Raw genomic sequence first — 113,437 nt, forward strand, 5'->3', positions numbered from 1 at the left:
GACCACATGCGGACTGAACTGACGTCGGCCGCTCTGATGATGGCCATCCAACGGCAGCGGCCGCCTGCCGGGCTCATCTGTCACTCGGATCGCGGCAGCCAGTACGCAGCGGAAGCTTACCGCAGGCAACTCGCTGACATCCAGGCGATACCGTCCATGAGCCGCGCCGGCTGCTGCTACGACAATGCTCCGATGGAGAGCTTCTCCCACACCCTCAAGGTCGAGCTCATCCACCAGCGACGATGGGTGACCCGGGATGAGGCCCGGCGCGACCTGTTCGCTTACATCGAGGGCTACTCCAATCGACAGCGTCTCTACTCGGCTCTCGGCTACATCACGCCCGAGCAGGCCGAGCGGAACGCAGGCTAACCCCCGTGTCCGCGGAAATGGGGGAGGATCAGGCGGGACTTGCGCCGTCCCGCCTATCACCAGCGGTAGCTCGCACTGCCGATCACGCGGCGCGCATCGCCGTAGTAGCAGGCATTCGTCGAGATGCAGGCACTGACGTACCGCCGATCGGCGACGTTGGTCGCGTTGATGGCGAAGCGCCAGCCGTCGCGCACGTAGTGCACCTGCGCGTCGAACAGGACGAAGTCCGGCACGGCCAGGGAGTTGTCGACCGTGGCGTAGGACTTGCCGACGTAGCGCACACCGCCGCCGAAGCCGAAGCCTGCCAGGGGCCCGGTCGGGATCGTGTAGTCGGCAAACAGCGACGCAAAGGTCCGCGGTACGCCGACCGGCGTGCGGCCGATGCGGGCGGCTGAACCGTCGGCGACCGTTTTCAGTTCGTAGCTCGTGAACGACGCCGTGACGGCGAGGTCGGGCGTGAAGTTGGCCTGCAGCCCGAGCTCGACGCCGCGCGAGCGCACCGCGCCGATCTGGATCGTGTTGTTGACGTTGGCCGGATCCGATGTCGACACGTTGGTGCGGATGAGGTCGAACATCGCGGCGGTGGCGAGCAGCGGCAGGCCCGGCGGCTGGTACTTAATGCCGGCCTCGTACTGGTCGCCGGTCTCCGGCTTGAACGGCTGGCTGTAGAAATCGACGCCGATCACCGGGTTGAAGAAGGTCGCGTAGCTCAAATACGGCGCCAGCCCGAAATCGAAGTTGTAGATCAGGCCGTAGCGCTGCGTCCCGGCGGCGGCGTGTTGCTCGGTCGCGCCCCGGGTCAGCTTGTTGAAGACGTCGTTCTCGGTGAAGTCGCCGCGGCCGCTGGCGACGAGGGTGAGTTCCGGCGTCAGCTTGATCTGGTCCTGCGCGTAGACGCCGAGCTGGTTGAAGAAGCTGCGGGTCACGGAATACGGGACCGCGAGCGGGGTCGGGATGCCGTAGACCGGCGACAGGATGTTGAACCGGAGCCCGGGCAGGTTCGCGGTGGTCGAGCTGCGCGCGTTCGTGCCGTCGAGGTCGGCCTGCTTGTAGTCGAGACCCATCAGCAGGGTGTGGTGCAACGGGCCGGTGTCGAAGCGGGCCTCGAGCTGGGTGTCGACGTTGAACACGCCAGCGCGGCCTGAGGATTGCGAGCGGTAGCGGTTGAGCACTGTCTGGTTCGTCCCGGCGACGTAGCTGCCGAAGATCAGCGTGTTGTCGTAGGCCTCGGTGAAGGCGTAGCGCAGGTTCTGCCGGACCGTGAACACGTCGTCGAAGCGGTGCTCGAACTCGTAGCCGGCATAGGCCTGGGTGCGCCGGTAGCTGTTGGCGTCCGGGTCGTTGACGTTGAGGTTGAGCGGGATGCGCAGCCCGAGCGCCTGTGGCCGGACCGTGCCGACATAAGGCAGGAAGCCGCCGATGCGGCCGCTCTCGTCGTGCTGGTAGCTCGTCAGCACCGTGAAGGTCGTCGCACTGTCAGGCCGGTAGGTGAAGGACGGGGCTATGTAGCCGCGGTTGTCGTCCGTGCCGTCGAGCTGCGTTCCACCGTTATGCCCGATGCCGGTCAGGCGGTAGAACCAGTGGCCGTCCGCGTCGGCAGGGCCGCCGAGGTCGATCCCGAGATATTTTTGCCTGAAGGAGCCGCCGCCGGTCTCGATGTAACGGAGCGGCTCTAGCGTCGGACGCTTGCTGATGAGGTTGACGAGGCCGCCGGGACCGCCCTGCCCGAACAACACCGCGGCCGGGCCGCGCAGGATCTCGATGCGCTCGAGCCCGAACGGGTCGACCTGGAAGCCGGCAAAGCCGTAGTTTAAAAGTTGCAGCGAGTTGAGGTAGAGGCCAGTGTCGTTGGCGGTGAAGCCGCGGATCAGGAAGAAGTCCTGGCGCGTCCCGGGCCCGTAGGTCCCGCCATAGACTCCGGGCACGTAGCGAAGCGCCTCCGCCACGGTGAGGTCGCGCTGGGCGTCGAGCTGCTGGCGGCCGATGACGCTGATCGATTGCGGCGTCTCGATCAGGGGCGTGTTGGTCTTCGTCGCGGTGGCGGAACGGGTCGCCACGAAGCCGTCGACCGGCCCGCGCGGATCCTCCGCGGCCGGGCCGCCGGCCCGTGCGAGCCCCGCTCGACCCGAGCCGGCCACGGTGATCTCCTCCAGTGCCACGACCGGCTCGGACGATGCCGCCTGCGCGTATGCAGTCCCGACCGGGCTTGCGAGCGCGAGTGAGACGAACGAAACGCCGGTGAGTGCAAGGCCCCGTAGGGTGCGCGGCGGTATGGAGTTGCCCTTCATGATGTCACCCCTCGTGCATAATGCGAGCCACGAACCGTGCTCTTCTATTTTGTCAGACTGAAAATGATTGCTTGTTCGAAACGTAGTGCTAGGCCGAATTTATGCGAACGAGCGAATATCGTTGCTTGCAGGTCTTGCTGAAGACTTTCGTTCGAGACGGTTGTCAGATGGGGGCGGCGCTCAGCATCGCGTGCTCTCGGCACGCAGGACGGCCCGGATCAGGTACGGGGCGCCGATCAGGGATGCGAAGAGGCCGACGGGCATCTGGTAGGGATAGAAGACGAGGCGCGAGAGCAGGTCGGCCGCGGCCATCAGCCCGCAGCCGATCGCGACCGACCCGGCGAGATGCACCCGCGCCCGGACGAAGCCCGCGGACCGGGCGAGGTGCGGCGCCATCAGCCCGACGAAGCTGACCGGGCCGATTGTCAGGGCGCTGAGGCCCGTCGTGAGCGCCGCGACCGTCAGGATGATGAGCTTGGCGCGGGCGAGCGGCAGGCCGAGGGCGAGGGCGGCGGAATCGCCGAGCGGCAGCACGTCGAGCCAGCGCGCGAGCAGGCCGAGGGTCGCGACGCCGGCCACGGCGCCCGCGACCGCGAGGAGCGCCAGGGTCGGATCGACCTGCGCCGAGGCCCCGGTGATCCAGGCCAGGATCATCGCCGCCTCCATGCCGCCGCGGGTCATGATCACCGTGAGCCCGGCACCGGAGAGGGCGCCGAGCGCGATGCCGCCGAGCAACATGCGGCCGCCATGAAGCGCGGCGCGCCGCGCCACCGCGAGGAGGGCCGCCAGACCGAGTCCGGCGCCGAGACCGGCGCTGCCGATTTGCGCCGGGAGCCCGGCGGCCGGTGCCGCGAGGATGCAGATTGCGAGGCCGAGGCTCGCCGCGCCGCTCACCCCGAGCACCTCGGGGCTCGCCAGCGGGTTCGCGGTCATGCGCTGCAGGACGCAGCCGGCGGCGGCGAGCATTGCTCCTCCCGCCATCTCGGCGGCGAGGCGCGGCAGCCGCCAGGGCAGGAGGACGGCGAGGTCCGACGGCCCCGCGAGGATGAGACCGGCGCCGTCGCGCCCGAGCGTCAGGCCGGCGAGGACCAGGAGGGCGAGAATCCCGGCGAGGAGGGCCAGCCGGCGCCCGGGCCGGACGAGCCCGGGCGGGGTGAAGCCGGTGCCGGACGCGACGGGGCGCAGGCCCGGCAGGCGGGGCAGCAGCAGGAGCAGGAACGGGCCGGCAAGAAGCGCCGTGACGGCACCGGTCGGCAGGGCGAAGCGGCTGGCGCGGTCGATCGCCTGCACGATCCCGTCGGTCAGGAGCAGGGTCAGTGCGCCGAGGAGCGGGGCGGCGAGCAGCAGGGCCCGGGGCGTGCGCAGGCCGAGCATCCGCGCGATGTTCGGGGCGGCGAGCCCGATGAAGCCGATGACGCCGACCTGCGCGACTACCGAGCCCGCCAGGACCATGGCGAGTAGCAGCACCGCAATGCGCATCCGGGCGACCGGAAGGCCGAGGCTGCCGGCACCCGCATCGTCGAGGCCGAGCAGGGCTAGGGGGCGCAGCAACAGCGCCGCGAGCGGCCAGATGACGGCGAGCCTGATTCCGAGGGCCTGCGCCGGTCCCCAATCCTGCTGCGCGAGCGAGCCGCCGCCCCACAGGAACAGCGCGGTCATGTACTGCCCGCTGAACAGGATCAACGCCGCGGTCGCCGAGGCGCAGACGAGGCCGACCAGCATGCCGGCCACCACCACGGTCGCCGGTTCGAAAGCCTGCCGGGAGGTGAGGCCGAGAACCAGCCCGGCCGCCGCCAGCGCCCCCGCGAGGGCGACCGCCTCGCGGCCGAACCCGGCCAGGTCGGGCAAGAGCGCCATCGCGGCGACGAGCGCCAGATGCGCGCCCGCCGCGACGCCGAGCGTCGAGGCATCGGCGAGCGGGTTACGCAGCACGCGCTGAAGCAGCATCCCGGCGAGCCCGAGCGCCGCCCCGGCCGCGAGCGCGACCATGGCGCGCGGCAGCAGGCTGTGGAGCACGACGAGGTGGCGCAAGGGGTCGTCCGCCTCGTCCAGCGCGGCCCGGATGCCGAGCCCGTGCAGGACGACGGCGAGCCCGGCGAGCCCGGCGCAGAGGACGGCGATCCGCATCTCGGCCCTGTGGTCGGTGGTCGCGATGCGCCCGGCTGGGTCCGGGGAAGCGACGACGCGGCGGCGGCTCATGCCAGCGCCTCCGCGAGAAGCCGGGCGAAGCGGGCGGCCGCCGGAAGGGCGCCGAAGGGATTGACCGGCTCCAATACGTGGACGCGGTTCTCCCGCACGGCCGGCAGCGCGTTCCACAGGGCGCTCCGCGGCAGGGCGCGGGCCGCGTCGGGCGGCGGGGGGCCGACGATGACGATGCCGGCTCCCGGGTCGCGGGCCAGCGCCGTGATGTCGACGGGAGCCTGGGCGAAGTAGCAAGTATTGCCGGCCCAGGCGCTCGCGAGGCCGAGCCGGTCGAGCACGGCGCCGTGCATGCTGTCCGGTCCGAAGGCACGGAAATGGCGCGGGTCGCCGACGCTGATCACGAAGAGCCGCTCCCCGCGCCGCGGGGCGAGCCGCTGCGCCGCCGCGGCGAGCGCGGCCTCGGTCTCGGCGATCACGCGCTCGGCCTCGCCCACGAGTCCGGTCCGGGCGGCGACGACGCGGGTCGCCTCGATCGCCGCAGCGTAGGGTGGGCGCCCGCGCTGGTCGATGCGCAGCGACAGGACCGGGGCGATGCGGCCGAGATTGCCCTCGAGGCGTCCGTACCACGGCGCCGACAGGATCAGGTCGGGCGCGGCTCGCAGCAGCGCCTCGAAGTTGAGGCTGCCGCGCAAGCCGAGATCCGCAACGTCGCCGGGTACCGTCGGCTCGACCACGAGCCTGCGGTAGAGGATCAGTTCGGCGCCCGCCACCACATCCGCCCCGAGGGCGAGGGCCGTCTCGAGCATCGCCCAGTCGATCGCGGCGACGCGGGGCCGGGCGACCGGGGCGGAACCGGCACAGGCCGGCGCCAGCGCGGCACCGGCCGCCGCGGCGAGAACGGCCCGGCGGGTGGGACGAGGCTGGCTCACAGGGGATAACCGACGACGTCGCCGGTCCCGGGCAGGCGATGCACGCCCATCCGCAGGCCGTAGATCCGGGCCAGCACGTCCTCCCGCATCACCGCGTCCGGCGTGCCTTCCGCGACGATGCGGCCAGCCCCGAGGGCGACGATGTCGTCGCAGAAGCGCGCCGCCATGTTGATGTCGTGCAGGATCACGATCACGCCGAGGTCGCTCTCGCGCCCGAGCGCCCTGACCAGGGACAGGACGTCGATCTGATGGGCGATGTCGAGGGCCGAGGTCGGTTCGTCGAGGAGCAGGCAGGCGGCGTCCTGGGCGAGCAGCATGGCGAGCCAGACGCGCTGGCGCTCGCCGCCGGAGAGCGAGGCGACCGCCCGGCCGCGGAAGGCCCCGGTACCGGTCCGGCGGATCGCCTCGTCCACCTTCGCCCGGTCCCGCGCCCCGAACCGGCCGAGGAGGCCGTGCCAGGGGAAGCGGCCGAGGGCGACCAGTTCCTCGACCCGCATCCCGTCGGTCGGTGGGGTGAACTGGGGCAGGTAGGCGACCTGCCGGGCGAAGTCGCGCTGACCGACCGCGGCGAGGTCCCGGCCGCGGAACAATATCCGGCCCGAGCCGGGCCGGGCCTGCCGGGCGAGGAGGCGCATCAGCGTGCTCTTGCCCGACCCGTTCGGGCCGATCAGCCCGCTGATACGGCCCGGCGCGAAGCGGCAGGTGATCCCGTCGAGCAGCGCCCGCCCGCCCGCCGCGACCCGGATCTCGGAGAGATCGAACAGGGCGGGGGCCGCGCTCGCGTCAGCGGGCGGTCGCATCGTCGTCCTGCCGCCGCCAGTAGGTGACGATCCGATGCTGCGCGACGGCGAGGTCAGGGCATCCGCGCACGAGTGCGGCGAGGGCGCGGGCCGTGCCGGCCTCGACGCCCGCGTAGAGGACGTGGCCCTCCCCGGCCTCCCGGGCGAGATCGGCGGCGGCCCGCGCCAGTTGCCCGCGCCGGCCGGGGCGGCGGTGGAGGAAGGCGAGCCGCACGCCCGGGCGGCAGGCCACGGCCTGCTCCTCGCCGCGATCCGCCACCTCGACCACGGCGTCGATGCGGCGGCCGGGCGCGGCCTCCTCGATTAGGCGGCCAATCACCGGCAGCGCGGTCTCGTCGCCGACGAGAACGAGAGGCCCCGTGGCAGGCACCGGGCGTCCGATCGGTCCGACCACGGCCACGCGGTCGCCCGGACGCGTCTCGCCCGCCCAGCGGGAGCCCGGTCCGCTCGGCGCATGCAGCACGACGTCGACGTCGATCTCGCCCCCGTCCGGCCGGACGGACCGCACGGTGTAGTACCGCGCCGCTGCGGCTGCCCCGTCCGCGCCGCGCAGCGGACCGAAGGGGCAGGGCACGAGCAGACGGGCATGCAGGGCGGTACCGGCAAACAGCGCGGCCTCGTCGCAGGCGAGGGTGATCCGGCGCAGCCGCGGCGTCACGGCCCGGGTCGCCAGGACCCGGAGCAGGCGCGGCGCCTCCGGCCTCGGACCGGATTCCGCGGATCGTGCCGGCGCGCTCACGCGGACTTGCACGAGGAGCGGACCTCGGGAAGGAGGTTGGACGACGATGGGGCGGCGACGAGAGCCGAGAGGTGCAACGACATGATCCGGTTCCCGGCAGGCCTCGGCCGCACTGATGCAGCGTGGAACGGCCGTCGGCGTAAGGGCTTAGCCGAGCCGGGTGCGGGCGGTCCAATAATTGGGCGGTGCGATTTTCAGAAGTGAAGCTTATGATGGAAGGAGCGGCATTGTTTGTAATTATTAAATTTTGAGATCGAGTCCGCTCGTTCCGAGGTGCGCAAGGACGATCATGAGCGTCAACAAGGCGGCGGGAACCTTCGAGCTGCGGCATCTGCGCTACTTCGTGACCTTGGCCGAGGAGCGGAACTTCAGCCGCGCCGCGGAGCGGCTCGGCATCGCCCAGCCGGGCCTGAGCCAGCAGATCCTGAACCTGGAAGCGCTCCTGGGCACGCCCCTGCTCGATCGCAGCCGGCGCTCGGTCCAGCTCACGCTGTCCGGCCAAGTTTTCCTGCAGGAGGCCCGCAAGACGCTGGCCCAGGCGGATGCCGCGCTCGCTGCCGTGCGCCGGGCCGGGCGTGGCGAGACTGGCCGGATCTCCATCGGGTACGTCGCCTCCGCGGCCTATGCGGGTGTGCTCACGGCCTCGCTCGCCGGTTTCAGGGCGACCCATCCCGAGGTGGAACTCCAGCTCACAGAGATGGAGATGGGCCTGCAGCTCGCGGCGATCGCCGGCGGCACGCTGGATTTCGGCTACATCCGCCCTCCCGTGGCGGTCCCCGACGGGGTCGTGACGATCTGCGTCCTGCGCGAACCGCTCGTCGTAGCGCTCGGTGCCGCGCACACGCTCGCCGGCCGCGACGCGATCCCCCTCTCCGGGCTCCGCGAGGAGACCTTCATCGCACCGCGCCAGGCCGCCGATGTGGGGTTCCACCACAACGCGGTGGCGGCTTGCCGCGAGAGCGGGTTCGAGCCGAAGATCAGCGCCACCGGACGGGACTTCACGACCATCGCGAGCATGGTGGCGGTCGGCCTCGGGGTCGCGCTCGTGCCGCGGTCCCTCACCTGCCTGCAACTGCCCGGACTGGTCTACCGCCCGGTCACCGGCTCGACGACGACGTCGGTCCTCGCGGTCGCCTACCGTCGGAGCGAGCTGGCCCCGGCGGTCCGTGCCTTCATCCGGCATCACCACAGGGCGGCCCCGTCCGGTCCGGGTGAGGCCGGCCTCGACGCGTGACGCGGGCGCCCGGCGGGTAAGCCCCGGCGGGGGCGAGCCGAGGGCGGCGCCGGCGCGGCGGCGGACCTAACCCGGATACCCCGCAGGCCCGCGCCGGCGGGAGGCGAGCGCCTCCCGTGCCTCCGCCGTGGGCGGGGCAATGCCGTGGCGGGCGAGCGCCGCCTTTAGGAGCGCGGCGGTCTCGGGCCGCCGCGTCAGGCAACGCGAGGTCGGCCCCGCGACGACGATCGAGAGGCGGCGGTCGCCGAGCGGGAGCGGCAGGGCCACGCCGGCGAGGTCGGCGATGTACTCGGACGCGCTCTGGTGGTAGCCGCGCTCCCCCGCCTCTGTCAGTTCGCGCTCCACCGTGTCCACGCTCATCGGCGTCGTGTCCGAGAAGCGGTCGAACGCGATCCGGCGGTAGACCGCCTGCCGGGCCGCCGGGGGATATTGGGCGAGGATCGCCCGTCCGGCGGAACTGGCATGGATCGGCACCCGATCGCCGACCCGGGCGTGGTAGCGCACCTGGTGCCGGGACTCCGCCACGGCGAGGAACAGGGCATGCACCCCGGTCAGGGTGCCGATCGCCGTGGTCTCCCCGGTGGCCGCCGCCACGTCGGCTACGAGGTCGCCGACGACGTCCGGGAGGGGCTCGGCCTCCGCCACGGCCTGGGCGAGCGTCAGCCAGCGCGGCGTCGGGTAATATCCCGCCCGCGGCCGCGGCTCGTAGAGGTAGCCCTTCTCAACGAGGGTGCCGACGAAATTGAACGTGCTCGATCGTGGCCAGCCGAGACCGTCGGAGATCTCCGCGAGGGTCGCCGGGCGGCGGCGCTCGGCGAAGTACTCCATCAGCTCGAGAACGTTGGCCGCCTGCTTGACCTGCATCTGTCCCGTGGTCCCCGTACGCGCCCGCGTCGTGATCGGTCCTGCCGCCCGGCTCCGCAGGACCGCAAGCTAGAGCATTTTCCGACGACGCGGGTACCGGTTCGTCGCAGAAAATGCGGCAAAACCAAAGACCTAGAGCAGCGCCTGCCCGCACTACGGGCCCGCCCCTGCAGCGGAGCACTTGACAAATTCATAAATGGAACTGCAAAATTCTCCTACAAGAATTTTGCAGTGCTGCAACGATCGGCGCTGATGGTGCGAGCAGCCGCGAGATGCCGGTTCGCCGCAGGGAGGAAAGCATGCCGCTCCGCCGTACCCTCGGTACCCTCGCGTTCGCCGCTGCGACGCTGCTCGCTTCCAAGGCCCAGGCGCAGGTTCCGGTGAAGATCGGCGTCCTCGCCGACATGTCCGGGATCTTCTCGGACATCGGCGGCGCCGGCGCCGCCGAAGCGACCAGGATGGCCGTCGAGGATTTCGCCAAGCTGCCGGAGGGGAAGGTCCTGAAGGTCGAGGTCGTCGCCGCCGACGCCCAGAACAAGCCCGACGTGTCGAGCACCATCGCGCGCAAGTGGTTCGACTCGGACGGAGTCGACGCCGTCGTCGACATGCCAACGAGCGCGATCTCCCTTGCCCTGGCGCCACTGGTGCGCGAGAAGAACAAGGTCGCGCTGTTCACTGCCTCCGGCTCCTCGGACCTGACCGGAAAGTCCTGCACGCCGAACTCCGTCCACTGGACCTACGATACCTGGGCTCTCGCCCATGGCACCGCCGAGGCGATTACTCGGGCCGGCGGAAAATCCTGGTACTTCATCACCGCCGACTTCGCGCTGGGCCACGCGCTCGAGCGCGACGCCGGCGCGGTCGTCAAGGACGAGGGCGGCCGGGTGGCCGGAACCGTGCGCCATCCCACCGACGCGAAGGACTTCTCGTCCTTCCTGCTCCAGGCCCAGGCGTCCCAGGCGCAGGTGATCGGCCTCACCAATGCCGGCGGCGACACGATCAACGCCATCAAGCAGGCCGCCGAGTTCGGCATCGTGCAGAGCGGGCAGCAGCTCGCCGGCATGCTGCTGTTCCTCTCCGACATCCACTCCCTCGGCCTGCGCACCGCGCAGGGCCTGCGCCTGACGACCGGGTTCTACTGGGACCTGAACGACGGGACGCGGGCCTTCGGCGAGCGCTTCGCCGCGCGCAACAACGGCCGCTACCCGACCATGAACCAGGCCGGGGCCTATTCCGCCACGCTGGCCTTCCTGAGGGCCGTCGCGAAAGTCGGATCGGCCAAGGACGGGGCGGCGGTGGTCGGCGCGATGCGCGAGGCCGGCACCTTCGACGATCCGCTGTTCGGCAAGACGAGCTTACGCGCGGACGGCCGCGTGGTGCACGACATGATGCTGGTCGAGGTCAAGAAGCCGGACGAATCGAAGAAGCCCTACGACTACTACAAGGTCCTGGCCACCATCCCGGGCACGGGGGCCTTCCGTCCCCTCAAGGATGGCGGATGCCCGTTCGTGAAGTAGCGGGCCCCGGCCCCGACGGCATCGACGTAAGCTAAGGATCAACGACCATGCGACTGGCCAACAAGCTCGTGGTGGTGACGGCCGCGGCCTCCGGGATGGGACGCGCCGGCGTCGAGCTCTTCTTGCGCGAGGGCGCGCGGGTCGCGGCCGTCGACGTAAACGCCGAGGGGCTCGCGCGGCTTTCCGCCGATATGGCGGCGCAGGGCCATGACGTCGCGACGGTGCGGGCCGACCTCTCGCAGCCCGAGGAGATGCGGGGCTCGATCCACGAGGCGGCCGCCGCGCTCGGTGGGATCGACGTGCTGTGGGCCCATGCCGGCATCCCCGGGCCCGGCGGCATCGAGAACCTCGACGTGCCAGCCTACCGGCTCGCCATCGACCTCAACGTCACCTCGGCGGCCCTCGCCGCCGGCGAGGCGATCGGGCACATGCGCCGTCGCGGCGGCGGGTCGATCGTGTTCACCGCCTCCGTCTCGGGCCTCGTCGGCTCGATGTGGAGCCCGATCTACTCGGCTGCCAAGTTCGCGGTGGTCGGGCTGACGAAGTCCCTCGCCCAGACCTTCGCACCCGACAACGTCCGGGTGAACGTCGTCTGCCCGGGCCTCGCCGAGACGCCGATGAAGCTCGGCTTCACCGGCCGCTCGGGCGATCCGGCGGAGGCCGCCGCCGCCGAGGCGCGCATGGTCTCCGCCGTGCCGATGGGGCGCCTGTGCCGGCCGGAGGAGGCCGCCCACGCGGTGCTCTGGCTCGCCTCGGACGATGCCTCCTACGTGACGGGCGTGGCCCTGCCCGTCGATGGCGGCTTTACGGCGCGCTGAGCGCCGGGGCCCGCGCAACGAGAAGGAGAAGTGGCATGCCGGGTCCGCTCGCAGGCATCAGGGTCGTCGACCTGAGCACGGTCGTTGCAGGCCCCTTCGCGACGCAGATCCTCGCCGAGCTCGGCGCCGAGATCGTCAAGGTCGAGGGACCGGGCGGCGACATCCTGCGCGCGCCGGGCCCGGCCCGCTCGCACGGCATGGGGGCGGCGTTCCTCAACTGCAACCGTGGCAAGGACAGCGTCGTCCTCGACCTGAAGCAGGAGGCCGGCCGCGCTCGGCTCGACGACCTCGTCCGGGGTACCGACATCCTCGTCCACAACATGCGGATGAAGGCCGCCGCCCGGCTCGGCCTCGACGACGCGCGCCTGCGCGCGATCAATCCGGGGCTGATCACCTGCGCGATCGTCGGCTTCGGCCAGGACGGGCCCTACCGGGACCGCCCGGCCTACGACGACATCGTCCAGGCGGCGGCGGGCTGGGCCGATCTCGAGCGGCGGGCCGGGGGCGAGCCCCGCTACGCCCCGACCATCGCGGCCGACAAGACCGCGTCGCTCTACGTCACCACGGCGATCGCCGCCGCCCTGTTCCACCGCGCCCGCACAGGAGAGGGACAGGCGATCGAGGTACCGATGTTCGAGTCCATGGTGTCGTTCCTCGCCGTCGAGCACCTCGCCGGCCTCACCTTCCGGCCGCCCCTCGGCCCGTCCGGCTACGCGCGCCTCCTCTCGCGGCACCGCCGGCCCTACCCGACCCTCGACGGCCACATCGCGGTCCTGCCCTACAATGCGAGCCACTGGCGTGCGGTCTTCCGCGCCGCCGGCCGCGAGGATTGGGCGCAGGAGGCGGCGCTCGGCTCGGACACCACCCGCGCCGCGATGATCGACACCCTCTACGAGCGCTTGGCCGGCTGCCTCGCGCAGGACACGACGGAAGCGTGGCTGGCGCGCCTCGCACCCCTCGACGTACCCTGCACGCAGGTCAACCGGATCGAGGACCTGCTCGACGACCCCCACCTCGCGGCCACTGGCTTCTTCGAGGCGATCGACCATCCGACAGAGGGGCCGCTCCTGGCGACGCGACCGCCGGTCCGGTTCTCGCGCACACCCTGCGGCGCGACGCGGCCCGCGCCGCCCCTGAATGCAGGAAACCCCTGAGGCCGGCATCCGGAGGGCGCAGGCCGCCGCGGCGTCACCGCGTCGCGAACTTGATGCTGATCGCGGCCTTGGCCGTCAGGCCGGAACTCGGCAGCAGGTTGAGGTACTGCGTGTAACGCTTGTCGAAGGCGTTCTGCACGATGACGTCGGCGCGGATGCGATCGTCGACGCGGTAGGAGGCGAAGAAGTCCACGAGCGCGTAGGCCTTCGTCGCCAGGATCGTGGTGCCGGCCGGCACATCGAGGCGGCTGTCGACGAAGGTGAGGCGGCTTCCGACTGTGACGCGCTCGTCGAGGAATCGCATCCCGAGCGTCGCGCTGATCCGGTCCGGCGGCACGGTCAACAGCGTCTCGCGGGTCGCCTTGTTGCGCCCATCGGTGTGCGTGGCGGCGAGTGAGACGAAACCCCCGCCCCAGTCATACGCGCCTTCGATCTCGACGCCGGACAGCTCGGCCTGCGCGATGTTGAGGTACTGGAGCGATTGCACCGGAATCACGCAAGGAAACCGTCCGGTGAGCCGCGCGCAGATCGACGCCGGTATACCGGGTATGGCCGGGACGAAATAGGTCGGGCCGACCGGCGAGATGTTGATATAGTCGTCGATGACATTGTTGAAGACGTTGAGCTTGGCTCTCAGAAGGTCTCCTGGCTGGAGCACGTCGTCGTATTTCAGGTTGATGCCGCCCTCGACGGTGTGGGCCACCTCCGGCCGGAGCGTCGGATTGGGCAGGATGTTGAAGGCCGGGAACGGATGGATGCCCTGCACCAGCGTCTCGGTGATCGACGGCGCGCGATAGCCCTCGGCGTAGGTGGCGTAGAACTCGATGCCGGCGAACGGCGACACGCCAACGGTGATCTTGGGCGACAGGCGATCGCCGCTCGATCGGTAAGCGCCGCCGGAGAGATCGTAGCGGTCGTACCGGAGCGCGCCGATCACGCGCAACCAGGAGGCGTAGCGCACCTCGTCCTAGACGAATGCGCCCGCGAGGTTGCGCTCTCCCGAAGGGGTGAAGGCGGATCCGAAGCCACCGGCCCGGTCCGTCGTCCTGACGCCGTCGAAGACCATGTCCCCGCCGAGCGTCAGGGCATGGCTCGCGCCCCAGGTGTCGAAACGGGCGGTGTTGTGGATGTCGAACCCCGACGTGTCGATATCGTAGTTGATCTGGTTGCCCGCCCGCACGCCGAGATTGCCGTAGAGGCCGCTCGCCGTGTCGCTCAGGAAGGTCAGGGTGTTGTGCGTCGTGGTATAGTAGCCCTTCGCGCTGAGATCGATCAGCGGCACGTCCGGGCGAGCGAAACGGTAGCCGAGGGTGTAGGTGTCGGCCTGGACGGCGTTGGCGAAGCGGGCGCCGGCGTTGCTGGAGCCGTTATTGGCGAAGTCGAAGTTCTGGATCAGGGCCGTGCCGCTGAACTCGTGGCCGTCGGCGGGCCGGAGGTTGAACTTGGCGAGGCCTGAGGTCAGTTCGTTGCCGGTGTCGCGCACCAGGTTACCGAGGCCGTCACGGTAAGGTGTGTTGTTGCGGTAGACGAACTGGCCGAAGATGTCAGCGGCGGTGCCGATGCGCGCGCCGAGAGCGGTCGAGTTCAGGGATCTCTGCCCGTTGGTGCCGAACCCCCATTTCTGCACCGCACCAGCCGTCTCGTCCGGCCTCAGGATGTCGTCGATCGAGCGCGTGCGGAAGGCCACCACGCCGCCGATCGCGCCCGAGCCGTAGATGGTCGAGGTGGGCCCCCGCGTGATGTCGATGCCGCCAACGAGCTCCGGGTCGAGGTAGAACACGCCGTTGGCGCTATGCCCGGAGGTCTGAAAGTCCTGGCGCGCACCGTCGACCAGCACGTTGACCCGCCCGAAATCCTGCAAGCCGCGGATGTTGATGGCTTGGGCCGGATCGTTCTGGTTCTCCTGCGTCGTCACGCCCGGCACGTCGCGCAGCACATCGGACAGCCGGCTCGGCTGGAGGCGCCGGATCTGCTCGCGCGTGACCACGCTCGTACCCGACAGGGCGTCGATCGCCGATTTCTCGGTTTTCGTCGACGTCACCGTGATCGTGTCGAGAGCGATCGGCACCACCAGAGGGGTCGCCGGTGGCGGTGCCGCGATCTGCGCGTGGGCGGAGCCGAGGGAGAGAAGCGAGACACCGATCAGGAGACCGGAGCGGCACGACAGGATGGGACGGCGGGAGATCATCACCAGTTCCGCGAGGCAGGGCGCAACGTCGAGAGGTTGGCTGGCTGGCGGAGAGCTGGCTGGCTGAGGCTCGTCATGCGAGCCCGGCCGCCTCGGCGTCAATGCATGAAGAAAAGCGCCGGATTGTTACAGCTCGAAGTTACGGTGGCGCGCGTTCATAAGCATTCCAGACAGATCGTCTAACCTTTCGGCGAGTTGCCGCCGGGCAACACGCGGGTCGGCAGGATGAAGGGCTTGCCGCCTGGCGGAACCCGCCCGACGGGCCATCGCACGCCGAAGACGGTGGAGATCAGGTCGTCGCGCAGGATCGCACCGGGGGCGCCGCGCGCCACGAGCCGGCCGCCGTCGAGCACCAGCAACGTGTCGGCATAGACGGCCGCGAGATTGAGGTCGTGCAGGATCGCCACCACGCCGACCCCCGTTCGACGCAGATCGTCCACGGCGTCGAGGATCGCGCTCTGGTGGCGCAGGTCGAGGCTCGCCGTCGGCTCGTCGAGGAACAGCACCTGTCCCGCGGCGACCGTGCGGCCGGCGGCCAGCTGGCAGAGCACGCGCGCGAAGTGTACGCGGGCCTGCTCGCCGCCCGAGAGGCCAGGATAGGAGCGCTCGGCAAGGTGCAGGATATCGGCCTGCTTCAGGGCCTGCACCAGGATCGTCTCCCGGTCGCGGCGGGTCAGCCCCCGGCCGATTCCATCGAGGCCGATCCGCGCCACCTCGGCGACCGCGAACGGGAAGTCGACGCGGGCCTGCTGGGGCAGAACGGCGCGCAAGGTCGCGAGACGCCAGGCCGGGATCCCGGCGACCGGCTCCCCGGCATAGGCCACGCTGCCCGATGTCGGGCGCAGCTCCCCGCAGAGGAGACGCAGCAGGGTGGACTTGCCGGCGCCGTTCGGCCCGATCATCACCTGCAACGTGCCGGGCTCGACCGTCAGCGAGACGCCCTGGACGAGGATCTTCCCGTCCGTCGTAAAGCCGAGGTCGCGGCCAATGAGGAGCGGCGGCTCAGCCATCGAAGCCTCTCTGTCCGGAGAGCAGCAGCCACAGGAAGACGGGCGCCCCGACGAGCGCGGTGACGATCCCGATCGGCAGCTCGGCCGGGGCGACGACGAGGCGCGCCGCGACGTCGGCCAGGACGAGCAGCGCGCCGCCCAACAGCGCGGCGGCGGGCAGGAGGCGGCGGTGGTCGGGGCCGATCACGAGGCGCAGCGCGTGCGGCACCACGAGACCGACGAACCCGATGACGCCGGCCGCGGCGACGCCCGCGCCGACCGCCACGGCGACGAGCAGGATCGCCGCGCGCTTGAGGCGCTCGACCGGAATGCCGAGGTGGAAGGCCTCCGCCTCGCCGAGGACCAGGGCATTGAGGCCGCGCCCCAGGAAGGGCACGGCGAGGAGGACCGGCAGGATCGCCGGAGCCGTCGCCGCGACCTTAGTCCAGCTGGCGCCCCCGAGGCTGCCGAGCGACCAGAAGGTGAGGTCGCGCAGCTGCCGATCGTTGCTGGCGAAGACAAGGAGGCCGGTCATCGCCCCGGTGAGCGCTCCGAGGGCGATGCCGGCCAGGAGCATCGTCGTCACCGAGGTCCGCCCGGACCGGGTCGCGACGAGGGTGAGGCCGAGCGTCGCGGCGAGCCCGCCCAGGAACGCCCCGGCCGGCAGGACCGCGTAGGGCAGAGGTCCCGGGAGGCCGAGGCCCCGCAGAACGCCGTCGCCCAGCACGATGATGGTGGCCGCCGCGAGGCCCGCCCCGGCCGAGACCCCGACGAGGGCCGGGTCGGCCAGGGGGTTGCGGAACAGCCCCTGCATCAGCGCGCCGGAGACCGCGAGGCCTGCTCCGACCATGAGGCCGAGGAGAGTGCGGGGCAGGCGGATGTTGAGGATGACGAGAGCGTCGCGCGCGGAAGCCGGATCGGCACTCGCGTGCGCCACCAGTTTCACAATCCGTGACGGCGGGATCGGGACCGCCCCGACGCCGACGGAGAGGACGGCAACCGCGGCAACCAGCAGGGTGAGAGCGGTCAAGATCAGGCCGCTCTGCCGCCGTGCCCGCATCGGCGCGTGCGCCCTAGTCACGGGGCAGGTCGGGATAGATCGCCCGCATCAGGTCCCGCGCGGCGTCCGGGGTGCGCGGGCCGAACCCGAGAAGGGTGAGGCCGTCCATCGCCACGAGGGCGCGCCGGGCGGCGGCCGGGGTCTGGCCAAGCGCCGTGCCGGGTGCGAAGACGCCGTCCGGGCCCGGCGCGTCGGTCCCGTTCTGCATCATCACCACGGCGTCGGGCGCCGCCGCGAGGATGGCCTCGTCGCCGATCGGCTTGTAGCCGTCGAAGCCCGTCACGGCATTGTCGATCCCGGCGAGCGCCAGGATGCCGTCGGCGGAGCTGCCGCGCCCGCCGGCCATCATGCGGCCGTTCGCGACGGACAGGATCACCAGGGCCCTGGCCCGCCGGTCGACCCGGGCTCGCGCTCGCGCCAGCTCGGCGAACCGGGCGCCGACCTCCGCCGCCAACCTCTCGGCCGCCGGCGCGAGTCCGGCGAGGTGGCCGACGGTCAGGATCTTGTCGAGGACGCCCTCGGGCGTCGGCGGCTCCCTGACGATCGAGACCGGGACGCCTGCCTCCCGCACCAGGACGAGCACCTCCGGCGGTCCGGCGCCCTCCGCCGCGATGACGAGATCCGGGCCGAGGGAGAGCAGCCCCTCGGCCGACAAGGCCCGCAGGTAGCCGACATTCGGCTTCTCGCGCAGGACGTTCGCCGGGAAGAGGCTCGTCGTATCGACGGCCACGACACGTTCGGCGGCGCCGAGCCGGTAGAGGATCTCGGTGACGGCGCCACCGAGCGAGGCGATGCGGGCCGCCGGCTCGGCCGCTCGCGAAACCCTGGGAACGACGGCGATGACGGCGCCGGCGAGGAGGGCGCGGCGGCTCCAGAGCCGCGGAGTGAAATGGTCGGTCATTTCGTGAGGATCAACTTGTTGTTGGCGGTGATCCGGAGCCGGTAATGCTCGCCGGCATGCACAATCGTCACCTCACGGGCCCCATGCATCAGGACGGTCGAGGCGATCGTCGCGGGCAGCTCCGACCGCCGGTCGCGTGCCAAACCCTCACGATCACCGCCGTTGCCGGCGGCGACGTCCTCTCGTTTTGTCATGGCGTAGACTTTGAGGCGTTCCGCATGTTTGAAATATTCTATTTCGAACACGGGGAAATTGATGACAACCCGTCCTAGGAGATCGTTCTCCGCTGCACAAGACGCGCTGCATCGGAGCAGTCAATGTGGCGCCCGCTGAGTGATCGGAGATCCTCGACCCTTATCGCGGCGACGCTTGCAGCCCAACAGGAGAAGCCGTCGGCGCCCCAGGGACGAGCCGGCAGTCAGCGATTCTTGTGCGTCTCTTATGCGTCGGACGCGAGTGTTCCGGCCGGCCTGCAGAAACCGGCGCTCGTGTGGCCTCAATCTCACGTGGTGCCGAGAATGTCGGATTGGTGGTGCGACGCACGGCGCGGCTCAAGAGCCCTCCCCTCTTGAGCGTGGGGCCAATCCGCGCCGCCCTCGACCCCTGTCTCGTCGGCAGCGTCACGACGGGGCTGACAAATACCCAGAAGTGGCTCGACGATCCGTTCCTGGTCTGGGGATCGTGAGCGGAGGGGGACGATCGCCCGGTGCGCATAAGACCAGGCATCGTTCCGGGGCAGACACGATCTGTCACAAGATAGCAACAGGCGGGAGCCGATCCGGCCCATCATCCATCGGGGCATGCGACCGCAATTGACAGCAGGGTAGGCGATCCCCGACGACCGACAACGGTCAAGGTTCTCGCCATCCTCGGGTGGCGGGCTAAGAGGGAATTCGGTGCGGCGCGCCATGCGCCCAGGCCGGAGCTGTCCCCGCAACTGTAAGCGGTGAGCCATCCGTCGAGCAGGGTCACTGGTGCGCGAGCACCGGGAAGGCCGGACGGATGGTTGCGACCCGCGAGCCAGGAGACCTGCCCTGACCCTGTTTCGTCTCGTGGGCGGGGTGTCCCGGCGGGTCGCGCCCATGCGCTGCCGGTGCCCGGCCGCGCCTGTCTCGCGTCCTCGGTCATCCCCCTGCGATCCTCTCTCATGACGGTTCGGGGAAGGACCATCGGACTTGGGACACGATCACCAGCAACGCATCTCGGGACATTCTGTCGGGCCGTCGCACCCGCCCGGGGCCGTCGATGACCGGATCGACCCGCTCGAGCTGTATGCCTCCGGCATCGACGCGTCCGACTACGTCGAGCGGATCGCCCCGCTGCTCCGGGCGGCTCTCCCGCGCGTCGGCGATCTCCTCGATGTCGGAGCCGGCGGCGGCCAACTCGGCGCAGCCTTGCGCGACCCTGGCGCCGCCTGGACCGCCATCGAGCCGGCGCCGGTCATGCAGACCCGCCTACAGGCGCTCGTGCCGCCGCCGGTCCTCGTGCCGGTACCATGGCGGGAGGCCGACCTGCCGGCCGGGTTCGCCGACACGGTGCTCGCCGCCAACATGGCCGGGCCGCTCACCGAGGCGGTCCCGTTCCTCGCGCGCTGCCGCGCCTGGGCGCGGCGCGACGTGGTCTGGCTGGTCCCGGCGCAGAACGGTCCCCGCGGTCTCTGCCTCGCCGGCTGCCTGCCCCGCGGATGGCACGGCGAGGACGAGACCCCGGGCGTCGACATCGTCCTGAGACACCTGCCGGGCGCCGACCACCCGCCGATCGTCGCCCGGGTCGATTGGACCTTCCGGGCGATCGTGCCGAGCGTCCCGGGGATCGCCACGTATCTCGCCGACCGGCTCGGCTGGGAGGCAGGCGACCCGCGCCGGCCCGCCCTGTCCAACCATCTCGCAGCCCAGGCCGAGCCGGTTCCCGGCGGCCATCGCCTCAGCGTCCCGCGCAGCTCGGCCCTTCTCGTGTGGAGAACACTCTCGTGATGCCCCGCCGTCTCCGGATGCTCGCGCTGGCGAGCGGATGCGTGCTGCCGGCTCTCGCTTTCGCGCAGGACCAAACCAACCTTCGCCTCGACGAGATCGTGGTCACGGCCACCGGCCGGCCGGAGCCGCGCTCCGAGATCGCCGGCACCGTGCAGGTCATCGACCATACGATGATCGAGAACTCCACGGGGAAGTCGGTCACCGACGTTCTCGCCGAGAACGCCGTCGGCTTCTTCTCGGAATGGACCCCGGGCCAGACCTCGATCAACATCCGCGGTGGCGCCACCGACGGCCAGGGCAAGGATTTCCGCAGCCAGGTCCTGGTGCTGATGAACGGCCGGCGCGCCGGCACCGCCAACCTGTCCAAGCTATCGATCGCCGATGTCGAGCGCATCGAGATCGTGCGCGGTCCCTCCTCCGTGATCTACGGCAGCCAGAACATCGGCGGCGTGATCAACATCATCCTGAAGACCGGGCGGACCGCACCCGGCACTCTGGTCGAGGGCATCGGTGGCGCCTGGGGCCTCGCCCAGGGACGCGCCCAGACCGGCGGCGTGGTCGGGCCGTTCGACTACTATCTCGGCGTCTCGGGCGCCAAACGCGACGATTACCATGCGGGCTCCGGCGACCGCATGGCCAACACCCAGTGGAACCGCATGGGGATCGCCGGGGCTCTAGGCCTGCAGATCGACCCGAACCAGCGCGTCGAGGTCACCCTGCGCACGGACGGGATCTACGGTGTCGGTTTCCGCGGCTCCGGCGGCAACCTCTACAGCCGCGACGACCGGATCAACGGCTCGTTCGACGCGAGCTATACAGGGCGGACCGAGGACGGCCGGGCGAGCCTGTTCGCCCAGGTCTACAGCGTCACCGACGAAGATCGCTTCAAGTGGGCCTCGCCGATCCAGCGCGGCGCCACCGGGCTGCCGGTGCCGGGCACCCGCGCGGATTTCAACACCCGCGACCTCGACATCCTCGGCACCCGCTTCCAGCCGCGCTTCAATGTGTTTTCCGGCAACGACGTGCTGCTCGGCTGGGACTGGGAGACGAGCCGGCTCCGCTCGGACCGCTTCCGTGCCGGCGTGCCGGGCAATCCCCTCGCCCAGGTCTCGCCGCAGGACAACAACCAGACCGACCAGTTCCACGCGCTCTACCTGGAGGACACGCAGCGCTTGCTCGACGACCGGCTGGTGCTGCGCGCCGGCGTGCGCCAGACCTACGGCACGACGAGCTTCGATTTCACCCCCTACTTGACCGGGCAGATCAACGGGGCGCGGCCCTACGAGGCCACGACCTACTCGGTCGGCGCCACCTACAAGGCGACCGATTGGGCCGCGTTCCGGGTCGGCGCCTCCTCGGGCTTCCGGGCACCGACGGCGACGGAGATCGCGGCGGACTACAACACCTTTGGCGGCGGCCGGATCTTCGGCAATCCCGACATCCGCCCCGAGACGAGCGAGCAGGTCGAGTTCGGTACGACGCTGACCCATGGCGCGTCCCGGCTCGACGTGGCGCTGTTCCAGAACATCATCTCGGACCGCATCACCACCCGCTCGCGTGGGGCGAATTCCAATACCTCGGACTATATCAACAATCCAGGCGACGTCGTCATCCGCGGCATCGAGGTCCAGTACGAGACCGACATGATCCGGTCCTTCGGCTGGGAGCCGGGGGTGTGGCACTGGCGGGCTTATGCCAACGGCAACTACAACTTCGACATGAAGGACGAGGGCGCGCGTGCCGTGCCGACCGCCAATACCTATCGGGTCGAGCGGGTCTACGAGTACCAGCTCGCGCTCGGCACCCGCTTCGGGCAGGCGGGCATCCGGTATCCCTGGACGATCCAGGTCCAGGGCGTGCTGAACGGCCCGGTCTGGTACAACACGGAGGAGAACCTGCGGGTGCCGACGGCGGAGCCCTACCGCGACTACATCTGGCGCAAGGACCCATTCGTACTGGTCAACCTGCGCGGCGAGGTCGACGTAATGCCGGGGGTGAAGCTGTTCGCGCAGGTGCGCAACCTGTTCGACGTGAACTACCACCAGCTCTTCATCGCCATCGCCGGGCAGCAGCCGACGCTGGCCGACCTGCGCTTCTACAATGGCGGCGGCGGCACCTCCGCGCCGGGCCGTGACGTGCAGATCGGCCTCCAGGCCCGGTTCTGACCATGCGCGCCGCGATCCTCGGGGCTGCCGCGCTCCTCGGCCTCGCCGCCCCGCTCGTCGCGGCGCGCCCCGCCCGGCCCGAACCGATCCACCTCACCGATGCGTTGGGTCGGAGTGTCGTCCTGCCGGCGCCGCCGCGCCGGATTGTGACCATCTTCTCGTCGAACACCGAGCTGGTGGCGGCCCTCGGGCTGACCGATCGAATTGTCGGCATCGACGCGCTGACGCGCTACCCACCGGAGGCGGCAGCGAAGCCCGTCGTCGGCGGCCGGCTCGGCTTCTCGGTGGATGCCGTGGTGGCGCAGGAGCCCGATCTGATCCTGGTCACACCGGCGCGCCAGGCGGCCCACCTCCTGCTCGCCCCGATGGAGCGGCTCGGCGTGCCGACCCTCGTCCTGACGAGCCGCTCCCTCGGGGAGGTCCTCGACAACATCCGCCTCGTCGGCCGGGCGACCGGGGAGCCGGCGCGCGGGACCGCTGTGGCCGACGCCCTGGCAACCCGTCTCGTGCGGGTCGCCCGGGCCGTTGCGGGCCGCCCCTGCCCGCGCCTCGTCCTGGTGACGGGGCGGCTCGGGAACGGACTTGTCCTCGCCGCACGGGCGGGCACCTACACGGCCGATGCCGTCGCACGGGCCGGGGGCTGCCTGGCGCTGACCGGATCCGGCAGCCTCGCCCAGGTCTCTCCGGAGGCCCTGCTCGCCGCCGACCCGGACGTCCTGCTCCTCGCAGGCAGCAACGCCGAGCTGCGCGAGCTGACGGCCCGGCCCGGCTTTCGCGACATGCGCGCGGTCCGCGAGGGCCGGGCGCATGTCGTGCCCCGCGCCGAATTCCTGATCCCCGGGCCGCGCACCGTGGACGGGATCGAGCGCCTTGCGGCGCTCCTACACCCGAACCCCGAAGGGCATCCATGAGCGCGCCCCATCCATGAATGTCCCCTTGCGCATCGCGAGCCGGCTCCTGCCGCTCCTCGTCCTCGCGCTCGCCTTCGGCATCGCGGCCGGCCACGACTGGGCTGGGCCGGCCCGGATCGTCCGGGCGCTCGCGGGCGCCGACGATCTCCGCTCGCGCCTGCTCCTCGAGTGGCGGCTGCCCCGCGTCCTTGCCGCCGCTGTTGTCGGCGGCCTGCTGGGGCTCGGCGGAGCGATCTTCCAGGGCGTGTTCCGCAATCCCCTCGCCGAACCCTACCTGCTCGGCTCGGCCGGCGGGGCGGCGATCGGGGCGACGGTGGCTTTGCTCGTTCCCCTCGGCCTGCCCTCGTCCCTGGCGCTCGGCGGGCTCTCGTTCCTGGGGGCCTGGGGGGCGACGCTGATGGTCCTCGCCGTCGCCCGGGGGGCCGGCACGCGCGACGCCGCCGGCCTGCTGCTCGCCGGGGTCGCAGTCGCGGCAATGCTCGGGGCGGTCCGCTCCTTCCTGATGCTCGCCCTCTCCGACGAGAGCGTCAGCCTCCAGGTCGTGCTGAGCTGGACGCTGGGGGGCATCCAGACGCCGACCTGGGCTGGGCTGGCCTGGCTCGCCGGCCTCTCGGGCCTCGCCCTCGGGGCGAGTCTGCGCCTCGCGCACGGCCTCGACCTCCTCGGCCTCGGCGAGAATCAGGCGCAGGCCTTCGGCCTCGACACGGCGCGCTTCGTCGCCCGGGCGATCCTGGTCGGCGCCGCCATCGTCGCCCTGGCGGTGGCCTATGGCGGCCTCGTCGCCTTCGTGGGATTGACCGCGCCGCACGTGGCCCGCTGGTGGGTCGGCCCGCGCCATCGCGGATTGCTGCCGGTCTCGGCCGCCATCGGCGCACTTCTGGTCGCGGTCTGCGACGGGCTCGCCCGCTCGGCTCTGCCGCCGGCGGAGATCCCGCTCGGGCTCGTGACGGCGGCTGCGGGCGGCCCGTTCTTCCTGTTCCTCCTGCGCCGGCGGATGCGGGCATGACCCGGCTTCGTGCGGAAGACCTCGTCGTGACGGCCGGCTCTCGCCGCCTGCTGGACGCCGTCTCGGTCGATCTCGGCCCGGGGAGCCTCGTCGGGCTGATCGGGCCGAACGGGGCCGGGAAGTCGACGCTGCTGCGCGCCCTCGCCGGCCTGCTGCGTCCCGCCGCCGGCGGCGTCACGCTCGACGGGGCACCTCTCGCCGACCTTCCGCCGCCCGAGCGCGGCCGCCGCATTGGCTACCTGCCGCAGAGCTTCCAGCCGGTCTGGGACTACACCGTCCGGGAGGTGATCGAGCTCGGCGCGAGCCGCCGGCCGGGCGCGGCGCTCGCGATCCCGGACATCCTGCACGACCACGATCTCGCCGGGCTCGCCGACCGCCGCTGGTCGCGGATCTCCGGCGGCGAGCGGGCCAGGGCGCTGCTCGCGGCCACCCTCGTCGCCAAACCGGATGTCGTCCTCGCCGACGAGCCCGGCGCGAGCCTCGATATCGGCCATCGCCTCGACCTGATGCGCCGCCTGCGGGCCAGGGCCCGGCACGGGATCGTGGTCGTCGTCCTGCATGACCTCGACCGCGCGGTCCTCGATTGCGACCGGCTCGTGCTGCTGGACCACGGGCGGATCCTCTGCGACGGGGCCGCCGCGACGGTCGCGGTCTCGCCGGAACTCGATCGTGTATTCGGCGTGCGCTTCGAGCGCGGCATTCTCTCTTCAACGATGGATTCCTACCTGCCGATCGCGCGTCGACCATGATCGCGTGACGGCTCGACACGAGCCGATTGGGCGAATGTGCTGGACCAGCGGTGTGTCACGGCGAGGCGGTGCGTGTTGCGGGACGGATCGGTCACTTTCGTGGCTTTCACGAGCTTCGCCCCCGCGCCAATCGAGCGGTTCAATCCGCGCAGGATAGCCTGAGGAGCCCAATCCAGGGCGCGACGGGCCCGACTGCGATGCCCGCGTGCGGGTGATGGTGCCGATCCCGACGGCCGGCAACGCGATCCCGACGGGTCGTGGTGATAGCGCCCTGCATGCGGTGACAACCTCCGAGGGGATCATTCCCGGCCACGAGGGTCGCTGCCATCGCCGAAAGTCACAACCGACGCGACCCGGGGCGCACGATCCTCCCGTCGATCCACCCCATAGGTCTTTGACCTATGTCAGTCGTTGACCTATATCTCGGGCGTGACGGAGCCCCTTCACGATACCCACGAAACGGCACCGTTCATGGCCCGCTGCACACGCCTCGGCCTCACCGAGGCGGACCGCGATGACATGGTTCTGCAGGTGGCGCGCGATCCGAGGGCCGGGGTGCTCGTCAAGGGCTCGGGCGGCCTGCGCAAGGTCCGCTGGGGTGGCCCGGGCGGGTACCGTATTCTGGTTGCGTATTTCGACAAGGACTTGCCCGCCGTCCTCATGTCGATCCTTGCGAAAAATCAGCAGGCCAACTTCACAGCGGCGCAGATCAAGCTGCTTCACGCACAAATCAAGACTATCAAGGAAGCTCGTCGCCAAAGCAAGAACGAGTGAGACGAACTGAGCCCTGGAGCCGGTCAACACCGGTGCTCTGTGATCTTTGGTGATTTACGATGGTTGATGTTACTGAAGAAATCGTCGCCGATCTGATGGAAGGGTTCGAGCAGATCCGCAAGCACGATGCCGGCGATCCCGAACATGGTCTCCGCATCCATCTGCCGAAGACGGTCGACGTGGCGGCGATCCGAAAGCGCACCGGCCATTCCCAGCCTGTCTTCGCCGGGAGCATCGGCGTGCCCGTCGATACGGTTCGGCAATGGGAGCAGGGTCGTCGTCAGCCGAAGGGCGCCGCTCTGGTCCTCTTGGCGATGCTGGAGAAGAACCCCCGCCTCGTCGAGGAAGTGCTCGGCTCAGCCGCGCTACCGAAGACCGGCGATCGCACAGCGCCCGTCGAATAGCACAGGTGGCATCCGGACCATGCCGTCGGCGTTGGCATGGCGAGGCCGGGCCGTCGCCAGCCTCGATCGTGGTGTCGGTGGGCCAACGAGGTAAAGGTGAGCCGCGACCTGTCCACGACCGGCCAGCCTGGCTCGGCCAAGGAGTTGCAGGCGGGCCCTCACGGCCTCGCGAACGGCCCCTGTGCCTTGAAGGCACCGGCTCTCCGGGTTCAGCGCCGCGGGTATAGGCGTGACAGCAGGGCGCCCCTCCTGTCCGAGAGATGCGAGCCACACACCATCGCGGTCGGCGGTCCCCCCTCGATCAGACGAGCTTCCGCCGGTTGCACAACGCTACAGCGACCGGCCCGGAGGGCGAGCGGCATCAGGACCCTGCCTGGCGGGCTTGCGCCTCCCCGCATGCCCTTCGCCGACGCCCTGCTCGCGTGCCGCCGCCGCGGCGGCGGAGGCCCTCGCGAAGGCTTACTCCATGCGATTGATCACGCCATGACTGGTCGAGGCACGTTGAAGCGCGGCCTTTTCGCCCGAGTCGACGTAGTCTCGATTTCTCTCGCGGGATCTCGTTGTCCTGATGCAGTGAATGCTGAACCGTCGCGAGCATCTGGATGACCAGACGCTCGCGACGGTCAGGGCCCCCCGGTTCAAGCCTGGGTAAAGCTCAGAGGATTGGATCAGGCTGCCCGGCGGCTGTGGGCCTTGCCTCGGCGTGAGATCCCGAGGCCCTTGCGGGCATCACATTTGAGACCGTGGCTGTGCCAGCCCTCGCCCGGTGCCTGTTGCCAGCCGCGATGGCAGCCGTGAGCCGCCGCCGGGCCGATCCACAGAACCGTCAGCAGGCCGATCGATACAGCAAGGGTGCGCATGAGGAAATCCTTTCAGGCGGGGGGAGATCGGGCGTCAGAACCGGCCGGCCAGGGTCAGTCGAACGGCCGTCGGCTCGACCGGGTGGAAATGCCGGTCGGCGACTCCGGCAGCGTCCTCTCCCGGCAGGCGGGACACGTAGTAGTAGGTGATCTGGTCGGCTTTGGCGTTCGTCAGGTTCAGCACGTCGAGGGAGAGGCTGACGCCATTGTTGAAGTTATAGCCGACCCGGCCGTTGAGGAGTGCGGTCGGCTTCGAGCGCACCGAGTTGTCCTCGATCAGGGGACGCGGTCCGAAGTAGCGGAGGCGCAAGGATCCGAACCAGCCCAGGCCTTCGCCGAAGGTGACGCCCGCCGAGGCGATGGTGGTCGGCGCCTCCGGCACCCGCTGGCCCACCGGATCGCGGTCGGAGAACCGGGCATTGGTGATCGTCAGGTCGCCTTCGAGCGCCAGCCAGGGCAAGACGGCGTAGTGGTTGCTCCATTCGATGCCGAAGCGGCGGGTCGGCCGGCTCGGCTCGGTGGTGCCGGTGTCGCCCTGGAACAGGTTCTCGGAGGCGAAGTCGAGCCGGAACAGAGCGAGGCTCGTCTCCAGCCCGGCGATCGAGCGGTTGCGGATGCCGACCTCGTAGCCGGTCGAGGGCACCAGGAACGGCGAGCGGGAGATGTTGAACAGCGGGCTCACAGGATCGACGGTGGCGGTGACGCCGCGGGCGTCGTTCGAGTGGAAGCCGCCGCCATAGTTCACATAGAACTCGGTATCGAGCCACGGTCCGAACACCGCGCCGAGCTTCGGATTGACGATGCCGTCACGAGCTTTGCCGGAGTTGGCTGGCGTGTCGGAGCGGACGTCGGCATAGTAACCGTCAGCCCGAAACCCGACGCTGGTGCGCAGCCAGTCGGTCCAGCGTACCCGGTTCTCGTAGTAGAAGGCCGCGCTCGCCTCCAGCACCCGGTCATCCAGCACCGTCGAGCGGTACTGACGCGCGGTCGTATTGAACAGGCCGACCCGGATATCATCGGTGCGGGTCTGCACACCGATCTCGTTCTCCATCGGCAGGCCGAACAGGTCGCCCTGGAAGACGCGGGAAATCTCGCCACCACCGAGCACGCGGCTGTCGCGCTGGCGGAACTGATCGCCGTTGACCGGATCGTTGAGGAAGTAGGTGAAGTTGTTCCAGAGGTTCATCTGGTAGCGGATCACGTAGGCCGAGGCCCGGGTGATGCCGCCGGCATCCGACTGGCTCCAGTACCCGGAGAGCGAGAAGCGCCCGGTGTCACCGCCATCGGTCGGATCGAGGGTGCCGTACCGGCCGATGACCCCTTCCGCTACCGCTCGCTCGGGGATCTGGTTGGTGGCATTCCACTTCGCCCAGTAGGCCATGCCGGTAACGGCGAACCCGTCGGTCGCGGTACCCTGGCTGTAGCGCGCCACGCCGTTGAGCTTGCGCAGGCCATCGGGCACGACCCACGGCCCATCGTAGGTCTGCGCCTCGCCGGCGACGAGCAGGTTGCCCGCACCGAGCGGCACGGAGGCCGCCGAGAGCCCGCGCTTGAAGCCGAAGCTCCCGAGGGTGGTCAGAGCGATGTTGCGGTCGAGCTTGTCGAGGTAGTCGATCCGCACCGACCCCGCCGAGGCGAAGTCGCCGTCGCGGACAAAGTACGGGCCCTTGTGGAACTCGACCGCGCCGACGAGCTCGGGGATCAGGAAGTTGAGGTCGGCGTAACCCTGGCCGTGGGCGTGGGTGCGCATGTTCACCGGCATGCCGTCGACGTGGATGGCGATGTCTGTCCCGTGGTCGAGGTTGAAGCCGCGCAGGAAGAACTGGTTGGCTTTGCCCTCGCCGGAATGCTGGGTGACGATCAGGCCCGGCACCGACTCCAGGACCTCGCCCGGGCGGGTCACCGGGCGGCTGTTGATCGCCGCGCCGCTGATGACACCGGCGCTCGCTGCCTCGACCGGGCGCAGGGCGCCGCCGATCCCGGAGATACCGCCAGGATAGCCTGCGCTGGCGGCGGCCCCGGTGGAGGCAGGCGGGGGTGCGGTAACCTCGATCTCGTCGAGGCGGATCTCGCCGGCGGCTTGCGCCAGGGCATGGCCAGGCAGGCCGGCGGCAAGTGCCGCAAGGAACCAGGGATAGGAGACGCGCACGGAAAGAGCCTTCATGGCTGTGGCACGTCACTGTGGAGGCACCGACACACCCCGTCCGGCACGGCCCACATGTGACCACGGCTGACGGCAGGTCTCCTGGCTCACGGGTCGCCGCCCGCCATCGTCTTCCCAGGGAGGTCTTGCGTCCCCAGTGACGTAAGGTGATGGTGGGCTCGCCGCTCACAGTTGCGGGGGCAGCCGCGGCATCGGGCTCTCGCCCTCACCGCGTTCCCTTTTTATCCCCGAAGGGAACCGTCATGACGACGTATCACAGCCACGATCCTGACCGTCAATCGTATCGTAAACGATCCAGGCAGGTGTGATCTCTCTGGCACAGCACTGATGCATGAATCAGCGCTCTTGGTGCTCGCAAATCGACCGACGGCATCCTCTTCCGAACGAATTCGACGCGCGGCCTGGCAAGCAGGCCGAGACGAGCGCGGAGATTTTGCAAATTATCCCTGATCCACCGCTGTGCAACGAGGCGCGCGAACAGCCGTTCGCGCACGGCGCAATGTCACAAGATCAAGCCAGAAGCTGATCGCCGTCATCGATCTTCGGTCTCTCGCCGCGCGAGGGCCCGGCGGCCCGCCACGGTCAATGCGTACTCGCAGAACTGCGAGTCGGGATGGATGCGTCCCGTCGCCTCGATCAAGCCGAGCTTCAGCAACTGCTTCGTCGTCGCGGTGGCGGCGTAGTAGCGTGATGTCCCGGCCAGCAACCGCAGGCGGTAGAGGAGCGTCAGCTTGAGGTTGACGTCACTGTTTCCGTCCACGGAACCGCCGCCTCATGAGACGATGAGCAAGGGTGGTATTCAGACCGGGATGACCTCGATCCGGTCTGCGGGCAGCGCCCGCCACCAGGCATCCGGGGCCTGGAACGCCTCGTAGGTCAGCCGCAGCACGTCCTCGGGCTGGCGGTGGGCCGGGTCGAGCCGGCCCCGCGCCTCGTTGCGCGCCACCAGCACCTCCCAGGGCACATCGAACAGCTTCCACTCGACGGCGAGGCCGTGGGCCTCGACGATCTCGAGTTCGCGCGCGAAGACCTCGCGCGTCAGATGGGTGTCGGCCATCACCACGCTGAAGCCCTGCGCGAGGGCGGCTTGCAAAGCCGCCTCCTTCACCCAGTGCAGCAGGGCATGCGCCTCGGCGTCGTAGCCGCCGCGCCGGACCTCCCAGTACATCTGCCGGTCAGGGGGCCAGAGCGCCTGCCGCAGGTCGTCGAGGGTGAGGTGGACCCAGCCCTCGCGCGGATCGAACCGGCGCGCGTAGGTCGTCTTGCCCGCGCCTGGGCAGCCGATCAGGCCGACGACCCGCTGGCGGGGCATTCGCCCGCCCTCGACGATCGGGGACATGGTCAGGCGTGGATGTCGGCGGCCTCGTCCTCCTCGTCGCCGGGGCCGACCTCGATGGGCTCGCCGCGAAGGTAGCGGCTTTGCGCCTCGGCCACCCGCCGGGCGGCCTGCGCGTGCCGGCTCGACACCGCGCCGCCGTGATCCTCGGCCCCATGCTTGACGGCGACCAGCGCCGGATCGCCCCAGAGCTGCAGCAGGACCTGGAACGCCGCCAGGCGCTCCGCGTCGAAGGCGATGCGCTGCCCCTGCATGTCCTTGTAGGGATGGGCCGGGTGCAGGGCGGCGCAGGGCACGAGGCCGGCCGGGATCGGGGTCGTCGCGGCATGGGTTCGGCCGCTCCGCAGGAGCTTCGGCAGAACGTGGGTGTGCGGCCCCTCCGGGCTGGTGCCGCCGGAGGGCGGGATCGGGGCGTAGACCTCGATGCGGCCGAAGCGGGCCAGGAAGACCCGATGCGGGCTCATGGCGACGAGGCGCGGCCCGATCGGGTTGCCGGGCGCGAAGAGCGGCTGCCCGGCCCCGGCCCGCAGGCAGGCGACGACCTCGGGATCGCGGCTGCGCACACAGGCGTCGATGGCGAGGAGGTCGAGGCCGAGATCGAACAGCACCCCGTCGCGGTCCTCCGGCCGTGCGGCTTCGTGATCGGGGCCGAGCTCCGTCACGACGCCGCGCCGGTTCATGACGCAGGCGTCTTCCGGCAGGCAGAGCGCCACCGCGTGGTTCCAGCCCGAGGCGACCGCCGTCTCGTAGGCGACCGGGCGCAGGTCGGGGTGGGGCCGCAACGCGATGGCCCCGCGGGCCGTTGCCATCCCGAGGCGAGCGTCGGGCAGAGCCGAGACGGGCTCGTCGGGGTCGCGCATGAACTCCGCGATCGCCCCGAAGCTGCCGAGGCTCCAGGCCGTACCCGGATCGCGCAAGGAGTCCCGCATCAGCGCCTCGACGGCGTCGCGGTCAGGAGCGGTCTTATACTCAGGAGCGGTCTTGGCCGGCTGGGTCATGGTCGTCCTCCCGGTGTGGCCCCGAGCGATCCCAGGGCAGGATGTAGGCTGTACCGTCGGCATGGGTGCCGCGCAGGACCGTGATGCCGAAGGCGGCCTGAAGCAGCGGGTCGGTCAGGGCGAGGGCGGGCGGCGCGTCGGCGACGATCCGGCCCTCGCTGAGCACCACGAGCCGGTCGCAGAAGCGGGCGGCCAGGGTGAGGTCGTGCAGGACGGCGACGACGCATGTACCGGTACGGCTGATCGCGCGCAGGAGGTCCATCGCGTCGAGCTGGTGGGCCGGGTCGAGGGCGGTGATCGGCTCGTCGGCGAGCAGGATCTCGGCCTCGACCGCGAGCGCGCGGGCGAGCAGCACCCGCATCCGCTCGCCCGACGACAGGCTCGGCTCGACCCGCTCGCGCAGGTGGGTGACGTCGGTGCGCGCCATCGCCCGGGCGATCGCCGTGTGATCGGCCTCGCTCGGGCCTGCGAAGGCGCGCCGGTGCGGCAGACGTCCGAGGGCGACGACCTCGGACACCCGCATCGGCCAGCCGATCCCGGCCGACTGGGCCAGGACGGCGAGGCGGCGTGCCCGCTCGTCCCGGGTGATCGCGGACAGAGGCCGGTCGTCGAGGAGGACGCGGCCGGATGACGGCGGCACGAGGCCGGCCAGCGCGCGCAGGAGCGTCGTCTTGCCCGCCCCGTTCGGGCCGACGAGGCCGACGAACTCGCCGGCCGCCACCGACAGCGAGACCCCATCGAGGATCGACCGGTCCTGAAGCCGGATCCGGAGCTCTTCGGCGGACAACCTCATCGGCCTCGCCCCCGCCGGAACAGCAGCGCGATCAGGAACGGCGCCCCGACCAGAGCCGTAACGACGCCGAGCTTCAGCTCGGGCCGTGTCGGCAGCAGGCGCACGACGAGGTCGGCGCCGAGCACCAGGGTGGCGCCGAGGAGCCCGCTCGGCCACAGGCTGGCTCCGGGACGAGCCCCGACCAGCGGCCGCACCAGGTGGGGGACGACGAGGCCGACGAAGCCGATCGCCCCGCTCACCGCGACGCCGCTGCCCACCGCCAAAGCCGCCCCGGTGACGATGCGGATGCGGACCGAGACGAGGTCGAAGCCGAGGCTCGCAGCCGTGTCCTCGCCGAGGGCCAGGGCATCGAGGGCGCGGGCGGTGGAGAGCATCAGGACCCAGCCCAGGGCCATCAGCGGCAGGCAGAGCCAGACGTGATCCATGCTGCGGTCGGCGAGCGAGCCCATCAGCCAGAACACGATCTCCAGGGCGGCGTAGGGGTTGGGCGCGAGATTGAGGGCGAGCGCCGTCAGGGCGCCGGCGAGGCTCGACAGGCCGACACCGGCGAGGATCAGCCCGAGCATGCCGGTGCCGCGGGCGGCGAGCCCGTTGATGCCGAACGCCGCGAGGGCGGCCCCGGCGATGCCGCCGAGCGGCAGGGCGAGCGACAGGCTGCCGGCGAGCCCGCCGTAGAATACCACCACCGCCCCGAGCGCAGCGGCCGAGGAGATACCCAGGATGCCCGGATCGGCAAGCGGATTGCGCAGGTAGCCCTGCATCACCGCTCCGGTCAGGCCGAGGCTGAAGCCGACGAGCCCGCCGAGGAGGGCGCGGGGCAGGCGCAGTTCCATCAGGACCAGGGCCGGGAGGGTGGCGCGGCCCGCGAGCGCGTCGCCGAGGGCGGCCGGCAGATCGAGGGCGGCGTAGCCGACCGCGACCGAGGCGACGGTCAGGGTCGCGACGAGGAGGCTCAACCCTGCGATGAGGCGCCTGCTGCCGGTCTGCGGGGTCGTTCGCGTCACGAGGGGCGTCGGGGCGTTCATCGGGTCTTCGTCGGGGCTCTCATGAGTGCGCGTTCCCTCGCAGCAGTTGCGAGCCGGGCGACGACCTCGGCGACCTGCGGCCCGGGACAGGTCCAGAGGCGGTTGGGGATCGAAACCGTGCGCCCTTGCGCGCGAAGCCGCTCGAGGATCGGGTGATGCAGCAGGGCGTCGGCGAGGGACGGCATGCCCGCCTCGCCGGCATCGAGCACGACGAGTTCGGCGTCGGCCAGGGCCGCCGCTTCGAGCGGCACCGAGCCGGTGCGGTCCCGGCCGATCTCGGCGGCGACGTTGACGAGGCCGGCCGCCCGGATGATCGCGTCGCCGAGGCTCCCGGGCGAGACCGTGAAGGCGTTCGGGCGCAGGACCAGGACGCGCAAGGAGCGAGAAGCCGGCAGGATCTGCGAGAGGATCCCGTCGAGCCCGGCCACCATGGCCTCTCCGCGCTCCGGATGCCCGACGGCCGCCGCGACGCGGCGGATCTGGGCGCGCACGCCGTCGAAATCGGCCGGCACGCCCAGTTCGAGCGGCGGGAAGCCGATCCGCTTGAGGAGCCCGACCGTGGTGCGGGTGGTGAAGGCCCCGGCGATGACGAGGTCGGGCGTCAGCGCGACGATCTCCTCCGCGAGGCCCCGTGTGACCGGCACGCCGGCCGCCTCGACCGCCACGGTCGAGCCGCGCGGATCGCCAGCGAGGGTGGTCACCGCCGCGACCTGCGCCCGGTCGGCCAGCCGCAGCACGAGCTCGTCCGCGCACAGGTTCAGCGAGACGATGCGCGCTGGCCTACCCGGCACGCCAGGGGTCTCCCCTGCCGATGCCGGGCCGGCGGCCAAGGAGGCCACCATACCCCCCATGACCCCGAGAAGGTGCAACGCCCGCATTCGCGCTCGTCTCTAATCAGATTTCGCAAAAGTGGCCGCCGGTTTTGCGACAAAAATCTGCGACAAAACAACCTAAGCAGACGAAGCGTTGGCCTGCCAACGCAAGTCTGCTTAGAACGAGGTCACGCGCACGCCGCCATAGACGGCGAGACCCGCGCCGAGGAAGCCGGTCGGGTTCTGATAGCGCTGGTCGAACAGGTTATCGATGCGGGCAAACAGCGTCAGGTTGTCCGAGCAGGCGTAATTGGCCGAGAGGTTGACCAGGGTGAAGCCGGGGTTCTTCAGCCGCGGAACCGAGAAGTCGCGGTTGCCGTCGATGAACGAGCCGATCGCCACCAGCGTGCCGGTGAGCGTGAGCTGCGGCATCGGGTTCCAGATCGCGGTGGCGCTGACCTTGTGCCGGGGCCGGCGTAGCAGCTCCTGGTGGGCGATCTCGTCCTTGGTGACGGTGTTGGTGTAGTCGACCCGGCCGCTCAGGGTGTCGGTGAGCCTGACCGAGACGAAGCTCTCCGCCCCGTAGGCCACGGCCCGGCCGACATTCACGCTGGTCGAGAAGGTCGGGAAGTAGGCGGTCTGGATCAGGTTGCGGAAGTCGGTCTCGAAGTAGGTTGCGCCGACGAGTACCCGGTCTCCGAGGGGCTGCTCGAAGCCGCCGTCGAACCCGAAGCTCTCCTCGGGCCGCAGGTTCGGGTTCCCTAACGAGCGGAAGGCCGGGTAGTCCTGGTAGAGCTGGCTCAGGGTCGGCGGCTTGAAGCCGGTGCCGACGCTGCCCTTCAGGCGTGTCTCCGTGTAGGGCAGGATGGTGCTCGGCGCGATCCGGAAGGTGGTCGCCCCGCCGAACTGGTCGTTCTCGTCGTAACGGATGTTGGCGACCAGGAAGGCGCGGTCGGTGATCGCCGATTGCAGCTCGGCGAAGCCGCCGGTATTGCCGTTCGACTTGTCGATGCCGGTTGCCTGGAAACGCTCGTCCTCGCGCTGGGCCCCGAACAGCAGCAGGTGGCCGGGGCTAAGCTGGATGTCGCCGCGATAGTCGAAGCGGGTGCGCTCGCCGAGATAGGTCGAGGGCGTCGGCGGCGCGAGCGGGTCGAGCGGTCCGGCGAACAGGCGGTCGAACTTGGCGTAATTGGCCCCGAAGACGTTGTGGAAGCCCGGCAGCGGCGTCCACTCCGCCTCGCCCCGCATCAGCAGTTGCTGCTGGTCGTTGAGGTTGCGGTAGGGCGTCGGTCGATAGGGAAAGCCGCCATCGGCCTGGTCGAGATAGGCGCTGTCGGAGAAGCGCAAGACGGTGTTCAGGCGGAAGGTGTCGGTGAGCTGCGCGCCGAGCTTGGTCGAGACGGATCTGATGTCGGTGAAGGCGGTGCGCAGCGGCACGCCGGGCGGCAGCAAGTCGAACGGCGTGACCGGCAGGGCCGCCTGGCGCAGGTGCTGCACGGAGAACGAGTAGTCGAAGATGCCCGACGCGCCCGACAGCCGGCCGCCCTGATTGAAGGTGCCGTACGATCCGCCCTCGGCAAAGGCGGTGACCTTCGGCGGGCCCTCGCCGCGCCTGGTCACGAAGGAGATGACGCCGCCGATGGCATCGGCGCCGTAGAGGCCGCTCTGCGGCCCGCGCAGCACCTCGAGGCGGGAGAGATCCTCGGTCTGGAGCTGGCTGAAGTCGAAGGAGCGGTTCGGCGTCGAGGGGTCGTTGACGTCGATGCCGTCGATCAGGACCTTGACGTGGTTGGAGTTGGTGCCGCGGATGAACACCGAGGTCTGGCCGCCCGCGCCGCCGGTCTGGACGACGTTGAGGCCCGGCACCTGCCGGAGAGCGTCCGGCGCCGTGCGGACCTGTTGTGCCTGAAGCACGTCCGAGGTGAGCACGGTGACGCTCGACCCCGTGGTGGCGATCGGCGTCGGGACGCCGGTGGCCGAGACGGTGATCTCGGAGAGTGCGATCGTCCCGTCACGCGCAGGTGGGGCATCGGCGAAGGGAGCGGCGACCTGCTGCGCGAGAGCGGGCGCGCAGAGGAGACCGGGGGCCGCGCAGGACAGCGCGAGCACGCGCCGGAGGGCGGGGCAGACGAGACGGGACACGGGCTTCGAGCCTCGGGAGACGGCAGTGGCACGTCACCGCGAACGAGGCCTCGAACCGTCATCCCGCGACAGGATAACGGCCTTCGGACACCCATCAGAACACCCCGTCTGACGCGTTTCGCGTGTGACCACGGCTGACGGCAGGTCTCCTGGCTCGCGGGTCAGTGCCTGCCACCGTCTTCCCAGGCGCAAGCACCCAGTGACGTGAGGTGGTGGAAGGCTCGCCGCTTACAGTTGCGGGGGCAGCCGCGGATTCGGCTCGCGCCTCACCGCATTCCCTTTCTCGTCCCCCGGAAGGGAACCGTCACGCTAGTCCTCCCATCCCGGCCAAGTCCGGTCAATCGTGTTCCTGCGGGAACCGCCCCGTTGTTGCGTGATGGCCGCATCCGGCAGCCGTTGGGGCTAGGCTTCGTCAATCCTGGGTGTCTGCCGGTGGGATCGCGGAACGCTGCTCGCCGAGTATGATCTCTCTGACACTGTGTGGCGAATAGAGCTTGTAATAACCGACTCGGTTGTCGGATTGGAAGCTGGCTTGGCCTGACGACCTCAACAATCCATCGCGCGTCATCGTTTCGCGCTGGGCGGACGTTATGCCGAGTGACTCACAGACCATTTTAGGAGTGAGGCTCAAGTAGGTGATATCGTCTATGATCTGGCAGAGATCATGCACAAGCGCTCCACGCGATGATTTGGATCTTGGAGCAAAGACTGCGCGCAGGCTATCATCGTCGTCAAGATCAGTCGGCTTGTGTCTTTTGAAACAGGCTCTGATTCGAAAATGCGCGTCTTTGCGACGTGAGGCAATGTTCAGCGTCAACGGGTCTGTGGCTTTGAACGTTGCGAATATCGCTCCATCGTCGAATGTCTCGATTTGCAGGCTGTGCCATCCAAAAACCTGGCGTTTTATCGGATTTTCATTCTGGGACATTACAGCGTTCCGATATAGCAAATCGCTTGTTGCAGAGGTTTTCCAATATCGTCGCAAATCACAATCGAAATTCCTATAGTTGCAAGCGGCCCCGTGCGGTCCGTGTCCTGAAGTGCCACGGCATGCTTTGGCAGTCATGCGGACAGTCGCAGCCGAAATCCAAGGTTGTTATTCGCCCGCCCTTGGGGGTCCATAAATGGTGTGCATGGCCGATGCTCGGAATTGCCGCTCGTTAGCATCCGATGCGTGTGCTTTTTTTGATACATCTCACAGCAGACTGAAACATCGTATTGATCGCACGGCCCACTCGGCTATCACGATCTACGATGGTTTCCCCTCGGGAATCAAAATGGGAACGCGGTGAGGACGGGGCTTCCTCCCTGGCCAATGCCGCGGCTGCCCCCGCAACTGTAAGCGGCGAGCCTCCTCGTCATCATGTCACTGGGTCCTCGCGCCTGGGAAGACGACGAGTGGCAGTGACCCGCGAGCCAGGAGACCTGCCGTCAGCCGTGGTCACACGCGAAACGCGTCAGGCGGGGTGTTCTGACGGGTGTCCGAAGGCCGTTATCCTGTCGCGGGATGACGGTTCGAGGCCTCGTTCGCGGTGACGTGCCACTGCAAGCGCGCCCGCGACCTTCGCTCCGCATGTCCCGCTCCACGACACGATCACGCGCCGTTCACAGGTCATCACGCCCGACCTCGACCGTCCGCGCCCGGGCCGTCGGACGACCATGTCCCGACAGCGGAAGGCCTACGTGGGATGCCGAAGCGAGACCGATGCCCTCCACTCCCTCCCAACCCTATCGTCGGGTCCTCGCCCGCGTCGTGCCGCCCGGTACGCTCGCCCTGACGCTCCTGGCCAGCACCGGATTGGCCGGAACCGCAGCCGCTCAGGACATCGTCGCCCTCGATCAGATCGAGATCGCGGGGGAAGGTGGGGTCAGCCTCACGCGCGCCGCGCCGGTCGGACTGAACCTGCGCACACCCGACCGGGCCGCGAGCCGGCTCGGCCTGACACCGCTCGAGACGCCCGCCAGCGTCGACATCGTCTCCGGCGACACCGCCCGCCTGCGCGGGCAGAACACGGTCGCCGAGGCCCTGACGCAGGACGCGACCGGCATCACCACGATCGCCGAACCGGGCAACGGCAACGGCGCCTTCACGAGCCGCGGCTTCGCCGGCCCGAACTCGATCCAGCAACTCTATGACGGCACCCGGTTCTACGTCGGGGCCAACACCGTCACGTTCCCGTTCGACACCTGGAACGTCGAGCGCATCGAGGTGCTACGCGGCCCATCCTCGGTGCTCTACGGCGACGGCGCCATCGGTGGCGTGATCAACATCGTGCCGAAGAAGCCGACCTTCGTCCCGATCAACGCCGCCCGTGCCGTCATCGGCACCGACGCCGCCGCGCGGCTCGCCTTCGATTCCGGCGGCCCGATCGGTCAGGCCGAGTTCGGCAACACCTTCGCCTACCGCCTCAACGTCAGCGGCAACCGGTCCGACGGCTGGGTCCGTCCGGACGGGGACTTCCGCAACCTCGCGGTCTCGGCGGCGCTGCTGTTCCAGCCGAGCCCCGACCTCGCCGTCACGCTGTCGCACGATCTCGGCTACCAGGAGCCGATGCGCTACTGGGGCACGCCGCTGGTCGAGGGCCGCATCCTCGATCGGATCCGGTTCAACAACTACAACGTCCGCGACGCCAAGATCACCTGGGCCGATAACTGGACCGTGCTGAAGACCGAGTGGTCGCCCTCCGCCGACATCACGGTGCGCAACACGGCCTACCGGCTGACCTCCAGCCGGCACTGGCTCGACGTCGAGCAATACGCCTTCAATCGCGGCACCGGTCTCGTCGATCGCTCGGCCTTCACCGAGATCTACCATAGCCAGGAGCAGATCGGTAACCGACTCGACGCAACGTTCAAGGGCAACCTGCTCGGATTGCCAAACCAGTTCGTCACCGGGTTCGACGTCAACCACATCGGGTTCCGTCACACCAACAACTTCACCTTCGACGAGCAGACGTCCAGCGTCCCCCTCGTGGGTTACGACCCGGGCTTCTTCCCGGTCAACGGGCGGGCGAGCCCGGCCTACCAGACGTCGACCCGGCAGGCCTCGGTCTTCGCCGAGGACCGCCTGGTGCTCACCGATCGCCTGTCCTTCGTGACGGGGGTGCGCTTCGACCTGCCGACGCTTCAGCGCGAGGACCTGCGCTCCGGCGCGCAGTTCGAGCGCACCTACCGCTCGCTCGGCTACCGGTTCGGCCTCGTCTACAACTCGACGCCGGATACGGCCCTCTACGCCCAGTACAGCACGGCTACCGATCCGGTGAACAGCCTGATCACCCTCAACCAGTCGCTGGCCGGCTTCAAGCTTTCTACTGGGCAGCAAGTCGAAGTCGGGGCCAAGGGGCTTGCCTTCGACGGTGGGGTCGAGTGGACGCTCGCCGGATACCGGATCGTCAAGGACAACCTGGTGTCGGTCGTGCCCGGTCAGCCGAACGTCGCGACGCAGGTCGGCCAGCAATCCTCGCAGGGCGTCGAATTCGCCCTCGGCTGGCGGATCGCGCCGGGCTGGCGGATCGACGGCAACATCGCCCTGCTTCACGCTCAGTACGACCGGTTCGACCAAGCCGTGAACGGAGCGACGGTCTCCTATGCGGGCAACCAGCCGATCAACGTGCCCGAGCGCGTCGCCAACCTCTGGCTGACCTGGGATCTCTTCCGCGACTGGACCGCCCGGATCGGTCTGCAGAACGTCGGCACGACCTACAGCGACTTCGGCAACACGGCCCGGCGGCCGGCCTACAACCTCGTCAACCTCGTCCTCGACCATCAGGTCACCGCGGATTCACGGCTCTCGATGCGGGTCTACAATCTGTTCGACAAGGTCTACGCGGTCAGCGGCGACGCGGTGAACGGGGTCGGCAACAAGTGGCAGCTCGGGCGTCCGCTCTCCGTCGAGGTCGCCTATACGGTGACCTGGTGAGATCCGGCACGTGATCGTCAAACGTCTGAAGCGGTGGCTCTTCTTGAGCCACCGCTGGCTTGGGATCGTGACCTGCCTGCTGTTCGCGACCTGGTTCGTCTCGGGTCTCGTGATGATGTATGTCGGGTTCCCGACCCTGGAGGAGGCCGAGCGCCGCCCTGCCCTGCCGTCGCTCGACTGGCAGCACGTTCGGCTGTCCCCGGCCGAGGCGCTCGCCGCGGCGGGCGAAGCCCGCTTCCCGCAGGATTTGCGCCTCGCGATGCTCGACCTGCTCCCCGTCTACCGGATCACCGGTTGGGATGGATCCCGTCGTACCCTCTCGGCGGTCGATGGACGGGCGATCCCGACCGTCGAGGCCGGGACCGCATTGGGCATCGCCGGCCACGACCCGCGGGCGGTCCGCCCGGTCGATCTCGGCACGGTCGGACGCGACCAGTGGAGCGTCACGGCGCGCTACGATCCGCTCCGGCCGTTCCACCTCGTCGCCCTCGGCGATCCCGCGGGCACACGGCTTTACGTCTCGTCGCGGACCGGCGAGGTCGCCCTCGACACGACCGGCGCTGAGCGGTTCTGGAACTGGGTCGGAGCGATCCCGCACTGGATCTATCTCACGCCCCTGCGGGCGCAGGCCGAGTTGTGGCGCGACGTGGTGCTGTGGGTGTCGGGCGTCTCCATCGCCGCAGCCGTCAGCGGCTTCTGGGTCGGGCTGCTGCGCGTGCGCGTGAGACGGCGCTACCGGGACGGGCGCCCGACGCCCTATCGGGGCTGGATGGCGTGGCACCACCTGGCCGGCACCGTCGGTGGCGTCACGCTCCTCACCTTCATCGTGAGCGGCTGGCTGTCGGTAAACCCCAATCGCTGGTTCGCATCACAGTCCCTGAGTCAGGCAACACTGGAGCGCTATGCGGGCGTTACCGATCCGCGCTTCGACCTCGGCCTGTCGGAGTTTCGCGGCGGCTTCTGCTCCGACGCGGTGGAAGTTCGCTTCCGCCACCTGGGCGGAGCGCCGCTCGCCCAGGCGGCCTGCCGCTACGGGAAGACGGTCACCTGCTGCGAGGCGGGAGGGTTGAGCCAGCAGCGCCTAGTCGATGCGATCAGCCGGCTGATGCCGGAGGCCGGACCAGCCCGGATCACGCTCCTCACGCAGGAAGACGCCTACTGGTACGGGCATCACCAGACGGTGCTGCTCCCGGTCCTGCGCGCCGTCTTCTCCGACCCGAGCAGAACCTGGTTCCACATCGATCCGACTACCGGAGACGTCCTGAACCGAACGGATCGCAGCGCGCGGCTCTACCGTTGGCTGTTCAACGGCCTGCATAGCTGGGATTACGGTTTCCTGATCCGCCGCCGGCCGGCCTGGGACCTCACTGTCTGGGCGCTCGCAGCGCTCGGGCTCGTGACGTCCATTTCCGCCATTGTCATTGGCTGGCACCGGTTGCGGAAGCGGAATGTCAGGTCAGCGTCCACCTGACAGCTCCGCCCAGGATCAGAACCCCGGTCAGCTTGACCTTGTGGAGGGCTAACGAGGCTGGAAAGCCGCTATTCAGCATCAGCCCGCTGGAAGACGGCTTAGCGCCACTTCCGGACCTTCATACAGCGCCATCGGAATGTCAGCTTGTCATCTATCTGCGGACAATCGCGGTCGGCGCTCTCTCACCTGGAGCGCTGACCAATCCACGTGCGACGGGCATGTGGAACCGACCCACGGCGAGACGTGCACCATGTTGCATAGTTGGAGTACTGGCCAGTATCAGGTGCGATGGTTCAAACGATCAGTGTCGCCCCGAAGTGTTGTTTCCCTGCATGCGCCTCAGAACTGCTGTCTGACCAGGGCGAAAACGTTCGGCATCATCGGCGTGTCCGAGTGGAAATAACGCAGGACAGGCAAGTATGGTCGATCACCCGTCGAGTATGGCGCATTCGCACTGCCGTGTGCACCCGATCGCATGATCAAGCCTCGCGATTCGAAAGACGCGGAGGAGCATGAGATGTTGTTGGGCGGCGGCATCCGCAACGCGAGATCGGCGGCGAGCGGTCATCTCAGGTCCTGCGCTCGTCGAGAAGCAGGCGCATCGCGTCGAGCGCCACCCCGTAGCCACTCGGACCAAGGCCGGCAATGACGGCCGTGGCGGCCCGCGAGACCAGCGAGCGGTGGTAGATCTCCTCGCGTCGGTGGATGTTCGAGATGTGCAATTCGATCTTCGGGCCGTCGAACATCTTGAGCGCGTCGAGCAACGCGATCGAGGTGAAGCTGTAGCCGGCCGGGTTGATGATGATCCCGGCGGCGCGCTTGCGGGCCTCATGCACGCTCTCGATGAGCACGCCTTCAAGGTTGGTCTGGCGGAACTCGATGGCGAGACCCTGCGTCGCGGCCCGCGCGCGGGAGGCCGCCTCGATCTCGGCGAGCGTGGTTTGCCCGTAAATCGCCGGCTCGCGCTCGCCTAGCAGGTTGAGGTTCGGCCCGTTCAGGACGAAGATGATCGGCTCGTTCATAATGACTCCCTACCCCGCAGCGTCCACGCGGGTCAGTGATGTGCCAGGATCTCGCCGAGGAAGGTGCGCGCCCGCGGGTGCTGCGGGCTGCGGAAGAAGGCCTCGGGGGCGGCCTCCTCGAGGATCGCGCCGTCTGCCATGAAGATCACCCGGTCGGCGACCTGCCGGGCGAAACCCATCTCGTGGGTGACGCACACCATCGTCATGCCGTCGCGGGCGAGCCCGATCATCGTGTCGAGCACCTCCTTGACCATCTCCGGGTCGAGGGCCGAGGTCGGCTCGTCAAACAGCATCACCTTGGGCTCCATGCACAAGGCCCGGGCGATCGCGACGCGCTGCTGCTGGCCGCCCGAGAGCTGGGCCGGGTATTTCAGCGCCTGCTCGCCGATGCGCACCCGCTCCAGGTAGCGGCGCGCGATCGCCTCGGCCTCCGCCTTCTTCGTGCCGCGCACCCGCATCGGCGCCAGCGTGCAGTTCTCCAGCACCGTCATGTGCGGGAAGAGGTTGAAGCTCTGGAACACCATGCCGACCTCGCGGCGCACCGCGTCGACGGCCCGCGCCGAGTCGTCAAGGGCGATGCCGTCAACCACGATCCGCCCCTTCTGGATCGTCTCGAGGTGGTTGATGCAGCGGATGAGCGTCGACTTGCCCGAGCCGGAGGGTCCGCACAGGACGATCTTCTCGCCCCGGCGGACCTCCAGGGTCACGCCCTTGAGGGCGTGGAAGTCACCGTACCACTTGTCCACGCCGTGCATCGCAATGAGGGGGCCAGTCGCCGGGTTCGGTGACATACTCATGTCCGCGCGCTCAAGCAGTGGTGAAGGGAACGCCCTCGATGCGCTCGGGCATCGGCGGCTGCTCGGCCTTCATCCACTTGTCGGTGATTTTCTTCAGCTCGCCGTTCGCCTTGATCTTGTCGATGAAGTCGTTGATGAACGCATTCATCTCCTTCTCGCCGAGCCGCGTGCAGGCACCGTTATAGATGCTCGTGAAGGTGAGCTTCTGCTCGAACACGCCGGGCTTCGCCTCGTCGAGGCGGCGGATGTAGAAGATGTTGCCGCCGACCGCCTGCGCCTGGCCGGAGATGACGGCCTGAATCGAGGCGGCGTCGCCATCGAGCCGCAGGATGTTGGTGCCGGGCGGCGCGTTGCGCGTCACCTCGGTGTCCTGGGCCGCGCCACGGGCCACCGCGATGGTGAGCTTGCCCATGTCTGCGTTCGACTTGACCGCGACGGTCTTGGGCGCGAGCAGCACGATTTGGTTGGCGACGTAGGGCTTGGAGAACTGCACCGCCTTGGCGCGATCGGGGAACATCGCCATCGTGGCGAACAGCACGTCGCAGCGGCCCGAGGTCAGGGCCGGGATGCGGTTCGCCACTTCGAGCGGCATGAACTGGACCGGCACGCCGAGTTCCTTGCCGAAGAGCTCGCCGATATCGGCGTCGATGCCCTCCTGCTTGCCCGCGCTGCTGACGTAGCCCCAGGGTGGGTTGTCGCCCTGGATGCCGATGATGACGCGGCCCCGCTTCTTGATCTGGTCGGGCGTGACGGCGAGCGCCCGGCCGGTCATCAGCGCCGGCAGGGCGAGCGCGGCGCCCGCTCCGGCGACGAGGCTGCGGCGGCTGATGCTGTGGCGTTCCATGATGTCCTCCCCCTTCTTGGTTGCTAGATTCCGGCTAGAGCGCTTCACGATCGCATTGCAATCGCGAAGCTCTTTAAGTCTTTGTTTGGTCGAATTTTCTTCGACGAACCGGTGTCCACTTCGTCGGGAAATGCTCTAGCGCGTCGGCGCGGCGAGGCGCCGCTCCATCCAGGAGCCGTAGAGCGACAAGGGCCAGCAGAGCGCGAAGTATATCGCCCCGACGATGCCGAAGACGAGCAGCGGCTTGAAGATCTGGTTCGAGACCATGTTGCCGGCCCGCGCGAGCTCGGTGAAGCCGACGATCGAGGCGAGCGAGGTGCCTTTGATGAGCTGGACCAGGAACCCGATCGTCGCCGGCAGCGAGACGCGGAAGGCCTGGGGCAGGATCACGTCCCGCATGCGCGAGACGTAGCCGAGGCTGAGCGCCCGGGCCGCCTCCATCTGCCCGCGCGGCACAGCCTCGATCCCGCCGCGCCAGATGTCGCCGAGATAGGCGCTGGCATGCAGCGTGAAGCCGACCGCGACAGCCTCCCAGGGGGCGAGATCGAGCCCGACGAGGGCGAGGCCGAAATAGACCACGAAGAGCTGCATCAGTAGCGGCGTGCCCTGGAAGAGGCTGACATAGGCCGCCGTCGCGCGCTCCAGCATCGGCTCGCCCGAGGTGCGGGCGAGCGCGACGGCGAGGCCCGCGATGCCGCCGCCGATGAATCCGATCGCCGAGAGCGCGATCGTCCACTTCATGCCTTCGAGCAGGAACAGGAATTCGGGCCAGCCCATCGTCGCGCCCTACTTGACCGGGTAGCTGAAGTACCGGCGCGAGACGAGCCCGAAGGCGCGCATCATCAGCCAGGACATGAGGAAGTACAGGATCGTGATCGTGCCGTAGACCTCGAAGCTGCGAAAGCTCTCGTTCTCGATCAGCTTGGCGACCGAGGTCAGCTCGTAGGCGGCGATCGCCGAGGCGATGCTGGTGGTCAGGGTCAGCATGACGAACTGGCCGGTCAGCGACGGGTAGACGGCCCGGAGCGCCGGACGCAGGACGATGAAGCGGAAGACGTCGCGCTTGTGCAGCCCGAGGGCGAAGCCGGCCTCGACCTGGCCCTTGTGGATCGACTGCACGCCGCCGCGGATGATCTCGATCGCGTAGGCGCCACCGTTCAGACCGAGCGCGATGATCGCGGTCGGCGTCGGCGCGAGGCGGATGCCGATCAGCGGCAGTGCAAAGAACACGAAGTAGATCTGGACCAGGAACGGCGTGTTCCGGATCAGCTCGACGAAGGCGATCACGGCCCAGCGCAGCGGGCGCAGGGGCGACTCGCGCAGCACGACGCCGACGACGCCGATCACCAGGGCGATCGCCATCCCGGCGACCGCGAGAAGCAGCGTGCCGGCGCAGCCCTTCAGGAGGTCGGGCAGGCCCACGACGACCGGCCCGAAATCGAGCGTGTAGTTCACGTGGTCGCTTCCCCCGGTGCGGCGCGCCCGATCGAGCCTCGCCGCGTCCCGGAGCATCCTGGCTGCTTCCAGCCGGTGCCCCTATAATCGAATGATTATGTGATCATCCAATGATAGGCAATCCCTCATACGTTGCGCCGCGCGTCCCGTGGTGCCAAAGAGATCGCTATGGGTGCTTCCTCAGACATCGCTGCCGGGGTTGCCGGCGAGACGGTCGGCGACGTCGTCCATGCTCGGATCCGGTCCGACATCCTGTTCGGCCAGCTCGCGCCGGGCGAGCGGCTGCGCCTCGACGAGGCGAGCCGGCGCTACGGCGTCAGCGTCGGCACGATGCGCGAGCTCCTGAACCGCCTCGCCTCCGAGGGGTTGGTCGTGGCGGAGGCGCAGCGCGGCTTCGAGGTCGCGCCGGCCTCGGCGACCGAGTTTCGGGAGATCGCGGCCCTGCGCCTGCTCCTCGAGGGGCACGCGCTCACCATCTCCTTCGCTGCGGGCGACCTCGACTGGGAGGCGCGGGTCGTGGCTGCCCACCACAAGCTCGCGGTTACCGAGCACCGCATGCTGACGGAGACCGACGCCGATCCGACCCTGGTCCGGCAATGCGACCGCGCCTTCCACCAGGCGCTGACCTCGGCCTGCGGCTCGCGCGTGCTGATGGAAACGCTCGGCTCCATCCACGACCGCTACCTGCGCTACCTGTCGCTCGCAGCTATCTTCCGCGGCGACCGGTCGATCCAGGAGCACGCCGACCTGCTCGCCTGCGCGCTGGCACGCGACGCCGGGCGGGCGGCCAGGATCCTGAAGGTTCACATCGACAGCTGCCTGGACTACGCCCTGGCCGACGAACCGCCGGCCTGGGCGTCCGGGCCCGCTATGCCTGACCAAGCACCCCCGGCACGAGATGTCGCCCCGCGCACGAAATCCGTCCGGACAACGCGACGCCGTTGATCGCCGCAGAGGCAGCCGTCGATCAGGCCGCGAAACGGTCGGGACGGGTGCTGGCCACGTCCGGCGTCGGGTTCTCCGAGGAAGCCGGCCGAGACGAGCAGCGGCAGCGACGTCCGCCGCCTCGATCCAGTGACGTCACGCCATGTTGCCCCAGGTGCCGCGATCATCCGGCTTGAGCAGCGGCGACGCGCTCCCGATGAGCGCGAGTTCGTTTGCCATCTTCACCAGGTTGGGGCCGAGTTGAAGCATCCGTTCCTCGGTGAAGCGGGAGGATGGACCGGCGACGATCAGGGCACCTGCCGCAGGCTCGCCCTTCCGCCTGATCACCGCGGCCATCGAGTTCATGCCGGGAGCGTACATGTTCTGGATCAGGCTGAAGCCCCGCTTTCGGTGCCCTTGCAGCATCGCGAGGAGTCCCTCCACGGTGACAGGCGCATTCGGCCCGTAGCTCGACGGATCGCCCAAGCCCTGGCGAACCACGACTTCGGTCGCCTGCTGATCGCTCAGGGTTGCGAGCCATGCATGGCCCGCCGCGCTGCATGAGAGTCTCAAGTCGATCCCCATATCGGGATCGTAGAGAAGGCCGACTTTCGCTCCCACCGCTTTCGCGACCAAAGTCAGCCTGGTGCCATCGAGGATGGCGAGACGGACGAGCTCCTCGGTTTCTCTGGCTAACCTGTTCATGACCGGCTGCGCGATGTCGATGATGCCGGACTTGCTCAGGAAGCTCATGCCCATCGACGAGAGCTTCGTGGTGAGCGCATATTCCCCGCGCTGAAGCGGGCGCACATACCCGTATTTCACCAGCTCGTTCAGGGTGCGATGGCACCCGCTGCGGATCTGATTGAGTTCGGTCGCGATCGAAACGAGCGGCGCGCCGTGCGGCCGGGCTGCCAAGTACTCCAAGATGGCCAGCGCCTTCTCCATCGACCCACTCATCTCGGCAATCCGTCGTCATAGCTTTCAAATTTTGAAAGATAGTCAAAAAAACTTGCTGCGTCGATCCGCGGCCCGTACGAAACGATTGCTCAGATCGCGGGAGCGACAGCTCGACATGGGAGGACGACGATGGGGATGGGCCTCATTCGGCGCAGGGATGTGCTGACCGCGATCACGGCCGTGCCGCTGGTCGCAGCACCGTTCATCCGCCGCGCCGCCGCGGCGGAGTTCAGCCTCAAGATCGCGCATCCGCTGGCCGCGGCGCATCCGACGAATACCCGCCTCCTCGAGGCCGCCGACAAGATTCACAGGGACACTGACGGGCGGGTCGAACTGCGGATCTTCCCCAACGGGCAGCTGGGTGGCGAGGCGGACACGCTCAGCCAGCTCCGATCCGGCGCGGTCGAGGGTTACGTCATCGGCGGTCTCGTCGTCTCGACGGTCGTGCCAGCGGCAGCCCTGGACGGGACCGGGTTCGCTTTCAGCGATGCATCCAAGGTCTGGCCGGCCATGGACGGCAAGCTCGGCGCGCATATCCGTGATGCTTTCGCGAAGAGCAACCTGTACGCCACTCGCACGTCCTGGGATCTCGGCTTCCGGGAGATCACCACATCGGTGAGACCCATCAAGACAGTCTCGGACCTGGCTGGCCTGAAGATCCGGGTTCCCAGCGCCGCCGCCTACACGAGCCTGTTCCGGGCTCTCGATGCCGCACAGACCAGCGTGCAGTTCACCGATGTCTATCCGGCTTTGCAGACCAGGATCGTCGATGCGCAAGAGAACCCGCTCAGCCTGATTGTGACGTCTCGCTTTCATGAGGTCCAGAAGTTCTGCTCCTTGACCAATCACATCTGGCAAGGCAACTGGATCCTGTTCAATGGTCGTGTCTGGAAGGGCATACCGGACAACCTTCAAGCGATCATCGAGGACCGACTGAACGAGGCAGGAAAGGCGCAGCGCAGCGATCTCGCCGGCCTGGAACAGAGCTATCGCGACACGATGATCAAGAGCGGAATTGCCTTCAACGACGTCGACGCCGACTCGTTCCGAGCAAAGCTCAAATCCGCTGGCTACTACACCGACATGCGCCGCAAATTCGGCGACCAGGCCTTCGACATCCTGGCAGAGGCGACCGGCACATCTCTCGGGTGAGTCGCCGTACCGCCTATACACGTCCTGACGATGCGGAACTAATGCCGCTAAGAAGAAGCGGGCCGCCGAATGCATCATACCGCGCAGCCGTCCGATCTCCATTTGAAGCCGAGAGGTCATCATGTCTCTATTGGGCCGGGCCGCGGTCGCGATGTGGTGGAGCGTCGAGCCGGAGATGTGCGCCGAGTTCGGTGACTGGCACTCTCACGAGCACTTTCCCGAACGGCTGAACATTCCCGGCTTCCTGCGCGGGTCTCGGTGGGCGAGCACGCTCGACACCAACGGATTCTTCGTCCTCTACGAGCTCGATGCCTACGAGACGCTCACTTCGACCGGGTATCTGGACCGGCTCAACGCGCCGACCCGCTGGTCCACGAAGATGATGCCTCATCACCTGGGAATGGTGCGCAGCCAGTGCCGGGTCGAGGCGAGCTTCGGGGGCGGCGTGGCGCACTCTCTCGCGACGGTCCGGCTGTCACCGAACGATCGGCACAGGTCGGCCATGCGAGAGCGCATCGTCGGCACCCTCGCGGAGATCGCTCCCAAGCCGGGTCTGACCGGCGCGCATCTCTTGATCACGCAAACCCCTCCAACGAGCGCGCCGACGACAGAGCAGGAAATTCGCGGCGGCGATGGCACGGCCGACTGGGTCGTGCTCCTCTCGGGCTACGATTCCCGCACCGTACAGGATGCCGTTCAGCAACTCGCGACCGGGACGCTTGATGGCGCACGCGATGGCGAAGACATCATCGTCGGGCAATACGAATTGTCGTTCTGCATGACTGCTGCCGATGTTGCGCGATCATAGGCCGGCTCGCGCGACGACCACAGGGCGACGGATGTCGAGTGCTCCGCCGGCGAACTGAACACCCGAGAAGCACGTCGGGCCGGACGCTCGACCCAAGGCGCCGGCCATGGATCACTGGTTGCATCAGCGCTCGGTCGCGAGTTCGGGCGAGAGACGATTGATGACACCGTAGTTCACCGCGGTCCAGAATTCCGACATGTCAGGATCGGCGAACTCGATCTCCGCCGCCTCGATGGCAGCGTGGTCGGCGCTGACGAGGTAGTCCTCGACGTCGTTGAGCGAGGCAAAGGACAAGACCGAGATGCCGTCGATCTTCGAGCCCTCCGGGTCCTCCTGCGTCGAGCCGAACGGGTGCAGTTGGGCGTAGCGCTGGACGTACTCCGCCGTCGCCGTCTTGCCGGCCACGAAGTCGGCATGCTCCTTGAGCCAGCGTGCCTGGAACGCCTCGCGCGAGAGTCCCGACCGGCGGCGGTGGATCTTCACCAGGCTGACCGGGTCGCGATGGCGCGTGCTCGGGATGATGATGTATTCGCGTGCGACCTCGCGCGTGACCATCCGAAACACGGTGTGCTCGTCCGCGATGATGCGCTTCGCGTACTGCTCCTGTCCGAGCACCGCCTCGATGTCTTCCTCGGAGCCGTAGGCGATGTAGGCGAACCCGTCCCAGCCCGGGCGCCAATAGGTCGGGATGCGAGCGGCCGGGTCGGCCACCAGCCTACCGTTCGCACCGATCATGGCCTTGTAGGGCGGCCTGAACGCCGATGAGGGGCCCGAGGCGATCCGGTGCACCTGGTCGTAGCGCAGCACCTTGTCATTACGGGCACCTGGTTCCTCGTAGGCGAACTTCGGCCCATGCACCTTGCGCCAGTACTCGTCCCAGTGCTCGAAGGCACGGTTCTCGTCCGGCTCCAGGGCGATCGCGCCCGGGTGCCGGTTCGGATGGGCGACCTCTTGGCCCGCGCGGTCGACGCCGGAACCGGCGTCGTGGGGGCGCTCGTTCTCGGGGGTCGCGTCCGTGCGCGAGACGAAGGTCGGCGTCACGATCAGAGGCTTGGTGGTCGAGCCGACCACCCGCCCGTGCGGCGGGCGTTGCAGCAGGTCCGAGCCGGCGAGGTCGGGTGCGACGGTCTGGTTGGTCATGCGAGCTCCTTCAAGGGAGACTAGGGCTCCGACGAGGATGGGTTTACGGGATGACGCGTGAGGCCCTGAGGCGTTCGAACAGGTCGAAGAAGGAATCGTCGGTCGCCTGGTAGTCGAGGAAGCCGAGGCGGCGGCTCTTTCCCATGTCGGTCACCACCTCGATGGGCCGGCCGAGGTCTGCGTCCGTGTGCCAAGCCGAGGCGAGGCGGCCGAGGTCGGGTTCGACCAGCCCGTGCCGGGCCGCGATCTCGGCCCAGAGCGGAGCATCGTCGGCCATTTGCGCCTGCAGCGGACGGACCGTGCCGTCGAAGGGCGCGGGCTCCAGGCCGAACCAGGCCGCGATGCGCCCCCACATCCAGCTCCAGCGAAAGACGTCGCCGTTGACGATATTGAACGCGTCGTCGCGCGCGGCCGGCGTCGTAGCAGCCCAGGCGAGATGGCGGGCGAGCTGCCGCGCATCCGTCATGTCGGTCAGCCCGTTCCACTGCGCGGGGGAACCGGGGAAGCGGAACGGGCGTCCGGCTTCGCGGCAGAGCGTGGCGTAGACCGCGAGTGTCACGCCCATGTTCATGGCGTTGCCGAGGGCGTAGCCGATGACAGTGTGCGGCCGGTGCACGCTCCAGCTAAAGCCGTCCCGCCCGGCGGCAGCGAAGACCTCGTCCTCCTGGGCGTAGTAGAAGTTCTCGACGTCGAGCCGTTCCTGCTCCTCCCGGAACGGGGTCGCCGGCAGGTTGCCCTTCCCGTAGGCTTCGAACGGCCCGAGGTAGTGCTTCAGGCCGGTAACCAGCGCGACGTGGCGCACGCTGCCTGCCGGCCGCAAGCCGTCGAGGAGGTTGCGGACCATCGCGGCGTTGACCCTGATGTTCTCGGCCTCGGTCTCCTGGCGCAGCCAAGTGGTGATGAAGACGTGTGTCGGCGCCCGTGCCGCGAGCGCCTGCCGCAGGCTCCCGGGGTCGAGCAGGTCGGTCGCGACGGGCTCGACGCTGGCAAGGTCGGCGGGCGGACGCCGCGCGAGGCCTTGCACCGTCCAGCCCCCTTTGACGAGGTGCCGGGCCAGGTTGTTGCCGACAATGCCGCTCACGCCAGCAATCAGTGCCGTTCCGCTCATGATGCTCTCCAAACTGGTTCGCTCGGAGCTAGCCACGCTCACAGCCTGCCGCTAGACGGCACCGTTTGGGACCATAGGCACCATGCGGTAACCATTATGAAGCCGGGCAGCGCTGACGAGGACTGGCGCGAAGATTGTGCGCCACGACGGGTGCTGGAGCTGTTCGCAACCAAGTGGACGAGCATGGTCTTGCATACGCTGCATGCGCGCCACGGTGGTCGGGCGCGGACGGGCGTGCTCCACCGGAGCCTGCCCGGCATCTCCAAGAAGATGCTCACCCAGACCCTGCGCGAGATGGAGAGCAGCGGTCTCCTGACCCGGCACGTGGCCGGCACGGTTCCGCCGGCGGTCGAGTACCGTCTCACTGCGCTCGGGACCCGCTTCGTCGAGCCGGTCGAGCTTCTCTACGCCTGGGGTCGAGCGAACGCGGACGCGCTCGACCGCCTTGAAGCCCGGCCGACGTCCCGCCGACAGGCATGACGGCATGTCCGACGGGCGTCGATCTAGAACCAGCCCGGGGATGTCTGACATCGGCTTTGAGACCTGCAGCAGACCTTCGAAAGCATGATGTCGGGAGTCCGCTAAGGGTCAGAAGCTCGGGTCGGTCGTGGACAAGCTAAGTGTCTGAATGGGGTCGCAGTAGACCCTGGCATGGTGAGGCTGGTTGGATTTTGATCCCTCCCCTTGCGCACCGCGTCATGGGACACGATCCACGAGACCATCGCGGATCCTCATCCGGCCTTCCCCGCATAGGGCGCAAGCCCGCTCACGGTCTCGCTAACCTCGAGTGGCCGTCCCAGCGCCGGAAACGCTCTCTGCGGGCAGGCTGGACGCTCGCAGACCTTGCAGCCCATGCCGATCGGCGTGGCCGCGGCGCGATCCGTGAGGTCGAGGCCGCGTGAGTAGACGAGTTGCTCCGCACGGTGCAAGTCGCAGCCCAGGCCGACGGCGAAGGTCCGCGGTGGCGCTCCGAAGGCTTCGCTGCTGCGCGCGACCGTGCGGGCGATCCAGAGATAGGTTCGCCCGTCCGGCATCGCCGCCACCTGCGTCAGCGTCCGGCCGGGTTGGGCGAAGGCCTCGTAGACGTTCCACAATGGACAGGTTCCGCCGACCTTCGAGAAGTGGAAGTCCGTCGCCGATTGCCGCTTCGAGATGTTCCCGGCCCGGTCGACTCGGATGAAGAAGAACGGAACACCACGGGCGTCGGGCCGCTGCAGCGTGCTGAGCCGATGGCAGATCGTCTCGAACCCGAGGCCGAAGCGGCAGGACAGTGCGTCGATATCGTAGCGGACCTGCTCGGCCGCCGCGAGAAACGCCCGGTAGGGCAGCACGAGCGCACCGGCGAAGTAATTGGCGAGGCCGACGCGCAGGAGCTTTCGAGCCTCGTCGGTCGTCGGTCCCGCATCCGCGACGGCACCATCGATCTCGTCCCGCGCTTCCAGAAGGGCGAGTTGCGTCGCGAGCTGGAACGCCTGCTGTCCCGGGCGAAGCCGGCTCGACAGCATCAGCACGCGCGACGCCGGATCGAAGCTGCGCAAGGCGGGGGCCGTGTCCTCCCAGGAGGCGATGCGCACGCCGTGCCGGTGCTCCAGCCGCTCGCGCAAGCCGGCCGCGGCACGGGTCGGATTGGGCCACGCGGTCCCGATGCGTTCTGCCGCCTCGTCGAGCGCCGGCAGGTAGTTGCGGTTTCGCGCGAAGATATCCCGGACTTCCTCGTAGGCCGTCGGCCGCATCGCGAGCAGGTCGGCCTGCCGGTCCTCGCCGATCCCGGCCGAGAACGCCGCGTTCTGATCGAGCACCGTCCGATAGCGTGCGTGGAGCTCTTGGATCAGGCGGCCGACCGCCGGCATCTGCCGGGCGACCTCCCGCAGTTCCGCGGTCGCGATGGATTCCTCGGGCGACGCCTCCGCCACGATGTCGCGCAATGACGAGACCATCCTGGCCTCGTCATCCTCGGAGAAGAGCTGCGCGTCGACCCCGAGAATCTTCGTGAGCTTCAACAGCACCGACACCGTCAGCGGACGCTGGTTCTGCTCGATCTGGTTGAGGTAGCTCGGCGAGATGTCGATCGCCTTGGCCAGGGCGCTCTGGGTGAGCCGACGCTCCTCGCGCAACCGGCGCAGCCGCACGCCCGCGAAAGTCTTCATTGCGCATTCGCAAAATTTACAAGACTCGGCATCATCCCTCGCAAATCCTCACACATTCAGTCCTTCCCGGCCCAGGAAGCATGCGCGTATTGCGAATGTCATGGCAAGCGCATCCGCTCCCCGATCACCCGCCGCCCATGCTCCCGGCTCTCCTGCCGAAGCGCGCATGGTGGAGGTCGTCTTTCCCGGTGGTGCGAACCATCACGGCACCCTCTTCGGTGGGACCGCCCTCGCCCTCATGGCGAAGGCCGCCTTCGTCGCCGCGAGCCGACGCGCGGGACCGGGCGTCGTGCTCGTCGCCGCCGAGCGGGTCGAGTTCGAGCGTCCCGTCCCGGTCGGGAGCGTCGTCGAGTACTGGGCCGCCGTCACCCGGCTCGGGCGCTCGTCGATGACCGTCATGGTCGAGGGCCGCGTCGACGGGCCGGTCGGCGAGGACGGCAGCACCGTGATGCGCGGGCGCTTCGAGATGGTCGGCGTCGACGAGAACGGACGACCCAGGCCGATCGACCCGACGATGACGAGAGAAGGGGCAGCATCGTGAGACTGCACGAAGTCCGCACATACTTGTCGGCCGAGGCGCTCGCGCGCGAAGATCAGCTCGCGTGGAAGCTCGCAGAGGTCGCCGGCGATCCCATGGCGGTCGATGACGACGTCGTCGAGATGATCGGCAACCGGATCATCGACAACGCGGCCGTGGCCGCGGCCTCGCTGGCGCGGCGTCCGGTGGCGAGCGCCCGCGCGCAGGCGATGGCGCATCCGCTCGCGCCGGGCGCGACGGTGCTCGGCCTGTCGCCGCACCGGCGCGTCTCGCCGGAATGGGCCGCCTGGGCGAACGGCGTCGCCGTGCGCGAGCTCGACTTCCACGACACGTTCCTGGCCGCCGACTACTCGCATCCGGGCGACAACATTCCGCCGGTGCTGGCCGTCGCGCAGCATTGCGGCCGCACTGGCGCCGACCTCGTACGCGGCCTCGCGGCGGCCTACGAGATCCACGTCGCTCTCGTGCGCGGGATCTGCCTGCACGAGCACAAGATCGACCACATCGCCCATCTCGGCCCTGCCGCCGCCGCCGGGCTCGGCGCCCTGCTCGGGCTTCCCGTCGCGACCATCTACCAGGCGATCCAGGCGACGCTGCACGTCACGACGACGACCCGGCAATCGCGCAAGGGCGAGATCTCGAGCTGGAAGGCCTACGCCCCGGCCTTCGCCGGCAAGATGGCGATCGAGATGACCGACCGCGTCATGCGCGGCGAGGGAGCGCCGTCGCCCGCCTACGAGGGCGAGGACGGGTTCATCGCCTGGCTGCTCGGCGGGCCGTCGGCGGTCTACGCGGTTCCGCTGCCGGAGGCCGGAGAGGCGAAGCGCGCGATCCTCGACACCTACACCAAGGAGCATTCCGCCGAGTACCAGAGCCAGGCGCTGATCGACCTCGCACGGCGGCTCGGCCGCCGGATCCCCGATCTCGGCCGCGCGCGCGAGATCGTCATCCACACCAGCCACCACACCCACTTCGTCATCGGCACCGGGGCGAACGACCCGCAGAAGATGGACCCGGAGGCGAGCCGCGAGACGCTCGACCATTCGATCATGTACATCTTCGCCGTCGCGCTCGAGGACGGCGCCTGGCATCACGAGCGATCCTACGCGCCCGAGCGTGCCCGGCGACCCGACACCGTCGCCCTCTGGCACAAGATCCGGACCGTCGAGGATCCGGACTGGACGCGGCGCTACCACGCGCGCGACCCGGGCGAGAAGGCATTCGGCGGGCGCGTCGTGGTCACGCTGGCGGACGGCAGCGTCGTCGAGGACGAGATCGCGGTGGCGGATGCGCACCCGCTCGGCGCACGGCCGTTCCGCCGCGAGCACTACGTCGCCAAGTTCCGCGCGCTCGCCGCGGGGATCGTACCGGAGGCCGAGCAGGACCGGTTCCTCGGCACCGTCGAGCGCCTGCCGCGCCTGAGCGCGAACGACCTCAGCGGCCTGACCTTCGCGGTCGACCCGGCACGGGCGGCCACCCAGGGCGGCCGGGGCATCTTCGGGGCCGGGGCCGCGACGCGGCAGCCGTCGCTCGTCGCCGGTTGAGGAGGGAAGACCATGACCCAGGAGACGAAACCCGCCCCGAAGAAGTCCGTCGCGCTCTCGGGTGTCACGGCGGGCAACACGGCACTCTGCACCGTCGGCCGCACCGGGAACGACCTGCATTACCGCGGCTACGACATCCTCGACATCGCCGAGACCTGCACCTTCGAGGAGATCGCGCATCTCCTCGTGCATGGCACGCTGCCGGACGAGGCCCGGCTCGCGGCCTACCAGGCGAAGCTGCGCTCGCTCCGCGGCCTTCCGGCCGCGGTCAAGCGGACCCTGGAGGCGATCCCGGCGGCGGCCCATCCCATGGACGTGATGCGCTCGGGCGTCTCGGCGCTCGGCTGCGTCCTGCCCGAGGCGCCGGACCACAATCCGGCCGGCGCGCGGGAGATCGGCGACCGGCTGATGGCCTGCCTCGGCTCCATGCTGCTGTACTGGCACCACTACGCGCATCACGGGCGCAGCATCGAGGTCGAGACCGACGACGACACGATCGGCGGGCACTTCCTCCACCTGCTGCACGGACGGCCGCCATCGGCGTCGCACGTGCGGGCCATGCACACCTCGCTGGTGCTCTACGCCGAGCACGAGTTCAACGCCTCCACCTTCACGGCCCGGTCGATCGCCGGGACGGGGGCCGACATGCATTCGGCGATCACGGGGGCGATCGGGGCGCTGCGGGGGCCGAAGCACGGCGGGGCGAACGAGGCCGCCTTCGAGGTCCAGTCCCGCTACGCCGATGCGGACGACGCCGAGGCCGACATCCGCCGCCGGGTCGCCGCCAAGGAGGTGATCATCGGGTTCGGCCATCCCGTCTACACCCTCGCCGACCCGCGCAACCGCGTCATCAAGGACGTCGCGAGACAGCTCTCGGAGGAGGCGCGGACGACGCGCCTGTTCCGGATCGCCGACCGGATCGAAGCCGTCATGGGCGAGACCAAGCGGATGTTCGCCAACCTCGACTGGTTCAGCGCGGTCTCCTACCATTCGATGGGGGTGCCGACCGCGATGTTCACGCCCCTCTTCGTGATCGCGCGGACCTCCGGCTGGTGCGCCCACGTCATCGAGCAGCGCCAGGACAACAAGATCATCCGCCCGTCGGCCAACTATGTCGGGCCGGAGAAGCGGGCCTTCGTGCCGCTCGCGGCGCGGGACCGCGCCACGCCACACGCTGCGTGAAGGAGGACAGCATGCCTCACCTCGTCGGGTCCGACGTCCCCAGCGAGCCTGCCGGAACGCGTTTCCGGGCGCTGCTCTCCAGCCCTGGGATCCTGCCGATCCCGGGCGCCCACAACGGCATGGCGGCGATCCAGGCGAAGCGCGCGGGCTTCGAGGCGCTCTACCTGTCCGGGGCTGCGATGACCGCCTCGATGGGCCTGCCCGATCTCGGCATCATCACGGTCGACGAGGTCGCCTTCTTCGTCCGGCAGGTGGCCCGCGCGAGCGGGCTGCCGGTGCTCGTCGACGCCGATACGGGCTACGGCGAGGTCCTCAACGTCATGCACACGGTCCGCTGCTTCGAGGAGGCCGGCGCGGGGGCGCTGCACATCGAGGACCAGATCCTGCCGAAGAAGTGTGGCCACCTGAACGACAAGAAGCTCGCCGACGCCCGAGACATGGCGGCCAAGGTCGCGGCGGCGGCCAGGGCCCGCCGCCACCTCGTCGTCGTCGCCCGGACGGACGCGGCCGCGAGCGAGGGACTTGACGGTGCGGTCGCCCGCGCCAAGCTCTACCTTGAGGCCGGCGCGGAGGCGATCTTCCCCGAGGCGCTGAACACGGCCGAGATGTTCCGGGCCTTCGCCGAGCGGCTGCCGGGCGTGCCGCTGCTCGCCAACATGACGGAGTTCGGCCGCACGCCGTTCTTCACGGCGGCCGAGTTCGAAGCGATGGGCTACCGGATGGTGATCTGGCCGGTCTCGTCGCTCCGCGTCGCCAACAAGGCGCAGGCGAGGCTCTACGCGGCCATCGCGCGCGACGGCGGCACGCACGCGAAGGTCGATGCCATGCAGACCCGTGCGGAACTCTACGCGGCGATCGGCCTGCACGATTACGAGGCGCTCGATGCCTCCATCGTGCGGACGGTCGTACCCGAGCACCCGCCGCAGCGCTGACGCCGCGCCCGCGGTGCTCGACGCCGCTGCGAGAGCCATCCGCCTCCGAGCACTCCTCGTCCGTGGTCGGCCGGACCCGTGCCGACGACCGGCCTTTCGATGATAAAGACATAAAGATGTCTTTATATCACGGATTGACAGAGCTCCGCGTTCGCGTCATCCAGTGTGGGTCGAGGTTCTTCCGGGTTCCGGCCTGGGAGCTAAGAGGGAAGCCGGTGCGCCTTCGGGCCAAGCCGGCGCTGCCCCCGCAACTGTAAGCGGCGAGCCGCTGCCCACCACGTCACTGGACCGGACGGTCTGGGAAGACGGGCAGAGGCGACGACCCGCGAGCCAGGAGACCTGCCTCGACCGCATAACGTCCCTGGGCGGGGTGTCCCGGTGGTGCGCAGGCTTGCGGCCGGGCACCCGTCCAGCCGCGTCCGCATGCGTCCGCTCGGCCTTTGCCTCCAACATGGTTTGGAGTTGAGCCGATGTCTTCTTCCATCGTTTCCATCGCTACCCTCGGCGCTCCGCGGATCGGTCCGCGGCGCGAATTGAAGGCTGCACTCGAGAGTTTCTGGGCCGGCAAGATCGACGAGGCGGCCTTGCGGGAGGCCGCCGCTGGCCTGCGCGCCGCGAACTGGGCGCGCCAGAAGGGGCTCGGGATCACCGAGATCCCGTCGAACGACTTCTCCCTCTACGATCACGTCCTCGACACGAGCGCGATGCTCGGCGCGGTCCCGTCCGCCTACGACTGGTCCGGCGGCCCGGTGCCGCTGGCGACCTACTTCGCCATGGCGAGAGGGTCGCAAGGACACACCCACCATGACGGCTGCACCCACGCGCATGCCGGATCCGGCCAGGGTGTCCCGGCGCTCGAGATGACCAAGTGGTTCGACACGAACTACCACTACATGGTGCCGGAGTTCCGGCGCGGGCAGGATTTCACCAACGCCTCGACCAAGGCGGTCGACGAGTTGCGCGAGGCGGCGGCGCTGGGCTACGCGACGCGGCCGGTCCTGCTCGGCCCGGTCAGCTTCCTGCGCCTCGGCAAGGCGAAGAACGACGACTTCGATCCGCTGTCGCTGCTGCCCGGCCTGCTTCCCGTCTACACCGACGTGCTGCGCCGGCTCGCCGCGAGCGGGGCCCGCTGGGTGCAGATGGACGAGCCCTGCCTGTCGCTCGACCTCCCCGATGCCGCTCTCCAGGCGCTGCGCGACGCCTACGGCATGTTCGCCCGCGTGGTGCCGCAGCTCAACGTGATGCTCACGAGCTATTTCGGCGGCCTGGGTGACAATGCCGCCACCGCCCTGTCGCTGCCCGTGGCGGGGTTGCACCTCGATCTCGTGCGGGCGCCCGACCAGTTGGAGCCGATCCTGTCCCGGGCGCCGCGCGGACTGGTCCTCTCGCTCGGGGTGATCGACGGCCGCAACGTCTGGCGCTCGGACCTGCCCGCCATCCTGGACCGGATCGAGCCCGTCCTCTCGAAGCGCGGCACCGATCACGTCCAGGTCGCTGCGTCGTGCTCGCTCCTGCACGTCCCGTCCGACGTCGAGCTGGAAACCGGCCTCGATCCCGATCTGAAGAGCTGGCTCGCCTTCGCAGCACAGAAGATGGACGAGCTGACGATCCTCGGTCGCGCACTGGGAGAGGGGCGCGACGCCGTCCGCGATGAGCTCGCCGCCGCCGCGGGGGTGATCGCCGCTCGGCGGGCGTCACCGAAGGTGAACGACGCGGCGGTGCAGCGGCGTGCGGACGCCGTCACGGGCGACATGGCTCGCCGGCGGAGCGCCTTCGTGCAGCGGCGGGATCTGCAGCGCGAGCACTTCGGGCTGCCCGCCTTTCCGACCACCACCATCGGCTCGTTCCCGCAGACGGCGGAGGTCAGGAAGGCGCGGTCCGCTCACGGCAAGGGGCAGATGAGCGATGCCGAGTATGACGGCTTCCTGCGCGAAGCGACCGCCCAGACGGTGCGCTGGCAGGAGGAGATCGGGCTCGACGTGCTGGTTCACGGCGAGTTCGAACGCAACGACATGGTGCAGTACTTCGGGGAGCAGCTCGCCGGCTTCGCCTTCACGAAGGCCGGCTGGGTGCAGTCCTACGGTTCGCGTTGCGTGCGGCCGCCGATCATCTTCGGCGACGTGTCACGGCCCGCACCGATGACGGTCGAATGGTGGCGCTACGCCCAGTCCCACACCGAGCGCCCGATGAAGGGCATGCTGACCGGTCCGGTCACCATTCTGAACTGGTCTTTCGTGCGCGACGACCTGCCCCGCGCCGCGGTGTGCCGCCAAATCGCCCTCGCCGTGCGCGACGAGGTCGCCGACCTGGAGGTGGCCGGGGCTCGCATGATCCAGATCGACGAGGCGGCGTTGCGCGAGGGGCTGCCGCTGCGGCGATCGGATTGGCAGCACTACCTGGACTGGGCGGTCGAATGCTTCCGGCTCACGGCCTCGGGCGTCGCCGACGCGACCCAGATCCACACTCACATGTGCTACTCGGAGTTCAACGACATCATCGCGGCGATCGGCGCCATGGATGCGGACGTGATCTCCATCGAGACCTCTCGCTCGAAGATGGAGCTGCTCGACGCCTTCACCAGCTACCGCTACCCCAACGAGATCGGACCAGGCGTCTACGACATCCACTCGCCGCGGATCCCGGACGTCGCCGAGATGACCGATCTGCTGCAGCGTGCCCGAGCCAAGCTCGGGGATGACCAGATTTGGGTGAACCCGGATTGCGGCCTGAAGACGCGCGGCTGGGCCGAGGTTCGCCCGGCGCTGGTCAACATGGTCGAGGCCGCCCGGCAGACCCGGGCCGCGTTGTCCGCTTGAGCCCGCCCCGCGCACGGGCTGGGTCGTCGATCCATCCCGTGCGCGGGCCACAGTCCGGTATGGCGAATCGAGTGAGCCCGGGGACATCGCACATGTCAGCACGCACCATCGAATGCAGTGTCCGGTCGTTCGATGTAGAACTCGTCGGCGGCGCAAGGGTTAGCCGATGCGTCGGGACGCCCCCGCGCGCGACGAACGACAATCATCGCTCGTTCGGCGTTTCAATATGGTTCCTCGCGACATCAGCGTACAGTCTCGCGAGACTCATCGGCTCCCAATTCTCGAAATCTCGCTGACTGCTCGCCGCTATTACACAGAATAATAACTCTTTGCAGAGTTTCACTCGCGGGTGGCCAGCCGGCTCGCATCGATCGCGCTACGGATCGCGTCGAGGCCGTCGGTCAACGCGGCGGGACCCGGCTGCAGGATGAGGGGCGACTTGACCTCGACGATGTGTCCGGAGCGCACCGCCGGGATCTCGGCCCATCCGGGCCGCAAGGCGATCCGCTCCGGCACCACCTTCTTGCCGCACCACGACGCCAGGATCAGCTCGGGCCGGGCCGCGACCACCTGATCCGACGCGACGATCCGGTCGCGAGCGGCCTGGCCCGCGCGCAGCGCGGAGAACACGTCGTCGCCGCCCGCGACCTCTACGAGTTCCGAGACCCAGCCGATCCCGGAGATCAACGGCTCGTCCCATTCCTCGAAGTAGACCCGCGGCCGAGGCCGGCCGGCGGTCGCGGCGCGGATCGCCGCGAGCCTGTCCTCGTAGCCCCGCGCCAGTGCCTCCGCCTTCCCCGGGACCCCAACGAGCGAGCCGAGCAGGCGGATCATCGCCAGGATGCCCGCAACGTCGCGGTGATTGAACGCGTGTACCGCCACGCCGGACCGGATCAGGTCGGCGACGATGCCCGCCTGCAGGTCCGAGAAGGTGAGGACGAGGTCGGGTTCGAGGCCCAAGATCTTCGGGATGTCGGCCGAGGTGAAGGCCGACACGCGCGGCTTCTCCCGGCGGACTCGCGGTGGCCGGACCGCGTAGCCGGACACGCCGACGATGCGATGATCCTCGCCGAGCAGGTACAGGGTCTCGACCGTCTCCTCGGTCAGGCAGACGATCCTATCGGGCGGAAAGCGACGCACTTGACCTCACGCTTTCATGGGATGGCTCCCCGATACAGGAAGGAGCCGGTATCGGGGAGCCATTCGACAGGGAAGATGCTCGGCAGACGCGGCTGTAGGCCGGGACCAGCCCTCACCCGCACCACGTCAAACGGTGCGGGGCTGCGTAGAAAGATCGCCCGGCGACTGCGGGCGATCCACGAGGATCGTTCCCTTCCTGCTTGTCCGGCTTCCAGTTTAGGTCGGCGGTCGCCACCTGTCATGCGGCCTGCGTCAATCCCAGGCCAAAGCCCCCCCGTTTTGGTACTCGGTCACGCGGGTCTCGAAGAAGTTCTTCTCCTTCTTAAGGTCCATCGCCTCCGACATCCATGGGAACGGGTTCTCGGTCTCGGCGAAGACCGGCGCGAGGCCGAGCTGAGCGCAACGCCGGTTGGCGATGAAGTGCATGTACTGCTCGCACAGCACCGCGTTGAGCCCAAGGAAGCCGCGGGGCATCGTATCCCGACCATAGGCGGCCTCGAGGGCCGCGGCCTCGCGCAGCATGCCCCGGATCTCGTCCTGGAACGCCCGGGTCCACAGGTGCGGGTTCTCCGCCCTGATCTGGTTGATGACGTCGATGCCGAAATTCAGGTGCAGGCTCTCGTCGCGCAGGATGTACTGGTACTGCTCGGCGATGCCGACCATCTTGTTGCGCCGGCCGAGCGACAGGATCTGGGCAAAGCCCGTGTAGAACCACATCCCCTCGAACACCACGTAGAAGGCGACGAGGTCGCGCAGGAAGGCCTGGTCGGCCTCCGGCGTTCCGGTGCGGAAGCCGGGATCCTCCAGGCTCTTGGTGTAGCGCAGCGCCCAGGCCGCCTTGGCGGTGATCGAGGGCACCTCGCGGTACATGTTGAACAGTTCACCCTCGTCGAGACCGAGGCTCTCGACGATGTACTGGAAGGTGTGCGTGTGCACGGCCTCCTCGAAGGATTGCCGCAGCAGGTACTGCCGGCATTCCGGATTCGAGAGGTGTCGGTAGATCGCCAGCACGATGTTGTTGGCGACGAGGCTCTCGGAGGCGGCGAAGAAGCCGAGATTGCGCTTCACCGTCCGGCGCTCGTCCTCGGTGAGGCCGTCGCGCGAATGCCAGAGGGCCACGTCCGCCTGCATGCCGACCTCGGTCGGCATCCAGTGATTGTTGCAGGCGGCGAGGTACTTGTCCCAAGCCCAGCGGTACTTCAGCGGCAGGAGTTGGTTCACGTCGGCGCGCGCATTGATCATGCGCTTCTCATCGACGGTGACGCGGGCGGCACCGGCCTCGACGAGACCGAGGCCGGTGGTGTCGGGGGGCGGAGCCGCGGCGGGACGAAACGGGGCGGGCATGGATGACGGTTCGGACCAGTCGAGCACGGGATGGCCTTTGAGCAGAGGAGGGAGAGGGCGGCCGGGCTGCGGCCCGGCCACGAAGGCGCGGCCCGTGCCTACTGGCAGGCCTCGCAGGTCGGGTCGTCGAGCGAGCAGGCGAGCGGCGCGGCGCGCTCCGGCAACAGGATCGGCTCCGCGCCCGCGGCCGCGAGCGGCGTCACCGCGACGGCGTTGAGCTTGCCGTCGGTGCCCTTCAGCGTCGATTTCTCGACGGCGCTCGCGGCCCGCGTCCGCAAGTAGTAGGTGGTCTTGAGCCCTCGCCTCCAGGCGAGACGGTAGAGCGCGTCGAGCGTCTTGCCGGAGGGTGACGCCAGGTAGAGGTTCAGCGACTGGGCCTGGTCGATCCATTTCTGCCGGCGTGCGGCCGCCTCGACCAGCCACGCCGCGTCGATCTCAAAGGCCGTCGCGTAAAGCGCCTTCAGGTCGTCGGGGACGCGGTCGATCTGGCCCAGGCTGCCGTCGAAGTATTTGAGGTCCGACACCATGACCTCGTCCCAGAGCCCGCGGGCCTTGAGGTCGCGCACCAGGGCCCCGTTCACCAGGGTGAAGTCGCCGGACATGTTCGACTTCGCGTAGAGGTTCTGGAACTCGGGCTCGATGGACTGGGTCACCCCGCAGATGTTCGAGATCGTCGCGGTCGGCGCGATCGCCATGACGTTCGAGTTGCGCATGCCCGTCTCGACCACGCGCGCCCGCAGCCCGTCCCAATCGAGGCGCTGCGAGCGATCGAGTTCCAGCCCGCCCCGCGCCTCGGCCAGGATCTCGACGGAGTCGATCGGCAGGATGCCCCGGGACCAGAGCGACCCCTCGAAGGAGGGATAGCGCCCGCGCTCGGCCGCGAGATCGACCGACGCCGCGATGGCGTGGAAGGCGAGCGCCTCCATGCTCTCATCGGCGAAGGCGATGGCGGCCTCGGACGCGATCGGCAGCCGCAACGTGTGGAGCGCGTCCTGGTAGCCCATCAGGCCGAGCCCGACCGGACGGTGGCGCAGGTTCGACCGGCGCGCCTCGGGGATGGTGTAGAAGTTGATGTCGATGACGTTGTCGAGCATCCGCATGGCCGTGCGGACCGTGCGCGCCAGACGATCGTGGTCGAGCCCGGACGGCGAGACGTGGGCCGCGAGGTTGACCGAGCCGAGATTGCAGACCGCGACCTCGCCGTCGGAGGTGTTGAGGGTTATCTCGGTGCAGAGGTTGGACGAGTGGATCACGCCCGCATGGCCCTGCGGCGAGCGCAGGTTGCAGGGATCCTTGAAGGTGATCCACGGATGCCCGGTCTCGAACAGCATGGTCAGCATGCGCCGCCAGAGATCGACCGCGCGCACCTCGCGCCAGACATTCATGCCGCCTGCCTGCGCCCTCGCCTCGTAGCGCTCGTAGGCCGCCTTGAAGGCGGGGCCGTACAGGTCGTGCAGGTCGGGCGTCTCGTCGGGCGAGAACAGGGTCCAGGGACCATCCTCGGCGACGCGCTGCATGAATAGGTCCGGCACCCAGTGCGCGGTGTTCATGTCGTGGGTCCGCCGACGCTCGTCGCCGGTGTTCTTGCGCAGGTCGAGGAAGGCTTCGATGTCGACGTGCCAGGTCTCGAGGTAGGCGCAGACGGCACCCTTGCGCTTGCCACCCTGGTTGACCGCGACCGCGGTGTCGTTCGCGACCTTGAGGAACGGGACGACGCCCTGGCTGTCGCCGTTCGTCCCCTTGATGTGGGCGCCGAGCCCTCGCACGCGGGTCCAGTCGTTGCCGAGGCCGCCGGAATACTTGGCGAGCAGGGCGTTGTCCTTGATCGATTTGAAGATCCCGTCGAGGTCGTCCGGTACCGTGGTCAGGAAGCAGGACGAGAGCTGCGGTCGGGTCGTGCCGGCGTTGAACAGCGTCGGCGTCGAGCACATGAAGTCGAAGGAGGAGATCAGATCGTAGAATTCGATGGCGCGCGCCTCACGGTCGACCTCGCGCAGGGCGAGGCCCATCGCGATCCGCATGAAGAAGGCCTGCGGTAGCTCGATGCGCTGACCGCCGACATGCAGGAAGTATCGGTCATAGAGGGTTTGCAGGCCGAGATAGTCGAACTGGAGGTCGCGCTCGGGCTTCAGCGCCGCGGCGATGCGATCGAGGTCGAAGCGGGCGAGTTCGGGATCGAGGAGCTCGGCGTCGATGCCGACGCGCAGGTAGTCGCGAAACACGTCGGGGTAGTGCATCGCCATCTCGGCCTGCGTCGCCTCGCGCGGCCGGCCGGCGAGGCGGGAGAGCACCTCGCGGCGGAGCTTGTCGAGGAGGAGGCGGGCGCTGGCCTTGGCGTAGCCCGGCTCGGTCTCAATGAGCGTGCGGGCGGCCAGGATCGGGGCGAGGGCCAGTTCGTCGCGCGAGATCCCGTCATAGAGGTTGCGGCGCGTCTCCGCCAGAACGGCCTCGGGCGAGACACCGTCGAGACCGGCGCAGGCCTCGGCGATCACGGCCGCGAGGCGCGCACCGTCGAGCGGCACCAGCGTGCCGTCCTCCGCCTTCAGGTGGAGCACCGGTGCCGCCGGCACGGTCGCGGCCTCGTTGCGGGCCCGCACCCGCTCGCGCGCCCTCTCCTCGCGATACAGAACGTAGGCGCGCGCGACCTTGTGGTGCTCGGCCCGCATGAGGGCGAGCTCGACCTGATCCTGCACGTCCTCGATATGAACCACACGACCGCCCTCGGCACGGCGCGCGAGTTCCGCGACGATGGTCGTCGTCAGCCCCGCCACGATATCGTGGACGCGCCGCGACGCCGCGGCGCTCGAGCCTTCGACCGCCAGGAACGCCTTGGTGAGCGCGACCTTAATCTTGGTCGGATCGAACGGTGCGACAGCGCCGTTGCGGCGGATGAGGCCGAACCCGAATGGGCTCTCGTGCCCGGCCCGGACGGCGTCCGATTGGATCGATGGTTTGATCGTGGCGGTCGATGATTCGTGAAGCGTCTGCATCGCGCGGGGCCCCGTATCCGTCGTGGAGGACGAGAGCCCGAGCGGACGCGCACGACGCCGCCGCGCCGGTGACGGGCGGTGTCGCAGGCCATCCACCGGGGCACCCCGCCCGAGGAGGAAAACTGGTGTCCCGGCAGGTCTCCTGGCTCACGGCTCAGCGCCCTCCGCCGTCTTCCCAGGCCGATCGGCCCAGTGACGGTGTGGCGAAGGGCTCGCCGCTTACAGTTGCGGGGGCAGCTCCGGCATTGGCCCTCTTCCCGATCGGAAAGGAGGTGCCGCACCGGCATTCCCTCTTAGCCTCCCACCGCGAGATGGAAGGAACCGTGACACCGAGATATGGTGGTTGGAACGCAGGCAGAGTCAATCTGTTGCGTTTGCGCGCGTGAGCGCTGTGGATAGCAGGGATACCAATCGTCAGGTCGATGCCATCCCTCGCGGCCTCTGGATCGGCTGCCCGACACGTAGCCAGTTGGCCATGCTGGAGACGGGAGCGCGATCTCCTCGGCAGTGAGGGTCGGCCGTGTTGTGCGGACGGACGGTGTCCGGGGATCGTCAGCCAGGCGCCGCGCCCACTCCTCTCGGGGCTGGTCTTGGATAGAACGCCATGTCGTAGTCGGGCGTCCAAGCCCGCGGCGACCTCTGGCTCCGGTGCGTAGCGGAGGGCAACGTGCCCGATTGAACCAGATGATGCCGTGATGCCAACCCTGACCGATCGCCAGCGCGTCGAACTCGCGATCCCCGCCTACCTCCTGTTCGCGCTGTCCTCCGCACCCGATGCGTTCGTGCCGGCCGACCCGGACCTGGCCGCGAGGGCCGAGGCCGACATCGCGGCGATGCGCGCCGATATACAGGCCGCCCTCCTAGAGCCCTTCGGTGACCTCACAGGGAAGAAGCAGCATGCCCTCCTGCGCCGGGTCGAGCGCATCGGGAAGGGCGTGATCACCGGCTGGGGAAACCGCTCAGCGCTGAGCGTGATGCTGACGCTCTGGTACTTCCTGAAGGACCTGACCGACCGCGAGGTTCTGATCCTGTGGCAGGGCTCGGCAATGGAGCGGGCAACGAGCCGGCTGCTGCCGATGTTCGCCCACGGCTTCGAGGAGGAGAAGCGGGACACGGCGGCGCAGGAGCAGGCCCGTCAGCTCCTCGCCCGGCTCCAAGTGGAGGGGCTATATGACTGAAGTCCTCTTTCAGGCTTCCTGCTCCCGGCTGCGAAGGACGGGCGCCGTTCTCGCCGGCGCGCGCGATGGGATCGTCACCTGAAAGGCCGAACCCGCCATAGACGGGTTCGGGGAGCGCCGCGACTAGAGCCCGATCCCGAAGGGACGCGCCAGAATAAAACCTTAGATTTTCCACTTTCCTAATCGTAAACCAAACGTAAATACACAGAATATGTATTTCTCTATCCATCGTAGCGGAGTTACGAGCATAAAATTGGAAATCGATATTTTCTCAACAACATGCGATCGCAGGCTGCGTAACCTCGTTCAGGTTCAGCTAAAAGACGAATTGTAGAGGCCGACATCAAGCGTGGCGTTCCCCCGGCCGGCGTCGTTGCATCCTCGTCCACCATCGCCCGACCTGACTTGGAGAGCACGTCACCACGGCGTCTCGTGGCTGGATGTCATGGAGAAAGCGGCGATGCCGATGAAAGTTTCCGTCCGAAATCAGGGGTCACGGTCGGTGCCGTATCGGCCGACGTGAAGCCTGGCATGCTATCCTCCCTGTTCGGGTCTCCGGGCTCGCTGCAAAGGCGGCTCATCCTGGCGACGACGATCTGCATGAGCTTCGCGCTGGCAGGGGCGAGCGCCTCGATCGGGTCGTGCTGCATCGGTTCGTGCGGGGTCAGCTCGACGGCCGGATCACGGCGCTGGCCTCGGAATCGCAGCCTGAGGCTGACGGGGGCCTGGCCGTGCCGGGTGAGCGCGAGGTGCCGCCCTTCGACCGACCGCGGTCGGGCTGGTACTGGGAGATCCTCCGCGGCGACACCGTGTTGAGATCGGCATCGCTGGACGGTGCTCGCCTCGACGTACCGGTTCCGGGACCGCGACCCGGCCAAGATGGCAGGCCTGTCCCCGCCGACGGCATTGGTCCCTTCGGCGAGCGGCTGATCCTGCGGCTGCTGACGGTTCAGGACAAGCCGGGGGAGCCCTCAACCCTGTATGCCCCTCGGCGCCGGCTGCAGCGCTCGACGGGTCTGTCATGGAAGCGGTGCGCACCCTCGGCCTCTGCCTCGAGCTGATCGGGGTGCTGGTGTTTGTCGGCGTGCTGTTCCAGGTCCGGCTCGGGCTGCGTCCATTGCGTCGGTTGAGAGAGCAGCTTGCTGAGGTCCGAGCCGGCCGGCGCGAGCGTCTGCCGGTCGACCAGCCGATCGAGGTCCTGCCGCTATTCAGCCGGCTGGGCGATGCCGAGCTGGCGACTCTGGCGGGTAAGTTCACGCAGAGCCGGCATGCGGCCGGCGAGGTCATCGCCGACGAAGGCTTGACCGGGCGCAGCCTCGTCGTGGTTACCGACGGCACAGTCGAGTTGACTCTGTCGGGACCCTACAAGGGCCGCCTGCGCCAGGGGCTCGCGACCCGCGGCGACCATTTCGGCGACAGCGACCTCGGCCCCGCCCCGGCTGTCAAGGCGCTCTCGGCAGTGACCCTCCTCACCCTCGACCGCGCCGCGATCGAGGACGAGGCCATCGCCGTGCGCATCGCCCGGCACCGCGAGGAGTGCGACCGGCTGAAGGGCCACACCAATTCCCACGGCGAGCAGAGTATCGAGTTGCTCGCAGTCCATGCCGGCGAGCCGCGCCTGCCGACCACCTTCGTCGATTACGAACTCGATCCGCGCGAGTACCATCTCTCGACGATCCAGACGATCCTCAACACCCATACCCGCGTCGCCGATCTCTATTCCAACGAGATCGATCAGTTGCGCGAGCAGATCCGCCTCACGGTCGATGCCGTGAAGGAGCGCGAGGAGTGGGAACTGCTGAACAACTCGCAGTTCGGCCCCCTCCACGAGGTCGCGCCGCGCCAGCGCATCCCGACCCGCGGCGGTCCGCCGACCCCGGACGACCTCGACGAGTTCCTGACCCTGGTGTGGAAGAAGCCCGCCTTCTTCGTCGCGCATCTCCGCGCCATCGCGGCCTTCGGCCGGGAGGCGACCCGCCGCGGCGTGCCGCCGGTGGTGGTGCACCTGTTCGGCGCGCCGTTCATCACCTAGCGCGGAGTGCCGCTGGTGCCGAGCGACAAGCTGCCGATCGATATCGACCCGGTGACCGGCGCCCAGACCACCTCGATCCTGCTGCTGCGCGTCGGCGAGAGCGAGCAGGGCGTGGTCGGCCTGCACAATTCGGGCGTGACAGGCGAGATCGAGCCCGGCCTGTCGGTGCGCTACATGGGCACCAACGACCACTCGATCGCCTCGCACCTCGTGACCCGCTACTTCTCGGCCGCGGTGCTGATCGAGGACGCGATCGCCCGTCTCTATAACGTGCTGCTCGGCAACTACCATGACTACGCCTGAGGTCGACTTCCCCCCGGGACGCCGGCTGAGCTCGCCCATGCGGATCTCGTCGGGCGCCTCGCCCGCGAGATATACGGGCAGGGCCAGGGCCGCGAGCGCCCCCTCCGCGCCGACACTGCCGGCGGGACCTCAGGTCCCGCAAGCCCTTGATGCGTTCCCCTCGTCCCCGGCTCCGGCTGCTCTCGACTACCTAGAAGGCGTCGGGCTTCCGGGCATCGCGGCCTAGGAGCACGACCTGCTCGACTACACGCAGGAGGTGCTGGCCGAGGTGAAGGGCCTGCGCCTGATCGGGACGGCGCGGGAGAAGGCGAGCGTGATGTCGTTCGTGATCGAGGGTTTCGAGAACGAGACGGTGGCCCACCATCTCGACCGGCACGGAATCCCGGTGCGCTCGGGCCACCATTGCGCCCTGCCGGCGCTTCGCCGCTTCGGCGTCGACCAGTCGATTCGGGCCTCGCTCGCCTTCTACAACACCAGCGACGACGTCCACGTGTTTCTCAAGGCGCTGCACACCTTGCCGCAGCGCTGATCCTCGCACGATCGCCCGGCGTCTTGCCGCGCCGGGCGATCGATCCGGAGGGCTACCGAGGCGAGACTACACGTCACTCCCGAACGAGGCCGGGCAGCCTCGCGAGCGAAGCGGCGAGCGCGTCCACCAGCATCCGGACGCGCTTTATGCGCGTCCGCCCGGGCACGACGAGCAGCGACAGGGGCACGGGCTCGGGCGTGAAATCCGGCAGGATCTGCTCGACCAATCCGGCCGCCAGCAGATCGTCGATGAGCCAGACGTGCGCCGCCGCGATCCCGCGTCCCTGGACCAGGGCCTCGCGGGCCGCCAGGCCGTGATCGACCCGCAGGCCGCCGTCGAACGGGATCTGGACCGCCGCGCCGTCCCGGCCGCGCAGCGACAGCGTCCCGCCCCCAGCGAGGTTGCTCATGCGGATCGAGGCATGGGCGACGAGGTCGTCGGGGATCTCCGGCCTTCCCCGCTCCGCCAAATAGGCGCGGGACGCCACCAGGATGCGGCGGGACCGGCCGACGGTCCGGCACTGCAGGGTACTGTCCGCGAGAGGCCCGAGCCGGACCGCGACGTCGACCGCCTCCTGCACGAGGTCGATGCGCGCATCGGACAGGCTGAGATCCACGACGATCCCCGGATGGCGATCCTGAATGGAGAACAGCATCCGGCAGACGTGGCGGACCCCGAGGGCCGCGGTGCAGGAGATCCGGATCATCCCGGTCAGGCCACCGCCGGCGCTCCGCGCGCCATCCGTCGCCTCGTCCACCAGCCGCAGGATGATCCGCGCCTCGGCGTGGTAGCGCCGTCCCTCGTCGGTGAGGGTGATGCGCCGGGTGGTCCGGTTGAGGAGAGTGACCCCGAGCGCAGCCTCGAGGTCCGCCACATGCCGCGAGACGGTCGATTGCCCCACGCCCTGCTCGTGCGCCACCGCCGACAGGCTGCCGCGTTCGGCGACGCGCACGAAGCTGCGCATCCGCTCCAGGGTGATGCCCGATCTATCCATTTAACGGCATGATCCTATCCGTTCCCCTCAGCTACCGGATGAATCGGGCAGCGCCTAGCTTCGCGGCATCGTTCTTCGGTGAGCCGCACGCATGAAGATTCTCGTCGTTTCCGCCCATCCCGATCCGTCCTCCATGACAAACGCGCTACGTGACGTAGCGGTGGCCGAACTCCGGGCTGCGGGTCACTCGGTCCGCGTGACCGACCTCTACGCGATCGGGTGGAAATCCGAGGTCGACCGCCTCGATTTTCCCGCCCTGCCCGCCTCGGCGCGCCTGCGGGTGCCGGCCGCGTCTGGCGAGGCCTTCGCCACCGGGAGCCTGACGCAGGACGTCGTTTCCGCACAGCAGGACCTGCTCTGGGCCGACGCGCTCATCCTGGCCTTTCCCCTGTGGTGGTTCTCGATGCCGGCGATCCTGAAGGGGTGGATCGATCGGGTCTACGCGTTCGGCTTTGCCTACGGCGTCGGCGAACACAGCGAGACGCGCTGGGGCGACCGCTACGGCGAGGGCACGCTCGCGGGCAAGCGCGCGATGCTTGTCGTGACGGCCGGAGGCTGGCCGTCCCACTATGGTCCCAGGGGGATCAACGGGCCGATCGACGACCTGCTCTTCCCCATCCACCACGGGGTGCTGTTCTACCCGGGTTACGACGTGCTGCCGCCCTTCGTGCAGTACCGCGCCGACCGGACCGACGCGGCGACGTTCGACGAAGCAGCAACCGCACTGAGGGCTCGGATGCGACTTCTGTTCGAGACGCCGCCCATTCCGTTCCGCCGTCAGAACGGCGGGGATTACGCGATCCCGTCGATGGAGTTGCGTTCCGACAGGGTCAAACCGAATCTCACCGGTTTCGCCGCCCACGTCGAGCGCCCCGATCACGGCGTCGAGCACGTCGAGCGGCCAAGCCGCTGAGGGTCCGAAGGCAGGCGAAGCCATCCGCCCCCGGATCCCGCCGCAACGGCGAGCCAGGCCCGGGAATCGTCGGCCCTGCAACCAGCGCCGGCTGACGATCCGGCCGCGGCGGGGCACGAGCCCTTTCCGGTATCGCGCAGCCCGCTCCGGCAGGGTTTCCAATCATCGCGCGGGGCGGGGCCATACCGGATTGTCTCCCAGCGTCCTACCTCCATCTTCAGGCCATTAGTTTACAAATTCGATCGAATAAAATACCAAGCTGGTACGACGGGGCTGTACCCGGCGGGCCGCGGTCGCATCGGTCGCCGGACGCCGCGTATGCGAGGCGAGCATTCATGGCGGTCGAACTCTCCACCAAGGCGCCGCTGGCGATAGCGGGCGCGCGCCGAACGGCATCGCGAAAGGCCGACCGGAGATCCTGGAGCGAGCGCGAGTTGGTGGTCCTGTCCTGGCTCGCACCCCTCCTGTTCGTGCTGGTCTGGGAGGCCGTGTGCCGGTTCGGCGGCGTGAACAGGCAGGTCATGCCACCCCCGAGTTCCGTCCTCGCCACTGCCTGGACGCTCGTCGCGGACGGCTCGCTGTTCGTGCATCTCGGCTACAGCCTCTTGCGCGCCGCGGCCGGCTTCCTCATCGGCGGCGGCATCGGCTTCGGGCTCGGCCTGATCGTCGGCTCCTCGCGTCTCGCCGAGGCGCTGCTCGACCGCTCGATCCAGATGATCCGGGCGATCCCCTTCCTCGCCCTCCTGCCGCTCGTCATCGTGTGGTTCGGCGTCGACGAGGCCGGCAAGATCTTCCTCGTCTCGCTCGGCGTGCTATTTCCGATCTACATCAACACCGTGCTCGGCATCCGCCAGGTCGACCCGAAGCTCCTCGAGGTCGCGAAGGTCACGGGCCTGAGCCTGCGCGGACGCATCACCAAAATCATCCTGCCCGGCGCGATGCCGTCGATCCTGACCGGCGTGCGCTACGCGCTCGCCGTCGCCTGGCTGGCGCTCGTCATCGCCGAGACCATCGCCACCACGAAGGGCATCGGTTTCCTGGCGATGGACGCGCGCGAGTTCCTGCAGACCAACGTCATCGTGCTGACCATCGTGATCTACGCGGCGATCGGCGTCATCGCCGACGGGATCGCCCGCGCCCTGGAGCGCCGGCTGCTCGCCTGGCACCCGAACTACGCCAAGGAGGAGCGCCGATGAGCGCCGCCGTCACCGTCCGGGCCTTGCGCCGCCGCTACGGCGAGCGGGTCGTGATCGAGGGCCTCGATCTGCGGATCGAGACCGGCGAGTTCGTCGCCATGCTGGGTGAGAGCGGCTGCGGCAAGACCACGTTGCTGCGGGCGCTCGCCGGCCTCGACCCGGTCGACGGGGGTCGGATCGACGGCCCAGCCCAGCCGGCGGTGGTGTTCCAGGAGCACCGGCTGCTGCCCTGGGTCCCGCTCTGGCAGAACGTCGCCCTCGGGATCGAGACACCGGAGGCGAAGGCCCAGGCGGTCGCGGCCCTGCGCGAGGTGGGGCTGGCCGGTCGCGAGAACGACTGGCCGCGCAACCTCTCGGGCGGGCAGTCCCAGCGGGTGGCGCTCGCCCGCGCTCTGGTGCGCGAGCCGCGGCTCCTGCTCCTCGACGAGCCCTTCGCGGCCCTCGACGCGCTGACCCGCATCAAGATGCACGCGCTGATCAAGGACCTGGTGGCCCGCCACCGTCCCGGCGTCCTCCTCGTCACCCACGACGTCGACGAGGCCATCGCCATCGCCGACCGCATCCTGGTGATGCGCGGCGGCCGGATCGCCGCCTCCTACGACGTCGCGGCCGAGACCGAGGCCGGACCCGGTCGCTTACGCGGCAAGCTCCTCGGCGAACTCGGTGTCGAACTCCACGACCGCGCCGCCTGATCCTCAGAACACCGAACATACAGGACTTCTTCGTCATGACCCGCTCAGACGTTCCCGGTCTCGACCGGCGCCGGCTCATCCAGGGCGCCGGGCTGGCGCTCGGTGCCGCCGCCCTCGGCCTCGACCCGGCCCGGGCGCAAGGCCCCGGCACTCCCGGGACCCGCAACACCGACACCGTCCGCCTCGGCTGGGGGCGCGGCGGCCTGCCGCTGATCGCCCGCGAGCGCGGCGACTTCGAGAAGGGCCTCGCCGACCAGGGCATCAAGGTGAGGTGGGTCGGCCCGTTCCCCAACCATGCACCGTCGTTGCAGGCCGTCGTCGGCGGCAGCGCCGATTTCGGCTTCTGGGGAAGCACCACCCCGGCGCTCGCCGCCATCATCGCCGGCTCGCCCCTCGTCTTCACCAACTACAACGTCTACTCGCCGCGCTCGACGGCGATCATCGCCAAGAAGAACTCCGGCATCGATTCGGTCAAGGATCTCGCCGGCAAGAAGGTGGCGGTGAACCGCTCGGGCCTCGGCGAGTTCCTGCTGGTCGCGGCGCTGGAGAAGCACGGCGTCGACCGCAGATCAGTCGAGTTCGTGTACCTCAACCCGCCGGACGCCTCGCCGGCCTTCGGCCAGGGCCGGGTCGATGCCTGGTCGATGTGGACGCCAGCGGTCGACATCGCCCGCGACCAGTACGACGCCAAGAACATCTTCTTCGAGGGCATCGATCTCGATTTCCTGATCGACTACTCGTCCCTCGTCTCCTTGCGCGACTTCACGACCAAGAATTCCGCCCTCGTGCGCGCGGTGATCGACGCCTATGCCCGCGAGGGTCGGTGGATCAGCGACAACCCGGTCGAGGCCGAGACCATCGCCCAGAAGGAGGGCAAGTACGGCGACGCGGTGCGCGACCACCTCGCCGCCCTCAAGCGCCAGAACCGCTTCTACGAGGCCGACGACGCCACCTTCCTCGCCGGCTTTCAGAAGGCGGCCGACTGGCTCGCCGACCGGGCGATCCTGCCGAAGCGGGTGCAGGTCGCCGACCATTCCGTCCGGGTCTGACCACCCCCTCCCCATCTCCGCCCGGAGCGCCCATGCCCTCTCCAAAGCCCGTCCGTCTCGGCGTGAACGTCCTCGCCTCCGGGCGCCACGACGCCGCCTGGAAGACTTTTTCGGATCCGGTCTCGCTGCCCACCGACATCGATGCCTTCCTGCGCATCGCCAGGGTGGCGGAGAAGGGCAAGATCGACGCGCTCTTCCTCGCCGACGGGCCCGGCGGCCTCGTCGAGGAGGCGTTGCACCGGCCCTGGCGCGCCCTCGACCCGGTGACGCTGCTCGCCGCCCTGTCGCAGGCCACCAGCTATATCGGCCTCGTCGCTACCACCTCGACGATCTTCGGCCACCCCTACGCGGTCGCCCGCCAGATCGCCTCGCTCGATCACATCAGCAAGGGCCGGGCGGCCTGGAACATCATCACCAGCCAGACCCCGGTGGCGCTCGCTGCCTACGGGCTGCCCCACGGCTTCGACCAGGACGAGCGCTACCGGCGCGCCACCGAGTTCGTCGAGATCGTCACCGGCCTGTGGGATTCCCTGCCCCGGGAGGCGATCGTCGCCGACCGCGATAAGCACGTCTTCGTGGACAAGGCGCGGGTCCGACCCATCGCGATCGAGGGTCGCCACTTCAGCGCGAGCGGTGCGCTGTCGGCCCCGGTCGGGCCGCAAGGGCGGCCGGTGATCTTCCAGGCCGGCCAGTCGGAGGACAGCAAGGCGTTCGGGGCGCGGTATGCCGACGCCCTGTTCACCGGCCAGCGCCTGATCGAGCCCGCAAGAAAATTCTACGCCGACGTGAAGGCGCTCGCCCGCAGCCACGGCCGTGATCCCGACCAGCTCCTCGTCATGCCGGGCCTGTTTCCGATCGTCGGCAGTACGGAAGCGGAGGCCCTGCGGCGCAAGGCCGATCTCGATGCCGGCCTCGACATCGCGTTCCTGCGGGCCGAGCTCGCCCGGCACTTCGCCCTCGATCCCGACGACCTGCCCCTCGACGCCCCCCTGCCCTACGCGCTCATCGAGGCGGCGGAGCCGCGCGTGCCGATCGCCTCGCGCTGGCCGCGCAAGCAGATCCTCGCCGAGGCGGTCGAGCACGGCTGGACGGTGCGCCAGGCCGCGCTCAGCAACATCGTCGGCGGCCACCGGATGATCGTCGGCCCGCCGGAGGTCATCGCCGCCGACATCCTGCACTGGCTGGACGCAGGCGCGGCCGACGGCTTCAACCTCAACATCGACGTCCAGACGAGCGGGCTCGAGGACATCGTCGACGCGGTGCTGCCGCTGCTGCGCAAGGCTGGGCGGTTCCGCGACGACTATAACGGCCAGACCCTGCGCCATCATCTCGGTCTTGCCCCCTACCTCGACCCGCGCGACGCCGAGCCCCTGCGCCGCACCGGCACCGGCCGATAGGACTTCAGGGATGATCCAGGGACAGACCCTCGATCCGGGCGCCGCCACCCGGCCGGACTGGAGCCCCATCACCCTCCGCCTCGGCCTCGACGCGCTCTTCTCCGACTTCGCCGAAGGCGCGGCAGCCCGTGATGTCGCGCGCCGCCCGATCACCGCCGAGACGGCGGCGCTGAAAGCGCGCGGCTTCGGCGCCGTGCGGCTCCCCCGCGAGGCGGGGGGCGCCGGCGTGAGCCTGCCTGAACTGTTCGCGCTCGCCCGCGACCTCGCCAGCGCCGACCCGAACATCGCTCACGTCTTCCGCAACCACTTCTTCGCCGTCGAGCAGCACCGGAAGACGCCCAAGGCGCCCTTCTCGGCCCGCATCCTGGCGCTGGCGGGCGAAGGCCGGATGTTCGGCAACGCCGTCTCGGAGGCGGGCGGGGGACAGGCCGGCAGCCGCAACCAGGTACCGGGCGCGCGGCTCGCGCGCGACGGCGACGGCTACCGGGTCTCCGGCCGCAAGATCTACTCGACGGGCAACATGTACGCCGATCACCTCTTCGCCTCGGCTTTGGACGGGACGAGCGGGCGGACCGTGCAGTTCCTGGTCTCGACGAAGGCGCCCGGCGTCACCCTCGACGACGACTGGACCGGCTTCGGCCAGAAGCTCACCGGCTCAGGGACCACGGTGTTCGAGGGCGTGCGGGTCGCGTCCGAGGACCTGTTCGCGCTGCCGGAGCGGGCCGAGGGCGAGCCGCATCTCTACGGCTTCACCTTCCACCAGGTCTATCTGACCGTGGTGATCTCCGGCATCGTCACTCGCATCCTCCAGGACGCCCTGGCGCTGGTCCGGGGCCGGTCGCGCAACTACTATCACGCGCTCGCCGAGCACCCTTCGGCCGAGCCGGAGATCCAGGCGGTGATCGGCCGCATCGCCGCCCACCGGGCCGCGATCCTCGCGGTGACCGACCGGGCGGTCGCCGCCCTCGATCGTGCCTGGGCACGGGCGGCGGAGCCCGACGCCGAGGCCCTCTCGATCGCCGCCAGCATCGCGGCGGCCGAGGCCAAGATCGTGACCGACGAGGGCGCGGCCACGCTGGCGAGCCTGCTCCTCGACGTCGGCAGCGGCAGCGCCGTCGCGACCGAGCGGGCCCTCGACCGCCACTGGCGCAACCTGAAGGTCATCGCCGCGCACAACCCGCGGATCTACAAGGAGCGGGTGGTCGGCGACCACTACCTCAACGGTGCCCTGCCCCCGACCGGGGCGTTCTTCTGAGCCGGGCCTTCCGCACGCGCCTCATCATCACGGGATCCGGATGACCAAGACCATCACCGCGCGAGAGCTTCGCGCCCACTGGGCCGAGGGTCGCGAGATCGCCCTCCTCGACGTGCGCGAGGAGGGCCCCTTCGCCGAGGCGCACCCGCTCTTCACCCTCAGCGTGCCGGTGAGCGAGATCGAGACGAGCCTGCCGGCCCTGGTGCCGCGCCTCTCGGCGCCGATCGTGGTCTACGATTCCGGCGAGGGCTACGCCGCGCGGGCAGCCACGCGCATCACGGCCCTGGGCTACCGCGACGTCGCGATCCTGGAGGGCGGGCTTCAGGCCTATGCGCGCGTCGGCGAGGTCTATCGCGACGTCAACGTGCCCTCGAAAGCCTTCGGCGAGCTGGTCGAGGCGATCCGGCACACGCCCTCCCTGCCGGCGGCCGAGGTCCGGCGCCTCCTCGACGAGGAGACGGACGTGGTGGTGGTCGATGCCCGCCGCTTCGAGGAATTCTCGACCATGAGCATCCCAGGCGGGCGCAGCCTTCCGGGCGGCGAGCTGGTCTACCGCATCCGCGAGGCCGCTCCCTCCCCCGACACCCTGGTGGTCGTCAACTGCGCCGGGCGTACCCGCAGCATCATCGGCACCCAGAGCCTGGTGAATGCCGGCCTGCCGAACCGCGTCGTGGCGTTGCGCAACGGCACGATCGGCTGGACCCTGGAAGGGCTCTCGCTCGCGACGCGCCGCACCGAGCAGGTCGCACCGCCGTCCGAGGAGACCCGCACCTGGGCCCGCGAGCGCGCGGCAGCATGGGCCACCCATGTCGGGGTTCCGGTGGTCGGGGCGGAGGATCTGGCCCGGTTCCGCGCCGAGGCCGAGATGCGCACGCTCTACACCCTCGACGTACGCGACCCCGCCGAGCACGCCCTCGGCCACCCGGCGGGCTTCGCCTCGGCGCCGGGCGGACAGCTCGTCCAGGCGACCGACGAGTGGCTCGGCGTGCGCGGCGCCCGCGTCGTGCTCTACGACGACGATGGCGTGCGCGCCCGGATGGCAGCGTCCTGGCTCGTCCAGATGGGGTGGGACGCCAGCGTCCTGGCGGAGGGTGTGGCACTTCCCGATGCCTTCCCGGTGCCGGCATCCCCCCGACAGCTCCCTCCAGCGGAAGCGGCGCTGACGCCGGGCGATCTCGCGGGCCTGACCGACGCGACCATCGTCGATCTCGCCCGCAGCCCAATCTATCGCCGCGGCCACGTCCCGGGTGCCTGGCACGTTTCGGGGCCGGCGCTGGCCCGCGATCTCGCTGGCCTGCCGGGCGACGGCCCGATCGTCCTGACCTCGCCCGACGGGCGGGTCGCCGCGGCCAATCTCACTGACGCGCGCAGAGCGACGGCGCGCCCGGTGCTAATCCTGTCCGGCGGAACTCGGGCCTGGACGGAAGCAGGCCGGCCGCTCGAGACGGACGAGCGCTTCGTGTCGGAGCCGATCGACGTCTACAAGCGGCCCTACGAGGGCACCGACAACGCCCGGACCGCCATGCAGGGCTACATCGACTGGGAGTTGCAGCTCGTGGCCCAGCTCGCCAACGATGGAATCGCGCGGTTCCGCGTCGCCCGTTCCCCCGAAGATGGAGCCAGGCCAGCGTAGAGGCCGGCCCGCCTCAGGTGACGGCCGTGACCTCGACAGTGATCGGACCGCCGCGCCGGATGGTGTTGTAGACCGGGCAGTGCTCGCGAAAGTGCGTCGTCAGCCGCTCGGCGGTCGGCTGGTCGACGCCCTCGACCGCGAGCGTTACCAGGATGCTGCTGAACCGGCTCTCGTCGGCCTCGTCCCGAACCGCCGTGACCTCGGCCGAGGCGGCCCGGACCACGATTCCGAAGTCGCGCGCGTCGCTCTCGACGCTGGCGAGCGCACAGGAAGCCAGCGCCGAGACCAGGAACTCGATCGGGTTCGGCGCCACCGAGGGCACCCGCCGGATCATCGCCGAGTCGGACAGGAACACCTTACCCTTGCCTTCGAGCACGTAGCGGCCCGCGTCTCCGGTGGTGCGGGCCGTGATGGCCTGAATCTCGCTCATGGTCGCTCGTCCCCTGGTCGCTCGTCCTGTCACCGCCCCGGCGGCCTGGGAGGCTCGGCCGTTGAAATAATAGACAACCTTCGTAGACTACCACGCCAACCATGGAAGCCCGTCCCGCATGCGTCCTCTGTACTCCCTCGGCCTCGCCGCGCTGCTCACGCTCGGCGCCGGCAGTGCCTTCGCGCAGACGCTCACGATCGGCGTCCGGGCCGGGCCGGAATCGATCGACCCGCACTACACCTCGACCGGGACGCATGCCGAGACGCTGAAGCACGTCTTCGACACCCTGGTCTGGGCCGGCGACAACCTGGAGCTCCAGCCGCGCCTGGCCGAGAGCTGGCGGCTCGTCGACGACACGACCTGGGAGTTCAAGCTGCGGCCGGGCGTCAAGTTTCACGACGGCTCGGACCTGACCGCCGAGGACGTGAAGTTCTCGATCGAGCGCTCGCGCAAGATCAGCGGACCGAACCCGACCTCGGTCTATGTCCGGCGCGTCAAGGAGGTGACGATCGTCGATCCCCTCACGGTGCGGATCACGACGAACGGCCCGGCCCCGACCCTGCCGAACGACTTCGTGCGCGTCTTCATCGTGTCCGAGAAGGCGGCGAAGGACTACTCGACTCAGGAGACCGCCAATCCGGGCTTCAACTCCGGCAAGGCGGCGATCGGAACTGGTCCCTACCGGTTCGTGTCCTGGGTGCCGAAGGACCAGCTCGTGCTCGAGCGGTTCGACGGCTTCTGGGGCGGGCGCGAGCCGTGGCAGCGCGTGATCCGCAAGGAGCTGAGCAACGACGCGGCCCGGGTGGCACAGCTCAAGGCCGGCCAGGTCGACGTGATCGCCCGCACCCCGTCCTCCGACGTGGCGACGCTCTCGCGCGACCCGAAGCTCTCGATCGTCTCGACCGGCACGATCTACGTCTTCAACCTCGAATTCGACTTCCGCGAGAAGCCGCCGCAGGTCACCGCCAAGGACGGCTCGCCGCTGGCCAAAAACCCATTCCTCGACGCCAGGGTGCGCGAGGCCTTCGACCTCGCGATCGACCGCGAGGCCCTGGCTGAGTTCGCCACCGAGGGGCAGGCCCAGCCCGCCTCCCAGCTCGTGACGCCGAACATCTTCGGCTACAACCCGGGCCTCACGGCGACGAAGCCCGACGTGAAACGGGCAAAGCAGCTCCTGGCCGAGGCCGGCTACCCGGACGGGTTCAAGGTCACGCTCAGTTTCACCAGCGACCGCCTGCCCGGCGACCGCGAGGTCGGCACGACGCTCGCCCAGATGCTGGCGCAGATCGGCATCGTGGTCGCGGCGAATGCCCAGCCGACCGCCCTGTTCTTCCCGGCGCGCCAGCGCGGCGAGTACTCGCTGGCGATGTGGGGCTGGGCGACCTCGACCGGCGAGGCGCATTACACGCTGTCCTCGCTCACCCATACCTTCGACGCCGCCAAGGGCGCCGGCAACTACAACGTCGTCGGCTACAGCAACCCCGCCCTCGACGGCCTGATCGACGGGGCGGCCGTCGCCCTCGACGAGGGCAAGCGGCGCGGCCTCCTGCAGGAGGCGCTCGCCCTCACGGCCCGGGACCGTCCGCGCCTGCCGCTCGTCATCATCGGCACCGCCTGGGCGGCCCAGAAGGCGAAGGTCACGGTGACGCCGCGGGTGGACGAGGACACGCTCGCGATGAACATCAAGCCGGTCGGGGGGCGCTAGGAACCGTCACCTCCTCGGCGCGGTGGCAGGCGACCTCCACCGGGCCGAGGGGACGCAGGCGTGGCGGCTCGGTGCGGCAGCGCGCGACGGCGAGCGGGCAGCGGGTCCGGTAGGGGCAGCCCTCCGGACGGTCGAGGGGCGAGGGCAGCTCGCCGTGGATCGGCTCCAGGACGGGGGCGTCACCCTCCTCCGTCACCAGCTGGGGCACGCTGGCGAGCAGCGCCCGCGTGTAGGGATGGCGCGCCGCCGTCGCGATCTCCGCCGCCGGGCCGATCTCGACGACCCGGCCGAGATACATGATGGCGATCCGGTCGCAGAGGTGGCGCACCACCCCGAGGTCGTGGCTGATGAACAGCATCGTCAGCCCGAGCTCGCGCCGCAAGCCCAGGAACAGGTTGACGATCTGGGCCTGGATCGAGACGTCGAGGGAGGCGACCGGCTCGTCGCAGACCAGGAGGTCGGGCTGCATCGCAAGCGCCCGGGCGATCGCGACGCGCTGGCGCTGGCCGCCCGAGAACTGGTGCGGGAAGCGGTCGGCCGCGGCCGGATCCAGCCCGACCCGGGTCAGCCAGCCGGCGACGGTGGCGCGGGCCTCGGCGGGCCGCGTCAGCCCGTGGGCGAGCGGGCCCTCGGCCAGGGTCTCGCCGATCCGCATGCGCGGGTCGAGGGAGGCGTAGGGGTCCTGGAACACCATCTGCACCCGCGTGGTGCACTTTCGCTCGGCCACCCGCACCGGCTCGCCGTCGAGGAGAGCCGCGCCGCGCGTCGGCGTCGCGATCCCGGCGGCGATGCGGCCGAGGGTGGACTTGCCGCAGCCAGATTCGCCGACGAGGCCGAGCGCCTCACCACGGGCAACCGCGAGATCCACCGCCTCGACGGCGTGGACCGCGCGGTCCGGAGCAGGCCGACCGAGCGCCGCCCCGAGCCTAGCGAGGAGCGGCGCCGGGACGGGGAAGCGCTTCGTGACGCCCTGGAGTGATAGGAGCGGCGGGGTCATGCCGCCTCCAGCGGGTGGTGACAACGAAAGCCGTGCCCGTCCGATCCGCGTCGCTCCGGGTCGACAGTCCGGCACAGCTCGGTGGCCCGGGTGCAACGCGGATGGAACGCGCAGCCCTCCGGGCGTGCGATGAGCGAGGGCGTCGTCCCGGGGATCGGGGCCAGCGGCGCACCGGGCTGCGCCTGGGCCGGCAGGCTGTCGAGGAGCCCGCGGGTGTAAGGGTGGCGGGGCGCGCGCAGGACCGTCCGCGCCGGTCCGTCCTCGACGATCCGCCCGGCATACATCACCGCGATCCTCTGGGCGATCGACGAGACGACCGCGAGATCGTGGCTGATCCAGATCATCGCCAGACCGGTCTCGCGCACGAGGCCGGTCATCTCGCGCAGGATCTGGGCCTGGATCGAGACGTCGAGGGCGGTGGTGGGCTCGTCGGCGATGACGATCGAGGGGCGGTTGAGCAGGGCCACCGCGATGGCGACGCGCTGGCGCAGGCCGCCGGAGAGCTCGTGCGGGTAGGCGGCGAGACGGCTCTCCGGCGCCGGGATGCCGAGGCGGGTCATCAGGTCGAGGCAGCGCGCCCGCCGCTCGGGCCCCCGGACCCGCCCATGCGCCGCGAGCACGAGGTCCATCTGGCGCCCGACCGTGAGCATCGGGTTGAGCGTCGCCATCGGGTCCTGGAACACCATGGCGATCTCGCGCCCCCGTAAAGTGCGCAGGTCGCGGGGATCGAGGCCCACCAGCTCGCGGCCGCGGTAGCGCACCGAGCCGCCCACGATCCGCCCGGGCGGGTCGACGAGGCCGAGGATCGAGAAGCCGGTGATGCTCTTGCCCGAGCCCGACTCGCCGACGAGGCCCAGCACCTCGCCGCGCCCGAGGGTGAAGGAGACGCCGTCGACCGCCCGCACCAGCCCGGCCCGGGTGGGGAAGTGCGTGCGCAGGTCGGCGACCGCGAGGGCGGGCTCGTCCGTCACCGGCGCAGCCTCGGATTCAGCTGGTCGCGGACCTGGTCGCCGACGATGTTGACCGCCGTGACCAGGACCAAGAGGGCGAGGCCGGGGAAGACCGAGATCCAGTAGCGGCCCGACAGCATGTACTGGAACCCGTTGGCGATCAGCGTGCCCAGCGACGGCTCGGTCGGCGGCAGGCCGACGCCGAGGAAGGACAGGGTCGCCTCGAGCGAGATGGCGCTCGCGACCTGCACGCTCGCCACCACGATCACCGGCGGCAGAGCGTTGGGCAGGATGTGGCGCCACAGCACGCGCGCGCCCGAGAGCGGCGTCGACAGGGCGGCGACGACGTAGTCCTTGTGCCGCTCGGCCGCCGCGGCGCCGTGGGCGGTGCGCGCCACGTAGGCGTATTGCGCCACCACCAGGGCGGCGACGAGCTGGAGCTTTCCCTGCCCGAGCAGGGCCGAGAGCACGAAGGCGAGCAGGATCGCCGGAAACGACAGCTGCAGGTCGACGAGGCGCATCATCGCCCCGCCGATCCGGCCGCCCAGCGCCGCGGTGGTGACGCCGACGGCGGTGCCGATGGCGAGCGCCAGGCCCCCGGCGAGGAGGCCCATCTCGAGGGAGATGCGCAGGCCGTAGAGCATCGCCGAGACGAGGTCGCGCCCCTGCGCGTCGGTGCCGAGCCAATGGGTGTAGCCGCCCGACCCGACGAAGCCCGGCGGGCGCCGCGCGTCGCGCAGCGACAGGGCGGCGAGGTCGTAGGGATCCTGCGGCGCCACGAACGGCGCGAGGAGTGCTAGGAGCACGATTCCCGCCACCACCGCGAGGGCGGCCAGCGCGACCCGGTTCTCGCGGAACTCCCCGGCGAAGCGGCGGAGCGGCGTCTCGTGGATGGTCACTTGCGGCAACACTTGGGGCGTCACGCGGCGCTCCTCGCGCGGCGCAGCCGCGGGTCGAGGGCGGCGTAGGCGAGATCGACCAGGAGGTTGATCAGCGTGAACAGGAGCGAGATCAGCACGAGGTAGGCCACCATCACCGGCCGGTCGAGGGAGGTGATCGAGTCGATGATCAGCTTGCCGAGACCGGGCCAGGAGAAGATCGTCTCGGTCACGACCGCAAAGGCGACCGTCGAGGCGAATTCGAGCCCGAGCACCGTCACCAGCGGGATCGCGATCAGGCGCAGGACGTGGTGGCGCAGGACCGCCCATTCGGACAGGCCGGCCGCGCGGGCGAACTTCACCGTGTCGCCGAGCATGATCTCCAGCGTCCCGGCCCGGGCGAGGCGGATCATCAGCGCGAGCTTGAACAGGGCGAGGTTGAGTGCCGGCAGCGCCAGGTGGGCGAGGCCGTCCAGGGTGAGGAAGCTCCACTCGGTGCCGAGCACCCGCACGGTCTCGCCGCGTCCGCCCGCCGGCAGCCAGCCGAGCCAGACGGCGAAGACGAGGATCAGGATCAGGCCGATCCAGAAGGTCGGCACCGAGACGCCGACCACCGAGACCGCCATCACCGCCCGCGCCGCGGGGCTCGCGGGCCGGTAGCCGGCATACATGCCGAGCGGCACGCCGACCGCCACCGCGATGAGGATCGCCGACAGCGTCAGTTCCAGCGTCGCCGGAAGCCGGACCAGGATGAGCTCCAGGACCGGGACCCCGTAGACGAAGGAGCGCCCGAAATCCCCGTGGACGAGCCGGTCGAGGAAGCCGAGATACTGCCGCCAGAGCGGGAGATCGAGGCCGTAGCGGGCGATCACCTCGGCCCGCACCGTTTGGCTGGCATCCGGTCCGATCAGGACGTCGATCGGGTTGCCGATCGCGTAGACGCCGGCGAAGACCAGCATCGACATCGCCAGCATGACGGTGGCGGCCTGGATCAGGCGCCGGAACAGGAGTTCGGCCATGGCCCTAGCTTGAGCGGGACGAGCGATCGGGGCCGGAGCCCGGCGCGCGGGCCCGACCGCTCGACGCGGGAAGCCCGGCCATCATCGCCAGCCGTCGCGCACCCGCAAGCGCGGCGCGGCGGTTTTCGCCGCACTGGTGCGCGGCGACATCAGGGGTGGGCGGCTGATACGATGTCCGATCGATCGCTCGGCGATTGCTACGCAGTCGCTTCGCGATGCGGAAATCGGCTTCGCCCAGGCGCCGCGGGGGCTGGTGATACGAAGTCCGAAAGGGATCTTCCGGATTTCGTATCACGCCTCGCCGACGCGGTACTGCCGCGGCGGGGCCGCGCCGTTGACGGCGAAGTCGCCGACGGTGCGGTCGCGGTAGATGCGGGGGTTGTGCGTCGCGATGGTGCGGGCGTTGCGCCAGTGCCGGTCGAGGGCGAGGCCGCGCCGGGTCGAGGAGGCACCGAGCGCGTCGAAGAGCTGCGCCGTGGCGTCGAGCACCAGCCCGGTCACCACCGTCACCGCCTGGTTGACCTCGACATCGGCCACCGTGGCGGCGACGGCCGCACCCTCCGCGTCCCCGGCCCGGTCGGCCTCCCACACGCGCCCGACCGCCTCCGCCGCCTTGAGGACGATCGCGCCGGCCGCGTAGGCCGCACCGCGCACTCGGCCGACCACCTGGAGCACCTGCGGGTCGTCGGCGGTGCGGGCAGTATTGCCATGGCTGTAGACACGGGTGCGCTCGGCGACGAGGCGGGCGACGTCGCCGGCCGCAGCCCGGCCGATTCCGGCCAGCGTCGCGAGGTGGACGAGCTGATAGAACGCCACGGCGTAGCGGAACCGGCCGGGATCCGGGTTCACCCAGGCCGCCTCCACGGCGACGCCAGTGAACTTGGCGGTGCCGCTCGCGGTCAGGGCCTGGCCGAAGCCGTCCCAGTCATCCAGCACCTCGACCCCGGCGGCGCGCCGCGGCACCGCGGCGCCGACCGGCTGGCCGGCCTCGTCCACTGCCGCGAGGTGGATCCAGTCGGCGAAGAGCGAGCCGGTGGTGTAGAACTTGGTGCCGTCGAGCACGTAGGCGTCGCCGCGCCGCTTGAGCACGGTCTCGAAGCTGCCGACCTTGGCGGTGCCGGTCTCCGAGACGCCGCTGCCGACCGTCTCGCGCGCGGCGATCCGTGGCAGCCACTGTCGGCGCCAGTCCGGAAAGGCTGAGTTCAGCACGTCCTCGGTGAAGCCGAAATGCGCGCGCAGCGCGTTAGTGACGTTGGGATCGCCCTCGGACAGTTCGATCAGGAGCCCGAACAGCTCCGGCAGGCTCGCGCCGTGCCCGCCCTCCTCTGGCGGCAGCCGCAGGGTGGTGAAACCGGCCTCCTTCAGCGCCGCGAGCTCGGCGTGGGGCAGGCGTCGGTCGTGGTCGCGGGCGGGAGCGCCCGCGCGGATCTCGCGGAAGACCGGCCGGAATCGCTCGGCCAGATCCTCGTAGCGGGCGCTCGGGCCCGCCCCCCAGCCGGCCTGGATCTGCGTCATCACGGTCGTCCCATCCTCTCGGCCGGCGCTTCCCGCTCGGGACCCCGCCACGCCGAACCCTGCGCCGACGCCCTACACATCCGTTCTTTTAAGAGAACGAACTGCGGGCGATCGGCCCTGCGATAGGGATCTTTTCGCCGGAAGTGGCACGCCAGACAAGCAGTCCTGGCCGATTACCCGCGTATTCTAGCGTATTCGAAACAATCATGCTGCGTCGGGGCGGCTACGAAGAAGCCTTCTTCCAATCCTGTCGTTCTACAAAAAGAACATTCTCGTTGACAAGGGTCGGGGCGCGGCCGAGCCTATCGCCTCTCCCCACGCCGGAACTCACGATGACCGCCGATCCGCCCCCATATCGTCCGAGCGGCCGCAGCCTCGTTGCCGCCCTGCTCGGGCTGGTCGCCCTGCTCGCGACCGCCGCCGCTCCGGCCCTCGCCCAATCGATCAGCCCCATCAAGGCGTCCATCGAGAAGCGCGACCTGCGGGTCGGCTTCACGCCGGGGCCCTACGAGGACGCGTTCAAGGCCGGCGCCGCGCCCGTCCTCGGCGCGCAGGGCTACCGCATCGCCTACGCCCATTTCAGCACCGGGCTCGAGGTCAACAAGGCGGTGGCCTTCGACGAGATCGACGCCAACGTGATGCAGCACAGCGTCTACCTGAAGGCCTACAACGAGCGGAACGGCACCGACCTCGTCGGCATCGTGCAGGTGCCGACGCCGCCGATGGGGCTCTACTCGCGCAAGCACAAGACGCTCTCGGCCGTGCGCTCCGGCGCGACGGTCGCGGTGCCGAACGATCCGGTGAACCTGGAGCGGGCGCTCAAGATCCTGCGCGATGCCGGCTGGATCGGGCTGAAGCCCAATGCCAACCCGGTCGACGTCACCGAACTCGACGTGATTGCGAATCCGAGCGGCATCCGCATCGTGCCGCTGGAGGCCGCCCAGGCGCCGCGCGCCCTCGACGACGTCGACTTCGCGGCGATCCAGGGCAACTTCGCGATCTTCAGCGGCCTCAAGCTCACCGAGGCCCTGGCGCTCGAAAAGATGACCGCCCCGTACATCAACGTGGTGGCGGTGCGCCGCGGCCAGGCGGACACGCCGTGGGCGAAAGCCATCGTGGCGGCCTACCGCTCGGACGCATTCCAGGCGGCGATCCGAGCCGACCGCTTCTACGACGGCTTCACCCTGCCGGACTATTTCCGCTGACCCCGCGCCCGTGAGGAGGCCTCACCATGACGAAGCCGATCCGCGTCAACGGGTTCGCGATCCACAGCCCGGTCCATCTCTCGCCCGGCCTGTGGACCCACCCGCGCGACCGCTCGCTCGAGTTCAACACGCTGGGCTACTGGACCGACGTGGCCCGGCTCCTCGAACGCGGCCTGTTCGAGACCCTGTTCATCGCCGACGGCATCGGCATCCACGACGTCTATGGCGGCACGGCCGCGGCGGCCCTGCGCCGCGCCGCCCAGGTGCCGAAATACGATCCGATGCTGCTCGTTTCCGCCATGGCGGCGGTGACGGAGCATCTCGGCTTCGGCATCACCGCCTCGGTGTCCTACGAGCCGCCCTTCACCCTGGCGCGGCGCTTCTCGACCCTCGACCACCTCACGGACGGGCGGATCGCCTGGAACGTCGTCACCGGCTACTCGGCGGCGGCCTCGCGGGCGGTGGGCCGCCCCGGGATCGCCGCCCACGATACCCGCTACGACATCGCCGACGAGTTCCTCGACGTGGTCTACCGCCTCTGGGAGGAGAGCTGGGAGGACGGCGCGGTGTTGCGCGACCGGGAGCGCGGCCTGTTCGCCGATCCCTCAAAGATCCACCGCATCGAGCACACGGGCGAGCATTTCCGGATGGAGGGCATCCACCTCGTCGATCCCTCGCCGCAGCGCACGCCGTTCCTGTTCCAGGCCGGCGCCTCGAACCGCGGCCGCGACTTCGCCGCTGCCCATGCCGAGGCGGTGTTCCTGAGCGACCCATCGAAGGCCGCCATCAAGGCGACCGTGGCCGACACCCGCCGCCGCGCCGCCGACCGCGGGCGCGATCCCGCCGGGATCCTGTTCTTCGCCCTGATGACGGTGATCGTCGGGCGCACCGAGGCGGAGGCGCACGACAAGCACCGAGACTACCTCGCCCACGTCGATCCGGAAGGCGCGCTCGCTCTGTTCTCGGGCTGGACCGGCATCGACCTTGCACCCTACGACCTCGACGATCCGTTTCCGGTGATCCGAAAGGACAATGCGGTCGCCTCGATGGTCGAGTCCTTCGCCCGCTCGGAGAAGACCTGGACGATCCGCGAGATCGTCACCCACAACGCCATCGGCGGGCGTGGGCCCGTGCTGGTCGGCTCGGCCGCACAGGTCGCCGACGCGCTCGAAGCCTGGATGGACGAGACCGACATCGACGGCTTCAACCTGAGCTACGCGGTGACGCCCGAGGGCTACGGCGACTTCATCGACCTCGTGGTGCCGGAGTTGCAAGCCCGCGGCCGCTACAAGACCGCCTACGCGCCCGGCCCCTTGCGGGAGAAGGTTTTCGGGGCTGGCCGCAGGCTGCTGCCGGCGAGCCATCCGGCGGCGCGGTTCCGGCGGGGGGTGGAACGGGGAATCGAGGCGTAGGTCGTCGAAGGACCCCAGATGGAAGGACAGCGTCACGGCCCGAGCCGTGACGCTGTCTCGTGCCGTCGGCTTCGCGCCGTTCACCGCGCCGTCACGTCCGGCCGGGCATCCGGCACGAAGCCGGCCCGGTTCGGCATCGCCACGGCGGGGAGGCTCCTCGCGTCGAGAACGGCATCCGCGGGCACGATCCCGTTGAGGTGCAGGAGGTAGGTCGAGACCGCGTACACCTCGGCATCGGTCAGGGATTGCGGCGCGTCGAACGGCATCGCCCGGCGGACGTAATCGAACAATGTCGTGGCGTAGGGCCAGAAGCTGCCCACCGTGCGCACGGGCTTGGCTGTCGCAAGCGTGCCCTGCCCGCCGACCAGCCGGTCGGCCGCTCCGCCCTGGCCGGTCTCGCCGTGGCAGGAGGCGCACCGGGCGGCGAAGACCGCGCGGCCCTCCGCGACGCTGCCCCGGCCGGGCGGCAGCCCGGCGCCGTCGGGGCGCACGTCGATGTTCCAGGCGGCAATGGCGTCCGGCGTCGCGGGCCGGCCGAGGCGGTGAGGGCCGAGGGGATCGGCCGCGGCCAATCCTGCCAAGATCAAGCAAGCCGCGCCGAGGGCGGCTTCCGAAACAATTTCACGCCACATGCCGCACGCTCCCGCCAACCGCGACCTGCCAGCCGTAGATGCCGTTGAAGTGGTAGATCGAGTTCGTGCCGCGGGCCGCCACCAGCGCCTCGCGGCTCGGCTGGCGATAGCCGGTCTCGTCGGTGGCGCGGCTCTGGATCAGGGCCGGACCGCCGTCCCAGGACCAGGGAAGGCGGAAGCGGGTGAGGCAGCGCGACAATACCGGCTCCTGCAAGGTGGCCGCGCGCCAGGAGCCGCCGCCATCGATCGAGACCTCGACCCCAGTGATGCGGCCCCGGCCCGACCAGGCGAGGCCGGAGATCTCGTAGGCGCCCGGCTCCTTGAGCTGGTGCCCGCCGGACGGCGTGGTGACGACGGACTTCGCCTCCATGGTGAAGGTGAACTGGCGCGCCGTGCCGTCGGGCATCAGATCGGTGTATTTCGAGGTCTCCTCCCGGGTCTGGAACGGCCGGTCGCCAAGCTTGATCCGGCGCAGCCACTTGATGCTGAGGTTGCCCTCGAGACCGGGCAGGAACAGCCGCAAGGGATAGCCCTGCTCCGGCCGCAAGGCCTCACCATTCTGGGCGTAGGCCAGGATCGCGCCGTCGAGGGCCGAGAGCGGCAGGCTGCGGGTCATCGCGGCGGCATCCGCTCCTTCCGCCAGCAGCCAGGCGGCTTCCGGCCTGACGCCGACCTCGTCGAGGAGCGTCGCCAATTCGACGCCGGTCCACTCGGCGCAGCTGAGGAGCCCATGGGTGTCCTGCACCGTCCAGGCCGGGTTGGTCTTCTGCCAGGCCGGTGTGTTGCCCGAGCATTCGAGGAAATGCAGCCGCGACACGCTGGGGAAGCGGGCGAGGTCGTCCATGGTGAGGATCAGGGGCCGTGAGACAAGGCCATGCACCACCAGGCGGTGCTGCTCGGGGTCGATCGCCGGCACCCCGCCGTGGTGGCGCTCGAAATGCAGCCCGTTCGGGGTGATCGTGCCGTGGAGGTGCTGGAGCGGCGTGCCGGTCGAGGCGGCGCCCGGGAAGGCTGGTGGCGTGCGGGGCTTGCGGGCGAGGCGCTCGAAGGACGAGGGCACGCCGTAGCCGGGGCTCGCGACGCCCCTGCCCGGCTCGCGGGTCCAGGCCGGCACCTGCAACGGACCCTCGGCGGCGAGCGCGCCACCGCTGACGCCGAGCGCCCCGGCGAGGAAGCTCCGGCGCCCGAAGAGCGGGACGGAGGATGGTGGCATGGGAAACGATCCTTCAGGCGGTGCGCCAGCGCAGCGCGCGGGCGGCGAGCGAGGCGGCGGTGGCATTGAGCAGGAAGCCGACGAGGCCGAGGATCACGACGCCGAGCATCACCAGATCCATCTGGAATCGCTCGCGCCCGGCGATAATCAGGCCGCCGATGCCGGGACCGACCGCCATGAAGTATTCGGCACCGACGGTGGCGAGCCAGGAATAGATCAGCGCCAGCTGGAGGCCGGTGGCGATCGAGGGCAACGCGGAGGGCAGGAACACCCGCAGCAGCATCTGCCGATGTGAGAAGCGGAGCGCCCTCCCCACCTCGACGAGCTGGGGCGAGGCACTGGCCACGCCCTCCTGCGTGTTCACCACCACCGGCACGAAGGCTGCGAGCGCGATGAACACCACCTTGGCACTCTCGGCGAAGCCGAACCAGATCGAGATGATCGGGATCCAGGCCAGGACCGCGATCTGCTTGAGGGCGTGGAACGTCGGCCCGAACAGCCGGGCGGCAAGCGGCGACAGGCCGAGCAGCACCCCGAACGCGATGCCGGCACTCGCGCCGATGGCAAAGCCGAGGAGATCGCGGGCGAGGCTCGCGGCGAGATGCCGGACGAGGTCCCCGGAGCGGATCTCGGTGAGCGCCGTCGAGAGAATCGCCTCCAGCGGCGGTAGGAAGCGCGGATCGACGAGACCGGTGCGGCTCGACGCCTCCCAGGCGACGAGCAGGAGGAGCGGCAGGACGAGCCCACGGCGCAGGCGGGTGGCCGAAGCAAGAGAGGCTGAAGGACGCGAGGTGAAGGTCATGGCGCGTCGATCCGCCAGAGCTGGAGCCGGGCCTCGATCCGGGCGAGGCCCGCATCCATCGTCACGCCGACGAGGCCGATCAGCGCCATCGCGACGATCATCATGTCGAGCCAGAACATCTGGCGGCCCCAGACCAGGAGGTAGCCGAGCCCCTCCGCCGAGGCGAGAAGCTCGACGGCGACGAGGGCGGTCCAGGCCTTGGTCAGGCCGTAGCGGATGCCGGTGAAGACCGGCGGCACGCTCGCCGGCAGGATCAGCCGGCGCAAGGTCTGCAGGCGGGTGAAGCGGTAGGCCCGGGCGACCTCGCGGTAGCCCTCCGGGATCGCCCGGATGCCGGCCGCCGTGTTGAGGGTCACCGGCACCAGGGCCGCCTTGGCGATGACGACGATCTTCAGGGTCTCGCCGATGCCGAGAAACAGCATCAGGAGCGGGATCCAGCCGAGGGTCGGCACCTGGGCGAGCGCCATGAACAGCGGCTGGACGTAGTCCTCGATCCGGCGCGACAGGCCCATGGCGGCGCCGAGGAGGAGACCGAGGCCGGCCCCTAAGGAGAAGCCCGCGAGCACCCGCAGCCCGCTGATCCCGGCATGCTGTGCGAGCTCGCCGCTGCGGACCATCTCGACGAGGGTCTCGGCGACGATGCGTGGCGCGGGCAGGATCTGCTCGGGCAGCCAGCCGGACGCAGCCGCGGCGGCCCAGGCGACGAGGAGCCCGAGCGGCACGACGAGGCCGAGGGCGATCGACGCCAGATGGCGATGCACGCGGCGATGGAGAGAGGCGGCGAGGCCGCGGGCGGGCCAGGCGATGGCAGTCACGGGCGCCGTCACGACAGCGGCTTTCCGTCCGGCCCGAGCCGGGGCCACCGGGTTTCGAGGCCGAGTTCCTTGAGCGCCCGGTCGAGGTAGCGCGGCTCGAACCAGCCGGCGACGTCGACGTCGCGGCGGATCAGCCCGTAGGCGCGGGCCTGGCGCGCCTGCACCCGGTACTGCTCGACCAGGAAGGGATCGATGATCGGCGAGTTGCGGTAGCTCAGGGGCTGGTCGGCGTAGTCGTAGCGGAAGACCGAATCCGGCGTGCCCGAGCGGGCCCAGATCGCCAGGACCTTGTCGCGGTTGGCCTCGTCGGAGGCGAAATGCGAGGCCTGGACCAGGGCCTTCACCACCTTGGCGACGAGGTCGGGATGCGCCGTCTCGAAGGCTTCCGTCACCAGCACCCCGGCCTGACGCTCGAAGGCCGGGTCGTCGCCCTTGGTGGAATAGACGATTTTGGCCCGCCACTGCTGCTGCAGCGAGATCAGCCCGAAATTGCCGAAGGCCGCGTCGGTGTCGCCCGATGCCAAAGCCGCGTTGGTGGTGGCGACGTCCATGTTGAGCACGCTGAGATCGCGCTCGGTCAGGCCGTTGGCGGCCAGCACCTTGACGGCCGCCAAGTGGTTGTTGGTGCCGCGGAAGATCGAGACCTTCTTGCCCTTGAGATCCTTGACCGAGCTGATGATCGAGTTCGGCGGCACCGCGAGGTAGAGCGGGGCGTGGGCGCCGGTGGCAAGCACGATCCTGGTCTTCAGACCGCTCGCCCGGCCGATCACGGAAGGCAGGTCGCCCTGGAAGGCGAAGTCGAGCTGGCCGTTGGCGAAGGCCTCGTTCACCGCCGGCCCGGCGCCCTTGAAGAACGACCACGCGACGGTGACGCCGGGCTCGCCCTTCAGGGCCTCCTCCACGTAGCGTTCGGAATGGGCGAGCGCCGCGGCGCTGCCGCCGGCAAACGGCCGGTTGTCGGTGCCGATCGACGCGAAGCCGAAGCGGATCGTCACCGGCTCGGCCCGGGCGACCGCCGGCGCGAGCGCCAGGGCGAGCGTGACGGCCGCGAGGGCGCGGCGGTTGAAGCGGATCATCGGGCGTGCTCCGGTGGTTGCGGTCGTGTCAGGAGCCGAGGGGCCGGCCGTCGGCGCCGTAGCGGGTCCAGGTGCCGGCGAGTCCGAGGTCGCGGATCGCCGCGTCGACGTATTTCGGCTCGAACCAGCCGGTGACGTCGACGGCGCGGCGCACGAGGCCCAGCTCGCGGGCCCGCGCCGCCTTCTCGCGGTAGGTGTCGATCAGCAGGTCGTCGACCAGCGGCGACAGGCGTTCAGCGAGACGCTGGCCGTCGTAATCGGCCCGGAACACTGCCGCCGGCGTGCCCGACTTCTCCCACAGGGCGTACACCGCCTCGCGGTTGGCCTCGTTCGAGGCCCAGGAAGCGGCGCGCACGCTCGCCTTGACTACCCGGGCGACGAGATCGGGATGGGCCCGCTCGAAGGCGCCCGCAACGAGCAGGTGGTTGCTGGGGCCGGCGCGGGGATCGCCCTTCGAACTCCAGGCGACCCGCGCCTGGCCGCGCTCGACCAGGGTGAGGAACAGCGCCTTGCCGAGCACCGCCTCGACGTCGCCCGCGGCGAGCGCCGCCAGCGCCGAAGCATCGTCGAGGGCGTAGACCTGGAGGTCGCGGCTCGTGAGCCCGGCCCGCCGCAGGGCGCCCTCGCTGGCCAGATGCGTGCTGGTGCCGCGGAATTGCGCCACCTTGCGGCCCTTCAGGTCGGACAGACCTTTGATCGATGAGGCCGGGGCGGTAACGAGGTAGAGGGCGTCGCGGGCGTTGGTCGCCATGACGATGCGGGTGTCGAGGCCCGCCGCCCGGCCGCTCAGCGACGGCAGGTCGCCCATGAAGGCGAAGTCGAGCTGGCCGCCGGCGAGCGCCTCGTTCACCGCCGGGCCCGCGCCCTTGAAGAACACCCACTCGACGGCGAGGTCCGGGTCGCCCGCGACCTCGCGCTCGATATAGCGCTCGGCCGCGACGATGCCGGCGAGACCCGGGACGTACCGGGTGCCGCCGGGCGCGGGACCTGCATAGCCGACCCGAATGGTGAGCGGACCGATGGTGAGCGGACCGGCCGCTGCCGGCAGCGCGGCGAGGAGCAGGATGACGAGGCAGGCAAGGAGACGCATCGTCCTCACTCCGCCGCCTGGCGGGCCGAGGCGCGCGGCGCCCTATGGACGGGCTTCGGCAGCCCGAGATGGTCGCGCAGGGTCCGGCCCTCGTAGGCCTCGCGGAACAGGCCGCGGCGGCGCAGTTCGGGCACGACGTGGGTGACGAAGTCCTCGAGCCCGCCGGGCAGGTAGGGCGCCATCACGTTGAAGCCGTCGGCGCCGCCACTCCGAAAACGCTCCTCGAGCTGGTCGGCGATCTGGGAGGCGGTGCCGACCACCTGCCAGTGGCCCCGCGCGCCCGCGATGGCGAGGTAGAGCTGCCGGATCGTCAGGTTGTCCCGTTTTGCCCGTTCGATGAGGAGCTTCTGGCGGCTCTTCGGCCCGTTGGTCTCGGGCAGATCCGGCAGCGGCCCGTCGAGGTCGTACCCGGTGAGGTCGGCGCCGCCGAGGGTGGTGGAGAGGAGGCTGAGGCCCACCACCGGGTGGATGCGCTCCTGCAGCACCGCGAATTTCTCCCGCGCCTCCTCCTCGGTGCGACCCACGACCGGGAAGATGCCAGGCATGATCTTGAGGTGGTCGGGGTCGCGGCCGTAGCGCGCCAGGCGCCCCTTCACGTCGGCGTAGAAATCCTGGGCTTCCTTGAGCGTCACCTGCGCGGTGAAGATCGCCTCGGCGGTGGCGGCGGCGAGTTCCTTGCCGTCCTCCGAGGAGCCGGCCTGCACGACGACCGGATGCCCCTGGGCCGAGCGCGCCACGTTGAGGGGGCCGCGCACCCTGAAGTGCCGGCCGTGGTGGTGGAGGGCGTGGAGCTTGTCCGGATCGAAGAACCGGCCGGATTCGGGATCGCGCAGGAAGGCGTCGTCCTCCCAGGAGTTCCACAGGCCGGTGACCACCTCGGCGAATTCCCGCGCCCGGTCGTAGCGGTCGGCATGCGCGGCGTGACGTTCGAAGTTGAAGTTCTGCGCCTCGGATTCGCTCGACGAGGTGACGAGGTTCCAGCCCGCCCGGCCGCCGCTGAGGAGGTCGAGGGAGGCGAACTTGCGGGCGAGATTGTACGGCTCGTTGAAGCTCGTGGATGCCGTGGCGATGAGGCCGATGCGCTCGGTCACCACCGAGAGGGCCGAGAGCAGGGTCAGGGGCTCGAAGCTCGCCGCCCGCGAGGTGAAGCTCAGCGAGGCGGGATCGGTGTTCCGCACGCCCGAGGAATCGGCGAGGAACACCGCGTCGAAGGCGGCCGACTCGGCGAGGCGCGCCAGCCGCACGAAATGGTCGAGGCTGACATGGGCGTCGGGCCGCCCGTCCGGATGCCGCCAGGCCGCCACATGATGGCCGTCGGTCATCAGGAAGGCGCCGAGCTTCATCTGTCGAGGTTGGGCCATGGCACGAGGCTCCGGGAGGAAAGGATCAGGCCGAGCGGGCGGCGAGCGGCAGGGTGGCGGCGGGATGGCGCTCCGCCTCCCGGGCCGTCGCGGCCTGGGGCTGCGCGCCCTGCGTCGCCTCCAGCCGGTCGAGGATCGCGTGGCGTAAGCCCGCCAGCACGGGATCGCGCCGGTCCCGGGGCTTCGCGGCCGGGACGTCCAGGATCTCGGCGATCCGGCCGGGGCGCGGGCCCATCACCACCACTCGGTCGCCGAGCAGCAGGGCCTCGTCGACGTCGTGGGTGACGAGGAGCGCCGTGATGCCCTCGCGGGCGCAGATCCGCTGCAGTTCGTCCTGGAGTCGCGCGCGGGTCAGAGCGTCGAGGGCGCCGAACGGCTCGTCGAGCAGCAGCAGGCCCGGCCGGTTGACGAGGCCGCGGGCGATGGCCGCGCGCTGGGCCATGCCGCCGGAGAGCTGGCGCGGATAGGCTTTCTCGAATCCCGACAGGCCGACGAGGGCGACGTGCTCGGCGACGAGCCGCGCCCTCTCCGCCGCGCTTAAGTGGGCGTTCTCGAGCCCGAGGCCGATATTCTCGGCGACGGTGAGCCAGGGAAACAGCCGCGGCTCCTGGAAGACAATGCCGCGCTGAAGGCTCGGGCCGGTGACCGGGCGCCCGTCGTGGCGCACCGCGCCGTCATGGGCGGGATCGAGCCCGGCGACGATGCGCAGCAGCGTCGACTTCCCGCAGCCGCTCGCCCCCACGATGGTGACGAACTCGCCCGGGGCGACCGTGAGGTCGATGCCGTCGAGGGCTCGCAGGGGCCGGCCGTCGACGGTGAAATCCTTCGCCACGCGGGCGATCTCGATTCGGCTGTCCGTCATGGCGCCCTCTCACTCGGCCGCTTCGCGGGCAGAGGCGGCGTGAACGCGGTGGGGCGGGCGGGCGAGCCCCAGATGCTCGCGCAGGGTCCGGCCGGCATACTCGGTCCGGAACAGGCCGCGGCGCTGCAACTCGGGGATCAGCAAAGTCGCCACGTCGTCGAGCCCGGTCGGCAGGATCGGCGGCATGATGTTGAAGCCGTCGGCGCCGTAGGCCTCGAAGCGCTCCTGGAGCGCGTCGGCGACATCCTCGGCGGTGCCGACGAGCGTCCAGTGACCGCGGGCTCCGGCGATCCGCAGGTAGAGGTCGCGGATCGACAGGTTCTCCCGCCGCGCCAGCGCCACCAGCAGCGCCTGCCGGCTCTTGCCCCCGTTCGTCTCCGGCACGTCCGGGACCGGCCCCTCCTCCGGGTAGCCAGAGAGGTCGATACCGAGCATCCGCTCGAGGAGCGAGCGGCCGACCACCGGATGGACCAGGGCCTGCACCGCATCGTATTTCGCTTGCGCCTCGCCCCGCGTGCGGCCGAGGAACGGCATCGCGCCCGGCATGATCTTGAGTTCGTCCGGCGCACGCCCGTGGCGGGGGAGCCGCCCCTTCACGTCGGCGTAGAACGCGACCGCATCCTCCAGCGTGACTTGCGCGGTAAAGATCACCTCGGCGGTGCGGGCGGCGAGCGCCTTGCCGGCCTCGGAGGAGCCGGCCTGCACCACCACCGGGTGACCTTGCGGGGGGCGCGGCACGTTGAGGGGGCCGCGGACGGAAAAGTGCTCGCCCCGGTGGCCGAGCACGTGGAGCTTGTCCGGATCGAAGAACAGGCCCTCGTCCTTGTCGCGGACGAAGGCGTCGTCCTCGTAGGTGTCCCAGAGCCCCGCGACGACGTCGACGAACTCCTCCGCCCTGGCGTAGCGGCGGGCATGGGCGAGGTGGGCGTCGCGGCCGAAATTCCACGCCCCGCGCTCGTCGGCCGAGGTGACGAGGTTCCAGCCGGCCCGGCCGCCGCTCAGGTGATCGAGGGAGGCGAACTTGCGCGCGACGTGGAACGGCTCGTTGTAGGTGGTCGAGGCGGTGGCCACGAGGCCGATGCGCTCGGTGACCGCCGAAAGATGCGAGAGCAGGGTCAGCGGCTCGAACTGGCCGACATAGCGGGTCGCCGTGCGGCTGAGCGCGTCGATGTCGTCGCCCCGGATGCTGACGCCGTCGGCCAGGAAGATCAGGTCGAACTTCGCGGCTTCCGCGACCTGCGCGAGGCGCCGGTAATGGCCCGGGTCGATGCCGGCATCGGCCTTGGCGTCCGGGTGGCGCCAGGCGGCGACGTGGTGGCCGCCCGGATACAGGAAGGCGCCCAGATGCAGGGTGTCGTCGCGACGCGCCATGTCGTCAGCCTCGTAAGCCGTCAGCTTCGCTCGGAAGCGGCGGATCGCACCCGCCGGTCGTAGCGGTCTCGCGGTTTCAGTCTATTTGGTCAATCATTTTTATGTACTATTGATGGAAGGGAAGACCGCTGTCACCCTCCACCCTGCCGCACCGGCATCACCCTGGGAGGAAGTCTACCGAGCCTGTCGACAAATCCCCATCTCTCCGGCACCGCTTGCCGGCCCGCCTCTTCCGCAGACCCCCGCAACACGCAGGACGACGATGCTGACCAACAAGGGCAAGTACGGGCTCAAGGCGATGGTCCACCTCGCAGGCCTGCCCCCGGGCGCCCGCATCGGCGTCGCCGAGATCGCCGAAGCGCACCGGATCCCGAAAAAGTTCCTCGACGCGATCCTGGGCGACCTGCGCAATGCCGGCTTCGTGCACAGCAAGAAGGGGCCGGGCGGCGGCTATGCCCTGGCGCGACCGGCCGATGAGATCCGCATCGGCCACGTCGTGCGCGCCCTGGACGGCCCGCTGGCCCCGCTTCCCTGCGCCAGCCGCACGGCCTATCGCCCGTGCGAGGATTGCGCCGACGAGGCGGCGTGCTCGGTGCGCCTCGCCATGCTGGCGGTGCGCAACAGCATCGCCGGCATCCTCGACAACCTGACGCTCGAGCAGATGCGGTCGCTGCCGCAGGCGGAGGCCGAGGCGAGCCTCACCTACCACATCTGAGCGCCGCGTCCTCGCGGCCCAGGCTCGACTGCGCCTCCAACGATGGAATGGCCCCCTCCCCGACGCGACCGGCGAGCCAGGCGCAGGCCGCATCGAGATCGAGGAGGCGGGGTGCTGCGTAGGGCATCAGGTCCGCCGGATGACCGGCGAAGAGCCGGTCGGCCGCCCCCGGTGCGATGGACAGGCCGCTGGCGCGGGGCAGCAGCAGCCCACGCCCGACGAGATCGCGCAGGAGGGCGCTCGGCCTCAGTCCGTCGCGGCGCGTGACCGGTCCGCCCGTCCCGCCGCCGAGAATCCGGTCCCACACCCGTCGACCGTGGCGCAGAAGGCGCTCGCGCGCTTCGTCGGGCAGATCATGCCAGAGGGCGGGGGCGCTCAGGCGCAGGCCCGCCACCGCCACGTCGAGGCCGACCCCGCGGTCTCCAGCCTCTCGCACCAGCGCCCGCAAGGAACGCACCAGGGCGGCGGCGCCGGTCCCGAGGGGCAGATCGGCGGGGTCGAGACGGAGCGCGCGGATCGCGGCGTTCCTCTCTCGCGGCGGAGACCCCGCCGCCGGCGGTTGCAGGGCGAAGGCCAGCACTGCGGCGCGCCCGAGATAGGTGGTCCCGTCGGCGGTCCGCGCCGCCACGCCTTGCGGCGTGGATGCGACCGACAGGCAGGTCGTCTCGGCAACGTGGAGACGCCCCGCATGCTGCCGCAAAGCCTCGACGAGGTGCAGGGGCTCGGCCGGCAACGGTCCGGTCTCTTCGGCCAGCAAGGTCGCGAACTCGGCCCGGCGCAGGCGGCGACAGCGGGAGCCTTGCGCCTCGATCACGGTGACCTGCACCCGCGCCTCGCGGCGCAGCAGGTGGGAGGCCAGCCCCAAGCCGCTCGCGCTCGCCCCGATCACCAGGACGTGGCGGCCGCGGGCGGTCGGTGCAGGCCCGGCATTCGGACGACCGGCTCCTGTTTGCTGCGTATCCGGCATCGATCGTTCCCCGCGCGGTTGGGCAGGCTCTGATGGATGTCAGTCTCTCCGCACCGCGCTGGCCGGTCAACGAGAATGTTCTTTTTATCGAACGATTGGCAAAGGAATTATCTGCTGCTCTCAGCGCCACACATAGGAAACAACCGGCGTTATCGCCAAATTTTACCTGTTAGCGCAAGCAACTCGATTGCACGCAAACCAATATGATTCTGGTCTCCCAGGTATTGTTTGTTTAAAAGAACGAACCGCAAATCCCCACTCATCCTGGAGCGCCCGCGTCATGTCCCTCACGCGCCGCCATGCGACCCGCCTGCTCCTGAGCGCCGCCGCGGGCGCCACCCTGCCGGCCATCACGCCCGGCTCCCCGCTCCTCTCGGCCCAGGCCGAGACGCCGGTCCGCGGCGGCACCCTGAACTGGGTGTTCTTTCCCGAGCCGCAGGCGATCATCGCCATCAACACCACGTCGGGCACCGGCCAGACCATCGGCAGCAAGATCAACGAGGGGCTGCTGCGCTACGCCTACGACATGACCCCGCTGCCGAACCTCGCCACGGAGTGGGCGATCAGCCCGGATGGCCTGCGCTACCGCTTCGCCCTGCGGCGCGGGGTGACCTGGCACGACGGTACACCGTTCACCGCCGCCGACGTGGCGTTCTCGCTCCTGCGCCTGCGCGAAGCGCATCCGCGCGGGCGCATCACCTTCGCCAACGTCGCCGAGGTGCGCACGCCCGATCCCCACAGCGTCGAGATCGTGCTGTCGCGGCCAGCCCCGTTCCTGATCAGCGCCTTCGCGGGGGCGGAATCCCCCATCGTGCCGCGCCACATCTACGAGGAGATCCGGCCGGAGGCGAGCGCGAGCCTCGCCCAGACCATCGGCACCGGGCCGTTCATGCTCAAGGAGTGGGTGCCGGGCAGCCACCTCCTGTTCGAGCGCAACCCGCACTACTGGGACGAGGGCAAGCCCTATCTCGACCGGATCGTGATGCGGATCATCACCGATCCGGGCGCCCGGGCGGCGGCGTTCGAGGCCGGCGAGGTCGATCTCGGCGGCAACCCGGTCCCGCTCGCGGATCTCGCCCGCCTGCGGGCGCTGCCGAAGCTCGTGGTCGACACCACGACCTACGCCTATTCCGGGCCCCAGACCCAACTCTTCTTCAACCTCGACACCGGCGTGCTGCAAGACTTACGGGTGCGCCGGGCGGTGGCGCACGCCATCGACCTCAAGGCATTGCTGGCGGCGGTGTATTTCGGGCACGGCGCCGTCTCGCCGACCCCGGTCAGCGTCGTGCATCCGAAATTTCACGACGCGAGCCTCGGGCCGGTGTCGTTCGACGTGAAGCGGGCCGAGGCTTTGCTCGACGAGGCCGGCCACCGCCGCGGTCCTGGCGGCACCCGCTTCCCGCTCCGGCTCACCCTCAACCCGTTCTTGGAAGGGCGCTACGGCGACTTCATCCGCCAGGCGCTGACGCGGATCGGCATCGCGGTCGACTTCCAGCGCCTGGATCTCGCGACCTACCTCACCCGGGTCTACCGCGACCGTGCCTTCGACGTGACGATCGAGTCCTTGTCGAACACCTTCGATCCGACGATCGGGGTGCAGCGCGCCTACTGGTCGAAGAACTTCAAGCTCGGCCTGCCGTTCTCGAACGCCGCGCATTACGCCGACCCGGAGGTCGACCGCCTGCTCGAAGCCGCTGCGGTCGAGCCCGACGAGGCGCGCCGCCGCGACCTGTTCGTCGCCTTCCAGCGCCGCATCCGCGCCGACCTGCCGTCGGTCGACCTGATCGCGCCCTCCGGCATCATCGTAGCGCACCGCAAGGTGAAGAACTTCGCCCCCGGCGCCGAGGGGATCACCGGCAATTTTGCGGATTTGTACATTGACCCGCGGGAGGCGTGAGGAGCGCCCGCAGGCCCCTCCCTGCTTCCAGGCTCACAAACGGGAGGCCGGGTGTCCCGGCCCCGCCCCTACCACGCCGGCTCGAGGAAACCACTGTAGCGGTCGAGCAGGAACCGCTTCACCTCCGGCGAGCGGTAGGTGGCGATGAAGGCGGTGAGCCGCGGGTCGTCGCGGTTGTCCGGACGCGCCACGAAGCTCAGCGTGTAGTGCTTGTCGCCGGTCCCGTCTGTGATGAGAGCGGTCTTCGGGTCGCCGCCGGAGGCGATCAGGTAGGTGAAGCTGATCTGGGCCAGGGCCACGTCGTCGAGGACGCGGGGGAGCTGAGCGGCATCGAGTTCGAGGATGCGCAAGCCCTTCGGGTTCTGCACGACGTCCGCCACGGTGACCGCGTCTCCGAGGCCCGGCTTGAGGGAGAGGAGGCCGGCCTTCTCGAGCAGGTGCAGGCCGCGGGCGGCGTTGACCGGGTCGTTGGCGATGGCGACCGAGGCACCCTTCGGCACGTCCTCCAGGCGCTTCACCGACTTCGAGAACAGGCCGACCGGCAGGATGATGGCCGGCGCCACCGGCACCAGGGCGTAGCCCCGCGCCTTGATGGCGCTGGTGAGGAAGGGCACGTGCTGGAACAGGTTGGCGTCGAGGCTGCCGGTCGCCACCGCCTCGTTCGGGGTGACCCAGTCGGTGAACTCGACGATCTCGACGCTCTGCCCCTGCGCTTTGGCGAGCTTTGCGGCGACGTCGAGGGTTTGGGCGACCGGGCCGGCGGTGGTGCCGATGCGCAAGGGCGCCGCGGCCCGGGCGGGACTGACGCGGACGCCTCCGAAGGCGGAAGCCGCGAGCGCGGTGCCGAGGAGGGCCCGGCGGGTGAGGAAGCGGGTCATCAGGCGGCCACCGGAACCGCGGCGCGGGGCGTACGGTGCGCCAGGGCCTCGACGAGCTGGCCGGCGGCCAAGGCGATCCGGGCCTCCAGGGCGGCGTCGGCGGGGCGGCCGTCGCTGAACTCGGCGTCGCTGGCATAGACCGAGGTCGCCACCGTGTGGGCGCCGAAGAACCCGAAGAGCGGCCGCAGCTGGTGCTCGACGACGAGGGCGTGGCGGTGCCCGCCGCCGGTCGCCGCGACGATCACCGGTCGGTCAGCCAGCGCCGCCGGGTCGATTAGGTCGAAGACGTGCTTGAACAGGCCGGCATAGGAGCCCTGGTAGACCGGGCTCGCCACGATCAGGGCGTCGGCCTCCGCGATCGCCCGAACCAGGGCGGCGCCGCGGGCGCTCATGTCGTTCGGGGTGTAGGCGGCGCCGAGTTCCGGCCCGCCGTCGAGGATGTCGAGGAGCTGGACGTCGACGGGCCGGCGCGCGGCGACCGCCTCGGCGATGGCGCCGACGAGGGCCCGCGACTTCGACGGCCGGTGGGTGTTGCCGCTGAAGCCGACGATGCGGAAGCGGGTGGTCTGGCGCAGGCTCATGGAAAAATCCTCTTGCTGGGGGATTCGGTCAGGCGTGGTGGCAGGCGACGGCGTGCGCCTCCGCGACCGGGCGCAGGGCCGGATCGTCGCGGCGGCAGAGGTCGGTCGCCAGCGGGCAACGGGGGTGGAAACGGCAGCCGGCCGGCACGTCGGTCGGGCTCGGCGGGTCGCCGCCGAGCGGCGGCGCCTGGCGCTTTCGCGAAGGGTCCGGCACCGCCGCGATGAGGGCGCGGGTATAGGGATGGCGCGGAGCGGCCCACAGGGCCGCGGTCGGCGCGCTCTCGACGATGCGGCCGAGATACATCACCAGCACCCGGTCGGCGACGTGCTCGACCACCGACAGGTCGTGCGAGACGAACAGGTAGGCGAGGCCGAGCTCGCGGCGCATCGCGGCGAGCAGGTTGAGGATCTGCGCCTGGACCGAGAGATCGAGGGCCGAGACCGGCTCGTCGCAGACGACGAGGCGGGGCTCGACCACCAGGGCGCGGGCGATGCCGATGCGCTGTTGCTGGCCGCCGGAGAATTCGTGCGGATAGCGCGTCGCCGCGGTCTCCGGCAGGCCGACCTGGTCGAGGGCTCGGGCGACCCGGGCGCGGCGCTCGCCCCGGCCGCCGAGACCGTGAACCTTGAGCGGCGTCTCGAGGATATTGCCGACGGTGTGGCGCGGGTTGAGCGAGGCGAAGGGGTCCTGGAACACCATCTGCGCCCGGCGGCGATAGGCCCGCAGGTCGCCGCCGCGGAGCCCGCGCACCGGCACCCCGTCGAACACGATCTCGCCGGCTTGCGGTTCGACGAGGCGGAGCAGGCTCTTCGCCAGGCTCGACTTGCCGCAGCCGGATTCACCGACGAGGCCGACGGTTTCCCCCCGCGCGACCGTCAGGCTGACGCCGTCGACCGCCCGCACCCCGTCATAGGCGGTCGTGAGATCAGAAACCGAGAGCAGCGTCATGACGATGACCGGGAATGCGGGGCGGAAGGACGGGACGCGCCATCGCGGTCGTGACCGGGCAGGCGACGATGCGCCCGCCGGGCCGCGCCACGGCCGGCGGCGGGGCGGTGCGGCAGCCCGGCTCGACCAGCGGGCAGCGGGGCGCGAAGGCGCAGCCGGGCTGGCCGTGCGCCGAGGCGATCGAACCCGGGATCTCCGGCAGGGACTCCCCGCGAAGAGCAGCCCGGCCGCGGGGCGAGGCGGCGAGGAGGCCGCGCGTATAGGGATGGAGGGGATCGTCGAACAGCGCGTCCGGCTCCGCCTCCTCGACCCGGCGGCCGGCATACATCACCACCACGCGGTCGGCCCATTGCCCGACCACGCCGAGGTCGTGGGTGATGAGGAGCACCGCCATCCCGAGGTCGCGGCGCAAGCCGTCGATGAGGTCGAGCACCTGGGCCTGGATCGTCACGTCGAGAGCCGTGGTCGGCTCGTCGGCGATGAGGAGTTTTGGCGCGCAGGCGACCGCGACGGCGATCATCACCCGCTGGCGCATGCCGCCGGAGAGCTGGTGCGGGTAGGCGTCGACCCGCCTGTGCGGATCGGGGATGCGGACGCGGTCGAGGAGGTCGACGGCGCGGGCCCGGGCGGCGCGGGCTGGGAGGCACTCGTGCCGGCGCAGGACCTCGGCGATCTGGACGCCGACGGTGAGCACAGGGTTCAGCGCCGTCATCGGCTCCTGGAACACCATCGCGATCTCGCGCCCGCGGATCTCGCGGAATTGGCGCTCGCTCAAGGTCCCGATGTCGCGGCCGTCGAAGCGGATCGTGCCGGACTCGACCCGGCCGCGCGGCGGCAGGAGGCGCATCAGGGCGAGCGCCGTGAGGGACTTGCCCGAACCCGATTCCCCCACGAGGGCAACCGTCTCGCCCGGATCGACGGTGAAGCTCAGGTCCTGCACCGGCCGGGCCCGCGGGAAGGCGATGCCGAGGCCCTGGACGTCGAGAAGCGCCATCTCACGCCTCCCCGGCGAGACGCGGGTTGAGGGCATCGTTCAGCCCGTCGCCAACGAGATTGAGGGCGAGCACGCTGAGCACGATCGCGACCCCGGGGATCGCCGTCAGGTACCAGGCGCTGCGCAGGACCTCCCGGCCCGAACCAATCATGCTGCCCCAGCTCACGACGTTCGGGTCACCCAGCCCCATGAAGGACAGGGCCGATTCCATCAGGATGCCGGAGGCGACCATCACCGAGGCGGTGACGACGATCGGCGGCAGGGCGTTGGGCAGGATCTCGGCGAACACGATCCGCACGGGCCCGTAGCCGAGGCCACGGGCGGCGGTGACGAAGTCCTTCTCGCGCAAGGAGCGGAACTCGGCCCGGGTGAGCCGGGCCACCGTCGGCCAAGAGGTCGCCCCGATGGCGAGCGTGATCGCCGGGATCGAGGGCTGCGCGATCGCCACCAGCACCACCAGCAGGATGAAGGACGGGATGGTCTGGAACAGGGCGATCAGCCGGCCGAGCGCCCGGTCGGTCCGCCCGCCGGCATAGCCGGCGGTGGCGCCGACCAATACGCCGACGGCAAGGCCGGTGGCGGCCGCCGCGAAGCCGACGAGGAGCGAGATCCGGGCGCCGTGGGCGATCCCGGCGGCGACGTCGCGGCCGAGGGAATCGGTGCCCAGCGGATAGGCCGGATCCTGGCCCGGCCACAGGAACGGCTGCGCCACCATGCCGAGCGGATCGTCGGGATAAGCGAAGGGCGCGGCCAGAGCCGCTGCCGCGATCACGCCGAGGATCGCGAGGCCGGACAGGGCCGTCGGGTTGCGCAGGAAGGCCCGCAAGGCCCGGCGCGGCGCGGGTGCCGGCAGCGCGGCCCCACGGTCCACGGCGGCGGGGGCCTGCACGAGAGGCAGGGTCATCGGCGAGGAGGTCATGAGCGCACCGCGATGCGAGGGTCGAGGATCGCCTGGATAAGGTCGACCGCCACGTTGGCGACGAGGACCAGGAGCGAGGAGAGCAGGAGCACGCCGAGCAGCACGCTGAAGTCGCGCGCCATCACCGCCTCGAAGGCGAGGCGCCCGAGGCCGGGCCAGGAATAGACCGTCTCGACCACGACGGCGCCGCCGAGAAGCCCGCCGACATGCATCCCGGCCACCGTGGTGACCGGCAGGAGCGCGTTGCGCAGGACGTGGCGCAGGGTGATCGCCAGCGGCGACAGGCCCTTGGCGGCGGCGGTGCGCACGAAGTCCTGGGCCCGCACCTCCAGCATCGCGGCGCGCACGAGGCGGGCGTAGATCGCGACGTAGAACAGCGCGAGCGACAGGCCGGGCAGCACCATGTAGCGGAGCTGATCCAGGAGCGCCGCGACGCCGGTGAGCCCCTGTCCGATGGTGCGCGCGCCGCCGCTCGGCAGCCAGCCGAGCTTCACCGAGAACAGCACGATCAGCATCAGGCCGATCCAGAAGCCCGGCACCGAGTAGAACAGCAGCACCGCCACCGAGAGGACCCGGTCGAGGATCCCGCCCGGGGCCCGGGCCATCAGCGCGCCGAGAGCGAGACCGGCGAGCAGCGCGAGGGCAAGCGCCAAGCCCATCAGCATCAGCGTGCCTGGCAGGCGCTGCCTGATCAGATCGGCGACCGGCATGTTGTAGCGCGGCGAGAAGCCGAGGCTCAGATGGGCGAGGTTGTTCAGGTAGGCCAGGAACTGGTCGAGCAATGGCAGGTCGAGGCCGAAGCGGCTGCGCATCGCCGCGAGCGTCTCCTCGGTCGCAGACCCCGCCTCGCCGGCCATCACTTCGGCGGCGTCGCCGGGCGCGAGGCGTAGGAGGAAGAAGTTCACCACCAGGATCAGGAGAGCCGTCGGCACCGCATCCGCGAGCGCCCGTCCCAGCACGGGGAGCAGACGGCGTGTTCGGTCCATTGCGGGTCACTCCGATGCGAGGCCGCCGGGCTGCGGCGACGGCGCTAAATTGATATTGTCGATCTAATTTGTCAACTATAGGATGTCGCCATCGAATGGGCCCGCGGCCCATGACCTCCCGGGCGAGCCTCGTCATGACCCTGATCCATCCTCCGGGCGCTCTCGTCGGCCGATCCGGCTTCGCGAGCCCGACCGATTTCCCGGACAGTCCGCTGTCGCGGGCGCTGGCGGAGACGCTGCTGCTCGGCCTGTTCCTGCCGATCCAGGCCGGCGGCTGGACCGCCTCGACCCTGCCGCGCACCACCGACTGGAGCTTCGACTACAACCGCGACCTCGTGCTGGAGGCCGAGCGGCTCGGCTTCGACCTCGTCTTCGCGCTGTCGCAATGGCTGCCGAAGGGCGGTTACGGCGGCGTGCTCGACGGGCAGGCACTCGATTCCTTCACCAGCATCGCGGCCCTGTCGGCGCTCACCCGCCGCATCCTGCTGGTGGCCACCGTGCACGTGCTCTACGGGCCGTGGCACCCGCTGCATCTGGCTAAGTTCGGCGCCACCCTCGACCACATCTCCGGCGGCCGCTTCGGCTTCAACGTCGTCACCGGCCACCGGGCGGTGGAGCACGAGATGTTCGGCTGGCCGCGCATCGAGCACGACCGGCGCTACGCGCTCGCGGCCGAGTTCGTCGAGGTGGTGCAGCGCCTGTGGCAGGATGACGAGCCGTTCTCGTTCACGGGCGAGTCCTCGTGGTGCCTCGGCGACGGCTTCGTGACCCCGAAGCCCCGCTACGGCCGCCCGGTCCTCGTCAACGCCACGGGCTCGGAGGCGGGAATCGCCTTCGCGGGGCGCTACTCCGACATCGTGTTCGTGACGAGCCCGGCGGGCGCCGACATCGACAGCGCGCTCGAAGCCCTGCCCGACCACACCGCCCGGGTGAAGGCGGCGGCGCGCGGGCTCGGGCGCGAGGTCCGCACGCTCATCAACCCGCTGGTGATCTGCCGCGAGACGGAGGCCGAGGCCTGGGCCTATGCCGACGCCATCGTGGCGCACGCCGATCCGCTCAGCCCGAAGGGGTTTCGCACGCTCGATTCCGACGCCCAGGCCTGGAAGGGTCGCGAGGGCCGGGCCGACCCTTATGCGGCGATCGGCGGCAACATCCGGGTGATCGGCTCGCCCGAGCAGGTGGTGGCGCAGTTCGCGGCCTTGAAGCGGGCCGGCATCGATGGGCTGCAGCTCAGCTTCTACGACTTCAAGCCCGATCTCGCCTTCTTCGGCGAGCGGGTGCTGCCGCTGATGCGCCAGGCGGGCCTGCGTGCTGCGCCCGTCTCCCTCGCGGCCTGATGCCCCCTGCCCTGCCGCCGGACTAAGACGCCATGACCGCCCTCACCCGTCGCCATTTCACCGCCGGTCTCGCCGCCGGCAGCCTCGGACTCGCCCTGCCGGCCCGCGCCGGCACCCCGCGCCGGGGCGGCACCCTGACGATGGTGATTCAGCCCGAGCCGCCGACCCTGGTGAGCCTGACCCACACCGCCGGGCCGACCACCCGGGTGAGCCCAAAGGTGACGGAGGGCCTGCTATCCTTCGACCTCGATTTCCGGCCGCGCCCGCAACTCGCCACCGCCTGGGAGGTGAGCGGCGACGGCCTGCGCTACCGCTTCTCCCTGCGCCAGGGCGTGAAGTGGCACGACGGCCGGCCCTTCACCTCGGCCGACGTCGCCCATTCGGTCCGGCTGCTCAAGGAGCATCATCCGCGCGGGCGCGGCACGCTCGCGGGCGTCGTCGACGTGCTGACGCCCGATCCCCACACCGCCGAGATCGTGCTGTCGCGCCCGGCCCCCTACCTGCTCGCGGCGCTCACCGCCTCCGAGACGCCGATCGTACCGAAGCACCGCTACGAGGGCGACGTGCTGGGAAGCCCGAACGGCAAGGCGCCGATCGGCACCGGTCCGTTCGTGTTCAAGGAATGGGTGCAGGGCAGCCACATCCTGTACGAGCGCAACCCGGATTATTGGGACCCGGGCAAGCCCTATCTTGACCGAATCGTCGTGCGCTTCATCGCCGACGCCAACGCCCGGGCGGTGGCCCTCGAGACCGGCGAGGTGCTCTACGCTCCCGATACCCCTGTGCCGCTCGCCCAGCTCGACGCGCTGAAAGGCAACCCGTCGCTCCGGATCGAGAGCCGCGGCTACGACTACCAGCCGATCGTCTACCGGCTCGAATTCAACCTGGCGAACCCGTACTTCAAGCACCTCGCGGTGCGCCAGGCGGTGGCCCATGCGGTCGACCGGTCGGCGATCAACCGGCTCGTCTTCTACGGCTACAGCCAGGACGCGCCCTCCGCGGTCAGCCCGGCGCTCAAGGCCTTCCACGACCCGGACGCACCCCAGCACCCCTTCGACCCGAGGCGCGCCGAGGCCCTGCTCGACGAGGCGGGCTTTCCCCGCGGCCCGGACGGCGTGCGCTTCCGGGTCCATCACGATTACATGCCCTACAGCGAGGCCTACCAGCAGCTCGGCAACTACACCCGGCAGGCGCTCGCCAAGGTCGGGATCGGTGTGACCTTGCGGGCGCAGGACGTGCCGACCTGGTTCAAGCGCACCTACACCGACCGCGCCTTCGACTTCATGAGCAACGGCATGAGCCATTCCTTCGACCCAACGGTCGGGGTGCAGAGGCTGTACTGGTCGAAGAATTTTCGCCCCGGCGTGCCGTTCACCAACGGTTCCGGCTACAGCAACCCGGAGGTCGACCGGCTGCTCGAGGCCGCCGCGGTCGAGACCGACCGGGACTGGCGCCGCGCGCTCTTCTTCGCCTTTCAGGCACAGGTCGGGCGCGACCTGCCGGACGTGAACCTCGTCACCGGTGCCAACCTGACGATCCTCAACCGCCGCGTCGCCAACCACCCGACCACGATCGACGGCCCGTCCGACACCTTCGCCGACGTCTGGCTCGAGGCGTGAGCACCCGCGACAGGAGATCCCGCATGAGCCCCTCCCACGGCCTCGGCTTCGAGCCCGACCTCTCCGATCCCTACCTCGCCAAGGCGGCGGCCTTGCGGGACATCTTCGCCCGCGACGCGGTCGAGCGCGACAAGGCCGGCGGCCGGCCGACCGAGCAGATCCGCCTCCTCAAGGAGAGCGGCCTCCTCAAGCTCCTGATCCCGCGCGAGCATGGCGGCCACGGCGAGCCGTGGTCGACGGCGCTCCGGATCGTGCGCGAGTTCGCCAAGGTCGACGGGTCGCTCGGCCACCTCTACGGCTACCATTTCGGCTCGGTCCACGCCGCCCACCTCCTCGGCGATCCGGACCAGGCCGCCGCCCTCTACCGGCGCTCGGCCGGGGGCAACTGGTTCTGGGGTAACGCCCGCAACAGCTTCTCGAAAACCTTGTTCGGCCGCCGCGAGGGCGAGTGGATCACCGTGAACGGCTTCAAGCCCTTCACCTCGGGCTCGCACGTCGCCGACGCGCTGATGATCGCCTGGCTCGACGAAGCCTCCCACGAGTGGACCTTCGCGGCCGTGCCGGCCGACCGGCCGGGCATCATCGTCGAGAACGACTGGGACGCCATCGGGCAGCGCCAGACCGGCAGCGGCCGGGTGACCTTCGCGGATCTCAGGGTCCGGGCCGACGAGGTGCTGGACCACGGCTTCGACCGCGGCCGTCCCTACCGGACGCTCGGGGTGCTGCAGCAGCAGAGCGTGCTCCTCAACGTGTTCATCGGCAGCGCGCAGGGCGCGCTGCTCGCCGCCCGCGACTACACCGTGACGACCTCGCGGCCCTGGCTGCATTCCGGCGTCGAGAAGCACACCGACGACCCCTGGGTCCAGCGCACCTACGGCGACCTCGTCCTGCGCACGCAAGCTGCGACCCTGCTCGCCGACAAGGCGCTCCAGGCCATCGACGCCGCCTTCGCCCGAGGCCGCGACCTGACCGAGGCGGAGCGCGGCGAGGCCGCCGTCACGGTGGCGGCGGCCAACGCCCATGCCGGGGCGGTCGCCCTCGACGTCACCAGCACGGTGTTCGAGGTGATGGGCGCGCGGGCTTCGGCGGCCTCGTACGGCTTCGACCGGTTCTGGCGCAACGTCCGCACCCACACCCTGCACAACCCGGCCGAGTACAAGATCCGCAACGTCGGCACCTGGTTCCTGACCGGCGCCTACCCGCAGCCGAGCAACTTCCAATGAGCGACCGTGCGACCGTGGGCTTCGCGCCCTCCCGCCGCACCCTGCTGGCCCTCGCCGCCGCCGGGTTCGTCCATCCCGGCGTCGCCTCCGCCCAGGCCGAGGCACCGCGCCGGGGCGGGACGCTGAACTTCGTGATCCACCCCGAGCCGACGACGCTCGCCTGCTTCAACACCACCGAAGGGCCGGCGATCCAGGCGAGCACCAAGGTCCACGAGGGTCTGCTCACCTACGACTTCGACCTCACGCCGCGACCGCAGCTCGCCACCGCCTGGGAGGTGAGCGGCGACGGGCTTGAGGTCCGCTTCGCCTTGCGCCGGGGCGTGACCTGGCACGACGGCACGCCGTTCACCGCCGCGGACGCGGCGTTCTCGATCGGCCTTCTGCGCGCCAGCCATCCGCGCGGCCGTACGACCTTCGCCAATCTGAAGGAGGCGCGGGCAGCCGATCCCCACACCCTGGTGCTCACGCTCGGTCGGCCGGCGCCATACCTCCTCGCGGCGCTCGCCGGGGCCGAGTCGCCGATGCTGCCGCGCCATCTGTACGAGGGGAAGGGCGACCCGCTCGCCAACCCGGCGAACCGCGCGCCGGTCGGCACCGGGCCGTTCGTCTTCCGCGAATGGGTGCCGGGCAGCCACGTGGCTTACGTCCGCAACCCGAACTACTGGGATCCGGGCAAGCCCTACCTCGACGAACTGGTGGTGCGGATCATCCCGGACGGGGCCGCGCGGGCGGCGGCCTTCGAGACCGGCGACGTCGATCTCGGCGGGGCGACGCCGGTGGCCCCGCCCGACGTCGCGCGCTTCGCCGCCCTGCCGCATCTCGGCCTCGAGAGCCGCGGCAACGAGTACGGCCCGACGATCTACGGAATCGAGTTCAACCTCGACAACCCGTACCTGCGCCACCGCGCCGTGCGCCAAGCGATCGCCCACGCCATCGACCGTCCGGTCCTGCTCAAGGTGGCGTGGTACGGGCTCGGCGATCCCTCCGACAGCGTGGTGAGCCCGACGCTCAAGGAATTCTACAACCCGGACGTACCGCGTTACGCCTTCGACCCGGGTCGCGCCGAACGCCTCCTCGACGAGGCCGGCTTCCCGCGCAAGGGCCGGACCCGTTTCACGCTCACCCACGATTACCAGCCCTTCGGCGAGGGCTTCAAACGCACTGGCGAGGTCATCCGCTCCTCGCTCGCCCGGATCGGCATCGACGTCACCGTTCGCGGTCAGGATTTTCCGTCCTACCTTCGGCGGGTCTATACAGACCGGGACTTCGATTTCACCAATCACCCTTTCACCAACATGTTCGATCCCACGGTCGGGCTGCAGCGCTTCTTCACCAGCGACAACGTCCGCAAGGGCGTCGCCTTCACCAATGCCAGCCGCTACGCCAATCCGGAGGTCGACCGCCTGTTCGCCGCCATCGCGGTCGAGGGCGACAGGGCCCGGCGCAAGGAGGCGATCGACGCGATTCAGACGATCCTGCTCGCCGACCTGCCGGTGCTGCCACTGTTCCTCAGCCGGTCGATCACCGTGTT

General features: G+C 69.7%; 96 protein-coding genes, 3 pseudogenes and 6 riboswitches (1 of these 105 cut by a window edge). Of the genes and pseudogenes, 42 read left to right on the plus strand and 57 right to left on the minus strand.

Annotated features, from left to right (window positions below; genetic code table 11):
- Window positions 1–369: integrase core domain-containing protein (locus tag BMX97_RS21705; RefSeq protein ID WP_143074690.1), on the plus strand; the 369-nt coding region annotated here is incomplete at its 5' end.
- Between the two features lie 56 nt (window positions 370–425).
- Here the strand turns inward: BMX97_RS21705 and BMX97_RS21710 are convergent.
- The 5 genes from BMX97_RS21710 to BMX97_RS21730 all read right to left on the minus strand — a co-directional run bounded on the left by BMX97_RS21710 (window position 426) and on the right by BMX97_RS21730 (window position 7,279).
- Entirely contained in the window at window positions 426–2,528 is a 2,103-nt protein-coding gene (locus tag BMX97_RS21710) for a TonB-dependent siderophore receptor (RefSeq protein ID WP_348273131.1), read from the minus strand.
- A gap of 309 nt (window positions 2,529–2,837) precedes the next feature.
- On the minus strand, window positions 2,838–4,856 hold the full coding sequence (gene fhuB / locus BMX97_RS21715) for a Fe(3+)-hydroxamate ABC transporter permease FhuB (protein ID WP_091753343.1): 2,019 nt from the start codon (window positions 4,854–4,856) through the stop codon (window positions 2,838–2,840).
- The gene (locus BMX97_RS21720; protein WP_091753344.1) at window positions 4,853–5,728 is read right to left on the minus strand and encodes an ABC transporter substrate-binding protein; all 876 of its coding nucleotides are present in this window, start codon (window positions 5,726–5,728) and stop codon (window positions 4,853–4,855) included. Before BMX97_RS21720 ends, fhuB begins: the two co-directional genes overlap by 4 nt.
- A complete protein-coding gene (locus BMX97_RS21725) occupies window positions 5,725–6,528 on the minus strand; it encodes an ABC transporter ATP-binding protein (protein ID WP_091753345.1) in 804 nt (267 codons plus the stop codon). The genes BMX97_RS21720 and BMX97_RS21725 overlap by 4 nt, the downstream gene beginning before the upstream one ends.
- Window positions 6,512–7,279, minus strand: coding sequence for a siderophore-interacting protein (locus BMX97_RS21730; protein WP_091753346.1), 768 nt, complete (start codon window positions 7,277–7,279; stop codon window positions 6,512–6,514). Before BMX97_RS21730 ends, BMX97_RS21725 begins: the two co-directional genes overlap by 17 nt.
- Window positions 7,280–7,556: 277 nt before the next feature.
- Between BMX97_RS21730 and BMX97_RS21735 the strand changes: the two genes are divergently transcribed.
- Window positions 7,557–8,501, plus strand: a complete 945-nt coding sequence (locus tag BMX97_RS21735) for a LysR substrate-binding domain-containing protein (RefSeq protein WP_091753347.1) — start codon at window positions 7,557–7,559, stop codon at window positions 8,499–8,501.
- A gap of 66 nt (window positions 8,502–8,567) precedes the next feature.
- Here BMX97_RS21735 and BMX97_RS21740 read toward each other — a convergent pair whose 3' ends face one another.
- Entirely contained in the window at window positions 8,568–9,365 is a 798-nt protein-coding gene (locus tag BMX97_RS21740; protein ID WP_091753348.1) for an IclR family transcriptional regulator, read from the minus strand.
- A gap of 299 nt (window positions 9,366–9,664) precedes the next feature.
- On the opposite strand from BMX97_RS21740, the gene BMX97_RS21745 reads away from it, so the two are divergent.
- The 3 genes from BMX97_RS21745 to BMX97_RS21755 are packed head-to-tail and all read left to right on the plus strand — an operon-like array spanning window position 9,665 to window position 12,854.
- The gene (locus BMX97_RS21745) at window positions 9,665–10,882 is read left to right on the plus strand and encodes an ABC transporter substrate-binding protein (protein WP_091753349.1); all 1,218 of its coding nucleotides are present in this window, start codon (window positions 9,665–9,667) and stop codon (window positions 10,880–10,882) included.
- A 47-nt stretch (window positions 10,883–10,929) separates the two neighbouring features.
- On the plus strand, window positions 10,930–11,700 hold the full coding sequence (locus BMX97_RS21750; protein ID WP_091753350.1) for an SDR family NAD(P)-dependent oxidoreductase: 771 nt from the start codon (window positions 10,930–10,932) through the stop codon (window positions 11,698–11,700).
- A 35-nt stretch (window positions 11,701–11,735) separates the two neighbouring features.
- Window positions 11,736–12,854: a CaiB/BaiF CoA transferase family protein gene (locus BMX97_RS21755; protein ID WP_091753351.1), complete on the plus strand. Its 1,119-nt coding sequence runs from the start codon at window positions 11,736–11,738 to the stop codon at window positions 12,852–12,854.
- A gap of 34 nt (window positions 12,855–12,888) precedes the next feature.
- Here the strand turns inward: BMX97_RS21755 and BMX97_RS33855 are convergent, their stop codons facing one another.
- The 6 genes and pseudogenes from BMX97_RS33855 to hemP all read right to left on the minus strand — a co-directional run.
- A complete protein-coding gene (locus BMX97_RS33855) occupies window positions 12,889–13,815 on the minus strand; it encodes a TonB-dependent receptor domain-containing protein (protein WP_244538575.1) in 927 nt (308 codons plus the stop codon).
- A 6-nt stretch (window positions 13,816–13,821) separates the two neighbouring features.
- On the minus strand, window positions 13,822–15,144 hold the full coding sequence (locus tag BMX97_RS33860; RefSeq protein WP_244538576.1) for a TonB-dependent receptor plug domain-containing protein: 1,323 nt from the start codon (window positions 15,142–15,144) through the stop codon (window positions 13,822–13,824).
- Between the two features lie 77 nt (window positions 15,145–15,221).
- Window positions 15,222–16,052 (minus strand): heme ABC transporter ATP-binding protein, encoded by an 831-nt coding sequence (locus BMX97_RS21765; RefSeq protein ID WP_091753352.1) that lies wholly within the window; start codon window positions 16,050–16,052, stop codon window positions 15,222–15,224.
- Window positions 16,045–17,091, minus strand: coding sequence for a FecCD family ABC transporter permease (locus tag BMX97_RS21770; protein WP_091753353.1), 1,047 nt, complete (start codon window positions 17,089–17,091; stop codon window positions 16,045–16,047). The genes BMX97_RS21765 and BMX97_RS21770 overlap by 8 nt, the downstream gene beginning before the upstream one ends.
- A 13-nt stretch (window positions 17,092–17,104) precedes the next feature.
- The gene (locus BMX97_RS21775) at window positions 17,105–17,992 is read right to left on the minus strand and encodes a heme/hemin ABC transporter substrate-binding protein (RefSeq protein WP_091753354.1); all 888 of its coding nucleotides are present in this window, start codon (window positions 17,990–17,992) and stop codon (window positions 17,105–17,107) included.
- Window positions 17,989–18,075: pseudogene (hemP, locus tag BMX97_RS34360) on the minus strand (hemin uptake protein HemP); the annotation flags it as partial. The gene BMX97_RS21775 and the pseudogene hemP, both read right to left, overlap by 4 nt.
- Before the next feature lie 754 nt (window positions 18,076–18,829).
- A riboswitch (cobalamin riboswitch) is annotated at window positions 18,830–19,044 on the plus strand.
- Window positions 19,045–19,167: 123 nt separating this feature from the next.
- Here hemP and BMX97_RS21785 point away from each other — a divergent pair.
- The 7 genes from BMX97_RS21785 to BMX97_RS21815 all read left to right on the plus strand — a co-directional run bounded on the left by BMX97_RS21785 (window position 19,168) and on the right by BMX97_RS21815 (window position 25,974).
- Window positions 19,168–19,965 carry a hypothetical protein gene (locus BMX97_RS21785; RefSeq protein ID WP_091753356.1) on the plus strand — a complete coding sequence of 266 codons (798 nt, stop codon included), beginning with the start codon at window positions 19,168–19,170 and terminating at the stop codon, window positions 19,963–19,965.
- Complete coding sequence (locus tag BMX97_RS21790; RefSeq protein ID WP_091753357.1) at window positions 19,965–22,130, plus strand: TonB-dependent receptor; 2,166 nt, start codon at window positions 19,965–19,967, stop codon at window positions 22,128–22,130. Before BMX97_RS21785 ends, BMX97_RS21790 begins: the two co-directional genes overlap by 1 nt.
- Before the next feature lie 2 nt (window positions 22,131–22,132).
- Window positions 22,133–23,041 (plus strand): ABC transporter substrate-binding protein, encoded by a 909-nt coding sequence (locus BMX97_RS21795; protein ID WP_091753358.1) that lies wholly within the window; start codon window positions 22,133–22,135, stop codon window positions 23,039–23,041.
- A 13-nt stretch (window positions 23,042–23,054) separates the two neighbouring features.
- Window positions 23,055–24,047: a FecCD family ABC transporter permease gene (locus tag BMX97_RS21800; RefSeq protein WP_091753359.1), complete on the plus strand. Its 993-nt coding sequence runs from the start codon at window positions 23,055–23,057 to the stop codon at window positions 24,045–24,047.
- On the plus strand, window positions 24,044–24,796 hold the full coding sequence (locus tag BMX97_RS21805; RefSeq protein ID WP_091753360.1) for an ABC transporter ATP-binding protein: 753 nt from the start codon (window positions 24,044–24,046) through the stop codon (window positions 24,794–24,796). Before BMX97_RS21800 ends, BMX97_RS21805 begins: the two co-directional genes overlap by 4 nt.
- A 411-nt stretch (window positions 24,797–25,207) precedes the next feature.
- Window positions 25,208–25,570: a hypothetical protein gene (locus BMX97_RS21810; protein ID WP_177202309.1), complete on the plus strand. Its 363-nt coding sequence runs from the start codon at window positions 25,208–25,210 to the stop codon at window positions 25,568–25,570.
- A gap of 59 nt (window positions 25,571–25,629) precedes the next feature.
- On the plus strand, window positions 25,630–25,974 hold the full coding sequence (locus BMX97_RS21815) for a helix-turn-helix domain-containing protein (RefSeq protein ID WP_244538577.1): 345 nt from the start codon (window positions 25,630–25,632) through the stop codon (window positions 25,972–25,974).
- A gap of 894 nt (window positions 25,975–26,868) precedes the next feature.
- Here BMX97_RS21815 and BMX97_RS21830 read toward each other — a convergent pair.
- The 9 genes from BMX97_RS21830 to BMX97_RS32295 all read right to left on the minus strand — a co-directional run bounded on the left by BMX97_RS21830 (window position 26,869) and on the right by BMX97_RS32295 (window position 37,032).
- Window positions 26,869–28,998: a TonB-dependent receptor gene (locus tag BMX97_RS21830; protein ID WP_091753364.1), complete on the minus strand. Its 2,130-nt coding sequence runs from the start codon at window positions 28,996–28,998 to the stop codon at window positions 26,869–26,871.
- Between the two features lie 53 nt (window positions 28,999–29,051).
- Window positions 29,052–29,255: riboswitch (cobalamin riboswitch) on the minus strand.
- Between the two features lie 275 nt (window positions 29,256–29,530).
- Window positions 29,531–29,758, minus strand: a complete 228-nt coding sequence (locus BMX97_RS21835) for a hypothetical protein (protein WP_091753365.1) — start codon at window positions 29,756–29,758, stop codon at window positions 29,531–29,533.
- 39 nt (window positions 29,759–29,797) lie between these two features.
- Window positions 29,798–30,310 carry an AAA family ATPase gene (locus BMX97_RS21840; protein WP_091753445.1) on the minus strand — a complete coding sequence of 171 codons (513 nt, stop codon included), beginning with the start codon at window positions 30,308–30,310 and terminating at the stop codon, window positions 29,798–29,800.
- Window positions 30,311–30,339: 29 nt separating this feature from the next.
- On the minus strand, window positions 30,340–31,332 hold the full coding sequence (locus tag BMX97_RS21845; protein ID WP_091753366.1) for a DUF6925 family protein: 993 nt from the start codon (window positions 31,330–31,332) through the stop codon (window positions 30,340–30,342).
- Window positions 31,304–32,125, minus strand: a complete 822-nt coding sequence (locus BMX97_RS21850; protein WP_091753367.1) for an ABC transporter ATP-binding protein — start codon at window positions 32,123–32,125, stop codon at window positions 31,304–31,306. Before BMX97_RS21850 ends, BMX97_RS21845 begins: the two co-directional genes overlap by 29 nt.
- Complete coding sequence (locus tag BMX97_RS21855) at window positions 32,122–33,150, minus strand: FecCD family ABC transporter permease (protein WP_091753368.1); 1,029 nt, start codon at window positions 33,148–33,150, stop codon at window positions 32,122–32,124. The genes BMX97_RS21850 and BMX97_RS21855 overlap by 4 nt, the downstream gene beginning before the upstream one ends.
- Window positions 33,147–33,941: an ABC transporter substrate-binding protein gene (locus BMX97_RS21860; RefSeq protein WP_348273132.1), complete on the minus strand. Its 795-nt coding sequence runs from the start codon at window positions 33,939–33,941 to the stop codon at window positions 33,147–33,149. The genes BMX97_RS21855 and BMX97_RS21860 overlap by 4 nt, the downstream gene beginning before the upstream one ends.
- A 198-nt stretch (window positions 33,942–34,139) precedes the next feature.
- Window positions 34,140–36,104: a TonB-dependent receptor plug domain-containing protein gene (locus BMX97_RS21865; RefSeq protein WP_244538578.1), complete on the minus strand. Its 1,965-nt coding sequence runs from the start codon at window positions 36,102–36,104 to the stop codon at window positions 34,140–34,142.
- Between the two features lie 121 nt (window positions 36,105–36,225).
- Window positions 36,226–36,425: riboswitch (cobalamin riboswitch) on the minus strand.
- Window positions 36,426–36,516: 91 nt separating this feature from the next.
- Complete coding sequence (locus BMX97_RS32295; RefSeq protein WP_143074691.1) at window positions 36,517–37,032, minus strand: hypothetical protein; 516 nt, start codon at window positions 37,030–37,032, stop codon at window positions 36,517–36,519.
- A gap of 310 nt (window positions 37,033–37,342) precedes the next feature.
- Window positions 37,343–37,552: riboswitch (cobalamin riboswitch) on the plus strand.
- Between the two features lie 257 nt (window positions 37,553–37,809).
- Here BMX97_RS32295 and BMX97_RS21870 point away from each other — a divergent pair.
- Both BMX97_RS21870 and BMX97_RS21875 read left to right on the plus strand, forming a co-directional pair.
- On the plus strand, window positions 37,810–40,023 hold the full coding sequence (locus BMX97_RS21870; RefSeq protein WP_091753370.1) for a TonB-dependent receptor: 2,214 nt from the start codon (window positions 37,810–37,812) through the stop codon (window positions 40,021–40,023).
- A gap of 1 nt (window position 40,024) precedes the next feature.
- Complete coding sequence (locus BMX97_RS21875) at window positions 40,025–41,494, plus strand: PepSY domain-containing protein (protein ID WP_091753371.1); 1,470 nt, start codon at window positions 40,025–40,027, stop codon at window positions 41,492–41,494.
- 569 nt (window positions 41,495–42,063) lie between these two features.
- Here the strand turns inward: BMX97_RS21875 and BMX97_RS21880 are convergent.
- The 5 genes from BMX97_RS21880 to BMX97_RS21900 all read right to left on the minus strand — a co-directional run bounded on the left by BMX97_RS21880 (window position 42,064) and on the right by BMX97_RS21900 (window position 45,612).
- Window positions 42,064–42,516 carry a type II 3-dehydroquinate dehydratase gene (locus BMX97_RS21880; protein WP_091753372.1) on the minus strand — a complete coding sequence of 151 codons (453 nt, stop codon included), beginning with the start codon at window positions 42,514–42,516 and terminating at the stop codon, window positions 42,064–42,066.
- A 32-nt stretch (window positions 42,517–42,548) separates the two neighbouring features.
- On the minus strand, window positions 42,549–43,313 hold the full coding sequence (locus tag BMX97_RS21885; protein ID WP_091753373.1) for an amino acid ABC transporter ATP-binding protein: 765 nt from the start codon (window positions 43,311–43,313) through the stop codon (window positions 42,549–42,551).
- A 10-nt stretch (window positions 43,314–43,323) separates the two neighbouring features.
- Window positions 43,324–44,157 (minus strand): transporter substrate-binding domain-containing protein, encoded by an 834-nt coding sequence (locus BMX97_RS21890; protein WP_091753374.1) that lies wholly within the window; start codon window positions 44,155–44,157, stop codon window positions 43,324–43,326.
- A gap of 135 nt (window positions 44,158–44,292) precedes the next feature.
- On the minus strand, window positions 44,293–44,934 hold the full coding sequence (locus tag BMX97_RS21895; RefSeq protein WP_091753375.1) for an amino acid ABC transporter permease: 642 nt from the start codon (window positions 44,932–44,934) through the stop codon (window positions 44,293–44,295).
- Window positions 44,935–44,943: 9 nt separating this feature from the next.
- The gene (locus BMX97_RS21900) at window positions 44,944–45,612 is read right to left on the minus strand and encodes an amino acid ABC transporter permease (RefSeq protein ID WP_091753447.1); all 669 of its coding nucleotides are present in this window, start codon (window positions 45,610–45,612) and stop codon (window positions 44,944–44,946) included.
- Window positions 45,613–45,780: 168 nt separating this feature from the next.
- Here BMX97_RS21900 and BMX97_RS21905 point away from each other — a divergent pair, with 168 nt between their 5' ends.
- Window positions 45,781–46,557, plus strand: a complete 777-nt coding sequence (locus BMX97_RS21905; RefSeq protein WP_091753376.1) for a GntR family transcriptional regulator — start codon at window positions 45,781–45,783, stop codon at window positions 46,555–46,557.
- Window positions 46,558–46,692: 135 nt separating this feature from the next.
- On the opposite strand, the gene BMX97_RS21910 is transcribed toward BMX97_RS21905, so the two are convergent.
- Window positions 46,693–47,484, minus strand: a complete 792-nt coding sequence (locus BMX97_RS21910; protein ID WP_244538579.1) for an IclR family transcriptional regulator — start codon at window positions 47,482–47,484, stop codon at window positions 46,693–46,695.
- Window positions 47,485–47,625: 141 nt separating this feature from the next.
- Here BMX97_RS21910 and BMX97_RS21915 point away from each other — a divergent pair, with 141 nt between their 5' ends.
- Entirely contained in the window at window positions 47,626–48,648 is a 1,023-nt protein-coding gene (locus BMX97_RS21915; RefSeq protein ID WP_244538580.1) for a TRAP transporter substrate-binding protein, read from the plus strand.
- A 121-nt stretch (window positions 48,649–48,769) separates the two neighbouring features.
- Window positions 48,770–49,456: a hypothetical protein gene (locus BMX97_RS21920; RefSeq protein WP_091753378.1), complete on the plus strand. Its 687-nt coding sequence runs from the start codon at window positions 48,770–48,772 to the stop codon at window positions 49,454–49,456.
- Between the two features lie 123 nt (window positions 49,457–49,579).
- Here BMX97_RS21920 and BMX97_RS21925 read toward each other — a convergent pair whose 3' ends face one another.
- Both BMX97_RS21925 and BMX97_RS21930 read right to left on the minus strand, forming a co-directional pair.
- The gene (locus BMX97_RS21925) at window positions 49,580–50,596 is read right to left on the minus strand and encodes an EthD domain-containing protein (protein WP_091753379.1); all 1,017 of its coding nucleotides are present in this window, start codon (window positions 50,594–50,596) and stop codon (window positions 49,580–49,582) included.
- Between the two features lie 43 nt (window positions 50,597–50,639).
- Window positions 50,640–51,704, minus strand: a complete 1,065-nt coding sequence (locus tag BMX97_RS21930) for an SDR family oxidoreductase (protein ID WP_091753380.1) — start codon at window positions 51,702–51,704, stop codon at window positions 50,640–50,642.
- Window positions 51,705–51,800: 96 nt separating this feature from the next.
- Between BMX97_RS21930 and BMX97_RS21935 the strand changes: the two genes are divergently transcribed.
- Entirely contained in the window at window positions 51,801–52,184 is a 384-nt protein-coding gene (locus tag BMX97_RS21935) for a winged helix-turn-helix transcriptional regulator (RefSeq protein WP_091753381.1), read from the plus strand.
- A 251-nt stretch (window positions 52,185–52,435) separates the two neighbouring features.
- Here BMX97_RS21935 and BMX97_RS21940 read toward each other — a convergent pair whose 3' ends face one another.
- Window positions 52,436–53,851, minus strand: coding sequence for a short-chain fatty acyl-CoA regulator family protein (locus BMX97_RS21940; protein ID WP_091753382.1), 1,416 nt, complete (start codon window positions 53,849–53,851; stop codon window positions 52,436–52,438).
- Window positions 53,852–54,017: 166 nt separating this feature from the next.
- Between BMX97_RS21940 and BMX97_RS21945 the strand changes: the two genes are divergently transcribed.
- From BMX97_RS21945 to metE, 5 genes are all read left to right on the plus strand, one after another.
- The gene (locus tag BMX97_RS21945; RefSeq protein WP_244538581.1) at window positions 54,018–54,392 is read left to right on the plus strand and encodes an acyl-CoA thioesterase; all 375 of its coding nucleotides are present in this window, start codon (window positions 54,018–54,020) and stop codon (window positions 54,390–54,392) included.
- Window positions 54,389–55,933 carry an MmgE/PrpD family protein gene (locus tag BMX97_RS21950; RefSeq protein WP_091753384.1) on the plus strand — a complete coding sequence of 515 codons (1,545 nt, stop codon included), beginning with the start codon at window positions 54,389–54,391 and terminating at the stop codon, window positions 55,931–55,933. The genes BMX97_RS21945 and BMX97_RS21950 overlap by 4 nt, the downstream gene beginning before the upstream one ends.
- Window positions 55,934–55,945: 12 nt before the next feature.
- Window positions 55,946–57,115: a bifunctional 2-methylcitrate synthase/citrate synthase gene (gene prpC / locus BMX97_RS21955; RefSeq protein WP_091753385.1), complete on the plus strand. Its 1,170-nt coding sequence runs from the start codon at window positions 55,946–55,948 to the stop codon at window positions 57,113–57,115.
- 11 nt (window positions 57,116–57,126) lie between these two features.
- Window positions 57,127–58,047 carry a methylisocitrate lyase gene (gene prpB / locus BMX97_RS21960; RefSeq protein WP_091753386.1) on the plus strand — a complete coding sequence of 307 codons (921 nt, stop codon included), beginning with the start codon at window positions 57,127–57,129 and terminating at the stop codon, window positions 58,045–58,047.
- 156 nt (window positions 58,048–58,203) lie between these two features.
- Window positions 58,204–58,409, plus strand: a riboswitch (cobalamin riboswitch).
- 108 nt (window positions 58,410–58,517) lie between these two features.
- Window positions 58,518–60,863, plus strand: coding sequence for a 5-methyltetrahydropteroyltriglutamate--homocysteine S-methyltransferase (gene metE, locus BMX97_RS21965; RefSeq protein ID WP_091753387.1), 2,346 nt, complete (start codon window positions 58,518–58,520; stop codon window positions 60,861–60,863).
- Window positions 60,864–61,202: 339 nt separating this feature from the next.
- Here metE and BMX97_RS21970 read toward each other — a convergent pair whose 3' ends face one another.
- The 3 genes from BMX97_RS21970 to BMX97_RS21980 form a co-directional block, all read right to left on the minus strand.
- Entirely contained in the window at window positions 61,203–62,003 is an 801-nt protein-coding gene (locus tag BMX97_RS21970) for a cobalamin-binding protein (protein ID WP_091753388.1), read from the minus strand.
- 252 nt (window positions 62,004–62,255) lie between these two features.
- The gene (locus tag BMX97_RS21975) at window positions 62,256–63,374 is read right to left on the minus strand and encodes a ribonucleotide-diphosphate reductase subunit beta (RefSeq protein ID WP_091753389.1); all 1,119 of its coding nucleotides are present in this window, start codon (window positions 63,372–63,374) and stop codon (window positions 62,256–62,258) included.
- Between the two features lie 71 nt (window positions 63,375–63,445).
- Window positions 63,446–66,337, minus strand: a complete 2,892-nt coding sequence (locus tag BMX97_RS21980) for a ribonucleoside-diphosphate reductase subunit alpha (RefSeq protein ID WP_091753390.1) — start codon at window positions 66,335–66,337, stop codon at window positions 63,446–63,448.
- Between the two features lie 114 nt (window positions 66,338–66,451).
- Window positions 66,452–66,678: riboswitch (cobalamin riboswitch) on the minus strand.
- A gap of 354 nt (window positions 66,679–67,032) precedes the next feature.
- Between BMX97_RS21980 and BMX97_RS21985 the strand changes: the two genes are divergently transcribed.
- Window positions 67,033–67,515, plus strand: a complete 483-nt coding sequence (locus tag BMX97_RS21985; RefSeq protein WP_244538582.1) for a hypothetical protein — start codon at window positions 67,033–67,035, stop codon at window positions 67,513–67,515.
- 443 nt (window positions 67,516–67,958) lie between these two features.
- Here BMX97_RS21985 and BMX97_RS32300 read toward each other — a convergent pair whose 3' ends face one another.
- Entirely contained in the window at window positions 67,959–68,165 is a 207-nt protein-coding gene (locus BMX97_RS32300) for a hypothetical protein (protein ID WP_143074692.1), read from the minus strand.
- A 548-nt stretch (window positions 68,166–68,713) separates the two neighbouring features.
- Between BMX97_RS32300 and BMX97_RS21990 the strand changes: the two are divergent.
- Together BMX97_RS21990 and BMX97_RS21995 are read left to right on the plus strand one after the other, a co-directional pair.
- Window positions 68,714–69,850, plus strand: a pseudogene (locus tag BMX97_RS21990) (family 2B encapsulin nanocompartment shell protein); the annotation flags it as partial.
- Window positions 69,851–70,025: 175 nt separating this feature from the next.
- Window positions 70,026–70,379 (plus strand): annotated as a pseudogene (locus tag BMX97_RS21995) (aminotransferase class V-fold PLP-dependent enzyme); the annotation flags it as partial.
- Between the two features lie 73 nt (window positions 70,380–70,452).
- Here BMX97_RS21995 and BMX97_RS22000 read toward each other — a convergent pair.
- On the minus strand, window positions 70,453–71,373 hold the full coding sequence (locus BMX97_RS22000; protein ID WP_091753391.1) for a LysR family transcriptional regulator: 921 nt from the start codon (window positions 71,371–71,373) through the stop codon (window positions 70,453–70,455).
- Window positions 71,374–71,464: 91 nt separating this feature from the next.
- Here BMX97_RS22000 and BMX97_RS22005 point away from each other — a divergent pair, with 91 nt between their 5' ends.
- From BMX97_RS22005 to BMX97_RS22035, 7 genes are all read left to right on the plus strand, one after another.
- The gene (locus BMX97_RS22005; RefSeq protein ID WP_091753392.1) at window positions 71,465–72,286 is read left to right on the plus strand and encodes an NAD(P)H-dependent oxidoreductase; all 822 of its coding nucleotides are present in this window, start codon (window positions 71,465–71,467) and stop codon (window positions 72,284–72,286) included.
- 335 nt (window positions 72,287–72,621) lie between these two features.
- Window positions 72,622–73,482 (plus strand): ABC transporter permease subunit, encoded by an 861-nt coding sequence (locus BMX97_RS22010; RefSeq protein ID WP_091753393.1) that lies wholly within the window; start codon window positions 72,622–72,624, stop codon window positions 73,480–73,482.
- Window positions 73,479–74,174: an ABC transporter ATP-binding protein gene (locus BMX97_RS22015; RefSeq protein ID WP_091753394.1), complete on the plus strand. Its 696-nt coding sequence runs from the start codon at window positions 73,479–73,481 to the stop codon at window positions 74,172–74,174. Before BMX97_RS22010 ends, BMX97_RS22015 begins: the two co-directional genes overlap by 4 nt.
- Window positions 74,175–74,209: 35 nt before the next feature.
- Window positions 74,210–75,223 (plus strand): NrtA/SsuA/CpmA family ABC transporter substrate-binding protein, encoded by a 1,014-nt coding sequence (locus BMX97_RS22020; protein ID WP_091753395.1) that lies wholly within the window; start codon window positions 74,210–74,212, stop codon window positions 75,221–75,223.
- A 32-nt stretch (window positions 75,224–75,255) separates the two neighbouring features.
- Entirely contained in the window at window positions 75,256–76,620 is a 1,365-nt protein-coding gene (locus BMX97_RS22025) for an NtaA/DmoA family FMN-dependent monooxygenase (RefSeq protein ID WP_091753396.1), read from the plus strand.
- 10 nt (window positions 76,621–76,630) lie between these two features.
- Window positions 76,631–77,875 carry an acyl-CoA dehydrogenase family protein gene (locus BMX97_RS22030; RefSeq protein ID WP_091753397.1) on the plus strand — a complete coding sequence of 415 codons (1,245 nt, stop codon included), beginning with the start codon at window positions 76,631–76,633 and terminating at the stop codon, window positions 77,873–77,875.
- A 40-nt stretch (window positions 77,876–77,915) separates the two neighbouring features.
- Window positions 77,916–79,508: a rhodanese-like domain-containing protein gene (locus tag BMX97_RS22035; RefSeq protein WP_091753398.1), complete on the plus strand. Its 1,593-nt coding sequence runs from the start codon at window positions 77,916–77,918 to the stop codon at window positions 79,506–79,508.
- Between the two features lie 13 nt (window positions 79,509–79,521).
- Here the strand turns inward: BMX97_RS22035 and BMX97_RS22040 are convergent, their stop codons facing one another.
- Window positions 79,522–79,938, minus strand: a complete 417-nt coding sequence (locus BMX97_RS22040; protein WP_091753399.1) for an OsmC family protein — start codon at window positions 79,936–79,938, stop codon at window positions 79,522–79,524.
- A gap of 118 nt (window positions 79,939–80,056) precedes the next feature.
- Between BMX97_RS22040 and BMX97_RS22045 the strand changes: the two genes are divergently transcribed.
- A complete protein-coding gene (locus BMX97_RS22045) occupies window positions 80,057–81,643 on the plus strand; it encodes an ABC transporter substrate-binding protein (RefSeq protein WP_091753400.1) in 1,587 nt (528 codons plus the stop codon).
- Here the strand turns inward: BMX97_RS22045 and BMX97_RS22050 are convergent.
- The 5 genes from BMX97_RS22050 to BMX97_RS22070 form a co-directional block, all read right to left on the minus strand.
- The gene (locus tag BMX97_RS22050; RefSeq protein ID WP_091753401.1) at window positions 81,621–82,640 is read right to left on the minus strand and encodes an ABC transporter ATP-binding protein; all 1,020 of its coding nucleotides are present in this window, start codon (window positions 82,638–82,640) and stop codon (window positions 81,621–81,623) included. The two genes, BMX97_RS22045 and BMX97_RS22050, sit on opposite strands and share 23 nt — an antisense overlap.
- Window positions 82,637–83,611: an ABC transporter ATP-binding protein gene (locus tag BMX97_RS22055; protein WP_091753402.1), complete on the minus strand. Its 975-nt coding sequence runs from the start codon at window positions 83,609–83,611 to the stop codon at window positions 82,637–82,639. The genes BMX97_RS22050 and BMX97_RS22055 overlap by 4 nt, the downstream gene beginning before the upstream one ends.
- Window positions 83,608–84,489 carry an ABC transporter permease gene (locus tag BMX97_RS22060; RefSeq protein WP_091753403.1) on the minus strand — a complete coding sequence of 294 codons (882 nt, stop codon included), beginning with the start codon at window positions 84,487–84,489 and terminating at the stop codon, window positions 83,608–83,610. Before BMX97_RS22060 ends, BMX97_RS22055 begins: the two co-directional genes overlap by 4 nt.
- 20 nt (window positions 84,490–84,509) lie before the next feature.
- On the minus strand, window positions 84,510–85,487 hold the full coding sequence (locus tag BMX97_RS33355; RefSeq protein ID WP_091753404.1) for an ABC transporter permease: 978 nt from the start codon (window positions 85,485–85,487) through the stop codon (window positions 84,510–84,512).
- 291 nt (window positions 85,488–85,778) lie between these two features.
- Window positions 85,779–87,002, minus strand: coding sequence for an acyl-CoA dehydrogenase family protein (locus BMX97_RS22070; protein WP_091753405.1), 1,224 nt, complete (start codon window positions 87,000–87,002; stop codon window positions 85,779–85,781).
- Window positions 87,003–87,334: 332 nt separating this feature from the next.
- Between BMX97_RS22070 and BMX97_RS22075 the strand changes: the two genes are divergently transcribed.
- Window positions 87,335–88,207: a MetQ/NlpA family ABC transporter substrate-binding protein gene (locus BMX97_RS22075; protein ID WP_091753406.1), complete on the plus strand. Its 873-nt coding sequence runs from the start codon at window positions 87,335–87,337 to the stop codon at window positions 88,205–88,207.
- Window positions 88,208–88,233: 26 nt separating this feature from the next.
- Window positions 88,234–89,619: an LLM class flavin-dependent oxidoreductase gene (locus tag BMX97_RS22080; RefSeq protein ID WP_091753407.1), complete on the plus strand. Its 1,386-nt coding sequence runs from the start codon at window positions 88,234–88,236 to the stop codon at window positions 89,617–89,619.
- 80 nt (window positions 89,620–89,699) lie between these two features.
- On the opposite strand, the gene BMX97_RS22085 is transcribed toward BMX97_RS22080, so the two are convergent.
- The 9 genes from BMX97_RS22085 to BMX97_RS22125 are packed head-to-tail and all read right to left on the minus strand — an operon-like array spanning window position 89,700 to window position 98,841.
- A complete protein-coding gene (locus BMX97_RS22085) occupies window positions 89,700–90,251 on the minus strand; it encodes a c-type cytochrome (RefSeq protein WP_091753408.1) in 552 nt (183 codons plus the stop codon).
- A complete protein-coding gene (gene soxC / locus BMX97_RS22090) occupies window positions 90,241–91,464 on the minus strand; it encodes a sulfite dehydrogenase (RefSeq protein ID WP_091753409.1) in 1,224 nt (407 codons plus the stop codon). Before soxC ends, BMX97_RS22085 begins: the two co-directional genes overlap by 11 nt.
- Window positions 91,465–91,477: 13 nt before the next feature.
- Window positions 91,478–92,266 (minus strand): ABC transporter permease, encoded by a 789-nt coding sequence (locus BMX97_RS22095; RefSeq protein WP_091753410.1) that lies wholly within the window; start codon window positions 92,264–92,266, stop codon window positions 91,478–91,480.
- Window positions 92,263–93,093 (minus strand): ABC transporter permease, encoded by an 831-nt coding sequence (locus BMX97_RS22100; protein ID WP_348273133.1) that lies wholly within the window; start codon window positions 93,091–93,093, stop codon window positions 92,263–92,265. The genes BMX97_RS22095 and BMX97_RS22100 overlap by 4 nt, the downstream gene beginning before the upstream one ends.
- Window positions 93,090–94,157: an ABC transporter substrate-binding protein gene (locus BMX97_RS22105; RefSeq protein ID WP_091753411.1), complete on the minus strand. Its 1,068-nt coding sequence runs from the start codon at window positions 94,155–94,157 to the stop codon at window positions 93,090–93,092. Before BMX97_RS22105 ends, BMX97_RS22100 begins: the two co-directional genes overlap by 4 nt.
- A gap of 28 nt (window positions 94,158–94,185) precedes the next feature.
- Entirely contained in the window at window positions 94,186–95,247 is a 1,062-nt protein-coding gene (locus BMX97_RS22110; protein WP_091753412.1) for a PhnD/SsuA/transferrin family substrate-binding protein, read from the minus strand.
- Between the two features lie 5 nt (window positions 95,248–95,252).
- Window positions 95,253–96,608, minus strand: a complete 1,356-nt coding sequence (locus BMX97_RS22115; RefSeq protein WP_091753413.1) for an LLM class flavin-dependent oxidoreductase — start codon at window positions 96,606–96,608, stop codon at window positions 95,253–95,255.
- Between the two features lie 25 nt (window positions 96,609–96,633).
- Window positions 96,634–97,470, minus strand: coding sequence for an ABC transporter ATP-binding protein (locus BMX97_RS22120; RefSeq protein WP_091753414.1), 837 nt, complete (start codon window positions 97,468–97,470; stop codon window positions 96,634–96,636).
- Between the two features lie 9 nt (window positions 97,471–97,479).
- Window positions 97,480–98,841 carry an LLM class flavin-dependent oxidoreductase gene (locus tag BMX97_RS22125; RefSeq protein WP_091753415.1) on the minus strand — a complete coding sequence of 454 codons (1,362 nt, stop codon included), beginning with the start codon at window positions 98,839–98,841 and terminating at the stop codon, window positions 97,480–97,482.
- A gap of 262 nt (window positions 98,842–99,103) precedes the next feature.
- Here BMX97_RS22125 and BMX97_RS22130 point away from each other — a divergent pair, with 262 nt between their 5' ends.
- Complete coding sequence (locus BMX97_RS22130) at window positions 99,104–99,556, plus strand: RrF2 family transcriptional regulator (protein ID WP_091753416.1); 453 nt, start codon at window positions 99,104–99,106, stop codon at window positions 99,554–99,556.
- Here BMX97_RS22130 and BMX97_RS22135 read toward each other — a convergent pair.
- Window positions 99,540–100,523: an FAD/NAD(P)-binding protein gene (locus BMX97_RS22135; RefSeq protein WP_177202311.1), complete on the minus strand. Its 984-nt coding sequence runs from the start codon at window positions 100,521–100,523 to the stop codon at window positions 99,540–99,542. The two genes, BMX97_RS22130 and BMX97_RS22135, sit on opposite strands and share 17 nt — an antisense overlap.
- 280 nt (window positions 100,524–100,803) lie before the next feature.
- On the opposite strand from BMX97_RS22135, the gene BMX97_RS22140 reads away from it, so the two are divergent.
- Window positions 100,804–102,420 carry an ABC transporter substrate-binding protein gene (locus tag BMX97_RS22140; protein ID WP_091753417.1) on the plus strand — a complete coding sequence of 539 codons (1,617 nt, stop codon included), beginning with the start codon at window positions 100,804–100,806 and terminating at the stop codon, window positions 102,418–102,420.
- 68 nt (window positions 102,421–102,488) lie between these two features.
- Here BMX97_RS22140 and BMX97_RS22145 read toward each other — a convergent pair whose 3' ends face one another.
- Genes BMX97_RS22145 through BMX97_RS22170 form a run of 6 tightly spaced genes read right to left on the minus strand, consistent with a single transcriptional unit; the run spans window position 102,489 to window position 107,727 of the window.
- Window positions 102,489–103,298: a MetQ/NlpA family ABC transporter substrate-binding protein gene (locus BMX97_RS22145; RefSeq protein WP_091753418.1), complete on the minus strand. Its 810-nt coding sequence runs from the start codon at window positions 103,296–103,298 to the stop codon at window positions 102,489–102,491.
- Window positions 103,298–103,879 (minus strand): FMN reductase, encoded by a 582-nt coding sequence (msuE, locus tag BMX97_RS22150; RefSeq protein ID WP_091753419.1) that lies wholly within the window; start codon window positions 103,877–103,879, stop codon window positions 103,298–103,300. The genes BMX97_RS22145 and msuE overlap by 1 nt, the downstream gene beginning before the upstream one ends.
- Window positions 103,880–103,907: 28 nt before the next feature.
- A complete protein-coding gene (locus BMX97_RS22155) occupies window positions 103,908–104,828 on the minus strand; it encodes an ABC transporter ATP-binding protein (protein ID WP_091753420.1) in 921 nt (306 codons plus the stop codon).
- Window positions 104,806–105,822, minus strand: a complete 1,017-nt coding sequence (locus tag BMX97_RS22160; protein ID WP_091753421.1) for an ABC transporter ATP-binding protein — start codon at window positions 105,820–105,822, stop codon at window positions 104,806–104,808. The genes BMX97_RS22155 and BMX97_RS22160 overlap by 23 nt, the downstream gene beginning before the upstream one ends.
- A 1-nt stretch (window position 105,823) precedes the next feature.
- Window positions 105,824–106,726, minus strand: a complete 903-nt coding sequence (locus BMX97_RS22165) for an ABC transporter permease (protein WP_244538583.1) — start codon at window positions 106,724–106,726, stop codon at window positions 105,824–105,826.
- 11 nt (window positions 106,727–106,737) lie between these two features.
- The gene (locus tag BMX97_RS22170) at window positions 106,738–107,727 is read right to left on the minus strand and encodes an ABC transporter permease (RefSeq protein WP_091753423.1); all 990 of its coding nucleotides are present in this window, start codon (window positions 107,725–107,727) and stop codon (window positions 106,738–106,740) included.
- A gap of 134 nt (window positions 107,728–107,861) precedes the next feature.
- On the opposite strand from BMX97_RS22170, the gene BMX97_RS22175 reads away from it, so the two are divergent.
- The 4 genes in view from BMX97_RS22175 to BMX97_RS22190 are tightly spaced (at most 32 nt apart) and all read left to right on the plus strand, a layout consistent with a single transcriptional unit that may run on beyond the window.
- Window positions 107,862–109,064: an LLM class flavin-dependent oxidoreductase gene (locus BMX97_RS22175; RefSeq protein ID WP_091753451.1), complete on the plus strand. Its 1,203-nt coding sequence runs from the start codon at window positions 107,862–107,864 to the stop codon at window positions 109,062–109,064.
- A 32-nt stretch (window positions 109,065–109,096) separates the two neighbouring features.
- Window positions 109,097–110,683 carry an ABC transporter substrate-binding protein gene (locus tag BMX97_RS22180; protein WP_091753424.1) on the plus strand — a complete coding sequence of 529 codons (1,587 nt, stop codon included), beginning with the start codon at window positions 109,097–109,099 and terminating at the stop codon, window positions 110,681–110,683.
- A 23-nt stretch (window positions 110,684–110,706) separates the two neighbouring features.
- On the plus strand, window positions 110,707–111,906 hold the full coding sequence (locus BMX97_RS22185) for an acyl-CoA dehydrogenase family protein (protein ID WP_091753425.1): 1,200 nt from the start codon (window positions 110,707–110,709) through the stop codon (window positions 111,904–111,906).
- Window positions 111,903–113,437, plus strand: the 5' portion of a protein-coding gene (locus BMX97_RS22190; protein ID WP_091753426.1) for an ABC transporter substrate-binding protein. It continues 79 nt past the right edge of the window; the window shows 1,535 of its 1,614 coding nt (coding positions 1–1,535); it begins with the start codon at window positions 111,903–111,905; the stop codon falls past the right edge of the window. Before BMX97_RS22185 ends, BMX97_RS22190 begins: the two co-directional genes overlap by 4 nt.

This window comes from Methylobacterium sp. ap11 (assembly GCF_900110515.1).
GTDB classification, from domain to species: domain Bacteria; phylum Pseudomonadota; class Alphaproteobacteria; order Rhizobiales; family Beijerinckiaceae; genus Methylobacterium; species Methylobacterium ajmalii.

Excerpts from the sequence above, each read along its gene's own strand:
- BMX97_RS21985 (WP_244538582.1), top strand. The coding sequence starts at position 67,033 with ATGCCAACCCTGACCGATCGCCAGCGCGTCGAACTCGCGATCCCCGCC.
- BMX97_RS22095 (WP_091753410.1), bottom strand. The coding sequence starts at position 92,266 with ATGACCTTCACCTCGCGTCCTTCAGCCTCTCTTGCTTCGGCCACCCGC.
- soxC (WP_091753409.1), bottom strand. The coding sequence starts at position 91,464 with ATGCCACCATCCTCCGTCCCGCTCTTCGGGCGCCGGAGCTTCCTCGCC.
- BMX97_RS21855 (WP_091753368.1), bottom strand. The coding sequence starts at position 33,150 with ATGAACGCCCCGACGCCCCTCGTGACGCGAACGACCCCGCAGACCGGC.
- metE (WP_091753387.1), top strand. The coding sequence starts at position 58,518 with ATGTCTTCTTCCATCGTTTCCATCGCTACCCTCGGCGCTCCGCGGATC.
- BMX97_RS21795 (WP_091753358.1), top strand. The coding sequence starts at position 22,133 with ATGCGCGCCGCGATCCTCGGGGCTGCCGCGCTCCTCGGCCTCGCCGCC.
- BMX97_RS21880 (WP_091753372.1), bottom strand. The coding sequence starts at position 42,516 with ATGAACGAGCCGATCATCTTCGTCCTGAACGGGCCGAACCTCAACCTG.
- BMX97_RS21925 (WP_091753379.1), bottom strand. The coding sequence starts at position 50,596 with ATGACCAACCAGACCGTCGCACCCGACCTCGCCGGCTCGGACCTGCTG.
- BMX97_RS22075 (WP_091753406.1), top strand. The coding sequence starts at position 87,335 with ATGACCGCCGATCCGCCCCCATATCGTCCGAGCGGCCGCAGCCTCGTT.
- BMX97_RS22145 (WP_091753418.1), bottom strand. The coding sequence starts at position 103,298 with ATGACCCGCTTCCTCACCCGCCGGGCCCTCCTCGGCACCGCGCTCGCG.
- BMX97_RS22115 (WP_091753413.1), bottom strand. The coding sequence starts at position 96,608 with ATGGCCCAACCTCGACAGATGAAGCTCGGCGCCTTCCTGATGACCGAC.
- BMX97_RS21935 (WP_091753381.1), top strand. The coding sequence starts at position 51,801 with ATGAAGCCGGGCAGCGCTGACGAGGACTGGCGCGAAGATTGTGCGCCA.
- BMX97_RS21805 (WP_091753360.1), top strand. The coding sequence starts at position 24,044 with ATGACCCGGCTTCGTGCGGAAGACCTCGTCGTGACGGCCGGCTCTCGC.
- BMX97_RS22155 (WP_091753420.1), bottom strand. The coding sequence starts at position 104,828 with ATGACGCTGCTCTCGGTTTCTGATCTCACGACCGCCTATGACGGGGTG.
- BMX97_RS21750 (WP_091753350.1), top strand. The coding sequence starts at position 10,930 with ATGCGACTGGCCAACAAGCTCGTGGTGGTGACGGCCGCGGCCTCCGGG.
- BMX97_RS22135 (WP_177202311.1), bottom strand. The coding sequence starts at position 100,523 with ATGCCGGATACGCAGCAAACAGGAGCCGGTCGTCCGAATGCCGGGCCT.
- BMX97_RS22010 (WP_091753393.1), top strand. The coding sequence starts at position 72,622 with ATGGCGGTCGAACTCTCCACCAAGGCGCCGCTGGCGATAGCGGGCGCG.
- BMX97_RS22015 (WP_091753394.1), top strand. The coding sequence starts at position 73,479 with ATGAGCGCCGCCGTCACCGTCCGGGCCTTGCGCCGCCGCTACGGCGAG.
- BMX97_RS21890 (WP_091753374.1), bottom strand. The coding sequence starts at position 44,157 with ATGGAACGCCACAGCATCAGCCGCCGCAGCCTCGTCGCCGGAGCGGGC.
- BMX97_RS21815 (WP_244538577.1), top strand. The coding sequence starts at position 25,630 with ATGGTTGATGTTACTGAAGAAATCGTCGCCGATCTGATGGAAGGGTTC.
- BMX97_RS21930 (WP_091753380.1), bottom strand. The coding sequence starts at position 51,704 with ATGAGCGGAACGGCACTGATTGCTGGCGTGAGCGGCATTGTCGGCAAC.
- BMX97_RS21790 (WP_091753357.1), top strand. The coding sequence starts at position 19,965 with ATGCCCCGCCGTCTCCGGATGCTCGCGCTGGCGAGCGGATGCGTGCTG.
- BMX97_RS22125 (WP_091753415.1), bottom strand. The coding sequence starts at position 98,841 with ATGGCGCGTCGCGACGACACCCTGCATCTGGGCGCCTTCCTGTATCCG.
- msuE (WP_091753419.1), bottom strand. The coding sequence starts at position 103,879 with ATGAGCCTGCGCCAGACCACCCGCTTCCGCATCGTCGGCTTCAGCGGC.
- BMX97_RS22050 (WP_091753401.1), bottom strand. The coding sequence starts at position 82,640 with ATGACCCCGCCGCTCCTATCACTCCAGGGCGTCACGAAGCGCTTCCCC.
- BMX97_RS32295 (WP_143074691.1), bottom strand. The coding sequence starts at position 37,032 with ATGTCCCAGAATGAAAATCCGATAAAACGCCAGGTTTTTGGATGGCAC.
- BMX97_RS21755 (WP_091753351.1), top strand. The coding sequence starts at position 11,736 with ATGCCGGGTCCGCTCGCAGGCATCAGGGTCGTCGACCTGAGCACGGTC.
- BMX97_RS22080 (WP_091753407.1), top strand. The coding sequence starts at position 88,234 with ATGACGAAGCCGATCCGCGTCAACGGGTTCGCGATCCACAGCCCGGTC.
- BMX97_RS22160 (WP_091753421.1), bottom strand. The coding sequence starts at position 105,822 with ATGGCGCTTCTCGACGTCCAGGGCCTCGGCATCGCCTTCCCGCGGGCC.
- BMX97_RS22005 (WP_091753392.1), top strand. The coding sequence starts at position 71,465 with ATGAAGATTCTCGTCGTTTCCGCCCATCCCGATCCGTCCTCCATGACA.
- BMX97_RS21910 (WP_244538579.1), bottom strand. The coding sequence starts at position 47,484 with ATGGAGAAGGCGCTGGCCATCTTGGAGTACTTGGCAGCCCGGCCGCAC.
- BMX97_RS21800 (WP_091753359.1), top strand. The coding sequence starts at position 23,055 with ATGAATGTCCCCTTGCGCATCGCGAGCCGGCTCCTGCCGCTCCTCGTC.
- BMX97_RS22105 (WP_091753411.1), bottom strand. The coding sequence starts at position 94,157 with ATGATCCGCTTCAACCGCCGCGCCCTCGCGGCCGTCACGCTCGCCCTG.
- BMX97_RS21945 (WP_244538581.1), top strand. The coding sequence starts at position 54,018 with ATGGTGGAGGTCGTCTTTCCCGGTGGTGCGAACCATCACGGCACCCTC.
- BMX97_RS22120 (WP_091753414.1), bottom strand. The coding sequence starts at position 97,470 with ATGACGGACAGCCGAATCGAGATCGCCCGCGTGGCGAAGGATTTCACC.
- BMX97_RS22045 (WP_091753400.1), top strand. The coding sequence starts at position 80,057 with ATGCGTCCTCTGTACTCCCTCGGCCTCGCCGCGCTGCTCACGCTCGGC.
- BMX97_RS22085 (WP_091753408.1), bottom strand. The coding sequence starts at position 90,251 with ATGTGGCGTGAAATTGTTTCGGAAGCCGCCCTCGGCGCGGCTTGCTTG.
- fhuB (WP_091753343.1), bottom strand. The coding sequence starts at position 4,856 with ATGAGCCGCCGCCGCGTCGTCGCTTCCCCGGACCCAGCCGGGCGCATC.
- BMX97_RS22170 (WP_091753423.1), bottom strand. The coding sequence starts at position 107,727 with ATGGACCGAACACGCCGTCTGCTCCCCGTGCTGGGACGGGCGCTCGCG.
- BMX97_RS22180 (WP_091753424.1), top strand. The coding sequence starts at position 109,097 with ATGACCGCCCTCACCCGTCGCCATTTCACCGCCGGTCTCGCCGCCGGC.
- prpB (WP_091753386.1), top strand. The coding sequence starts at position 57,127 with ATGCCTCACCTCGTCGGGTCCGACGTCCCCAGCGAGCCTGCCGGAACG.
- BMX97_RS22035 (WP_091753398.1), top strand. The coding sequence starts at position 77,916 with ATGACCAAGACCATCACCGCGCGAGAGCTTCGCGCCCACTGGGCCGAG.
- BMX97_RS32300 (WP_143074692.1), bottom strand. The coding sequence starts at position 68,165 with ATGCAGCACGACCCGATCGAGGCGCTCGCCCCTGCCAGCGCGAAGCTC.
- BMX97_RS21740 (WP_091753348.1), bottom strand. The coding sequence starts at position 9,365 with ATGCAGGTCAAGCAGGCGGCCAACGTTCTCGAGCTGATGGAGTACTTC.
- BMX97_RS21770 (WP_091753353.1), bottom strand. The coding sequence starts at position 17,091 with ATGCGGGCACGGCGGCAGAGCGGCCTGATCTTGACCGCTCTCACCCTG.
- BMX97_RS21830 (WP_091753364.1), bottom strand. The coding sequence starts at position 28,998 with ATGAAGGCTCTTTCCGTGCGCGTCTCCTATCCCTGGTTCCTTGCGGCA.
- BMX97_RS21915 (WP_244538580.1), top strand. The coding sequence starts at position 47,626 with ATGGGGATGGGCCTCATTCGGCGCAGGGATGTGCTGACCGCGATCACG.
- BMX97_RS22030 (WP_091753397.1), top strand. The coding sequence starts at position 76,631 with ATGATCCAGGGACAGACCCTCGATCCGGGCGCCGCCACCCGGCCGGAC.
- BMX97_RS21920 (WP_091753378.1), top strand. The coding sequence starts at position 48,770 with ATGTCTCTATTGGGCCGGGCCGCGGTCGCGATGTGGTGGAGCGTCGAG.
- BMX97_RS22025 (WP_091753396.1), top strand. The coding sequence starts at position 75,256 with ATGCCCTCTCCAAAGCCCGTCCGTCTCGGCGTGAACGTCCTCGCCTCC.
- BMX97_RS22140 (WP_091753417.1), top strand. The coding sequence starts at position 100,804 with ATGTCCCTCACGCGCCGCCATGCGACCCGCCTGCTCCTGAGCGCCGCC.
- BMX97_RS22130 (WP_091753416.1), top strand. The coding sequence starts at position 99,104 with ATGCTGACCAACAAGGGCAAGTACGGGCTCAAGGCGATGGTCCACCTC.
- BMX97_RS21765 (WP_091753352.1), bottom strand. The coding sequence starts at position 16,052 with ATGGCTGAGCCGCCGCTCCTCATTGGCCGCGACCTCGGCTTTACGACG.
- BMX97_RS21885 (WP_091753373.1), bottom strand. The coding sequence starts at position 43,313 with ATGAGTATGTCACCGAACCCGGCGACTGGCCCCCTCATTGCGATGCAC.
- BMX97_RS21850 (WP_091753367.1), bottom strand. The coding sequence starts at position 32,125 with ATGAGGTTGTCCGCCGAAGAGCTCCGGATCCGGCTTCAGGACCGGTCG.
- BMX97_RS22040 (WP_091753399.1), bottom strand. The coding sequence starts at position 79,938 with ATGAGCGAGATTCAGGCCATCACGGCCCGCACCACCGGAGACGCGGGC.
- BMX97_RS22185 (WP_091753425.1), top strand. The coding sequence starts at position 110,707 with ATGAGCCCCTCCCACGGCCTCGGCTTCGAGCCCGACCTCTCCGATCCC.
- BMX97_RS21940 (WP_091753382.1), bottom strand. The coding sequence starts at position 53,851 with ATGAAGACTTTCGCGGGCGTGCGGCTGCGCCGGTTGCGCGAGGAGCGT.
- BMX97_RS21870 (WP_091753370.1), top strand. The coding sequence starts at position 37,810 with ATGCCCTCCACTCCCTCCCAACCCTATCGTCGGGTCCTCGCCCGCGTC.
- BMX97_RS22070 (WP_091753405.1), bottom strand. The coding sequence starts at position 87,002 with ATGACGCAGATCCAGGCCGGCTGGGGGGCGGGCCCGAGCGCCCGCTAC.
- BMX97_RS21845 (WP_091753366.1), bottom strand. The coding sequence starts at position 31,332 with ATGACCCAGCCGGCCAAGACCGCTCCTGAGTATAAGACCGCTCCTGAC.
- BMX97_RS21775 (WP_091753354.1), bottom strand. The coding sequence starts at position 17,992 with ATGACCGACCATTTCACTCCGCGGCTCTGGAGCCGCCGCGCCCTCCTC.
- BMX97_RS22020 (WP_091753395.1), top strand. The coding sequence starts at position 74,210 with ATGACCCGCTCAGACGTTCCCGGTCTCGACCGGCGCCGGCTCATCCAG.
- BMX97_RS22110 (WP_091753412.1), bottom strand. The coding sequence starts at position 95,247 with ATGCGTCTCCTTGCCTGCCTCGTCATCCTGCTCCTCGCCGCGCTGCCG.
- prpC (WP_091753385.1), top strand. The coding sequence starts at position 55,946 with ATGACCCAGGAGACGAAACCCGCCCCGAAGAAGTCCGTCGCGCTCTCG.
- BMX97_RS21735 (WP_091753347.1), top strand. The coding sequence starts at position 7,557 with ATGAGCGTCAACAAGGCGGCGGGAACCTTCGAGCTGCGGCATCTGCGC.
- BMX97_RS22000 (WP_091753391.1), bottom strand. The coding sequence starts at position 71,373 with ATGGATAGATCGGGCATCACCCTGGAGCGGATGCGCAGCTTCGTGCGC.
- BMX97_RS21980 (WP_091753390.1), bottom strand. The coding sequence starts at position 66,337 with ATGCAGACGCTTCACGAATCATCGACCGCCACGATCAAACCATCGATC.
- BMX97_RS21905 (WP_091753376.1), top strand. The coding sequence starts at position 45,781 with ATGGGTGCTTCCTCAGACATCGCTGCCGGGGTTGCCGGCGAGACGGTC.
- BMX97_RS21725 (WP_091753345.1), bottom strand. The coding sequence starts at position 6,528 with ATGCGACCGCCCGCTGACGCGAGCGCGGCCCCCGCCCTGTTCGATCTC.
- BMX97_RS21840 (WP_091753445.1), bottom strand. The coding sequence starts at position 30,310 with ATGCCCCGCCAGCGGGTCGTCGGCCTGATCGGCTGCCCAGGCGCGGGC.
- BMX97_RS21895 (WP_091753375.1), bottom strand. The coding sequence starts at position 44,934 with ATGGGCTGGCCCGAATTCCTGTTCCTGCTCGAAGGCATGAAGTGGACG.
- BMX97_RS22175 (WP_091753451.1), top strand. The coding sequence starts at position 107,862 with ATGACCCTGATCCATCCTCCGGGCGCTCTCGTCGGCCGATCCGGCTTC.
- BMX97_RS33355 (WP_091753404.1), bottom strand. The coding sequence starts at position 85,487 with ATGGCCGAACTCCTGTTCCGGCGCCTGATCCAGGCCGCCACCGTCATG.
- BMX97_RS21745 (WP_091753349.1), top strand. The coding sequence starts at position 9,665 with ATGCCGCTCCGCCGTACCCTCGGTACCCTCGCGTTCGCCGCTGCGACG.
- BMX97_RS22165 (WP_244538583.1), bottom strand. The coding sequence starts at position 106,726 with ATGACCCTGCCTCTCGTGCAGGCCCCCGCCGCCGTGGACCGTGGGGCC.